General features: G+C 41.3%; 111 protein-coding genes and 3 other annotated features (2 of these 114 running past the window's edge). Of the genes, 31 read left to right on the plus strand and 80 right to left on the minus strand.

Annotated features, from left to right (window positions below):
* The 8 genes from NSQ11_RS13110 to zapA form a co-directional block, all read right to left on the minus strand.
* Positions 1-196, minus strand: the start of a protein-coding gene (locus tag NSQ11_RS13110; protein ID WP_017358246.1) for a TetR/AcrR family transcriptional regulator. It extends 389 nt beyond the left edge of the window; 196 of the gene's 585 nt are visible here — the first part of the coding sequence; its start codon is at positions 194-196; its stop codon lies beyond the left edge, outside the window.
* A 174-nt stretch (positions 197-370) separates the two neighbouring features.
* Positions 371-2,080: an AMP-binding protein gene (locus NSQ11_RS13115; RefSeq protein WP_342501123.1), complete on the minus strand. Its 1,710-nt coding sequence runs from the start codon at positions 2,078-2,080 to the stop codon at positions 371-373.
* Between the two features lie 100 nt (positions 2,081-2,180).
* Positions 2,181-2,636, minus strand: coding sequence for an Imm63 family immunity protein (locus NSQ11_RS13120; protein ID WP_017358248.1), 456 nt, complete (start codon positions 2,634-2,636; stop codon positions 2,181-2,183).
* Between the two features lie 162 nt (positions 2,637-2,798).
* Positions 2,799-3,203 (minus strand): DUF350 domain-containing protein, encoded by a 405-nt coding sequence (locus NSQ11_RS13125; RefSeq protein WP_007501637.1) that lies wholly within the window; start codon positions 3,201-3,203, stop codon positions 2,799-2,801.
* Positions 3,204-3,217: 14 nt separating this feature from the next.
* Complete coding sequence (locus NSQ11_RS13130; protein WP_046527238.1) at positions 3,218-5,575, minus strand: endonuclease MutS2; 2,358 nt, start codon at positions 5,573-5,575, stop codon at positions 3,218-3,220.
* Positions 5,576-5,596: 21 nt separating this feature from the next.
* Complete coding sequence (polX, locus tag NSQ11_RS13135; RefSeq protein ID WP_035391182.1) at positions 5,597-7,309, minus strand: DNA polymerase/3'-5' exonuclease PolX; 1,713 nt, start codon at positions 7,307-7,309, stop codon at positions 5,597-5,599.
* Between the two features lie 114 nt (positions 7,310-7,423).
* Positions 7,424-7,957: a CvpA family protein gene (locus NSQ11_RS13140; protein WP_025207758.1), complete on the minus strand. Its 534-nt coding sequence runs from the start codon at positions 7,955-7,957 to the stop codon at positions 7,424-7,426.
* 7 nt (positions 7,958-7,964) lie between these two features.
* Entirely contained in the window at positions 7,965-8,222 is a 258-nt protein-coding gene (zapA, locus tag NSQ11_RS13145) for a cell division protein ZapA (RefSeq protein ID WP_008345998.1), read from the minus strand.
* A 134-nt stretch (positions 8,223-8,356) separates the two neighbouring features.
* Between zapA and rnhC the strand changes: the two genes are divergently transcribed.
* Positions 8,357-9,280, plus strand: coding sequence for a ribonuclease HIII (rnhC, locus tag NSQ11_RS13150; protein WP_035391180.1), 924 nt, complete (start codon positions 8,357-8,359; stop codon positions 9,278-9,280).
* Between the two features lie 245 nt (positions 9,281-9,525).
* Here the strand turns inward: rnhC and pheT are convergent, their stop codons facing one another.
* The 3 genes from pheT to NSQ11_RS13165 form a co-directional block, all read right to left on the minus strand.
* Entirely contained in the window at positions 9,526-11,940 is a 2,415-nt protein-coding gene (gene pheT / locus NSQ11_RS13155; protein ID WP_342501124.1) for a phenylalanine--tRNA ligase subunit beta, read from the minus strand.
* Between the two features lie 15 nt (positions 11,941-11,955).
* A complete protein-coding gene (gene pheS / locus NSQ11_RS13160) occupies positions 11,956-12,990 on the minus strand; it encodes a phenylalanine--tRNA ligase subunit alpha (protein WP_008346004.1) in 1,035 nt (344 codons plus the stop codon).
* Between the two features lie 376 nt (positions 12,991-13,366).
* Positions 13,367-14,110 (minus strand): RNA methyltransferase, encoded by a 744-nt coding sequence (locus tag NSQ11_RS13165; RefSeq protein ID WP_017358254.1) that lies wholly within the window; start codon positions 14,108-14,110, stop codon positions 13,367-13,369.
* A 113-nt stretch (positions 14,111-14,223) separates the two neighbouring features.
* On the opposite strand from NSQ11_RS13165, the gene sspI reads away from it, so the two are divergent.
* Positions 14,224-14,445 (plus strand): small acid-soluble spore protein SspI, encoded by a 222-nt coding sequence (gene sspI, locus NSQ11_RS13170; RefSeq protein WP_008346010.1) that lies wholly within the window; start codon positions 14,224-14,226, stop codon positions 14,443-14,445.
* Positions 14,446-14,490: 45 nt separating this feature from the next.
* On the opposite strand, the gene cstA is transcribed toward sspI, so the two are convergent.
* Complete coding sequence (cstA, locus tag NSQ11_RS13175) at positions 14,491-16,287, minus strand: carbon starvation protein CstA (RefSeq protein ID WP_039168858.1); 1,797 nt, start codon at positions 16,285-16,287, stop codon at positions 14,491-14,493.
* 349 nt (positions 16,288-16,636) lie between these two features.
* The gene (locus NSQ11_RS13180) at positions 16,637-17,725 is read right to left on the minus strand and encodes a M42 family metallopeptidase (RefSeq protein WP_060832550.1); all 1,089 of its coding nucleotides are present in this window, start codon (positions 17,723-17,725) and stop codon (positions 16,637-16,639) included.
* A gap of 179 nt (positions 17,726-17,904) precedes the next feature.
* Here NSQ11_RS13180 and NSQ11_RS13185 point away from each other — a divergent pair, with 179 nt between their 5' ends.
* Entirely contained in the window at positions 17,905-18,309 is a 405-nt protein-coding gene (locus NSQ11_RS13185) for a hypothetical protein (protein ID WP_008346017.1), read from the plus strand.
* A gap of 17 nt (positions 18,310-18,326) precedes the next feature.
* On the opposite strand, the gene NSQ11_RS13190 is transcribed toward NSQ11_RS13185, so the two are convergent.
* The 4 genes from NSQ11_RS13190 to infC form a co-directional block, all read right to left on the minus strand.
* Positions 18,327-18,593, minus strand: coding sequence for a DUF1294 domain-containing protein (locus tag NSQ11_RS13190; RefSeq protein ID WP_008346019.1), 267 nt, complete (start codon positions 18,591-18,593; stop codon positions 18,327-18,329).
* A gap of 63 nt (positions 18,594-18,656) precedes the next feature.
* A complete protein-coding gene (gene rplT / locus NSQ11_RS13195; protein ID WP_007501659.1) occupies positions 18,657-19,016 on the minus strand; it encodes a 50S ribosomal protein L20 in 360 nt (119 codons plus the stop codon).
* Positions 19,017-19,047: 31 nt separating this feature from the next.
* Entirely contained in the window at positions 19,048-19,248 is a 201-nt protein-coding gene (gene rpmI / locus NSQ11_RS13200; RefSeq protein ID WP_003216324.1) for a 50S ribosomal protein L35, read from the minus strand.
* A 25-nt stretch (positions 19,249-19,273) separates the two neighbouring features.
* A complete protein-coding gene (gene infC / locus NSQ11_RS13205; RefSeq protein ID WP_024718649.1) occupies positions 19,274-19,789 on the minus strand; it encodes a translation initiation factor IF-3 in 516 nt (171 codons plus the stop codon).
* 71 nt (positions 19,790-19,860) lie between these two features.
* Positions 19,861-19,992, minus strand: a sequence feature (ribosomal protein L20 leader region).
* 337 nt (positions 19,993-20,329) lie between these two features.
* Here infC and NSQ11_RS13210 point away from each other — a divergent pair.
* On the plus strand, positions 20,330-20,905 hold the full coding sequence (locus NSQ11_RS13210; RefSeq protein WP_025207763.1) for a DUF4352 domain-containing protein: 576 nt from the start codon (positions 20,330-20,332) through the stop codon (positions 20,903-20,905).
* A gap of 136 nt (positions 20,906-21,041) precedes the next feature.
* Entirely contained in the window at positions 21,042-21,821 is a 780-nt protein-coding gene (locus NSQ11_RS13215; protein ID WP_024718651.1) for an HAD family hydrolase, read from the plus strand.
* Between the two features lie 55 nt (positions 21,822-21,876).
* Here the strand turns inward: NSQ11_RS13215 and NSQ11_RS13220 are convergent, their stop codons facing one another.
* The 20 genes from NSQ11_RS13220 to NSQ11_RS13315 all read right to left on the minus strand — a co-directional run bounded on the left by NSQ11_RS13220 (position 21,877) and on the right by NSQ11_RS13315 (position 44,338).
* Positions 21,877-22,797: a methyl-accepting chemotaxis protein gene (locus NSQ11_RS13220; protein WP_017358260.1), complete on the minus strand. Its 921-nt coding sequence runs from the start codon at positions 22,795-22,797 to the stop codon at positions 21,877-21,879.
* A 171-nt stretch (positions 22,798-22,968) separates the two neighbouring features.
* Complete coding sequence (gene thrS, locus NSQ11_RS13225) at positions 22,969-24,909, minus strand: threonine--tRNA ligase (RefSeq protein WP_007501674.1); 1,941 nt, start codon at positions 24,907-24,909, stop codon at positions 22,969-22,971.
* Between the two features lie 45 nt (positions 24,910-24,954).
* Positions 24,955-25,202: a binding site (T-box leader), on the minus strand.
* Between the two features lie 43 nt (positions 25,203-25,245).
* Positions 25,246-26,115, minus strand: coding sequence for a putative sporulation protein YtxC (ytxC, locus tag NSQ11_RS13230; protein ID WP_008346029.1), 870 nt, complete (start codon positions 26,113-26,115; stop codon positions 25,246-25,248).
* Positions 26,116-26,175: 60 nt separating this feature from the next.
* Complete coding sequence (locus tag NSQ11_RS13235) at positions 26,176-26,814, minus strand: TVP38/TMEM64 family protein (RefSeq protein ID WP_007501676.1); 639 nt, start codon at positions 26,812-26,814, stop codon at positions 26,176-26,178.
* A gap of 32 nt (positions 26,815-26,846) precedes the next feature.
* Complete coding sequence (gene dnaI / locus NSQ11_RS13240; protein ID WP_008346034.1) at positions 26,847-27,776, minus strand: primosomal protein DnaI; 930 nt, start codon at positions 27,774-27,776, stop codon at positions 26,847-26,849.
* 17 nt (positions 27,777-27,793) lie between these two features.
* Complete coding sequence (locus tag NSQ11_RS13245) at positions 27,794-29,215, minus strand: replication initiation and membrane attachment family protein (protein WP_017367826.1); 1,422 nt, start codon at positions 29,213-29,215, stop codon at positions 27,794-27,796.
* A 99-nt stretch (positions 29,216-29,314) separates the two neighbouring features.
* Positions 29,315-29,773, minus strand: a complete 459-nt coding sequence (gene nrdR, locus NSQ11_RS13250) for a transcriptional regulator NrdR (RefSeq protein WP_003216720.1) — start codon at positions 29,771-29,773, stop codon at positions 29,315-29,317.
* Positions 29,774-29,777: 4 nt separating this feature from the next.
* Complete coding sequence (locus NSQ11_RS13255) at positions 29,778-30,164, minus strand: hypothetical protein (RefSeq protein ID WP_017358264.1); 387 nt, start codon at positions 30,162-30,164, stop codon at positions 29,778-29,780.
* A gap of 184 nt (positions 30,165-30,348) precedes the next feature.
* On the minus strand, positions 30,349-30,729 hold the full coding sequence (speD, locus tag NSQ11_RS13260; protein ID WP_003216492.1) for an adenosylmethionine decarboxylase: 381 nt from the start codon (positions 30,727-30,729) through the stop codon (positions 30,349-30,351).
* Between the two features lie 235 nt (positions 30,730-30,964).
* Positions 30,965-31,987 carry a glyceraldehyde-3-phosphate dehydrogenase gene (locus NSQ11_RS13265; protein WP_008346043.1) on the minus strand — a complete coding sequence of 341 codons (1,023 nt, stop codon included), beginning with the start codon at positions 31,985-31,987 and terminating at the stop codon, positions 30,965-30,967.
* 172 nt (positions 31,988-32,159) lie between these two features.
* On the minus strand, positions 32,160-32,765 hold the full coding sequence (coaE, locus tag NSQ11_RS13270; RefSeq protein ID WP_035701967.1) for a dephospho-CoA kinase: 606 nt from the start codon (positions 32,763-32,765) through the stop codon (positions 32,160-32,162).
* 13 nt (positions 32,766-32,778) lie between these two features.
* On the minus strand, positions 32,779-33,411 hold the full coding sequence (gene ytaF, locus NSQ11_RS13275; protein WP_007501684.1) for a sporulation membrane protein YtaF: 633 nt from the start codon (positions 33,409-33,411) through the stop codon (positions 32,779-32,781).
* A gap of 174 nt (positions 33,412-33,585) precedes the next feature.
* Positions 33,586-34,419 (minus strand): DNA-formamidopyrimidine glycosylase, encoded by an 834-nt coding sequence (mutM, locus tag NSQ11_RS13280; protein ID WP_025207769.1) that lies wholly within the window; start codon positions 34,417-34,419, stop codon positions 33,586-33,588.
* A gap of 25 nt (positions 34,420-34,444) precedes the next feature.
* On the minus strand, positions 34,445-37,084 hold the full coding sequence (gene polA, locus NSQ11_RS13285) for a DNA polymerase I (protein ID WP_342501125.1): 2,640 nt from the start codon (positions 37,082-37,084) through the stop codon (positions 34,445-34,447).
* A 254-nt stretch (positions 37,085-37,338) separates the two neighbouring features.
* Positions 37,339-39,081, minus strand: a complete 1,743-nt coding sequence (locus NSQ11_RS13290; protein WP_017358268.1) for an ATP-binding protein — start codon at positions 39,079-39,081, stop codon at positions 37,339-37,341.
* Positions 39,074-39,802 carry a response regulator transcription factor gene (locus tag NSQ11_RS13295; protein WP_035391157.1) on the minus strand — a complete coding sequence of 243 codons (729 nt, stop codon included), beginning with the start codon at positions 39,800-39,802 and terminating at the stop codon, positions 39,074-39,076. The genes NSQ11_RS13290 and NSQ11_RS13295 overlap by 8 nt, the downstream gene beginning before the upstream one ends.
* 187 nt (positions 39,803-39,989) lie before the next feature.
* On the minus strand, positions 39,990-40,928 hold the full coding sequence (mdh, locus tag NSQ11_RS13300) for a malate dehydrogenase (RefSeq protein ID WP_007501693.1): 939 nt from the start codon (positions 40,926-40,928) through the stop codon (positions 39,990-39,992).
* Between the two features lie 34 nt (positions 40,929-40,962).
* On the minus strand, positions 40,963-42,234 hold the full coding sequence (gene icd, locus NSQ11_RS13305) for an NADP-dependent isocitrate dehydrogenase (protein ID WP_008346060.1): 1,272 nt from the start codon (positions 42,232-42,234) through the stop codon (positions 40,963-40,965).
* A gap of 146 nt (positions 42,235-42,380) precedes the next feature.
* Positions 42,381-43,499 carry a citrate synthase gene (gene citZ / locus NSQ11_RS13310; RefSeq protein ID WP_008346063.1) on the minus strand — a complete coding sequence of 373 codons (1,119 nt, stop codon included), beginning with the start codon at positions 43,497-43,499 and terminating at the stop codon, positions 42,381-42,383.
* Positions 43,500-43,873: 374 nt separating this feature from the next.
* The gene (locus tag NSQ11_RS13315) at positions 43,874-44,338 is read right to left on the minus strand and encodes a DUF441 domain-containing protein (RefSeq protein WP_017367832.1); all 465 of its coding nucleotides are present in this window, start codon (positions 44,336-44,338) and stop codon (positions 43,874-43,876) included.
* A gap of 100 nt (positions 44,339-44,438) precedes the next feature.
* Between NSQ11_RS13315 and ytvI the strand changes: the two genes are divergently transcribed.
* Positions 44,439-45,557 (plus strand): sporulation integral membrane protein YtvI, encoded by a 1,119-nt coding sequence (gene ytvI / locus NSQ11_RS13320; RefSeq protein WP_017358270.1) that lies wholly within the window; start codon positions 44,439-44,441, stop codon positions 45,555-45,557.
* Positions 45,558-45,581: 24 nt separating this feature from the next.
* Here ytvI and NSQ11_RS13325 read toward each other — a convergent pair whose 3' ends face one another.
* From NSQ11_RS13325 to dnaE, 7 genes are all read right to left on the minus strand, one after another.
* Positions 45,582-45,971: an FxsA family protein gene (locus tag NSQ11_RS13325; protein WP_007501703.1), complete on the minus strand. Its 390-nt coding sequence runs from the start codon at positions 45,969-45,971 to the stop codon at positions 45,582-45,584.
* A gap of 100 nt (positions 45,972-46,071) precedes the next feature.
* Positions 46,072-47,832: a pyruvate kinase gene (gene pyk / locus NSQ11_RS13330; protein ID WP_008346071.1), complete on the minus strand. Its 1,761-nt coding sequence runs from the start codon at positions 47,830-47,832 to the stop codon at positions 46,072-46,074.
* A 27-nt stretch (positions 47,833-47,859) separates the two neighbouring features.
* A complete protein-coding gene (gene pfkA, locus NSQ11_RS13335; protein WP_017358271.1) occupies positions 47,860-48,819 on the minus strand; it encodes a 6-phosphofructokinase in 960 nt (319 codons plus the stop codon).
* A gap of 339 nt (positions 48,820-49,158) precedes the next feature.
* Positions 49,159-50,136 (minus strand): acetyl-CoA carboxylase carboxyl transferase subunit alpha, encoded by a 978-nt coding sequence (accA, locus tag NSQ11_RS13340; RefSeq protein WP_017358272.1) that lies wholly within the window; start codon positions 50,134-50,136, stop codon positions 49,159-49,161.
* On the minus strand, positions 50,121-50,996 hold the full coding sequence (gene accD, locus NSQ11_RS13345; RefSeq protein ID WP_008346077.1) for an acetyl-CoA carboxylase, carboxyltransferase subunit beta: 876 nt from the start codon (positions 50,994-50,996) through the stop codon (positions 50,121-50,123). The genes accA and accD overlap by 16 nt, the downstream gene beginning before the upstream one ends.
* A gap of 305 nt (positions 50,997-51,301) precedes the next feature.
* Positions 51,302-52,534, minus strand: a complete 1,233-nt coding sequence (locus NSQ11_RS13350; protein ID WP_007501712.1) for a malic enzyme-like NAD(P)-binding protein — start codon at positions 52,532-52,534, stop codon at positions 51,302-51,304.
* 141 nt (positions 52,535-52,675) lie between these two features.
* Entirely contained in the window at positions 52,676-56,011 is a 3,336-nt protein-coding gene (dnaE, locus tag NSQ11_RS13355; protein ID WP_203085316.1) for a DNA polymerase III subunit alpha, read from the minus strand.
* Between the two features lie 137 nt (positions 56,012-56,148).
* Between dnaE and NSQ11_RS13360 the strand changes: the two genes are divergently transcribed.
* The 3 genes from NSQ11_RS13360 to NSQ11_RS13370 all read left to right on the plus strand — a co-directional run bounded on the left by NSQ11_RS13360 (position 56,149) and on the right by NSQ11_RS13370 (position 57,285).
* Positions 56,149-56,490: a YtrH family sporulation protein gene (locus tag NSQ11_RS13360; protein WP_007501717.1), complete on the plus strand. Its 342-nt coding sequence runs from the start codon at positions 56,149-56,151 to the stop codon at positions 56,488-56,490.
* On the plus strand, positions 56,487-56,990 hold the full coding sequence (ytrI, locus tag NSQ11_RS13365) for a sporulation membrane protein YtrI (RefSeq protein WP_007501718.1): 504 nt from the start codon (positions 56,487-56,489) through the stop codon (positions 56,988-56,990). Before NSQ11_RS13360 ends, ytrI begins: the two co-directional genes overlap by 4 nt.
* 109 nt (positions 56,991-57,099) lie before the next feature.
* Entirely contained in the window at positions 57,100-57,285 is a 186-nt protein-coding gene (locus NSQ11_RS13370) for a hypothetical protein (RefSeq protein WP_008346082.1), read from the plus strand.
* 48 nt (positions 57,286-57,333) lie between these two features.
* On the opposite strand, the gene NSQ11_RS13375 is transcribed toward NSQ11_RS13370, so the two are convergent.
* Positions 57,334-58,275, minus strand: a complete 942-nt coding sequence (locus NSQ11_RS13375; protein WP_025207776.1) for a bifunctional oligoribonuclease/PAP phosphatase NrnA — start codon at positions 58,273-58,275, stop codon at positions 57,334-57,336.
* Positions 58,276-58,422: 147 nt separating this feature from the next.
* Between NSQ11_RS13375 and NSQ11_RS13380 the strand changes: the two genes are divergently transcribed.
* Positions 58,423-58,725 carry a YtpI family protein gene (locus tag NSQ11_RS13380; protein ID WP_008343164.1) on the plus strand — a complete coding sequence of 101 codons (303 nt, stop codon included), beginning with the start codon at positions 58,423-58,425 and terminating at the stop codon, positions 58,723-58,725.
* A gap of 38 nt (positions 58,726-58,763) precedes the next feature.
* Here NSQ11_RS13380 and NSQ11_RS13385 read toward each other — a convergent pair whose 3' ends face one another.
* From NSQ11_RS13385 to sppA, 14 genes are all read right to left on the minus strand, one after another.
* On the minus strand, positions 58,764-60,086 hold the full coding sequence (locus tag NSQ11_RS13385; protein WP_017358275.1) for a CBS domain-containing protein: 1,323 nt from the start codon (positions 60,084-60,086) through the stop codon (positions 58,764-58,766).
* Between the two features lie 144 nt (positions 60,087-60,230).
* Complete coding sequence (locus NSQ11_RS13390) at positions 60,231-60,914, minus strand: metal-dependent hydrolase (protein WP_335357857.1); 684 nt, start codon at positions 60,912-60,914, stop codon at positions 60,231-60,233.
* A gap of 66 nt (positions 60,915-60,980) precedes the next feature.
* Complete coding sequence (locus tag NSQ11_RS13395) at positions 60,981-61,736, minus strand: SDR family oxidoreductase (RefSeq protein ID WP_008343153.1); 756 nt, start codon at positions 61,734-61,736, stop codon at positions 60,981-60,983.
* A gap of 95 nt (positions 61,737-61,831) precedes the next feature.
* Positions 61,832-62,737, minus strand: a complete 906-nt coding sequence (locus tag NSQ11_RS13400) for a phosphotransferase (RefSeq protein ID WP_046526485.1) — start codon at positions 62,735-62,737, stop codon at positions 61,832-61,834.
* Positions 62,738-62,855: 118 nt separating this feature from the next.
* On the minus strand, positions 62,856-64,229 hold the full coding sequence (gene argH, locus NSQ11_RS13405) for an argininosuccinate lyase (protein ID WP_025207780.1): 1,374 nt from the start codon (positions 64,227-64,229) through the stop codon (positions 62,856-62,858).
* The gene (locus tag NSQ11_RS13410; protein WP_008343148.1) at positions 64,226-65,437 is read right to left on the minus strand and encodes an argininosuccinate synthase; all 1,212 of its coding nucleotides are present in this window, start codon (positions 65,435-65,437) and stop codon (positions 64,226-64,228) included. Before NSQ11_RS13410 ends, argH begins: the two co-directional genes overlap by 4 nt.
* A 173-nt stretch (positions 65,438-65,610) precedes the next feature.
* Positions 65,611-66,126 (minus strand): molybdenum cofactor biosynthesis protein B, encoded by a 516-nt coding sequence (locus NSQ11_RS13415; RefSeq protein WP_024718668.1) that lies wholly within the window; start codon positions 66,124-66,126, stop codon positions 65,611-65,613.
* 99 nt (positions 66,127-66,225) lie between these two features.
* On the minus strand, positions 66,226-67,410 hold the full coding sequence (locus tag NSQ11_RS13420; RefSeq protein ID WP_007501728.1) for an acetate kinase: 1,185 nt from the start codon (positions 67,408-67,410) through the stop codon (positions 66,226-66,228).
* A gap of 229 nt (positions 67,411-67,639) precedes the next feature.
* Positions 67,640-68,614, minus strand: a complete 975-nt coding sequence (locus NSQ11_RS13425; protein ID WP_025207782.1) for a class I SAM-dependent methyltransferase — start codon at positions 68,612-68,614, stop codon at positions 67,640-67,642.
* An 88-nt stretch (positions 68,615-68,702) separates the two neighbouring features.
* Entirely contained in the window at positions 68,703-69,203 is a 501-nt protein-coding gene (tpx, locus tag NSQ11_RS13430) for a thiol peroxidase (protein WP_203085315.1), read from the minus strand.
* A 112-nt stretch (positions 69,204-69,315) separates the two neighbouring features.
* Positions 69,316-69,768, minus strand: a complete 453-nt coding sequence (gene ytfJ / locus NSQ11_RS13435) for a GerW family sporulation protein (protein WP_212047003.1) — start codon at positions 69,766-69,768, stop codon at positions 69,316-69,318.
* A gap of 14 nt (positions 69,769-69,782) precedes the next feature.
* The gene (locus tag NSQ11_RS13440) at positions 69,783-70,490 is read right to left on the minus strand and encodes a DUF2953 domain-containing protein (RefSeq protein ID WP_017367840.1); all 708 of its coding nucleotides are present in this window, start codon (positions 70,488-70,490) and stop codon (positions 69,783-69,785) included.
* 100 nt (positions 70,491-70,590) lie between these two features.
* Positions 70,591-71,115 (minus strand): RDD family protein, encoded by a 525-nt coding sequence (locus NSQ11_RS13445; protein WP_007501737.1) that lies wholly within the window; start codon positions 71,113-71,115, stop codon positions 70,591-70,593.
* A 14-nt stretch (positions 71,116-71,129) separates the two neighbouring features.
* The gene (sppA, locus tag NSQ11_RS13450; RefSeq protein ID WP_050827550.1) at positions 71,130-72,131 is read right to left on the minus strand and encodes a signal peptide peptidase SppA; all 1,002 of its coding nucleotides are present in this window, start codon (positions 72,129-72,131) and stop codon (positions 71,130-71,132) included.
* A gap of 447 nt (positions 72,132-72,578) precedes the next feature.
* Here sppA and NSQ11_RS13455 point away from each other — a divergent pair, with 447 nt between their 5' ends.
* The 8 genes from NSQ11_RS13455 to NSQ11_RS13490 all read left to right on the plus strand — a co-directional run bounded on the left by NSQ11_RS13455 (position 72,579) and on the right by NSQ11_RS13490 (position 80,944).
* Positions 72,579-73,382: an NAD kinase gene (locus NSQ11_RS13455; protein WP_008343132.1), complete on the plus strand. Its 804-nt coding sequence runs from the start codon at positions 72,579-72,581 to the stop codon at positions 73,380-73,382.
* Positions 73,383-73,498: 116 nt separating this feature from the next.
* A complete protein-coding gene (locus NSQ11_RS13460) occupies positions 73,499-74,941 on the plus strand; it encodes a DEAD/DEAH box helicase (RefSeq protein WP_017367842.1) in 1,443 nt (480 codons plus the stop codon).
* 189 nt (positions 74,942-75,130) lie between these two features.
* Complete coding sequence (locus tag NSQ11_RS13465; RefSeq protein WP_025207785.1) at positions 75,131-76,180, plus strand: fatty acid desaturase; 1,050 nt, start codon at positions 75,131-75,133, stop codon at positions 76,178-76,180.
* A gap of 117 nt (positions 76,181-76,297) precedes the next feature.
* Positions 76,298-77,434 carry a sensor histidine kinase gene (locus tag NSQ11_RS13470; protein ID WP_144610551.1) on the plus strand — a complete coding sequence of 379 codons (1,137 nt, stop codon included), beginning with the start codon at positions 76,298-76,300 and terminating at the stop codon, positions 77,432-77,434.
* Positions 77,431-78,030 carry a response regulator transcription factor gene (locus tag NSQ11_RS13475; RefSeq protein ID WP_017358285.1) on the plus strand — a complete coding sequence of 200 codons (600 nt, stop codon included), beginning with the start codon at positions 77,431-77,433 and terminating at the stop codon, positions 78,028-78,030. Before NSQ11_RS13470 ends, NSQ11_RS13475 begins: the two co-directional genes overlap by 4 nt.
* A 190-nt stretch (positions 78,031-78,220) precedes the next feature.
* A complete protein-coding gene (locus NSQ11_RS13480) occupies positions 78,221-79,141 on the plus strand; it encodes an iron-hydroxamate ABC transporter substrate-binding protein (protein WP_046344205.1) in 921 nt (306 codons plus the stop codon).
* 109 nt (positions 79,142-79,250) lie between these two features.
* The gene (locus tag NSQ11_RS13485; RefSeq protein WP_017358287.1) at positions 79,251-79,940 is read left to right on the plus strand and encodes a response regulator transcription factor; all 690 of its coding nucleotides are present in this window, start codon (positions 79,251-79,253) and stop codon (positions 79,938-79,940) included.
* A complete protein-coding gene (locus NSQ11_RS13490) occupies positions 79,940-80,944 on the plus strand; it encodes a sensor histidine kinase (RefSeq protein ID WP_019743716.1) in 1,005 nt (334 codons plus the stop codon). The genes NSQ11_RS13485 and NSQ11_RS13490 overlap by 1 nt, the downstream gene beginning before the upstream one ends.
* A 74-nt stretch (positions 80,945-81,018) precedes the next feature.
* Here NSQ11_RS13490 and NSQ11_RS13495 read toward each other — a convergent pair whose 3' ends face one another.
* Together NSQ11_RS13495 and NSQ11_RS13500 are read right to left on the minus strand one after the other, a co-directional pair.
* A complete protein-coding gene (locus NSQ11_RS13495; protein WP_046344207.1) occupies positions 81,019-82,263 on the minus strand; it encodes an FtsW/RodA/SpoVE family cell cycle protein in 1,245 nt (414 codons plus the stop codon).
* Positions 82,254-82,598, minus strand: a complete 345-nt coding sequence (locus NSQ11_RS13500) for a PadR family transcriptional regulator (RefSeq protein ID WP_035391131.1) — start codon at positions 82,596-82,598, stop codon at positions 82,254-82,256. Before NSQ11_RS13500 ends, NSQ11_RS13495 begins: the two co-directional genes overlap by 10 nt.
* A 298-nt stretch (positions 82,599-82,896) precedes the next feature.
* Between NSQ11_RS13500 and NSQ11_RS13505 the strand changes: the two genes are divergently transcribed.
* Complete coding sequence (locus NSQ11_RS13505) at positions 82,897-83,658, plus strand: ABC transporter ATP-binding protein (protein ID WP_017358290.1); 762 nt, start codon at positions 82,897-82,899, stop codon at positions 83,656-83,658.
* Positions 83,648-85,615 (plus strand): ABC transporter permease, encoded by a 1,968-nt coding sequence (locus NSQ11_RS13510; protein ID WP_342501126.1) that lies wholly within the window; start codon positions 83,648-83,650, stop codon positions 85,613-85,615. Before NSQ11_RS13505 ends, NSQ11_RS13510 begins: the two co-directional genes overlap by 11 nt.
* A 39-nt stretch (positions 85,616-85,654) precedes the next feature.
* Here the strand turns inward: NSQ11_RS13510 and NSQ11_RS13515 are convergent, their stop codons facing one another.
* A complete protein-coding gene (locus tag NSQ11_RS13515; protein ID WP_046526493.1) occupies positions 85,655-87,007 on the minus strand; it encodes an amidohydrolase family protein in 1,353 nt (450 codons plus the stop codon).
* Between the two features lie 105 nt (positions 87,008-87,112).
* A complete protein-coding gene (locus NSQ11_RS13520) occupies positions 87,113-87,700 on the minus strand; it encodes an NAD(P)H-dependent oxidoreductase (protein WP_048002746.1) in 588 nt (195 codons plus the stop codon).
* Between the two features lie 119 nt (positions 87,701-87,819).
* Here NSQ11_RS13520 and NSQ11_RS13525 point away from each other — a divergent pair, with 119 nt between their 5' ends.
* The gene (locus NSQ11_RS13525; RefSeq protein ID WP_081114431.1) at positions 87,820-88,251 is read left to right on the plus strand and encodes a MarR family transcriptional regulator; all 432 of its coding nucleotides are present in this window, start codon (positions 87,820-87,822) and stop codon (positions 88,249-88,251) included.
* Between the two features lie 420 nt (positions 88,252-88,671).
* Here NSQ11_RS13525 and NSQ11_RS13530 read toward each other — a convergent pair whose 3' ends face one another.
* The 5 genes from NSQ11_RS13530 to NSQ11_RS13550 form a co-directional block, all read right to left on the minus strand.
* A complete protein-coding gene (locus NSQ11_RS13530) occupies positions 88,672-89,286 on the minus strand; it encodes a LysE/ArgO family amino acid transporter (RefSeq protein ID WP_116307263.1) in 615 nt (204 codons plus the stop codon).
* A gap of 136 nt (positions 89,287-89,422) precedes the next feature.
* Positions 89,423-91,003: an acyl--CoA ligase gene (locus tag NSQ11_RS13535; protein WP_116307265.1), complete on the minus strand. Its 1,581-nt coding sequence runs from the start codon at positions 91,001-91,003 to the stop codon at positions 89,423-89,425.
* Positions 91,004-91,223: 220 nt separating this feature from the next.
* Complete coding sequence (locus NSQ11_RS13540; protein WP_003216385.1) at positions 91,224-91,436, minus strand: alpha/beta-type small acid-soluble spore protein; 213 nt, start codon at positions 91,434-91,436, stop codon at positions 91,224-91,226.
* 89 nt (positions 91,437-91,525) lie between these two features.
* Positions 91,526-92,731, minus strand: coding sequence for a tRNA uracil 4-sulfurtransferase ThiI (gene thiI, locus NSQ11_RS13545; protein ID WP_007501769.1), 1,206 nt, complete (start codon positions 92,729-92,731; stop codon positions 91,526-91,528).
* A 4-nt stretch (positions 92,732-92,735) separates the two neighbouring features.
* Positions 92,736-93,878: a cysteine desulfurase family protein gene (locus NSQ11_RS13550; RefSeq protein ID WP_144610547.1), complete on the minus strand. Its 1,143-nt coding sequence runs from the start codon at positions 93,876-93,878 to the stop codon at positions 92,736-92,738.
* Positions 93,879-94,080: 202 nt separating this feature from the next.
* Between NSQ11_RS13550 and brnQ (NSQ11_RS13555) the strand changes: the two genes are divergently transcribed.
* Complete coding sequence (gene brnQ / locus NSQ11_RS13555) at positions 94,081-95,424, plus strand: branched-chain amino acid transport system II carrier protein (protein WP_181891439.1); 1,344 nt, start codon at positions 94,081-94,083, stop codon at positions 95,422-95,424.
* A 209-nt stretch (positions 95,425-95,633) separates the two neighbouring features.
* Entirely contained in the window at positions 95,634-96,977 is a 1,344-nt protein-coding gene (gene brnQ, locus NSQ11_RS13560) for a branched-chain amino acid transport system II carrier protein (protein ID WP_050827562.1), read from the plus strand.
* 41 nt (positions 96,978-97,018) lie between these two features.
* Here the strand turns inward: brnQ (NSQ11_RS13560) and ezrA are convergent, their stop codons facing one another.
* A complete protein-coding gene (gene ezrA, locus NSQ11_RS13565; protein ID WP_050827563.1) occupies positions 97,019-98,722 on the minus strand; it encodes a septation ring formation regulator EzrA in 1,704 nt (567 codons plus the stop codon).
* A gap of 336 nt (positions 98,723-99,058) precedes the next feature.
* On the opposite strand from ezrA, the gene hisJ reads away from it, so the two are divergent.
* Positions 99,059-99,874, plus strand: a complete 816-nt coding sequence (gene hisJ, locus NSQ11_RS13570) for a histidinol-phosphatase HisJ (RefSeq protein ID WP_050827565.1) — start codon at positions 99,059-99,061, stop codon at positions 99,872-99,874.
* On the opposite strand, the gene refZ is transcribed toward hisJ, so the two are convergent.
* Positions 99,844-100,509 carry a forespore capture DNA-binding protein RefZ gene (gene refZ / locus NSQ11_RS13575; RefSeq protein WP_008343081.1) on the minus strand — a complete coding sequence of 222 codons (666 nt, stop codon included), beginning with the start codon at positions 100,507-100,509 and terminating at the stop codon, positions 99,844-99,846. The genes hisJ and refZ overlap by 31 nt on opposite strands.
* A gap of 126 nt (positions 100,510-100,635) precedes the next feature.
* On the opposite strand from refZ, the gene NSQ11_RS13580 reads away from it, so the two are divergent.
* The 3 genes from NSQ11_RS13580 (at position 100,636) to NSQ11_RS13590 (ending at position 102,845) form a co-directional block, all read left to right on the plus strand.
* Positions 100,636-101,136 carry a GAF domain-containing protein gene (locus NSQ11_RS13580; protein ID WP_041092574.1) on the plus strand — a complete coding sequence of 167 codons (501 nt, stop codon included), beginning with the start codon at positions 100,636-100,638 and terminating at the stop codon, positions 101,134-101,136.
* Between the two features lie 310 nt (positions 101,137-101,446).
* On the plus strand, positions 101,447-102,049 hold the full coding sequence (gene rpsD / locus NSQ11_RS13585) for a 30S ribosomal protein S4 (protein ID WP_007501777.1): 603 nt from the start codon (positions 101,447-101,449) through the stop codon (positions 102,047-102,049).
* Between the two features lie 235 nt (positions 102,050-102,284).
* Positions 102,285-102,845 carry a hypothetical protein gene (locus tag NSQ11_RS13590; RefSeq protein WP_008343075.1) on the plus strand — a complete coding sequence of 187 codons (561 nt, stop codon included), beginning with the start codon at positions 102,285-102,287 and terminating at the stop codon, positions 102,843-102,845.
* Between the two features lie 8 nt (positions 102,846-102,853).
* On the opposite strand, the gene NSQ11_RS13595 is transcribed toward NSQ11_RS13590, so the two are convergent.
* The 3 genes from NSQ11_RS13595 to NSQ11_RS13605 form a co-directional block, all read right to left on the minus strand.
* Positions 102,854-103,453 carry a cysteine hydrolase family protein gene (locus tag NSQ11_RS13595; RefSeq protein ID WP_089374141.1) on the minus strand — a complete coding sequence of 200 codons (600 nt, stop codon included), beginning with the start codon at positions 103,451-103,453 and terminating at the stop codon, positions 102,854-102,856.
* A 49-nt stretch (positions 103,454-103,502) separates the two neighbouring features.
* Positions 103,503-103,715, minus strand: a complete 213-nt coding sequence (locus NSQ11_RS13600) for a hypothetical protein (protein ID WP_039170275.1) — start codon at positions 103,713-103,715, stop codon at positions 103,503-103,505.
* 95 nt (positions 103,716-103,810) lie between these two features.
* Positions 103,811-104,458: a triacylglycerol lipase gene (locus NSQ11_RS13605; RefSeq protein ID WP_041092577.1), complete on the minus strand. Its 648-nt coding sequence runs from the start codon at positions 104,456-104,458 to the stop codon at positions 103,811-103,813.
* 201 nt (positions 104,459-104,659) lie between these two features.
* Here NSQ11_RS13605 and NSQ11_RS13610 point away from each other — a divergent pair, with 201 nt between their 5' ends.
* On the plus strand, positions 104,660-105,001 hold the full coding sequence (locus tag NSQ11_RS13610) for an antibiotic biosynthesis monooxygenase (protein ID WP_079919551.1): 342 nt from the start codon (positions 104,660-104,662) through the stop codon (positions 104,999-105,001).
* A 127-nt stretch (positions 105,002-105,128) separates the two neighbouring features.
* Here the strand turns inward: NSQ11_RS13610 and tyrS are convergent, their stop codons facing one another.
* Both tyrS and acsA read right to left on the minus strand, forming a co-directional pair.
* Positions 105,129-106,397: a tyrosine--tRNA ligase gene (gene tyrS, locus NSQ11_RS13615; RefSeq protein WP_048002736.1), complete on the minus strand. Its 1,269-nt coding sequence runs from the start codon at positions 106,395-106,397 to the stop codon at positions 105,129-105,131.
* A 53-nt stretch (positions 106,398-106,450) separates the two neighbouring features.
* Positions 106,451-106,686: a binding site (T-box leader), on the minus strand.
* A gap of 59 nt (positions 106,687-106,745) precedes the next feature.
* A complete protein-coding gene (gene acsA / locus NSQ11_RS13620) occupies positions 106,746-108,470 on the minus strand; it encodes an acetate--CoA ligase (RefSeq protein WP_041507654.1) in 1,725 nt (574 codons plus the stop codon).
* Positions 108,471-108,625: 155 nt separating this feature from the next.
* On the opposite strand from acsA, the gene NSQ11_RS13625 reads away from it, so the two are divergent.
* From NSQ11_RS13625 to NSQ11_RS13635, 3 genes are read left to right on the plus strand one after another with little or no spacing between them, the layout of a single operon-like run.
* Complete coding sequence (locus tag NSQ11_RS13625; RefSeq protein ID WP_046344236.1) at positions 108,626-109,258, plus strand: GNAT family N-acetyltransferase; 633 nt, start codon at positions 108,626-108,628, stop codon at positions 109,256-109,258.
* 37 nt (positions 109,259-109,295) lie between these two features.
* Positions 109,296-109,937 carry a CBS and ACT domain-containing protein gene (locus tag NSQ11_RS13630; RefSeq protein WP_041092583.1) on the plus strand — a complete coding sequence of 214 codons (642 nt, stop codon included), beginning with the start codon at positions 109,296-109,298 and terminating at the stop codon, positions 109,935-109,937.
* The gene (locus tag NSQ11_RS13635; protein ID WP_025207808.1) at positions 109,934-111,094 is read left to right on the plus strand and encodes an acetoin utilization protein AcuC; all 1,161 of its coding nucleotides are present in this window, start codon (positions 109,934-109,936) and stop codon (positions 111,092-111,094) included. The genes NSQ11_RS13630 and NSQ11_RS13635 overlap by 4 nt, the downstream gene beginning before the upstream one ends.
* A gap of 42 nt (positions 111,095-111,136) precedes the next feature.
* Here NSQ11_RS13635 and ccpA read toward each other — a convergent pair whose 3' ends face one another.
* From ccpA to NSQ11_RS13660, 5 genes are all read right to left on the minus strand, one after another.
* A complete protein-coding gene (ccpA, locus tag NSQ11_RS13640) occupies positions 111,137-112,138 on the minus strand; it encodes a catabolite control protein A (protein ID WP_008343056.1) in 1,002 nt (333 codons plus the stop codon).
* A gap of 450 nt (positions 112,139-112,588) precedes the next feature.
* Complete coding sequence (locus NSQ11_RS13645; protein ID WP_017358315.1) at positions 112,589-113,665, minus strand: bifunctional 3-deoxy-7-phosphoheptulonate synthase/chorismate mutase; 1,077 nt, start codon at positions 113,663-113,665, stop codon at positions 112,589-112,591.
* 413 nt (positions 113,666-114,078) lie between these two features.
* Positions 114,079-114,402 carry a bacillithiol system redox-active protein YtxJ gene (gene ytxJ / locus NSQ11_RS13650; protein WP_007501805.1) on the minus strand — a complete coding sequence of 108 codons (324 nt, stop codon included), beginning with the start codon at positions 114,400-114,402 and terminating at the stop codon, positions 114,079-114,081.
* Positions 114,403-114,432: 30 nt separating this feature from the next.
* The gene (locus NSQ11_RS13655) at positions 114,433-114,903 is read right to left on the minus strand and encodes a YtxH domain-containing protein (protein ID WP_007501807.1); all 471 of its coding nucleotides are present in this window, start codon (positions 114,901-114,903) and stop codon (positions 114,433-114,435) included.
* A 29-nt stretch (positions 114,904-114,932) separates the two neighbouring features.
* Positions 114,933-115,343, minus strand: partial view of a DUF948 domain-containing protein gene (locus NSQ11_RS13660; RefSeq protein WP_008343048.1) — the 3' portion only. The gene runs 6 nt beyond the window's last position; 411 of the gene's 417 nt are visible here — the last part of the coding sequence; its start codon lies off the right edge, out of view; it ends in the stop codon at positions 114,933-114,935.

Consider the following 115,343-nt stretch of genomic DNA (forward strand, 5'->3'; position numbering starts at 1 on the left):
TGAATTGTCCCATTTTTTCTTTAAACAACGAGATCAGAATATCCTCTTTGTTTTTGAAATAGAGATAAATGGTTCCGTCTGCTACTCCTGCTTGTTTGGCAATCTTTGAAACTTGTGATTGATGGTAGCCGTTCTCTGCAATCACCACAACGGCTGCATCAATAATTTGCATGTACTTCGGTCTTTTCTGCTTCAATGTGCTTCGTCCCTTTCTAAATTGAATGAGCATTCATTCATAACTTTATGTTAAAAAGAAACGAGTGATTTGTCAAGTGATGTTCTTCTTTCTTTTCAACCTTTAGCATACCAGAGCAGACACGTACAATTCAAATCATCCGGCCGCTTGACCGGATGATGCTGGTTCATTCTCTCATTGATCGACTGGTTCTTCTGTTGAAGATGATTGCTTTCTTTTTTCTTCTTCAATTAACACTCTGCGCAAGATTTTCCCTACAGCCGTTTTAGGCAGTGATTCCTTAAATTCGTAGACACGCGGCACTTTAAATGAGGCAATTCTTGTTCTAACAAAACGATCCAGTTCATCCTCTGTTACATAGGCATCCTTTTTCGGGACAACAAAGGCTTTTACTGTTTCCCCTCTATACGGATCAGGAATACCCGCCACAACCACTTCTTGTACAAGCTCATGCTCATAAAGGGCTTCTTCAACCTCTCTTGGGTAAATATTATAGCCGCTCGCGATGATGACATCTTTTTTCCGGTCTACGATATAGAAAAAACCATCCTCATCCATATACCCAATGTCTCCTGTGAAAAACCAGCCGTCTCTTAACACTGCCGCTGTCTCATCCGGCTGATTCCAGTACCCTTTCATGATTTGAGGACCTTTGACGATAATCTCTCCGTGCTCATATGGCGCTTTGAGTCCACCCGTTTCTTCACAATAAATACCGGCATCTGTATTCGGCCAAGGGCACCCGATACTTCCTATTTTGTTCGCTCCCCATAAGAAATTGGCATGAGTGACAGGAGAAGTTTCTGAAAGTCCATATCCCTCCACCAGCCTTCCTCCTGTTAGTTTTTCAAAACTCTGTTTGACTTCAACAGGAAGAGCGGCCGATCCGCTTAAGCATGCGGTGATGGATGATAGGTCATACTTTTCAATATTCGGATGATGAAGCAGGGCAATATACATCGTTGGTGCTCCTGGGAACAGCGTCGGTTTCTGTTTTTCAATGGTCTTCAAGGCATCCGCTGCATCAAAACGCGGAAGAAGAATCATTTGATGACCTTCTTTGACTGCAAGGTTTAGCACGGTCGTCATGCCGTATACATGAAAGAACGGAATGATTCCAAGAATCCGCTCTTTTCCGCGGTTCGTTTTATACATCCAGGATGTACACATTTCTGTATTGGCTACTATATTTTCGTGTGTGAGCATAACCCCTTTTGGTAAACCGGTCGTTCCGCCTGTATATTGCAAAACTGCGACATCCTCTTTCGGTTGAAAGGATATTTGCGGAATCCGTTCTCCTGACGATTCTTTCATGATCTGTGAGAAACGATGAATGGTCTCACTCTTCTCCACTTGGATGACCATGTTGTTTTTCCTTCGCTGGACAATCGGAAACAATATGTTTTTCGGAAATGGCAAGTAATCTTGTAATTTCGTGACGATCAAATGTTCCATACTTGTCAGCGCTTTCATTTTATAGACCTTTGGATACAGTAGATCGAGAGTGATCAGCACCTTAGAGCCACTGTCCTCCATTTGATATTCCAGTTCTTTCTCCGTATAAAGCGGATTGGTTTGAACGACAATGCCGCCTGCTATTAAAACCGCATAATAAGAAATCACCGATTGCGGGCAGTTTGGCAGCATAATCGCTACTCTGTCGCCTTTTTTGACACCGATGTCAATCAAGTGACTGGCTAATTTCAGTGCATCTTCTTGTAACTGCTGGTAGGTGATGTTTTTTCCTAAAAAATGAATGGCTGTATGCTCAGGTGCTGCCTCTGCGGAGCTGAATAAGTAAGATTGCAACGTTTCATTTGGGATGGTGAGTTCGTGGGGAATTTGATTCGGGTAATGCAGAAGCCAACGTTTATCTGACTGCATAAAAACCCTCCTTCCTGAACTTTCGTACTATTTTATTATAGCAAACTTTTCCTTATGGCTGTTTGCTTTTTTCAAATCGAGCTCGTTCCATGACACATCTTCATTTTTTCGCCGGTGTTTCTATAGAGGCTCTTTTCCCTTCATGATGCCACTTTTCGTATAATCCACCGATCGCACGAAATGACTCATGGACTCTCTCCACGATCTGTTTATGGATACTAGGGTCATTAGGTAAATGTGTGTGGATGTTGTCCACTTGATATTGTCTCATCATGTCTAGATACACAGTTAGAAAGATGGTGTCTTCTAAAATCCAATAAATGACTTCATCCGCCTCTTTTGTTCTTTTATGAAGCACTTTAATCCCTCGTTCATATTGAATAAGAAAATAGCCGGCTGGATCAATTTCAATATAGGGGCTCAAATCATCAAAAAAACCAGTCGTTTGAAAAGGACGTGCAATATACGGTTCATATATGTCTTGGGGAAGAGATGTCTTTTTGAGACAACTGTCAATGCGCTTTATGAGTTCGTCTTTTTGCAAGATTTGATTCATTCTGATTCGCCGCCTTTGATGAGTGAAAAGCTGTCAAGGTTTTCCCTGACAGCTTTCTAGAATGTATTCTTCATTTTACAGGAACATGTAAACGGCACCAATAACCGCAAAAGTGCAGGCAACTACAATTAATACTTTGGCTAGTTTTTCCATGTCGTCTCCTTAAATGCCGGCTGCTACTACATAAGACAGCCCAACAGAAATAATGAGTGAAATAAACCCGACCGCTCTATTATCATTCTCAATCTCTTTGTCTACTTTAAATCGTGGTGTTAAAAATTCAAAAATGAAATAGCTGACGAGCAGCATCACAAAGCCGTATACGCCCCATCCGACCATTTGAAGAAGCGAGTTGTGCTGGGCGATGGAATGCTGAAAGACATTGGCAATCCCAAAAATCTTCCCGCCGGTTGCCATAGCAACAGCTAAGTTCCCCCGCTGAATCTCTTCCCAGTTTTTATAGGAGGTCACGAGTTCAAATATGGTCAGAAATAAGACAAGACATAGGACGGCCACGCTGTAATAGGCGGCAATTTCCACAAGTTCATTTTCCCAAAAGGCTTTCATGCGTTTTCTCCTTTTTACTTTAATTCGACGATGGTGACGCCTGATCCTCCCTCGCCTTGTTCTCCAAAACGAGCATTTTTTACACTACGGTGCTGTTTTAATAATTCCTGGACCCCTTTTCTCAAGGCGCCAGTGCCTTTACCGTGAATGATCGACACACGCGGATAGCCAGCTAAGACGGCATCATCTAAGTATTTCTCGACTCTGCTTAAGGCATTCTCATAGCGCTCTCCTCTTAAATCAAGCTCAAGTGATACATGATAGTCTTTTCCTTTGACCGCCGTGATGGCTTTCTCTTGCTTAAATTCCGGTGCTGATTTGATAAATTCCATATCTTTTTCTTTTACTTTCATTTTTAGAATGCCCATTTGGACACTCCATTCTTTGTTACCCGTTTGTTCGATGAGCGTTCCTTTTTGGCCAAACGTCAGCACTTTGACTTCATCGCCTGGCTTTAGCTGTCTTGCTGCTTTTTTCACTGGCTCTGGTTTTTTCTTACGGTCAAACTCAGGGACAGCTTCTTCAAGACGCTTTCTCGCATCAATGAGTTCATGTTCTTTGAATGAACGATGCTCACTTTTAATGGACCGAAGCTCTTGAATAATCTCTTCTGCTTCTTTTGTTGCTTGTTCAATTTTTTCTGCCGCTTTTTGTTCAGCTTCTTCCAGCAGTTTGTCCTTTTGTTCATTCCATTCAAGGATTTGTTTTTGCAATTCTTTATGGAGCTTCTCTGCTTCTTTTCTATAGAATTCCGTCTCATGCAGTTCTTCTTCTGCTTGTTTTTTGCTGTCTTCTAACGAAGCAATCATCTGATCGACTTCATTATGTTCTGCGTGCATATCTGCTTTTGCACGATCAATTAAATGATGAGGCAGTCCTAGACGCTTGGAAATTTCAAATGCATTACTTCGTCCCGGCACCCCGATGAGCAAGCGATATGTGGGGGATAAGGTTTCAATATCAAACTCTACACTCGCATTTGTGACGCCTTCTCGGTTATATCCGTATGCCTTCAGCTCAGGATAGTGAGTCGTTGCGATGACGCGCGCATTTGTTTGATGAACTTCATCTAAGATGCTCATCGCAAGTGCTGCACCTTCAGCAGGATCTGTCCCCGCACCTAATTCATCAAATAACACGAGTGAATTAGACGTCAAATGCTTTAAGATATCCACAATATTGACCATATGAGATGAGAATGTACTCAAGCTCTGTTCAATAGACTGCTCGTCTCCAATATCAGCAAAGACTTGATCGAATACAGCCACTTCTGATCCTTCTTCGACTGGAATATGAAGACCTGCCTGCGTCATCAGCGTAAGAAGTCCAAGTGTTTTTAAAGTGACGGTCTTACCGCCTGTATTTGGACCTGTGATGACGATCGTAGAAAAATCTTTGCCTAGCTCAATATCATTTGCCACAACCTGATCTCGTGGCAATAGGGGATGTCTTGCCCGTTTTAAATAAATCTCCCCTTGGTTATTCACAGTAGGTTTTGTGGCTTTTTCTGCTTTTGCATATTTGGCTTTGGCGAAAATAAAATCTAATGTCTGAAGTTCATTCACATTATGAAGCAATTCATCAATGTGCTCTGACACACTCGCTGTTAGCATTTGCAAAATCTTTTCAATCTCTTGCTTTTCTTTTAGGCGAGTTTGCTGCAAGGTGTTATTTAAATCCACGACCACCTGCGGCTCAATAAAAAGAGTTGCGCCTGAAGAAGATTGATCGTGAACAATCCCTCCATAATTCGAGCGGTACTCTTGTTTTACGGGAATGACAAACCGATCATTACGAATGGTCACAATGGTGTCTGACAGCATTTTCGTGGCAGATTGTGAACGAATCATTGATTCTAATTTATCTCGCACTTTTGATTCTAGTGATCGTAACTGCGTTCGTATGGTGCGGAGGGCTGGCGTTGCGTGATCAAGCACTTCTCCATTGTCACCAATACAGCTTTCGATTTCTTTTCTCACGTCTGGCAGTAAAATCAGCGATTCTGCATATGTATGAAGACGGGGTATCTCTACTCCGTCCTCATACATAGAGGCGAGAAAGTGCTTCATGTTTTTTGTGGTATATAACAGCGCCGCAATTTCCATCAGCTCAGAAGGGCTTAATATACTGCCTATTTCTGCTCGTTTGACGCCTCGTCTAATATCCGTTAACCCGCCAAATGGCGCAGATCCTTTTAAACGAATCACATCTTGCGCTTCTGCTACCTCTTCTAGCAGATGCTGAATGCTCTCGATATCTGTGAGTGGTATTAAGTCCTGCGCTTTTTCTTTCCCTAAAGTCGAAGCAGTATAGGACATGACTTTTTCTTTTACTTTATGAAATTCTAATGATGCTAACACTTTTTGTTGCAGCATGGTCCAGCCTCCTAACGACTACCTGTCACGCGTTAAAAACTTTTTCATCTCATTGAGTGAAAATGTATTCACGACATTTGCTTTTGGTGTCCAGCCCTTTCTTGCAGCTGTGACACCGACGTCCATATGATCGAGCATGGCGATGTTGTGTGCATCTGTGTTGATCATGATGTTCACACCCGCTTCGTTTGCTTTCATTAAATGCTCTGTTTTTAAATCCAGTCTTGACGGGTTGCTGTTGAGTTCCAGTGCAGTGCCCGTTTTTTTCGCAAGCTCTATGAGCTGATCAATATTTAAAGCATAGCCGTCTCGTCTACCGATCAAACGGCCAGTTGGATGGGCAATTAAATCCACATGCTGATTATTCAAGGCATTTTCTAGGCGCTCCATAATGACTTCCTCCGGCTGAGAGAAGCTAGAATGAATAGACGCAATGACAAAATCCATGTCTGCTAGAAAGTCATCATCATAATCTAACGATCCATCCGGCAGAATATCCATTTCGACCCCTTTGAAAATGTGAAAATGTTCGAATTCTTGATTCAGCTTGTCAATTTCTTTTGCTTGCAAACGCAAACGTTCTTTTGTTAAACCGTTTGCTACTTTTAAATATTGTGAGTGGTCTGTGATCGCCATGTATTCATAGCCTTTTGCGATACATGCCTCTGCCATTTCGCGAATAGAAAAGGCGCCATCACTCCATGTCGAGTGCATATGAAGATCGCCTTTGATATCTTTTCGTTCTACAAATTGCATACTTTCTTTATACGAATCAATCTCTGCTCCGGTTTCACGAATTTCTGGCGGAATGAGCGGAAGTTGGAAATGTGCATAAAAAGCGCTTTCGTCTTCAAATGTTTTCACATCCCCAGTTTCGATCGTTTCAACCCCATATTCACTAATACGCTCACCGCGCTCCTTCGCAAGCTGTCGCATACGAATGTTATGATCTTTTGAGCCAGTGAAATGGTGCAGCGTTGTTGCAAATTGGTCTGTTGTCACAAGCCGGAAATCTACACTGATTTCAAAATCAAGTGCAAGCATGACAGATACCTTCGTATCACCGCTCGCAATGACATCTTTGACATCATCAAGAGCAACAAGTTGTTCTCTCACTTGTTCAGGGTTATCAGTCGCAATGATGTAATCTAAATCTTTAACCGTTTCACGCGCACGTCTTAAACTGCCCGCTCTTGAAAAACGGATGATTCCCTCCATCTGTTCCAGCGCATCATCAATTCGCTCTGCCACATCTAATGCAAAGCCAATTGGCAGTCGTTCTGGCTGCTTTCCCGCCTCCTCAAGAGCGGCAAGAATCTTTTCTTCTGTTTTTTTGCCAAACCCAGCAAGCGTTTGTACTTTTTCCGCTTCACATGCTTCTTTTAACGACTGTGCATCGTGAACACCAAGCTCTTGGTAGAGCTTAGCAATCTTCTTCCCGCCGAGTCCTTGCAATTTTAAGAGCGGGACAAGTCCTTCAGGCACTTCTTTTTTTAATTGTTCGAGTGTTTCAGACTGTCCTTTTTCGATATACTCTGTGATCACAGCAAAGGTTCCTTTTCCAATGCCGGGTAATGCTAATAGGTCATCTATTTGAGAAAGACTGCGGTCATCTTGTTCCAGTGCCGCAGCTGCTTTACGAAAGGCAGAAATTTTAAAAGGATTATCTCCTTTTAGCTCCATATAAACTGCAATTGTTTCAAGAAGTTTGATAATATCTTTTTTATTCATCTCTCATCCTCCAGCCGCTTTGGCATCTTCCTATATAAATATACAAACTTTCCCTTCATCCGACAACTTTCTGTCATGGAATGAGAAAAAACTTCTCCAAGAAAGGAGAAGTTCTTAAACTCCATACGTCGACCAGAGGTCTTTGACAAGACCGGACAGGTAAGGGGTGCTATTTACGATCACATCTGCTAACATTGATTTGCTCATCATCGTTTGAAGCGCATCGACTGGAAGTAATGCGGCCACAAACAATAGAATAAACACAAATAGATAGGTTTCAAGAAATCCTAAAACAGCGCCAAGCAGTTTGTTGACCTGTTTAATCACAGGGATACTTGCAATGGTTGTGAGCAATCCGCCGATGATAGCGAGCAGGATTTTGGTCAAGATAAACAGAATGATAAACGCAATGGTATTATAATAAGCTGTTTCTAGATTCCCACTAAAGAAAGCAAGCTGCGCTTGACCGCCGCTAAAATTAGGTGCTGGAATCCACGTAAGCTGTGGTGCAAGTGACTGATAAAACAGAGAAGCCACTAAAATAGAAACAACAAAGCTAATCAATTTAATAAATTGAAGAATAAACCCGCGTTTTAGACCGACAAGCGTTCCCATAAGAAGCAAAAACAAAATGATGATATCGATCACGGTAATTTCATTCCTTTTCTTTTAGATGAAGCTCTAGTTTTTCGTATTGCTCTTTTAATTTCAAGTAGTCGTGGACGACATTGACTGCTGTCAGTACAGCTAATTTGTTTATATCAAGGTATGGATTTTTTTCATTGATTTCTCTCATTTTATCATCAACAATTGAAGCAACATGTCGCATATGCATCTTCGTTTCTTGACCGATGATCGTATAGGACTGTCCGTAAATCTCAACTGTTGTTTTCGTTTTACCGCCGTCAGACAACGTTTCTCCTCCATTCCACGAGAATCCTAGTCTCTATCATAACATGTTTAGACATTGAATGGAAAGACGAGCCCTTCCCTGTTATGGTACACTTTAGAAATCAATGATATCAAGGTAAAAAGGAGTTATCCACTGTGCCCCAATCCGTCTTAAAAGCAACATCAGAAGACATGAAAAAAATGAAGAGCGTGTACGCTCAGCATTTAACTGACACTTTGCCGCCAGGCGCTCTATTTCAAGCAAAGGTTCCCGGCTGTACGATTACAGCTTACAAATCTGGAAAAGTGCTGTTCCAAGGACAAAAGGCAGAAGCTGAAGCGAGTCAGTTCAACCATTTACAAGCAGCTGAAACAAAAAGCAAAAAAACACCATCCATCACACAGTACAGCCCACCACCCGGCATCGCTTCCATGTCGGTTATTGGCTCAGATGAGGTCGGTACTGGCGATTATTTTGGACCCATTACGGTCTGTGCGGCTTATGTTGATTCCAGTCAGCTTGCTCTCATGAAAGAGCTCGGGGTGAAAGACTCAAAAGGACTAAAAGATCCGCAGATTATCAACATTGCCAAAGACTTGATCAAAACCATCCCGTTCAGCCTTCTCGTGCTTCGGAATGAAAAATACAATGCGATGCAAGAAAAGGGCATGAGCCAAGGGAAAATGAAGGCACTGCTTCATAACCAAGTCATCACCTCCGTGCTAGAAAAACTGGATGGCAAGAAACCAGAAGCCATTCTCATTGACCAATTTGCCGAACCAGGCATTTATTTCAGGCACCTTGCGGGGAAAAAGATCATTCGGGAGCGTACATATTTTAGTACGAAAGCAGAAGGCATCCACTTATCGGTTGCTGCAGCTTCTATTATTGCAAGGTATGCTTTTTTAATTGAAATGGATAAATTATCAAAAGCAGCGGGCTTTGACATTCCAAAAGGAGCCGGTCCGCATGTTGACAAAGCGGCAGCAAAGCTGATGAAACAGCACGGCGAAGAGGCTTTACGCCAATTTACAAAACTTCATTTTGCCAACACCCAAAAAGCGAAAAAATGGTTATAATTAAAAAAGAGCTATCGCCCATAAAGCGATAGCTCTCAGATTGTTGACAAAGGGCTAAAATGAACTTGATTTTAGCCCTTTGTCTTCTTTTCAGCGTGATAGAAAACCTTTGCAGTCTAGGAAGGACGAGCACTGGCACAGAGCGAATTTGACATTCGTGAGTACCAGCGCGCAGGACTGACAAAGAATGCGAGGGTTTGTCTACACGCTAAGAGCTATCGCCCATAAAGCGATAGCTCTTTTTATTATCCGCGCAAGACGGCTTGATACGTATCTTCTAATGCTTTCAATACGTTTGTATGAACAGCCGTGACTTCTTCCTCGGTCAACGTTTGTTCTGGGTTTAAATATTGCAGAGAGAATGCAACAGATTTCTTGCCTTCTTCCATATGCTCACCCTCATACACATCAAAGACGGAAAGGTCTGTGAGCAATTGGCCGCCAGCTTCATAAATGACTTGCTCCAGCTGTCCGCTTGAAATATGCTGATCGACGACAAGTGCGATGTCTCTTGTCACTGCTGGGAATCTCGGAATAGCCGTATATTTCATATCCTCTGTTTCAGACGTCATTACATCTGTTAAATCAAATTCAAATACATACGTTTCTTTTAAATCTAATTCCTTTTCCACTAATGGATGAAGTGCAGCTACAAAGCCAATCACTTTTCCATTTAAATGAACATCAGCTGTACGTCCTGGGTGAAGGCCCTCACGCTCTGCTTGAACATACGTGATCTCTCCTGATACACCAAGCTTTTCAAACAGCCCTTCTGCAATACCCTTCGCTACATAAAAATCGACAGCTTTTTTCTCGCCCTGCCAAAGATTTTTATGCCAAAGACCTGTTAACGCACCTGCCACATGCTCTTTCTCTACTGGTTTTGCGCCTTCCGTTTCCGCTAAGAAAACAGAACCTGTTTCGTAAAAGGCAAAAGAATCAGCTTGTCTTGCTAAGTTATATGCGACAGAATCAAGTAAGTTTGGCAGAAGGCTTTGTCTCAGCACACTTCGTTCCTCACTCATCGGCAAGGAAAGTCTTGTTTGATAAGCTGGATTTAAAGCAAAGGCTGTGGACTTATGCTGATTCGTTAATGAATACGTAATCGCTTGAGAAAGCCCTGCGCCCTCTAAGAAACGTCTCACCTTTCTGCGCTTCACTTGGTATGGCGTAAGACCACCAACGGTACCAGCTGTCGCAGGGAGTGTAGATGGAATATTGTCGTAGCCGTATAATCTCGCGACTTCTTCAATGAGGTCCTCTTCAATCGTAATATCCATTCTACGGGAAGGAACCGTTACAACAAGCACATCATTTGATTCGCCCACAGTAAAGCCTAGTTTGTTGAAAATCTGAATCATATCTTCTTTTGAAATGCTCATACCAAGCACCTTGTTCACACGCTCAGTTGATACGTGGATGACATTCATACTTGTTTCAAGGTGGTTTTCCTCAACTGTACCACTTAGCACTTCGCCGCCTGCATACATACTGATCAATTGCGCTGCTCTTTCGGCTGCTGATTTCGTCCGCTGCGGATCGAGCCCTTTTTCAAATCGTGTGCTTGATTCACTGCGAAGCCCTAAGTCTCTAGATGCTTGACGGACGGTTTGACCGTTGAAATATGCCGCTTCTAAAAGAATCGTTGTCGTCTCATCACGCACCTCTGATTCAAAACCGCCCATGACACCTGCAACAGCATGCGCTTTTGTGCCATTTGTAATGACAAGATGCTTCGAAGACAATGTACGTTCTTGTTCATCCAGAGTTTGAATCATTTCATTTTCAGCCGCTTTACGTACAACCACCTGCTTTGAACCAAACCGGTCATAATCAAAGGCATGTAGTGGTTGACCGTATTCAAGTAAGACAAAATTCGTAATATCCACGACGTTGTTAATTGGGCGGATACCTGCATTCATCAATCTTGTTTGCATCCAAAGTGGTGCTGGTCCAATCTTTACATTTTTAATGATCTTCGCTGCATAAAGTGGATTCGCTTCTTGATCCTCAATTTTAACAGAAATATAGTCTGCTGCTTTTTCAGAAGAAGTTTCATGCGCTGTATCAGGAAGCTTGATGTCTCTCCCTAAAATGGCGGCAACCTCATAAGCGACACCTAGCATATTAAGGGCATCGGCACGGTTTGGTGTTAAGCCAAGCTCAAGTACCGCGTCATCTAATTGAAGCGCTTGAAGGGCATCATCTCCTGGTTTCACGTCATTCGGGAAAACAAAGATGCCTTCTGCATATTCTTTTGGTACGAGCTTGCTCTCTACGCCTAAATCTTGCAGAGAACAAATCATGCCATGAGACTCTTCACCGCGTAGTTTTGCTTTTTTAATTTTAAAGTTTCCAGGAAGGACTGCACCAACCGTTGCGACAGCCACATGCTGTCCTTTATCCACATTTGGAGCCCCGCATATAATTTGCACCGGTGCGTCTTCGCCGATATCAACAAGACATTTGTTTAATTTATCCGCATTCGGATGCTGTTCACGTTCAATGACGTGTCCAACGACAACACCTTTGATGCCTTCGCCTTTATACTCAACGGCTTCCACTTCAATTCCGCTTCTTGTGATTTTCTCTGCTAATTCATCCGGCTGAATGCCTTCTAAATCGACATAGTCCTCTAACCATTTATATGAAACAAACATGTTGATTTCCTCCTCTTAGTCCTGCTTAAATTGCTTCGTGAATCTAATATCATTTGTGTAGAAATGACGAATGTCATCTATGCCGTATTTCAGCATCGCAATACGTTCAACACCCATTCCAAAAGCAAAGCCTTGGTAAGTATCTGGATCAAATCCGCTCATTTTTAATACATTCGGGTGAACCATTCCTGCACCTAAAATTTCAATCCAGCCTGTTCCTTTACATACGGAACAGCCTTTCCCGCCGCATTTAAAGCATGACACATCAACTTCAACGGAAGGTTCTGTGAATGGGAAAAAGCTTGGGCGCAGTCTAATTTCACGATCTTCCCCAAACATTTTTCTTGCGACTGTCTCAAGCGTTCCTTTGAGGTCACTCATGCTAATATTGTGATCTACCACAAGTCCTTCAATCTGCATGAATTGATGGGAGTGAGTGGCATCATCGCTGTCACGTCTATATACCTTACCAGGACAGATGATCTTCACAGGACCTTGGCCTTTATATTTCTCAAGTGTACGTGCTTGAACGGGTGATGTTTGTGTTCTCATGAGTGTGTCTTCAGTAATATAGAAGCTGTCCTGCATATCACGTGCAGGGTGTTCTTTTGGAAGATTGAGCGCTTCAAAGTTATAGTAATCTGTTTCCACCTCTGGGCCCTCTTCAACGGTATAGCCCATGCCGATAAATAAATCTTCAATATCTTCTACGACAATCGTTAATGGATGTCTTGCCCCGATTTTGATCGGACTTGCTGGCAATGTGACATCAATGGTTTGAGAAGCCAGTTTCTTTTTCACTTCTTCTGCTTCTAGCTGCTCATTTTTTTCAGCAATGGCACCAGCAATCTGCTCTCTCACTTCATTTGCAAGTGCGCCCATTTTTGGTCTTTCTTCAGCGGAAAGCTTGCCCATTCCGCGCAGCACTTCTGTAATCGGACCTTTTTTCCCTAAATATTGAACACGAATGTCATTGACTTCTTTGAGCGAGCTGGCTGCTTCTACCTTCGCTATCGCTTCTGTTTCAAGCTGTTTTAACGTTTCTTGCATGAGTGTCATCCTCCTTTTAATATACAAAACCGTCTGAATAAACGGGTGTTTGATTGTTTGAAGACAATAAAAAAACCCGCCCCTCCAAAAAAGAAGGGACGAGTTGTGGTCGCGGTACCACCCTTGTTAAGCACAAATACATGTGCGAATAAGCTTCATTGACATAACGGAATCAAACGAATCCGGTCCACCTTTACGCAAAACCTGCGGTCCCGGTGACAACTCCAGAGGTGAATTCCTGTTTCAGCATTCCTTAAATGCACTTTCAGTCTACGATGCATTCTCCCTAATAGGACGCTTCGTGAAACAATCTTCCTCTATCATGGTTTTTAAAATATTAGTTTCATTATAGTGAAAAATAGGACGTGATGCAACACTATCCGCGCAAATGATAGACAAGAACCGCTGCTGCCACAGCCACATTTAATGATTCCGCTTGTCCGTACATTGGAACATATAAATTTTGATCTGTCATTTGAAGAATCTCTGGATCAATACCTGCTCCCTCGTTGCCTACAATTAACGCAAATGGACCTTCTGATGCTATGTGTCTATACTCTTTCGCATTTTTTAAAGCAGTGCCATATACAGGTATACCTTGCGCCTTTAATGCTGGAATTGTCTGTTGTAGTGTTTGTTTTAAGATAGGCAGGTGAAAATGAGACCCTTGTGCTGAACGGAGCGTTTTTCCGTTAAACGCATCAACGGTTCCATCCCCTAGGACCACAGCATCAAGCCCCGCTGCATCTGCTGTCCGAATGAGTGTGCCTAAATTCCCCGGATCCTGCACTGCATCTAACAGAAGCATTCGTTCATACTTTTTCTCCTCAAATACAGGAATTGTACAAACCGCTGCGATTTGCTGAGGTGTTTCCGTTTCCGTCATCGCAGTAAAAGCCTCTTCACTTAATTCATACAGCTCAATGTCAGGCTCGATGTCAGCAGGGAGCATGTCAGGTGTTGTGATCATTAACTCTTTCACAACCCCGCTCTTTAATGCTTCTTCTACTAAGTGTTTTCCTTCAACAAGGAATAGCCCTGTTTTCGTTCGTTCTTTTTTTGTATGGAGCTTTTTCCATTGTTTAATGTGTGCGTTTTTAGCTGATTCTATATACTTCAAGCGACTTTAACTCCTTTAAATATCATGAATTTATTATATCTCAAGCACACTACATAATAAACCTGTCTTTGAGACAGAATAGGGCTATCACCATCAAAAAAGGAGTGTGGGCAATGGATTTTAATTTAAGAGGCGCAGTAATTCAAAACATTACTGGCCATAATCAAGAGCAGCTTGAGCATACGATTTTAGATGCGATTCAAAGTGGCGAGGAAAAAATGCTACCAGGGCTTGGTGTTTTGTTTGAGGTGTTATGGCAAGAGGCATCAGAAGATGAAAAAAATGAAATTCTTGAAACATTAGAGCAGGGCTTAAAGCCTGAGCATCAGCAATAACAAGAAGCCGGTTTGCTTATTTATGAGCAAGCCGGCTTTGTTCATTTAGCCAGTGATTGGCGTCTCCATTCGAAGAGCTGGATCGCGCCAAATTTCGATCCATTTTTTAATAGCGAACACGATAATGACAAAACCTAAAATCAGCATAATCATCGAAAGCACTGCATTCAATACACTGTAGCCAGATGCTTCAGGATTGAGATAGACATTCGCAACCATCCAATAACCCGCATAATTCACCGTCACATATAAGTAAGCAAGTGGAATTAAACAAGTCAACATATACCGCCTTTTATCCGCAATTTTTAACACAACCGTCGCCCCAATGATTAATCCGACCGAGGCCATTAGCTGGTTTGACACGCCAAAGAGTGCCCAAATCGACCCAATGTCTCCAGAGTAAAGCAAGTATCCCCACATAAAACAAGCAAGTGCACTTGCAAAGACTGACCCTGGTACCCAGTCATTTCGTTTCAGCGGTTTATATGCTTCTCCAAAGAAGTCTTGGATCAAATATCGCGCGACACGGGTTCCTGCGTCAATCGCCGTTAAAATAAAGACGGCTTCAAACATAATCACGAATTGGAAGAAATAAGAGGCCAAATGACTAAAGAACGGAATACCCGTAAAGATGTACGCCATCCCTACAGCTAATGTAACAGCTCCACCTGTTCTTCCTTCTAAGTCAAGACCGATTTCTTTGCTTAGTTGAGGAAGATTCTCGACACTCATACCAAGCGTACGGAACACTTCAGGTGTACTATTAATTGCAAAATAATCTCCCGGATGAAGCGCAGTAGCGGCAATTAACGCCATGATTCCTACTAAACATTCTACGAGCATCGCGCCAAACGCTACCGGCTTCATGTCACTCCAACGATCTAGCATTTTTGGCGTTGTGCCAGAGCCAACAAATGCATGAAAACCAGAAATCGCGCCACAAGCAATGGTAATCGAAATAAAAGGCCAGACAGGTCCAGCTAAGACAGGCCCTCCTCCATTTACAAACTCCGTAAACGCCGGAAATTGGATGGTTGGATTAACCACAAAGATTCCCGCAATCAGCGCGATGAAAACACCAATTTTCATAAAACTGCTTAAATAGTCTCTTGGTGCCAAAAGCAACCAAACCGGCAGGGCCGCAGCAAAGAACGCATAGATTGGCAGGGCAAGAGCAAGCGTTTTTGTATCAAGTGTTAACAAATCTCCAAGTGCTGTTCCTTGAATATTCGGTCCAAGGAATACCCCCAACATCAGTAATATGAATCCCGCAGATGTCGCCAGCTTTAAATTGCCTGTCTTTTTATAATAAAGGCCGACTCCCATCGCTATTGGAATGGTAATACCCACTGCAAAGGTTCCCCAAGGATTTCGTTCTAAAGCATGAAGCACAACCATGGACAGTCCTGCCATTGTAATTGTAATAATAAATAACATGGCGAGCCCTGTGCAAAATCCTGCCACAGGACCAAGCTCCTCTTTCGCTACCTCGGATAGTGATTTCCCCTTTTTTCGCATCGAAGCAAACAAGACCACAAGATCATGAACAGCTCCGCCAATCACCGCTCCAATTAAGAGCCAAAGGAGACCAGGTAAATACCCAAATTGTGCGGCTAGAATCGGACCAACTAATGGACCGGCAGCGGCAATTGCAGCAAAGTGATGCCCAAATGTGACCCATTTGTTTGTTGGCACATAATCTTTCCCATCCTCGAGTGCATGAGCCGGTGTAGGATGATCATCTGTGACCTTTAGTACCTTCACCATCATAAACGTGCCATAGAGGCGATAGGCAATCGCTAAAATACACATCGATCCTATCACAATTGAAACCGCATTCATTTAACCATCCCCTTTGTATAAACAATTTGTTACAAATATAACATAAATTGATTGATTTTTCTTTCTTTTAAAACCGAGTTGACAAATAGGAATAATTGATTTAATCTAAAATAAGCTTCACCTACTTCCATAAACTCTCTTTTGACAGAGCCTCAATTGGCTCTGTCCTTTTTATTGATTTCATCTTACATAAATACAAGAAGGATCACATGTGCCTTCCTCACTAGAAAAATATCACTCCATTTACTGAAAACAGTTCTTTTGACATAACTTACATTCCAACGTTCATTTCCTGGGAAATTCAACGCAATTAAAAAACCTTTCCCCATACTGAGGAAAGGTTTCATCATTAAGAACCGTAAGTAATTTGTTCAACCGTTTTTTGGTCAAGTCTTTTGATGACTTCTGTTAAAAGCTTTACCGCATTTTCATAATCATCTCGATGAATCATGGCTGCATGGGTATGAATATATCTGCTTGGAATCCCGATGGATAGTGATGGAACGCCATGACCTGTTAAGTGAATACCTCCAGCATCTGTTCCTCCACCTGGCATGGAATCATATTGATAAGGAATGTTTAGTTCATCCGCAGTTTGGACAACAAAATCCCGAAGCCCCTTATGAGAAACCATGGAAGCGTCGAATACGACAATCGTTGGTCCTTTGCCAAGTTTGCTTGTTGCTTCTTTTTCAGTAATACCTGGTGTATCACCTGCTACTCCAACATCAATAGCAAATCCAATATCAGGCTGGATGGTAGCTGCAGCTGTTTTAGCTCCGCGCAAGCCAACTTCCTCTTGGACAGTTGCTACACTGTATGCAATATTTTCATGCTGAGTATCCTTTAAATTCCTCATGACATCAATCGCTACTGCACAGCCGATACGGTTGTCCCAGGCTTTTGCAAGAAGCATTTTTTCGTCATTCATTACCGTAAACTCAAAGTAAGGTACGATTTGATCTCCAGGGAGGACGCCCCATTCCATTGCCTGTTCTTTGCTCGAAGCTCCAATATCAATGAACATATCTGTGATTTCGATTGATTTCTTTCGTGCTTCTGGTGATAAGACATGTGGCGGTTTAGAACCAATCACACCTGTAATGTCTCCTTTTTTCGTCACAATGGTGACACGCTGCGCCAACATCACTTGAGACCACCAGCCACCGACCGTTTGAAAACGAATATAGCCTTTGTCATCGATTTTTGTCACCATGAATCCTACTTCATCTAAGTGACCAGCAAGCATCACTTTAGGCCCATTTGCATTTCCTTCCTTCTTAGCAATTAAGCTACCAAGGCGGTCTGTAGAGACTTCATCCGCATATGTTTCTATGTATGACTGCATGACTTTTTTTACATCACGTTCATTTCCTGGAATCCCTTTTGCATCCGTTAGGTCTTTCAGCATAGTTAATGTTTGATCTAGTTTTGTCATTCTGTGTATCCTCCTTTTTCTTCATGGTGCATTCTTATTATACAAAACCTCTTTCGTTCAATACGATCTTTTTATGAATATTTTTTCGTTAATCGAAATATTTTTTTAAAAAAAGTTGAAACCTTTTGTCTTTCTCATTCGTAGTACATCAGATAACGGTATTGGAGGTGCATCCTGTCATGTTTGTCATCCTCATTAGACTTGCTCTTGTTGCATTGCTTGTCTATATTTTTTACATGGCGGTAAAATTCTTCTCAAACCCGAGAAGAAAGCTGAAACAAGCACAATTAAAAGAAGGCTTTTATTTTATGGACGAACAGCAAAATGCCCGCAAAAATTTTAATTTCGTCTATAAAGGTGTCTTGTTTGAAGGGGAGAAGCATGTTCCTTCTAAGGATCATCCTCTGTTTGTCCACTCCATTTACGTTTGGACGGAGTCACCTGAGAAGCTAAATGAATTCACATTAGAAGACTTTGAAAAACTTGAGGAAAACATCATTGAACGGTATCCTCAAACAAAAATTGATTGGGATCAGCCCATCAAAAAAATCAAACAAAAAAAGGGAGCAGATACGCCGACTTAACGGCGTCTGCTCCCTTTTCAGATGAGATTGAGATAGACCAATATCACCAATTGGACAACAATTAAAGCAGGCATACCCATTTGAAAGGCAGGATGCTTCGTTTTATGACGGAAATACTGCATGCCAAGAAATGACCCAGCAGCACCAAAAAGTACTGCGGCACTCCATAAGTGCGCTTCTGATATTCTCCATTTGTGTGCTTTCGCCCGGCGTTTATCCTCTCCCATGAGACAAAACCCATAGACATTGACCAAGATGAGCAGCACGATCAGAGCGATATTCATTGATTTCACCTCACATGATGAGAAAAAAAGATCACTCCTTGGCGGAATGATCTTTTATATGACTTACTTGTCTAGTTGTGCTTTTGCAGCATCAGCAAGCTGGTTGAATGCGTTTAGGTCATTCACAGCAAGATCAGCAAGCATTTTGCGGTTTACTTCGATACCAGAAAGCTTTAAGCCATGCATTAAACGGCTGTAAGAAAGACCGTTCATACGAGCTGCAGCATTGATACGAGTGATCCATAGTTTACGGAAGTCACGTTTTTTCTGACGACGGTCACGGAAAGCGTAGTTTCCAGATTTCATCACCTGTTGGTTTGCTACTTTATATAATCTATGTTTTGAACCGAAATAACCTTTTGCTAATTTAAGAACCTTTTTACGACGCTGACGCGACACAGTTCCGCCTTTTACTCTTGGCATTGTAATTCCCTCCTATGTTTCCTATTCCAGATTACTTGATGTTTGCAAGTTGTTGTTTGATACGTTTGAAATCTCCAGCACTTACGATTGCGCTCTTACGCAATTTACGTTTTTGCTTTGTAGATTTGTTAGCGAACAAGTGACTTGTGTACGCATGAGAACGTTTAAGTTTACCAGAACCTGTTTTTTTGAAACGTTTAGCAGATCCGCGGTGAGTTTTCATTTTTGGCATTGGATGTTTCCTCCCTCTGTTACTTTTACTTTTCGACTTTTGGTGCAAGCATGAGGAACATGCTGCGTCCGTCCATCTTAGGTTTTGTTTCTACTGTTGCTACTTCAGCGCAAGCTTCAGAGAAACGGTCTAACACGCGCTGTCCGATTTCTTTATGCGTAATCGCACGGCCTTTAAAGCGGATAGAAGCTTTCACTTTATCTCCCTTTTCAAGGAATTTGATTGCATTACGGAGCTTCGTGTTAAAATCATGTTCATCGATTGTCGGGCTCAACCGAACTTCTTTTAAGCTAATGATTTTTTGATTCTTACGTGCCTCTTTTTCCTTCTTCTGTTGTTCGAATCGGAACTTACCATAGTCCATGATTCGGCAAACAGGTGGTTTTGCATTTGCAGCAACTAACACAAGGTCAAGATTGGCTTTCGTAGCAATTTCCAGAGCTTCCTGGCGGGTTTTAATCCCAAGCTGATCGCCATTTTGTCCGATCAAACGAACTTCACGCGCACGAATACCTTCATTAACTAATTGATCTTTGCTAATAGTGAGCCACCTCCATGAGATTTTGAATTGAGTTCACAATTCATTTTGACCATTTCGTTGTATGTTTTACAGGCAAACAAAAAGTGTGGGCATATAAAACACCCACACTGCGAACATTTGCATGAAAAAATAAATGTACGGTCAACCTGTCAACTACAAACATGTGTCAATCAGGTGAGAAGCGGGTGCTTCTGCTTGTGATATCTATTCAATTCGTTAACTATTCTACACAATTTTCATTTGTCCGTCAAGTAACCGAACTCTTGAAACAACTTTTTCATTTTAGCATGACGAAACGATTTGGGCAAGCCTTATTTAAAAAGAAATAAAGTCTCTTCAAATCCTTCAATTTTTCATTATCACACCGATATAAATCAAGTTGTATACATAAATAAACAAAAATATAAATCATATTCCATATAAAAAAAGGATTATATATCTATTTTTTCAAAAAAATGATTGATTTTATAATTCTTTAGACTTATCATTGGAGAAGTATTCAAATTCATTTAATAAAATAAGGAAAAGTAGGGGATTTATTTGAAAAAGTTTTTTAAGATTGGGTGTCTTAGTATCATTATTCTCATTTTGATTATTATCTTTGTATCTTGTATGGCTGGGGGCGGCAGCAAAAAAGATAATACATCAAATACTGGTTCTAAAAATGCAGTAACGAGTAGCGAAAAGAAAAATGATAAAGAAAAAACGCATAAAATTGGAGATAAAGTAGCAGTCGAAGACTTTACTTATCAAGTAAACAGCGTAACAGAAGCGAAATCTTTGCAAAAACAGTATTTGAGCGATGTAACGACAGACGGCAAATTTGTAATTGTTGAAGTAACGGTCAAAAATACAGGTAAAAAAGGTAGAATGGTAGATACTGAGATGTTCAGGTTAATTGGCAAAGACGGCACAGAATACAAATCACTTGCAACAAATAATATGTATGTAAATGATACGGATTCAAGTTTCTTCTTAAAACAAATAAATCCTAAATTATCTAAAAAAGGTAGAATTGCTTTTGAAGTTCCAAACGAAAAGAAATTCTCGCTTCAAGTCTCATCAGGACTAGGATGGACTGGCGGTAAGTATAAGACCATTGATTTATCAAAATAATGTAAGAGTGCACATTTTTGTGCACTTTTTTTATTACTAAATAATCTATTTAAACTCTAAAACTTCTATTGTAAAATGAACATGAGCCTGTCACATGCAATTGAGGGTAACTACATACATAACAAGGGAGAAGATCATGAAAGCCGTATTTTTCGATTTAGATGATACTTTGCTTTGGGATGAAAAAAGCATTCATACCACTTTTCAGGAAACATGCAGGGAAGCGGAAAAGAAATATGGACTTGATCCAGAATCGTTTGAACAGATTGTGCGTGAAGAAGCAAGAAAGCTGTACTCTTCTTATGAAACATATGATTATACTGTTATGATTGGCATTAATCCTTTTGAAGGACTGTGGTCTAATTTTAGTGAGCCGATTAGCGAAGGCTTTCAAAAGCTGAACGCCCTTGCACCAGAGTATCGCAAAAACGCATGGACGAACGGCTTAAAAGAGGCAGGCATTGACGATGAAGCATTTGGTCAATACTTAGCAGATTTCTTTGCAGCAGAGCGTAGAAAACGCCCATATGTCTATGAAGAAACGTATCCTGTTTTAGAGCGCCTGAAGGGCACCTATGAATTACTCCTTTTAACAAATGGAGATCCTAGTCTGCAAAAAGAAAAACTTGCAGGTGTTCCGGAACTTGCCCCTTATTTTAATGAAATTGTGATTTCAGGAGATTACGGGAAAGGAAAGCCTGATCCTGGCATCTTTGAGCACTGCCTTCAGCTGTTAAATCTCACAAAAGATGATGTCATCATGGTAGGAGATAATCCAAAAACAGATATTCTCGGCGCTTCTCGCGCTGGCATCCAAACTGTTTGGATCAATCGTCATGGCAAGAAAAATGAAACAGATGTGACACCAGATTATGAAATTAAAGACTTACACGAATTGTTTGATATTTTAAAATAAACCATAGGAAAAACACCCTTCTCCTGATCGAGATTGGGTGTTTTTTCGTTTTCGGCTATACAATTGCTGCTAAACTTTGTGCTTGACGATCTAAGCCGCGTGCTGCTTCTCCTACATTCATGAATTCCTCGCTTGCTTGCTTGACAAGATCCCGGTTTGTAAACACGCTTGTCTTTGCACGGCTTGTTCCGTTGCTGACCTTTTCAACTTCTAAATGGATCGCCTTCACATAACGATCCACCTTTACAATCGCTTCCTTTGAATCTGTCGCAAGCTTACGGATTTCTGCCGCGACGACACTAAAGCCATTTCCATAGGAACCCGCATGCGCAGCTTCTATGGCCGCGTTCAATGCGAGCAGCTGCGTTTGGGATGCGATACTGTTAATCGTTGTAGCAATTGAGCTGATCGACTCCACCTGCTCTGTTAACCCTTCTAGCAAACTCATGTTTTGATCCGTTTCATTCGCAATATGTTCAAAAGAAGCATTTACACTTTGACTATGCTGGATGCCGATTTCCGCTCGCTCCATTAATTTAGCAGACATATCTTTTAGGTCTTCTACTACCTGCTTCATTGTGTTTTCTCTCTCCGTAATATCTGTTGCCACTTTCACGACAGCCACTACGTTCCCCTCTTCATTGAGCACTGGTGTATACGTCGCTTCAAGCCATAAGGTGTCACCGTACTTCGTGATCCGCTGCACCTTTTCCTGAAACACTTGACCATTCTTCAAACGCTTCCAAAACATTTGATAACTTGCGTCTTCTGCAATATGCGGAGGACAAAACTGTCTATGCTTTAAACCAATCATTTCTTCCTTTGAATATTTCATGGCTTTTGCAAAAATATCATTGACCCATAGGACCTTACCTGTGACATCAAATTCAATCATCGCCAGTGAGTGCTCTAACGCACGAAGCACAGCTGATTGCTCCAATACTTGTGTTGATGAAGTGTTTGTTGTTTGAATCATCGCTTTCATTCCCCCAATTTGCCTCTCTCTAATAGTACATACTTACCCATACTTTCGTACTATCTAAACGTATCATTTGCGCAAATGGATCACTAGTGGAGAATTTTTTTCCATAAGAAAAAAGCCAGCAACCTCAATAGATGAGATCACTGACTGTTTCGTGCGCCTTCATTATTTTTTTGCTTCTGCGACTGCATGTTTCACAAAAGCTTCGAGGTCCATTGTTTCTGAATCTTGTTCCCCATATTTTCTTACATTGACCGCGCCATTTTCTGCTTCTTGATCACCGACAACCAGCATGTACGGAATCTTTTGCATTTGCGCTTCTCTAATTTTGTATCCTATTTTTTCATCACGACTGTCTAGTTCTACACGCAGTCCTTCAAGCTGCAAACGTTCTTGCACTTTTTTTGCATAGTCTAAATGGACAGATGGTGAAACCGGGATGACTTGGAATTGTACAGGTGCCAGCCATGTTGGAAGAGCTCCTTTGTATTCTTCAATTAAGAAGGCAACGAAGCGTTCCATTGTGGACACAACTCCTCTATGAATGACAACCGGACGATGATGTTTTCCATCTTCTCCGATATATGTGAGATCGAAACGCTCTGGAAGTAAGAAGTCTAGCTGTACAGTAGACAAAGTCTCTTCTTTTCCAAGAGCTGTCTTTACTTGGACGTCAAGCTTCGGACCATAAAATGCCGCTTCGCCTTCTGCTTCATAGTAGTCATGTCCAAGCTCGTCCATTGCATCTTTCAGCATAGACTGCGCTTTATTCCACATCGCATCATCGTCGAAATACTTCTCAGTATCTTCTGGATCACGGTAAGATAAGCGGAATGTGTAGTCATTCAAGCCAAAGTCTTGATACACTTCTTCAATTAGGCGAACTGTACGAATGAATTCGTCTTTGATTTGATCTGGACGAACAAAGATATGGGCATCGTTTAATGTCATCCCGCGAACACGTTGAAGACCGGATAAAGCACCTGACATTTCATAGCGGTGCATTGTACCAAGCTCTGCAATCCGAATTGGCAATTCGCGATAGCTATGCGGCTCGTTTTTGTAAATCATCATATGGTGCGGGCAGTTCATTGGACGGAGGACAAGATCTTCGTTGTCCATTTCCATGACTGGGAACATATCTTCTTGATAATGCGCCCAGTGGCCTGATGTTTTATACAATTCTACACTCGCAAGAACGGGTGTATACACATGCTCATAACCAAGGCGTACTTCTTTATCAACAATATAACGCTCAATGACGCGGCGGATTGTTGCCCCTTTTGGCAGCCAGAGCGGAAGACCTTGGCCCACCTTTTGAGAGTTCGCAAACAGTTTCAATTCTTTTCCTAGTTTACGGTGATCGCGCTCTTTTGCTTCTTCAAGCAGACGTAAATGCTCGTTTAATTCTTCTTTGCTGAAGAAAGCTGTTCCGTAAATACGCTGAAGCATTTGGTTGTTACTGTCGCCTCTCCAGTAAGCACCTGCAAGGCTTAACAGCTTGAATTCTTTGATTTTCCCTGTAGACGGCAAGTGAATACCGCGGCATAGATCGAAGAATTCACCTTGCTCATAAATTGTGACCGCTTCGCCTTCTGGGATTGCTTCTAACAGCTCTAGCTTCAATTCATCGCCAATTGCTTCAAAGCGTGCTTTCGCTTCTTCTCTTGAAACTTCAATGCGCTCAATCGGCAAATTGCTGTTAATGATTTTTTTCATTTCTTTTTCAATCTTTGGTAAATCTTCAGGTGTAATCGCTACATCGATGTCGACATCATAGTAAAAGCCATTTTCGATGACAGGGCCTACGCCAAACTGGACGTGATGCTCTTTTCCATAAATGCGTTTGATTGCCTGTGCTAGTAAATGCGCTGTGCTGTGGCGCATAATATCGAGCGCTTCTTCACTCTTATCTGTGATGATCTCGATTGTTCCACTTTCTAACAGCGGCGTACGCAGATCTATTTCTTTGCCGTTCAATTTACCGGCAAGCGCTTTTTTCTTTAGGCCTGGGCTAATTGATGCCGCGATGTCTTCTGTTGTAGCTGTTTTGTCAAACTCCTTGACTGCTCCATCTGGAAATGTAAGTTGAATTTGTTCTGACATCTCTAGTCACTCCTTTTTTTGGCAATATAAAAACCCCGCCCCCTGGAAAGGGACGAGGTTGAATAAACGGAATCGTGGTTCCACCCTTTTTCCCGTATTTGCAGCTTGCTTTGTCAAAAGCAAATACGGCTTGTGGTTCAATAACGGGAATTCCCGTCAGCTATTACTAAACAGTTCACAGCTGATGTTCAAAGGTGGTAAAGCAAATGGTCCTCTGCTAGGAAGCTTTCAGCCACGGCTTCCCTCTCTTTAAGCGGGTGTTCATTTGTTCATGTCCTTATCAATACGGTCTCTGTATGAAGTTACACCGTATTATAAAACGTTTTTTCGTGAAAATCAAGAAAGCTTTTCACTTTTCTTTTCCAAATGACTAGGAACAAATTGTACATGCTGTTCTTGAAACGAATGAGGCGGGAATACCTCGACTCTTTCTTGAAAAATATTTTGAATGGTTTGCACCATCGAGTGACCTGTATCATCTGTAAATAGGTCAATTTTTTGTGGCGCAATGGATACAAGCGGTGCAATCAACTGCGAATCAATATACATTGGATGCTCTCTTACAAACTGTCTGTCTATGTATTGTTTTTGATCACGCTCAGAAGCGTACCGAAATTCCCAAATCATCAGGCGGTCCTGATGCACAACATGTACTTTTTCAAGCTTAGGTTCTCTTGACATCACATAGTCTCGAAGGGATTGAATAAAGTTTTGATATTCTTGTTCCATTTTATATTCTTCGATGGATACTTCAACATAGTTCTTCAACCTTCTGTCATACGCTGAGAGCCTAAATGTCATAAATGAACCAATGGAAAAAACACCTTTCTGTAAAGAAATCGTCTCAAGCTCTTTTTTTAACAGATCCTCCCTCGGCGGGTCTTGATGAATTCCAGGGATATCATCTAGATCCCCTTTCATGATGCTATGGGCGATTGAAAGAATTTGGTGCTGCTCTTCTGGATCTTTAAATAAGTATGTGTTTTCAAGGATGCTGCGCATGCGTTCATTTTCTTTGCATTCCAAAAAAAAGTGAATCAGCAATGTCCGCACAATGTGCTCTATGGCTTCTCCTGATTTCTTCGCTTCTATGAGAAGCCGGTCTTTCCCTTGTTGAATCGAAATGTGATGCCGACTGTCCAAGTGTTCAGCAAGATGTAAAAAAGCGGCGGTATCATATTCATCTTCAAAGATTATTTCAAGCATGTTTGTCCCCCCTAACGACATCTGTTACATATATATGGGGGGAACATAAAAAATAGACGCCTAAAATAAATCAGGCATCTTTCTTTTTAAAATCAGTGGCACTGAGATAAAGATCAAATAAATCAAACAAACAATCGCTAAGGCGGCATAATTTCCGCTCACAAAGCTTGATCCAAGGACATTTAACGCCACAGTACCAGGTATTAATCCTAAAAAAGTAGCTGCCGCAAATGCACGATAATTCGCACGTGAAGCTGCTGCGGCATAACTGACAAAATCAAAGTGAATGGGCGCAATGCGTAATAAGAGGATATAAAGAAATCCATGCTCTTGAATACGGGACGTCACCGCTTTTAGCTTCCGATTGCTTGATTCGGTTTCCTGCTTGTTTGAACGGAAGGTTGAGGCAAGCAGGAAAGATCCTGTTGCACCTGCTGTCGCACCAGCTAAGGCATAAATGGTCCCAAGGACACTGCCGAATGCCAAACCCGCTGCTAGCGAAAAGACGGTGAGAGGGACAAGCACAAATGGACGAAAAAGTGATAAGAAAAGAAAGACAAAGGGAGCCAGCATCCCAAATTGAAGAATCCAATTCTTCACATCTTTCGGCGACAGTTGAAGATGCTGTTTGTTGAGCCACCATAGCACAGCAGCTAGAACGCCAATCACGAGAAAAAGCAGCCATTTTCTTTTGTTCATCTCATCCGCTCCCCTTCACGTGACCTATCTTTTTATAAATGACGGCGATTTTCCCCTTCAAGCAAAACTGGTTCAGCTAGGTAGAGAATACGTTCCATTAATCGAGCTGCCTTCACCTCTTCTTTTTCCCCACGCTGTGAGTACGTAAAGTGATGCTTTAACTCATTCGGTGAGAAATTAGAAGAGAAAAAAGTCGGCAGCTGCTCTGCCATGCGGTATTGCAAGATTGTTCCTAAAAGTTCATCTCGTACCCAGCTTGTCATCGACTCTGCTCCAATATCATCAAGCATTAAAATCGGTGTTGATTTGACCATATTCAGCTTCTCTTCGAGTGTATGATCGGCTAACGAATTTTTTAACTCTCTCACAAATTCAGGCACGTATACAAGGAGAGATGGATACTCTTTTACCGCTAACTGCTGCGCAATCGCTGCCAGAATAAATGTTTTTCCGACCCCAAACTTTCCATGTAAATAGAGGCCTTTGCCCTTACCTGTTTCATCATAACTTTGCAAGAATTGACCTACTTTTTGAATGACTTCTTGTCTTCCAACCACATTTAAATCAGCAAACGTCGCTTGAAGAACATTCTGCGGAATATACATACTTTTCATGAGTTCTTGCTGTTTTTTCTGTCTATCAAGCCGCAGTTTGACAGGACAAGGGGAATATTCAATATCAATGCTCTGACCTTTGATCACAAGCTTCGGGTGATACCCGTCTAAAATGACATTTACATTCTCTTCCTCTAAGCAGTAAGAACAGCCCTTTGATTGCTGTACATATTCAAAGAGCCTGTTCAAACTGCGATTGATCATGTCTTCTTGGATGTCCTCTTGATGCTCCTTTAAAAAAGCTTTTACATCTTCATCAGCTAGGACACTTTCTTTAATCTGATTGTATCTCACGCGAAAATCTACCCGCCCTTTTAGCTGATCAAATGAACGACCGATCGGTTTCATCTCCATCTCACCTCACATTAATGTGCATTGTACTTTTTCATATTATTAAACTGATCTAACAATTTTTCTTTTTCTCGTTCGAGGTCCTCTGTAGACAAGTTATCTGTCTGTTCTTTTGGCTGTTCTTTCGTTTCAGCTTCCTTCATCCAGTCAGGCAGCTTCTCCTCGCGGATCACTTTTCCTGATCCATATGATTGACGCTTATTTTTTTGCTGCGCCCATTCTGTCATTTGTCTGTTCTCTTCTTTGGCAATTTTCATAGCAGCTGCCACTGTTTTGATTTTCTTTCGCACCCAGTGGGCGGCGATTTTCTGCATATATGTTTTGGACAGCTTCATATCGGTTTTTAGCAGTGTATAGTAGATCAGGACATTCATGACCCCAGGCTCTAGCTGCTGCTCAAGCATAATATCTTCAACAATTCTTAAGTCTGCATACGTCGGCTCAATGCCATCTGCCATATCTTTTAGAAGCTCTCTAGGCGAAATATGATCAAGCTTTTCAATCAATTTCGCATCAGGTGCATCTGCACCTGAATTTTGCGTGACATTGTGACGTAAATGTCTTGGCTGTTTTTGATCAATCAGCTTCGGCTGTTCGCCTCTGTATTCAATTTGATACCAGTCTCTCGCTGCTTTTCGCAGATCCTCAGTTGATATCATCTGATCTGAACCACAGGCACCTGCGACAATATTTTGCATTTGCAGCGGTGTGATGCCATAGACGACAGCTAACTTCTTAATTGTTTCTTTCACTTGCTTTGTTAAAGCCTTTCTCGGAATCATCATGTCCGACATGCCTGCTAACAGGAGATCAAAATCAAAAGATTCATCTGAAAGCGGTGCAGGCTGACTTGAGCCAACTGTCACATATTCGTAGCCCTCGTCAAGCGATGACGCCTGATTGATTTCCTCTGTCATCTTGCGCTCTCCTGGCTGCAAGACGTGAAACACTTCTTCAAACGATCGGGAGATATTCTTTGCATCAGCAGGAACTCCTGGATAAGAAAAATAATCACGAAGCTGCATATATTTTGCTTTCTCTACCCGATGATACAAAAGGACATTCAGCATACCGTCTTGGAAAAATTCATCCGGTCTCAGCGGCGGCACGAGCTCATATGTAAACAGTCTGCCTTCTTCCGTTTCCTGTTCATATGTGCGGAGTAATCCGATCGCTTCAAGCTTTAAGCGCTCCTCAAAAATATCATTTAAATTCGTTTGCAGCATCACCATCAGCTGACGGTGAGGTGCGGGTTTCCCCCACATTCGATTTTGTTCCAGCTCTCCCCACAGCGTCATGTATAAACTGAAAGCGGACATGCCAATAAGCGGCTGATATAAAAGAGTAATAAGCTGTCTATCGATGTCACCGAGCAATGAAGCGCTTTTGACGACATACGGATCGACGGCTAGCACTTCCTTCCAATGCTCTGTCATATGCTGATCCTCCCTTAATACGGTTGTCTTCATTGTACACTCTTTTTGCGTTTTACGCTTTACGCAGGAAAAAGAGCATGAAGAATCTTCAGCTCTTTTTTAGCGTTCTTTCTTTAATAAATCTTTTAATTCATCAATAAATACATTGATATCTTTAAACTGACGGTAAACCGAGGCAAACCTGACGTAAGACACTTCATCGATTTTCGCCAGCTCGTCCATTACCATTTCCCCAACAAGCTCGCTTTTCACCTCTGACATGCCTTGGTTACGCAATTCCTTCTCGATGTTAAAACAGACATCCTCAAGCTGTTTTAAAGCGACAGGACGTTTTTCACACGCTTTAATGAGGCCTCTTAGCATCTTTTCCCGGCTGAATTCTTCTCGAATTCCTTCTTTTTTCACCACAATCAATGGCAATTCTTCTAATTTTTCAAACGTCGTGAAGCGATATTGACAGCTTTCACACTCTCTTCTCCGACGAATGGATTTTCCTTCATCTACTGGTCTTGAATCAAGCACCCTTGTGCCAAGGTGCTGACATGTGGGACATTTCATTTCATCAGCTCCGATCTCTTCTTGGAAGTTGTTTGTCTAGTTCTTTATAAAGGGACAAAACAGCCTTTTGACTGTAGCCAAAGTCTGTTGGCAGTGCTGTTTCTGTTGTCACATTAAAATCGACAGCTGTTTCAAAAGGACGAATTGAAATGACAGTCGCCACGAGAAAAGCTTTTTTCGGCGTTCGTATGTTTGCGCTGATTTCACCTCGTTCTGCTGAAACAGATGTCACTTGATAGGAATCGTTTCTTGAAAGAACGGCTTCTACCGCTTGGAAAACTTGAGTTTGTGTCGATTTGTAGTAATGGCTTTTCAGCTCTGACACTGGATGATGGTCAGATGTTTCTGTATGATTTGAAATGAATCGTTTGAGCTTTTGTCCTAAAGTCATACACGTATCCCCTTTGTCATAAACCCTCTTCTTTATTTTATAAAAAAAACCTTTGTTTTCCTAGAACAAAAGTATAGACAGGTTGGATCATGCTGGATGTCGTGTATGGAACAAATATAAAAAGGAGCATAACACAAAGGCATTTAATGCTTTTGGCCAGCTCCCATTGCAATCTTTTTTATGTTTACAGTGCTTTGGCTTGCGCCTGTTTCACTTGTACAGGTCCCATGCCTCGAGGAATTTCGATGTTTTCTCTTGTTTCAGCACCTAGTTCATCTCCGATATGATCTGCTGCAATATTCGGATCTAGATCGCCGCAAGTATAAACATCTATGCTCGCATAACCATGTTCAGGAAAGCTGTGAATTGTCAGATGAGATTCAGAAATAATGACAACTCCACTTACTCCTTGAGGTGCAAATTTGTGAAAAGCAACCTCTCTTACTTCAGCTCCTGATTTCAAAGCTGCATTTACAAACGTTTTTTCAATAAAATCCATGTCGTTCAGTTTATCACAGTCGCATCCCCATAACTCGGAGATAACGTGACGTCCGATTGTTTCCATCATGGACCCCCCTTAAACAAGAATGAAAGAGTGAAGTTCTAAGCAGCCGGACCGGACATATACCACGGGGGAAAGTTAGTCCAAAGAGGTCCTAACCCTTTAAGTATACCCGAATGAGTCTGCGAACAAGAAGTTCACGAAAAATAGTATACTTTGTTTAGACCCATTTTGCAAGCTGTGTTTTTAGTGGGATTTTCTCTCATTTCTTGAAAAGGGACGTTCAGTCTTCTTCATTTCAAACAGCTGAAAGCTCTTTCATCTGGGAACCAACAAACTTTACAAGATCAACCACTCTGCAAGAATAGCCCCATTCATTGTCATACCATGCAAGAACTTTTACTTTTCTGCCTTCCATCACCATCGTTGTAAGTCCATCAACGACAGCAGAATAAGGGTTTGTGTTAAAGTCTGTGGAGACAAGTGGTTCATCGGTGTAATCTAATATGCCAGCAAGAGATGTTTTTGAAGCCGTTGCAAAGGCAGCATTGACCTCTTCTGCTGTAACATCTTTTTTCAAGTCGACCACAAGATCAACCATCGATACATTAGAAACTGGCACGCGAAGTGCAAGTCCATGTAATTTCCCTTTCATGTGCGGCAGCACTAAAGAAAGCGCTTTAGCGGCACCCGTCGTCGTTGGAATGATGGACTGGGCACATGCTCTTGCCCGGCGCAAATCCTTGTGGGGGTTGTCGATATTTTTTTGATCATTTGTATAAGCATGAACCGTTGTCATTAAGCCGTTGTCGATGCCAAATTCATCATCTAACAATTTGACAACTGGCGCTAAACAGTTTGTTGTACAAGATGCGTTTGAAATAACGACGTGCTTTTCAGGATCAAGATCATCCTCATTGACACCCATTACAATTGTAACGTCTTCATTTTTACCTGGAGCTGTAAGTACGACCTTTTTCGCTCCGGCATCTATATGGCCCATCGCTTGATCTTTTGAATTAAATTTCCCTGTTGCTTCGATCACGATATCAATCCCAAGCTCTCCCCATGGAAGCTGCTTTGGGTCTCTATTATTGAGCAAAAGCACTCTTTTGCCATTGACAATCAACGCGTCATCTTCTGCTGTCACATCGCATTCGTAACGTCCATGATTTGTGTCATATTTAATTAAATGTGCTAGCGTTTCGGCAGGATAGCTTGCGTTCACCGCTACAATTTGAATTTGATCATCAAGCATTGCTTTTCTGAAGACCATGCGTCCAATTCTGCCAAACCCATTGATCGCTGCTTTTACCTTCATGAACAGGTCACTCCTCTATTATGTGTTATACTCAATAAATTTATTTATGAAATTAGTATATCACATTAGAATGTAATTGCCAGTATATAAACGTATATTTTCAAAAAAGGGCTGTTCTTTGCAATGAAATTGACGAAAAAAGCATAAAAAAAGAAGAGTACTGTATGTACTCTTACTTATCTGTATGTTCCCATTCGTTTAATATGTTCTCTAATTGCTTTCTAATAAAAGCAAGATCTTTTGTGTTTTCTATCACACGGTCTGCTTTTTGGCATTTCTCCTCAAGAGGCTGCTGGGAGTGAATGCGATTCAGCGCTTCTTCCTCGCTCAGGTCGTTTCGATTCATGAGCCGCGACAGCTGCAAATCAGGCGTCGTGTACACAACGATGATACGGTCGACTAGCCCTTCCAGCTTGCTCTCAAATAGGAGCGGAATATCAAGCACAACAAAAGTTTCTTGGTTGCTGACCCCTTCATCACGCTGCTTGAGCATTTCCTTTCTGACTTCAGGATGAACGATGGCATTGAGCTTTTTTCTTTTCTCTTCATCAGAAAAAATGATCGCTCCAAGCTGCTGCCGGTTCAGTTCACCATTTGGCAGAAGAACCTCTTCACCAAAAGTTTGAACGATTTGATGAAGGGCAGGCGCTCCTTTAGAAACCGCTTCTTTTGCAATGATATCTGCATCCACCACCCGAATGCCTTTCTCTTTTATCATCTGCGAGACTGTGCTTTTTCCGCTAGCAATCCCGCCTGTTAATCCAATGACGAGCGTCAATTCGTTTCCTCCTTTACAGCTTCCACACCCCAATTAAAATGAGCAACAGCCCTGGTAAGCATGCGAGTTTATCGATCCAGCGCCAATTGGCCAAATAATGACCTGCACGCAGTCCGATGCATACAAAAAGAGAACTCATCACAGCGACCGTGATGCTCATGACAATTGGAGAAAAACCAAGAATCGCTGCACCAATTCCTGCACCAAATGCATCGATGGATAAAGCAATTCCAAGAAGCACCGCTTCCATTCCATTAATGGTGCCAGAGCGGTCAATATCTGCACTTGTAGGCTTTCGCAAAATATGAATGACAAGCCCAAGAGACTGCACTTCTACATTGAGAAGTGTTTTTTCATGAAGGAGCAAATCACGCTCTTTCGCTGGTTTATAAAATTGATACAGAACCCAAAGTCCGATAGCAATTAAAATGCCTCCACCCAGTTTATCTGTCACTGAGACAGGGAGGAATGTCGTGAGCAGGCTGCCAATCAGCATGGAAATGAGCAACACAATTCCTGAACAGCAAGCAATAATAACGATGGCTTTAAATGGAATCCTCATCTTGCGAAGACCATACGTAAAACCTACAGAAAAGCTGTCAATGCTGACGGCAATAGCTAAAAACAGAAGCGAAAACGAAATCATACCTGTACTCTTCCTTTCTGTTCATGCAACGATGATCAAGAGTCTCTAGGCGTCCTTAGACTCTTCTTCACTATATGAAGAGCAGGTGGGCTGTGTGTCAGTCTACACCTTGCTGAAAAAAGAATGTTTTTTATCGTATGCATGGCAAAAAGGAAGCATGCTGACGGCTTACTTTTATGAAGGGCGTTTTTGGCAGGTCACACAAAAATGAGTGCCGCGCCCTCCCACCACTGTTTTCTCTATGATACTGCCGCACGTCTGGCAAGGTTCTCCCCGCCGGTCATATACAAGAAGCTGTAATTGAAAAGTCCCAATATCACCTTGTGAATTGATGTAGGAACGAATGGTGCTACCTCCTGCATCAACAGCCACTTGAAGCGTTTCAATAATATGTTTGTGGAGCACCTTGCAAGATGCAAGACTTAGCTGATTCGCTTTTGTTTCTGGATGAATGCCTGATTTAAACAGCACTTCATCTACATAAATATTACCGAGGCCAACCACGATTTTTTGATCAAGTAAAGCCGTTTTGACTACGCGGGAGGTTTTCTTTAATTGCTCCCATAAATAGTCTGGTGTAAATGAATCTGAAAAAGGTTCATACCCCAGCTGTGATAGCGGAAGTTCTTTTTCTTCTTCGCCTGGCTGAAATAGATGCATCGTCCCAAATTTACGGACATCATGGTACCGAAGTTCGGTACCATCTGTGAACGTAAAGACGACGTGTACATGTTTATCATAAGGCTCACCAGTTTCATGTACACGGTATTTCCCTTCCATTCTTAAATGGGAGACCATCACATAGTGGTCTAAATGAAAGAGTAGAAACTTCCCTCTTCTTTCAATGGTTTGAATGGTTTCTCCTACCATCCTTCTAGCGAACTCTTCCGGTTCCCCAGGACGTTTGATGATATTTGGCCATTTGATATCGACCGTTTCAATCGTTTTTCCTTTGACTAACCGCTGAAGAGTGCGCCGGACGGTCTCAACCTCTGGTAATTCCGGCATGCTCCTCGCTCCTTTTTCTCTCTCTTTATTTTGCGTCGTACCAAGATGGACCTGAAGCATAATCGACTTTTAGCGGCACATCGAGCTGAAGTGCGCTTTCCATGACTTCAGGGACGATTTTTTCTAATATGGCGATTTCTTCTTTTGGCGCTTCAAAGATCAGTTCATCGTGCACTTGCAATAACAGATTTGCCTGCAGATTCTCTTCTTTTAACTTTCGTGCCATATCAATCATCGCTTTTTTGATGATATCGGCAGCACTGCCTTGGATCGGTGTGTTCATTGCCGTTCTTTCCGCAAAACTTTTCACATTAAAATTACGGCTTGTGATATCTGGGATATATCGTCTGCGTTTAAGAAGCGTGGTCACATACCCTTTTTGTTTTGCTTCCTGCACGATGTCCTCCATATAGGTTTTCACGCCTTTAAAGCTTGTTAAATAACGTTCAATGAAGGCCGCTGCATCTTTTCTTGTAATCCCAAGGTTTTGAGACAGTCCATAATCACTAATTCCATATACGATTCCGAAGTTGACAGCTTTTGCCTGTCTCCTCATAGAGGAAGTCACTTCTTCTTCTGAGACATGGAACACATCCATGGCTGTTTTCGTGTGAATATCCATATCTTGAGTAAAGGCTTCAATCAAGTTCTCATCTTGAGAAATGTGCGCGAGTACACGCAGCTCAATTTGAGAATAGTCAGCTGCAAACATGAGCCAGCCTTCTTTTGATGGAACGAACGCTTGACGAATTTTTCGGCCTTCTTCTAAACGAATCGGGATGTTTTGAAGGTTTGGGTCTGTTGAGCTTAGTCTTCCTGTTTGTGTAAGTGCCTGATTAAATCTTGTGTGCACTTTATGCGTATCTTTGCGCGTCACTTTCATTAAGCCTTCTACATAAGTAGATTGCAGCTTTCCTATTTGACGGTAATGCAGAATGGACCGAATAATTTCGTGCTTGTCTTCAAGCTTTTCAAGGACATCCGCAGACGTAGAGTAGCCTGTTTTGGTCTTTTTGATAACCGGCAGTCCTAATTTTTCAAATAAAATCACACCAAGTTGCTTCGGTGAATTGATGTTAAATGTTTCTCCTGCTAACCGATGAATGGTTTCTTCATATTCCTTCAGCTTCTTCGTGAGTTCTTCACCCATTTTCTGAAGACGTTCAACATCCACTTTTACTCCAAGAGATTCCATTTCACCTAAGATGAGGGCAAGTGGCAACTCTAAATCTTCATACAGCTCATGCTGATCATTTTTTTCTAACGCTTCAAGGGTCAAATCATGCAGCGCAGAGATCGCTGCTGCTTTTCTTCCAAGATGGTCTTTTAGCTCTTCTTCAGGTGGAATCGCCTGTTTCGCTCCTTTGCCGTAAACTTTTTCATCGGAAAGGGCTATGTTCAGGCCATATTCCTTCGCCACACTTGCAACGTCCTCATAGGATTTCTGCGGATTGACCACATAGGAAGCGAGCAGGACATCGTTATCGACACCTTTAAGATCAACATCATGCCATCTGAGCGCAACAACCGCTCTTTTGGAATCAAAGACCCATTTCTTCTTCGTTTCATCCTGTACCCATTGTTTAAACGCTTCAGATTGAAGAGCATCTTCTTTTGTCATAAAAAATGCACCGTTCTCATTATGGATCGCAAACCCTATCAAATCGGCTTCGTGATAATTGTCTCCTAGCTGTTCTACCACAAGTGCAGCGTGATCTGTCAGCATGTCCTCCGTGACATCTGTCATTTTCTTCACGTCTAGTTCGTCTATTTCTACCGGTTCATCTGATTCTGGCGCTTCTCCTAAACGCTCTAGCAGCGTTTGAAAGCCCAGTTCTTTATAAAGCGAGATGACCTGCTCCATGTGAGGACCTTCATAGGCGAGCTCTTTGCTTGACACATCTATTGGTGCTTCTACGAGAATCGTCGCCAGCTTTTTACTCATCACCGCTTGTTCTTTATATTCTTCAAGCTTTTCTTTTAGCTTTTTCCCGCTGACTTCGTCAATATGATCAAGCAGATTTTCAAGGCTTTCAAACTGCTTTAGTAATTTAATCGCTGTTTTTTCACCGACACCAGGCACGCCTGGGATATTGTCTGATGAGTCTCCCATCAGCCCTTTCATGTCGATGATTTGATCTGGTCTGAGGCCGTATTTCTCTTCAATATGGGCCGGTGTGTAATATTCTACTTCTGTGATACCTTTTTTCGTAATGGCTACTGTTGTATGGTCTGTTGAAAGCTGCGTTAAGTCTTTATCTCCTGAGAAGATTTTGACCTCAAAGCCGTCCTTTTCTGCCTCTACAGCCAGTGTGCCGATAATGTCATCTGCCTCGTATTGCGGAAGCTCGTACCTTTTCACTTGATAAGCATCTAATAGCTCACGGATGAACGGCATTTGTTCTGATAGTTCTGGCGGAGTTTTTTGTCTTCCGCCTTTATATTCCTTAAAGGTCTCGTGACGGAAGGTGGTTTTACCCGCATCAAATGCTACGAGCATATGAGTCGGCTTCTCGTCTTCCAGCATCTTCATTAAGATCATCGCAAAGCCATAAATGGCATTTGTATGTACGCCTTTATCATTGGATAATAGCGGCAAAGCAAAAAAGGCTCGATAAGCGAGACTGTTTCCATCCACAAGTACTAATTTCTTTTGATCTGTCATCTTTTAATCCTCCATCGACTGAGCCGGCTCAGCCGTCTCTTTCGCACATTGTATGTTCATTTTATCAAAGTTTATTTTGAAAAGAAAATAGACGAGCCTGCATAAAAAAGGGACGAAAACAACAAGTGTTTTCGTCCTTCCAAAATTGGCTCCTTGGATGAAGGGGTTCCTATTCATCCTACCAATGATTGATTAACAAAACATGAATTCATTGTAAAGATCATGTAAATTTTAACGCCACTTTCCATTCTTCTCTATTTTGACTTTAAACTAACGGTAAACGTCGTCCCTTTGCCTTGTTTGCTATGAACAGAAATCGTTCCTTCATGTGCTTCGACAAGGTGTTTGACAATGGCAAGACCAAGCCCTGTACCGCCTGAGTTTCTACTTCTATCTTTATCAATTCGATAAAACCTCTCGAATATTCTTGGAATCTCACTCTTTTTCATACCGATCCCTGTATCTGCTACATCAAATTCATAGCTGTCTTTCCTCTGTCTTGCTGTGATCGTGACACTTCCTCCCTCTGGTGTATAGGTGAGGGCATTATTGATCAGGTTGAGGAAAATTTGTTTTAATCTCAGCGGATCTGCCATGACATAGACCGGCTCTTTCGGGACACGCACTTGTAGGTCAATGCCTTTTTCAGCAGCCTTTTGTTTTAGCAGTACTTCAATCTCTTGAATGATTTCTGTCGCATTGGCTTCTTGAATATTCAGCTTAAAATGCTGCTGTTCAATTTTCGAGAGATCAAGTAAGTCTTGGATGAGCGTTTCTAAACGAATACTCTCTTTTAGGATGATGGACAAAAATTGTGTCAGCGCTTCTTTATCGTCAATGGCACCATCCAGAAGTGTTTCAGAAAAGCCTTTAATTGATGTGATCGGTGTCTTTAATTCATGTGACACGTTAGCGACAAAGTCTTTTCGCATCTGTTCTAGCTGCTTTGTTTCTGTCACATCATGAAAGACAAGAACAATCCCTTTCCATTCATCGTCTGTACTTAAGATCGGGACACCATCGACTTGGAAATAACGGCGCTCGATGTCAACAGCGAGACGTAAAAACTTTCGGACCTTGGTTTCTGTCATGAAAATTTCGTCTATTAACTCAATAATCTCTTCATGGGTAAAGGCTTCATGATACAGCTTGTGCATGTAAATATGTTTTTGCACTTTGAATTGCTTGCGGAATGTTCGATTGACTAAGTGAATATAGCCCATTTTATCAATCAAAATAATCCCCGCTCCAATGTTTTCAATGACTGTTTGCAGACGATCTCGCTGCATTTCGCCAGCGCTTGTCATGTCTTGAAGACTTTCTGCCAGACGCTTCATTGATGTATTGAGTTCACTTGTTTCAATGATCAGCTCTTCATAGTTATTTGTATCATAGTTCCCTCGTTCAAGCTGTTTGGCCACCTTTGTGGCATAATCAATCGGCTTTACATACTTCATCGACATGCGATAGCCAAAAAAGACGATGATAATAATGGCTGAACCAAGACAAAAGGCTAATGCAAGCCAGAGCTGACCATCAATCTCATTCAAAGGCTGGAATGAAGCATGAAGAAATAAATATCCCGCCGGTTCGTTTTGTTTCATCATTGGGACTGCATAATGAAACAGCGCATCCTTCTCATCCTCAATGAACGTTCCTTTTGTTTGGAGCTGCTCACTTTTCAGTGTGTTTAAAATGACAGCCCTTTGTTCTGCTTGACCCGTTGTATGTATGATATTCCCCTTCACGTCCACAATCGACGCATTCATATCGAGATGTTGCTTTGCTTGATTGAGAATCTTCTTGTTTTGCTCCGCATTCAAATCTTCAACATTCATAGAAGAAAGGAGAAAACTCGATTCCTTTTCCATTCGTTCGGTTAATTTTGTTTCATAGAAAATATGAAACATATGATCCAAGAAAAGACCAAGCGCAACAAACACAATAAACAAGAGAAAAATGAGCCCAGAAAAAAGGCGGGTTCTCACTTTACTCATTTGGCTTTGGCTCCTCCAATTTGTAGCCTAAGCCTCGAATGGTTTTAATATATGTTGGTTTTTTTGTGTTCTTTTCAATTTTGTCCCGCAAGTGGCTGATATGCACATCCACAATACGAGTATCACCTGCAAAGTCATAATTCCAAACCGCACTTAACAATAGATCACGCGTAAGGACACGGCCTTTATGCTTAGCCAAATAAAGAAGCAGTTCAAATTCCTTTGGCGTAAGCTCTAGACGTTCTTCTTGGAAATAGACTTCGTAATGTTCAGGTAAAATGCGCAGGTCTCCAATTTTGATTTGGTCTGCAATGATCTCTTCCTTCTCTTCTTGCACTGGAGTCGGCTGAGATTGCTGTGCTCTTCTCAAAATGGCTTTTACCCGAGCACCCACTTCTCTAGGACTGAAAGGTTTTGTCATGTAATCATCGGCTCCAAGTTCAAGACCGAGCACCTTATCAAATTCATCGTCCTTTGCTGTCAGCATTAAAATAGGGAACATCATTTTTTGAATTCTCAGTTGTTTGCACACTTCAATGCCGTCCATTTTTGGAAGCATTAAATCAAGCACAATCAGATCAGGCTGTTCACTTGCTGCTTTTTCAAGCGCTTCTTCTCCGTCTCTTGCTGTGACGACATCGTAGCCCGCCCTTTCAAGGTTATAGCTTAGAAGTGTTACAATTGATTCTTCATCATCCACAACTAATATTTTTTTATTCATGTTGTGCCTCCAATTAGTGATTTCCCCTACATCCGTTTTTTTGTATCTTATGTGAAAAGCGAGAAGTCATGCTTTCTCTTTCATTTTAACGAAAGCTTAACAAGAGAACAATTTAAAATTTCGACAAGATTGGCTTTGTAAACAAAAAGAAGACTCCTCATACGAGAAGCCTTCTTTTTTATTCATATTAAGACAATACTTTCATGACGTTCTTTACAGATTCAACAGAACGGTCAAGCTGACTTCTTTCTTCTTCTGTCAGCTCAAGCTCGATGATCTGCTCAAGGCCGTTTCCACCTACGATTGTTGGAACTCCAAGGTAAATGCCTTCGTAGCCATATTCACCTTCAAGGTATGCAATCGTCGGCATGACGCGGCGTTGATCTTTTAAGATCGCCTCAACCATTTCAACGAGTGAAGCAGCAGGTGCATAATACGCACTACCGTTACCTAATAGGTTGACGATTTCACCGCCGCCTTTTCTTGTTCTTTCAACAATTGCATCAATTCGCTCTTTAGGAATTAATGTTTCCAGCGGGATACCGCCTGCATAAGAGTAACGTACAAGAGGAACCATGTCGTCCCCATGTCCGCCAAGAACAAAGCCCGTCACATCTTTCACAGATAGGTTTAATTCTTGAGCAACGAACGTACGGAAACGTGCTGTATCAAGAATTCCTGATTGTCCGATGACTTTTTCTTTTGGTAATCCTGATTCTTTATAAACTGCATATGTCATTGCATCAACAGGGTTTGTTAACACAACAATGATCGCTTCTGGAGAATATTTAACGATTTCACGTGTCACACTGCGCATGATTTTTTCATTTGTTGACACGAGGTCGTCACGGCTCATTCCCGGCTTTCTTGCAATTCCTGCCGTAATGACCACGACATCAGAACCGGCTGTATCTTCGTAGTTAGAAGTTCCTGTAATATTCGCATCGAAGCCTTGAACAGGACTTGCTTCCAGCATGTCAAGTGCTTTCCCTTTTGTCGGGTTCTCAAGCTGAGGGATATCCACTAATACGACATCCGCTAATTCTTTTTGAGCTGTTAGAAATGCTGTAGTTGCTCCAGTAAAGCCTGCTCCGATGACAGATACTTTTTTACGCTTGTTTGCCATTTCCTTTTTCCCCTTTAACTTTAAAGTTTAAGAATCAAGACAAGTTTTTGATGAGCTCGTCAGCAAACTCAGAACATTTCACTTCTGTTGCACCGTCCATTAATCTAGCAAAATCGTACGTGACGACTTTAGATGCAATTGTTTTTTCAACAGATTGAATCACTAGATCAGCAGCTTCTTGCCATCCAAGGTGCTCAAGTAAAAGCACGCCTGATAGAAGAACAGAAGATGGATTCACTTTATCAAGACCAGCATATTTCGGTGCTGTTCCGTGAGTCGCTTCAAAAATAGCGTGTCCTGTTTCGTAGTTGATATTTGCACCAGGTGCGATACCAATTCCACCAACTTGTGCTGCAAGTGCATCAGAGATGTAGTCTCCGTTTAAGTTCATTGTTGCGACAACATCGAACTCAGCTGGACGAGTTAAAATTTGTTGAAGGAAAATATCTGCAATGCTGTCTTTGACAATGATTTTGCCAGCAGCTTCTGCTTCACTTTGCGCTTTGTTTGCCGCATCTTTTCCATCTTGTTCTACAATACGATCATATTGTGCCCATGTAAAGACTTTGTCGCCGAACTCTTTTTCAGCCACTTCGTAGCCCCAGTTTTTGAAGGCTCCTTCTGTAAATTTCATGATGTTTCCTTTGTGAACAAGTGTCACAGATTTACGGCCTTGGTCAATCGCATATTGGATCGCTGCTCTGACAAGACGAGATGTTCCTTCTTCAGAAACTGGTTTGATTCCGATACCTGATGTTTCTGGGAAACGGATTTTATTCACACCTAATTCGTTTTTCAAGAAGTCGATTAACTTCTTCACTTCGTCTGAACCTTTTGCATACTCGATTCCTGCATAGATATCTTCAGTGTTTTCACGGAAGATGACCATGTCTGTGTCTTCTGGACGTTTCACAGGAGATGGTACGCCTTGGAACCAGCGAACTGGACGTAAGCATGTGAATAAATCAAGCTCTTGTCTTAGTGCCACGTTCAATGAACGGATTCCTCCGCCAATTGGTGTTGTCAGTGGTCCTTTGATCGCGATTAAATATTCACGAATGTCTTCAAGTGTTTGCTCTGGAAGCCACTCGCCAGTTTTATTGTAAGCTTTTTCACCTGCATATACTTCTTTCCAAGTGATTTGCTTTTCACCTTTATATGCTTTTTCTACAGCTGCTTCAAGAACTCTTGATGCTGCTTTCCAAATGTCAGGACCGATTCCGTCCCCTTCGATAAACGGGATAATTGGATTATTTGGTACATTCAATACGCCGCCAGTAACTGTAATTTTTTCGCCTTGTGACAATGATATTACCTCCCAGGTTATGTAGTGAATATTTGAAACTTCCAAGCTTGATGTCTGCAAGCCAAGAAGTTTTTCACGTGATTCGTTTTTTGTTGATATGGAGGCTGATTGGTTTAGATGGATCAGCCTCCGCTATTCTATAAACATTAGTCTCTTTCACTGATCGGAACAAACGTTTGAAGATCAGGTCCAATATAGTCAGCTCTTGGACGGATCAGACGGTTGTTGTCATATTGCTCTAAAATGTGAGCAATCCATCCAGAGAATCGGCTGATCACGAAAATTGGTGTAAACAAGTCATGATCAATCCCAAGACTGTGATAGACAGAAGCAGAATAAAAATCAACATTTGGTGGAAGATTTTTCTCTGATGTCACGATTTCCTCTGCGCGTACAGACATTTCATACCATTTTGGCTCGCCTGTGAGATTTGTTAAGCGCTGGCTCATTTCTTTTAAATGTTTTGCACGCGGGTCACCCTGGCGGTAAACGCGGTGGCCAAAGCCCATAATTTTCTCTTTCTTCTCTAGCTTACCATGAATATAGGAATCTACGTTTTCAACTTCGCCAATTTCTGAGAGCATCTTCATTACGCCTTCATTCGCGCCGCCATGAAGTGGTCCTTTCAATGCGCCGATAGCTGCTGTTACACCAGAGTAGATATCTGATAGTGTAGCAACACATACACGTGCTGTAAATGTCGATGCGTTTAATTCGTGATCCGCATGTAGAATGAGCGCTTTATCAATCGCTTCAATTTCTACTGGTGAAGGCTCTTCGCCGTTTAGCATATATAAGAAGTTTGCAGCATAGCTGTATTCTTCTTTTGGCTGTACAGGCTCAAGTCCCTTTCGAATGCGTGAAAATGCAGCGACAAGTCCAGAAATTTTCGCTTGTAAGCGAATGGCTTTTCTGTAATTCGCTTCTTTGTCCATAATTTCTGATTCGTCATCAAGTAAACCTAATAAGGATACCGCTGTACGAATCGCAGACATTGGATGAACCCCATCCAGCGAATAAGATTTAAAGTGCTCAATGATCTCTTGCGGAATATGAGCATTTTCATTGAGCTGCTGCTTTAACTCGCTTAGCTCCTGCTCATTCGGCAGCTTTAAGTGCCATAACAGGTAGACAATTTCTTCGAAAGTCGCTTTTTCAGTTAAATCATCGATATTGTACCCTACATAAGTAAGAGTATCATCAATAATTGAGCTTACGGATGAAGTTGTTGCCACGATACCTTCAAGACCTCTTGTTGCTGTCATGTTCAATCTCCCCTTTTTAAAAAGATTCCCCTTCGTTGCAAAATTCTCGCTTTTTGAAAGCGCTATCCAACCAAAATAGGCTGGCAGGTTTAGAAAAGAAAATGCTTACATTTACCTATACGGTTAGAGCGCTTTTAGCCTCATATCTCGTGTTTGATCAATGAGTTCAAAATTAAGCCTATTCCCATTATAAACAATAATCAGACATTTGTTAAATGTTTAACTATAATTTTTTTTGATATTTTTTTTTCCAGCCTTCCGGTTCGGGCATGGAATAAAGGGATTTTGCTTCTTTTAATATATTTAATTATGTTTTTTTGCAAAAGCTCACGCCAGAAAAAAATCAAAAGAAAGTGGCATGAGCCACTCTCTTTTTAACCGCTGAAAAATTTCACTGCTTGCATCGCTAAATAGGCAATTCCAGCACCAATCAGCGGGCCAACAGCCACACCTTTGAATAAGCTGACTGCCAAAATCGTACCGAATACAAGTGCTGCTGTGATATGCGGATCGTTTTCGAGTAGCACAATGCCGTTTTTTGCAATTAATGCTACTAATATACCCGCTCCGAGTGCAATCCAAGCATAAGAGGATTTCATTGCTTCTCCAAGCTGTTTAAATCCAATGTCCCCTGTTGCGATCGGTACAAGCACTGCGATCGTGATGACCGTCACACCCCAATTGATACCTTTTGATTGCAAAACCGGGAAAATTTTTTGGTCCAATCCAATGAGTTTAATCGCAATCAGCACAGAAACCGCTAAAATTAACGAATTGTTCTTCGCTATGAGTGCAATGACGAGTAAAAGAATTAAAAATAAATTGGCTTGAGTGAACATATGCCGCCCCTTCCTTTCTTTTTATTGCGACCTTTTCATATTACTAATCTTTTTGAATAAAATGAAGTATCGGACATGCTTGTTTTTTGGAGGGGATTGTGTGAATCACACTTATGTGGGCATTTTTTTGCGAAGTTTGATGATTTTCAGCATCGCCGTTTGTGCGGTTGTTTTTTTATATCAGTCTTTTCCGTTTTTATATCCATTTTGGATTGCATTTGCCGTGTCGTGTTTGATTCATCCAGCCGTATGCAAAATCGAAAACATGACCGGGATGCCAAGAGGTTTTGTTGTCATCATTGTGCTATTACTCTTTTTAGTGGTAGCAGCCGGATTCATGACACTTTTAGTAGCGGAAATCATTTCAGGAAGTGCTTATTTAGCAAAGGTACTTCCAGGTCATCTTGACCAAATGATTGGGATCGTGGAACGTTTTTTCACAGATCAGATTTTGCCTTTATATCATGATTTGACTGCTCAATTTAATACTCTTCAAGCAGGTCAAAAGGAATCGATTTTAGGACAAATCCAAGCACTTGGTGACGAAGCAGCGGCAAAAATCGGGACTTTCCTTTCAAAAACTCTTGAATTCATTCCAGCTTTTTTAGGTCTTTTGCCTGATGCAGCAGCGACGCTTTTATTTTCCGCACTAGCGACTTTTTTTATCACAAAAGATTGGTTTACGTTAAAAAAATATGGTTCTCGTATCTTTCCCGCCAAATGGATGCTTCATACACGTGCCATTTTATCTGAAATCAAAAAAGCCATTTCTGGCTTTATGAAAGCCCAGCTTCTCCTTGTTGCCATGACCATTGGTATCGTGCTGATTGGACTTTTCATCTTAAAGGTCGAGCATGCGATTGTGATCGCTCTATGTATTGGTCTAGTTGATTTACTTCCTTACATCGGCAGTGGCACGGTTTTTCTTCCGTGGATCATTTACTCCGCCATGACAGGAAATCTTTCACTCGCCATTGGACTGGGCATTTTGTATATTGTGGTGCTCATTCAAAGACAAATATCAGAGCCAAAAGTCTTAAGTAAATCAATCGGTCTTAATCCTTTAGCAACACTCGTGGCACTGTTTGTCGGGTTAAAATGCTTTGGTTTTCTTGGACTTGCACTCGGTCCCGCTTCTCTTGTCGTTTGGCAGGCGTTTCGTAATGCAGGGGTTTTCAGAGACCTTTATCAGTACATTCGGTATGGTGCGCAAAAGTAAAAGAGACCTGATGCGAAGGTCTCTTTAGCGTATAATCGTATAGCGTTTGCGATTGGACATGTTTCTAAGCCAGCGCTCAAAGAGCGGTTTGATCCGTTTTCTTGTCATGGGAATGAGCAGAACAGCCCCAATCAGATCAGAAAGGAATCCAGGTATGAGCAGCAGCAAACCACCGATCAGAATGCAGAAGCCATCGACAATGGTGGCCCCTGGCATTTTGCCATATTGTAAATCTCGCTGCACTTTCTGAAATGCTTCTATTCCTTGTTTTCTTGCAAAGTAAGCACCTAGTGCACTTGTCAGCACAATGACTAGCATCGTTGGTAAAATACCAATGATGTTACTTGAGATTAAAAATAAACTAATTTCAACTGCTGGGAACAGAATCAATAATAGTAGAAAATATTTTTTCAAGCCATATCACCTCATGGGGTCTCTTTCATCGAAAGCTGTTTACTTTTTTTAGTGTAACATAAAAAAAGAGAGGAGTCAGATAACTCCCCTCGTGTGTGATTTAAAGGACGCTTGCACGGCCTTTGTAGATCGCTCCGCGTGCTGGATCTACTGTAATCTCTTCGCCTTCTTTTAGAAGTGTTGTGGCACTGTCGAGACCAACAATGACTGGAATGCCAAGACTGAGCCCAACGACTGCTGCATGGCTTGTTAAACCGCCTTCTTCCGTGATAAGGGCAGACGCTTTTTCTAAAGCACCCATCATATCACGATCTGTGCAGTTTGCGACAAGAATCGCACCATCGTACATTTTTTCCTCTGCTTCTTTTCCGCTCTGTGCAATAACAACCGGTCCAAATGCAGATTTGCGGCCAATTCCTTGACCCTTCGCAATGATGTCACCGACAACATACACTTTCATTAAGTTGGTTGTACCTGTTTCACCAACTGGCACACCAGCTGTAATCACGATTAAATCACCATGTCTTACATAGCCTGTTTCAATTGACTTTTCTACTGCATTCTCAAGCATTTCATCAGTAGATGTCGTTTTTGAACCGCTCTTTGCAAATACACCGAATACGAGTGAAAGTTTTCTTGCCACTGATTCGTTTGCTGTGACTGCTACGATTGGTGCTTTTGGTCTATATTTTGAAATCATTCTTGCAGTATGACCACTCTCAGTAGGTGTCACAATCGCTGCCACATCAAGCTTCATAGCTGTGTGCGCAACAGATTGACCGATCGCATCTGTAATGCTGACCTCTACTTCTTCGCTTCTGCGAGAAAGGATTGCTTTATAGTTAAGTGCTTCCTCTGAACGTGAGGCAATGTTGTGCATCGTTTGCACAGCTTCAACTGGATATGTTCCTGCTGCTGTTTCACCAGATAGCATGATCGCATCTGTACCATCAAAAATAGCATTTGCCACATCACTTGCTTCTGCACGAGTTGGACGCGGGTTACGCTGCATGCTATCCAGCATTTGAGTTGCTGTGATGACAGGCTTGCCTAAACGGTTGCATTTTTTGATTAGCATTTTTTGAACAAGTGGTACTTCTTCTGCCGGAATCTCTACACCAAGATCTCCACGCGCGACCATCAGTCCATCTGATACCTCAAGGATTTCATCGATGTTATCAACGCCCTCTTGGTTTTCAATCTTCGGAATGATTTGAATGTCAGCTGCGTTGTTCTTTTCAAGCAGCTCACGAATCTCAAGAACATCAGAAGCTCGTCTTACAAAAGAAGCTGCGATGAAATCGACACCTTGTTCAATTCCAAACAGAATATCATTGGCATCCTTTTCTGTAATACCCGGCAAGTTCACACTCACACCTGGTACGTTGACACCTTTTTTGTTTTTCAGTGTACCTGTATTCATCACTTTTGTGACGATTTCTTTTCGGTCCTTATTTAATTCTTTTACTTCTAGACCAATCAGACCATCATCTAATAAAATGGTTGAGCCCACTTCTACATCATGAATTAAATCTTCGTACGTCACACTGATTTTTTCAGTGTTTCCCACAATGTCTTCCATACTCACGATAAGATCAGCACCAGCAACTAACTCAATTGAGCCGTTTTCAACTGTACGTGTACGGATCTCTGGACCTTTTGTATCAAGAAGGATCGCAATGTCCTTGCCTAAAGTTTTACCTGCTTTGCGAATGTTTTCAATTCGTGCACCATGCTCTTCAAAATCTCCATGAGAGAAGTTTAGTCTGGCTACATTCATTCCTGCTTCAATCAATTCAGTCAGCTTTTCAATGCTTTCACTTGCTGGACCGATTGTACAAACGATTTTTGTCTTTCTCATTACTGTTCCTCCTAAGGTCTTCTCGTTTTATATAGAGAGCTCTTGTGAAAGTCGGTACATATTTTGATCGACTGTATGCTTTTTATCTAAGATGTCTAAAATATCGTGATGAACGAGTTCGTTGCTTTGAATGCCTACACAGCGTCCGCCTCTTCCTTCAAGAAGAAGTTCTACTGCATACGCTCCTAAGCGACTTGCGAGCACTCGGTCAAACGCACTTGGAGAACCTCCACGTTGAATATGTCCTAAGACAGATACACGCGTTTCAAGGCTTGTCTCCTCTTCAATTCTCTTACCAAATTCGACACCGCTGCCTACGCCTTCTGCGACGATGATGATACTGTGCTTCTTGCCGCGCTCATGTCCTCTTCTCAATCTGGCAATAATTTCGTCCATGTCATAGTCTGCTTCAGGAATCAAAATCGATTCAGCTCCGCCTGCAAGACCTGACCAAAGGGCAATATCCCCTGCATGTCTTCCCATTACTTCCACTACGTATGTACGTTCATGAGATGTGGCTGTATCACGAATTTTATCAATGGCATCAATGACTGTATTTAGTGCTGTATCAAAGCCAATAGTGAAATCAGTACCAGGAATGTCATTGTCAATCGTGCCAGGGACACCTACACATGGAAAACCGAGCTCTGTTAACTTCTTCGCTCCCATGAATGAGCCATCTCCACCGATGACAACAAGTCCTTCAATACCGAATTTTTTTAAGTTCTCAATCCCTTTTTCACGACCTTCAACTGTCTTGAATTCAGGACATCTTGCCGTGTAAAGTTTTGTTCCCCCGCGATGAATGATATCGCCTACTGAACCTATTTCGAGTTTCTCAATTTTACCGTTAATTAGACCTGAATATCCATTATAAATACCGTAAACTTCTACATTATGGTAAATTGCTTTCCTTACAACTGCGCGCACAGCTGCATTCATTCCTGGGGAATCCCCACCGCTCGTTAAAACTCCTATACGCTTCATCTTTTTCACCTCAGAGACCATATATGAATTAAACATACCATTTCCACTGCTTGAAAACAATCATGAGCAAAACCGGATGTTTTCAATACGAATTTCTAAAACCGTACTTATTATACAATTAAATAAAATGTTTTTAAACAAAAGTTAAGAAAGTCATGAAAGCACTTTGTTCAAAAAACAGTTGATTCAAGTGCTCTAAACCTTGTCAAATCAACGTTTTCAGACGTTTCAAATTTTATGAAAACAAAAGAAAATTATTTTCAAATAGCGCTTACATCAGATCGTTTTGATGAAAAAAGACGAAAAAAATAAACGCCAGCCAAAAGGCTGTACGTTTATTTAGTTTACCCCAATATATTGATTTTCAATCGATACTTTACCGATTGCTTTGTATTTTTGATATCTTTGTTCGACTAATTCTTCAGGCGATTGTTTGAGCAAAGATGTAAGTGACTGTTTTAATGTTTTTTCAATGTAGGCTGCTTGTTGTTTCACGTCTCGGTGTGCTCCACCTTGCACTTCTTTAATAACATCATCTATAATATCTAATTCTTTTAGGTCTGGAGCGGTAATTTTCATTGATTCTGCAGCTTTTTTCGCAAGTGATGAGTCCTTCCAGAGCAGTGCTGCTGCACCTTCAGGTGAAATCACTGAATATGTTGAGTTCTCTAGCATAAATAGGTGGTTTCCTACGCCTAAGCCTAGTGCTCCGCCACTTCCGCCTTCTCCAATGACAATACAGACAACCGGTACACGAAGTCCTGCCATTTCGAAAAGGTTTTTCGCAATTGCTTCACTTTGCCCGCGTTCTTCAGCTGCTTTACCAGGATAAGCTCCTTTTGTATCAATAAAGCAAATGATTGGACGATTAAATTTATCTGCTTGTTTCATCAAGCGCAATGCTTTACGGTAACCTTCTGGATGCGGCATCCCGAAATTACGGCGCAAGTTTTCTTTTGTGTCTTTTCCGCGCTGATGACCAATGACTGTGACAGGAAGTCCTTTAAACGTGGCAATTCCTCCAACGATGGCTTCATCGTCGCCATAAAAACGATCACCGTGACATTCGAAAAAGTGATCAAACAGCTCTTGAATGTAATCGAGAGTTGTTGGGCGCATCGCATGACGAGCAATTTGTACTCTGTCCCACGGCTTTAAATTTGTATAAATGTCTGTTTCAAGCTTACTCAGACGCGTTTCAAGGCGCTCAATTTCCGCACTTAAATCCATCTCTGAGTTTTGTGTGAACTTTTTCAATTCATCAATTTTCGCTCGAAGTTCAATGACAGGTTTTTCAAATTCTAGTTCTCCAGCCACTCTCGTTCACCTCCTGTGCTGTGTAATGCTAAGATTTGGCCTAATGTTTCTTTCATTTCTGCACGGTGAATCACAGCATCTAGCTGACCATGCTTCATTAAAAATTCAGCCGTTTGGAAGTCCTCTGGTAGGTCTTCACGAATGGTTTGTTCAATGATTCTGCGACCAGCAAAACCAATTAATGCACCAGGCTCAGCAAAGTTGTAATCACCGAGAGACGCAAAACTAGCTGATACACCACCAGTTGTCGGATTGGTCATCACAGAGATAATCAGACCTTGATCCTCGCTGAACAGCTTTAATGCTGAACTTGTTTTTGCCATCTGCATTAGACTAAGAATCCCCTCTTGCATTCTTGCTCCTCCAGATGCAGTGAAGATGATAAATGGCACCTTGTCCGCTTTTGCTTTCTCAATAGCTAATGTAATCTTTTCACCAACGACTGAGCCCATGCTGCCCATACGGAACGTGGCATCCATGACAGCAATGACAGCACTTTGACCTTTAATTTCACCTTTTCCTGTTACGATGGCTTCATTCAAAGATGTTTTTTCTCTGTCTTTCTGAAGCTTTTCTTCGTAGCCTGGGAAACCGAGCGGATTCTCAGAAATGAGGTGACCGTTAAATTCTTCAAATGTGCCTTCGTCTACAAGGCTTTCAATACGTTGTTTTGCATTCATTTGCAAATGTCTGCCGCAATTCATGCAAACACGTAAATTTTTATCTAGTTCTTTGGTGAGCATTATTTTTTTACATTGCGGACATTTGGTCATGATGCCTTCAGGCACATCTTGACTTGCCTGTTCAGAGGGTACAGATGCATATTTTTTCTTTTTACTGAAAATATTCTTGATTGACAAATGACTACCTCCCTTTTTGAAGGGTTTTTTCTTTACACGCACATCCACTATTATAGGACATGTCATAACTGTACCGAAACTATTGTACTTTTTTTGTCAAACGCTGTCATCCTTCATTCAATTTTTTCAGTGGGGAATTGATGAGAAATGAGTATAGGTTTGGGGCGCTGAGTAGTTGGTATATGTGAATTGTGAACGTCTACAAAAAAATCTCATTTAGGATGAAAAAAATTTCGTGTAAGAGAGGAAATGGTGCACGTTTTTCCTCCAAATTCAGAAAGAACGTGCACACTTTTCCAATTCGATTACTCGCCGATAATCGTTAATTTTCTTGTTTTTTCTGCAACAGCTTCTGGGTCTACTTTGATTCTTGAAACGCCCGTTTCCATTGCTGCTTTTGCCACTGCTTTGGCTACCGCTGGCGCTACTCGTGCATCAAATGGTGCAGGGATAACGTATTCCGCTGACAATTCTTCATCTGATACAAGGGAAGCAATCGCTTCAACAGCTGCAATTTTCATTTCTTCGTTAATATGTGTCGCACGTACATCAAGCGCTCCGCGGAAAATTCCTGGGAATGCAAGGACGTTGTTCACTTGGTTCGGGAAGTCAGAACGGCCAGTTCCTACAACACTTGCACCTGCTGCATGTGCATCTTCTGGCATGATCTCTGGGTTTGGATTCGCCATTGCGAAGATGACAGGATCTTTTGCCATTTTTCCAACCATTTCTTTAGTTAAAGCACCTGCTACTGACACGCCGATAAAGACATCTGCGCCTTCAATCACTTCTTCTAAAGAACCTTCTTTACGATCTTGGTTCGTGAATTTAGCTACTTCATTTTTCACTGCATTCATACCATTCGGACGGCCTTCATAAATAGCGCCTTTTGTATCACACATGATGATATCACGTACACCGAAATGATAAAGAAGTTTGATAATCGCAATTCCTGCTGCTCCAGCGCCGTTTGCAACTACTTTAATTGAAGACATTGATTTTCCAGACAGCTTCAGTGCATTCACAAGTCCTGCCACTGTTACAATCGCTGTCCCGTGCTGATCATCGTGGAAAACAGGAATGTTTGTCTCTTTTTTCAAACGCTCTTCAATGATAAAGCAGTTTGGTGCTGCAATATCTTCAAGGTTCACGCCGCCAAACGTCGGCTCAAGAAGCTTCACTGTTTCAACGATTTTGTCTACATCGTTTGTTGCAAGTGCGATTGGGAATGCATCAACACCTGCAAAGCTTTTGAATAAGACGGCTTTTCCTTCCATTACTGGAAGAGATGCTTCTGCCCCAATGTTTCCAAGCCCTAACACAGCACTTCCGTCTGTGACAACAGCAACCATATTGCCTTTCATTGTATAATCATACACTTTGCTTGTGTCGTCATAAATATCTTTACATGGCTCTGCCACACCTGGTGAGTAAGCCAAGCTCAAGTCTTTCGCATTTTTCACTTGTACCTTTGATTTTGATTCGAGTTTGCCTTGATTCTCTTTGTGCATATGTAATGCTTCTTCTCTTAATGACATGTGATGAACACTCCTTCAAGTGGAAAATGATTTAATGAATTGCTAAGTTGATAAGCACATACTTGGCAGTTTAAATACACAGAATCTTTAAAATGATAACACAATAGGTGAAATTGTAAAACATATTCAGACGATTTGTCATCATTTAATCACAACGTTTTGTTCACCGAGCAGCTCTTTTAACTGGAAAATGACCGCATGATCTGCATGAACTTTGTATGCATCTGGAAGTCTCATCGTCTTTTTTTGCTTTTCATAATACAAATAGACATCTGCTTCTCCGCTGTGCATGGAGATCACTCGTTTCACTTGTTCTAGCAGCTCCTGCGTATGGTTCTCTTCTTTGACTCGAATGTAGACAGATTCTTTTCTTTTAGAGCCCATCTCTTCCAGTAGAACAGCTTCTTGCACGATGATTTGACTGCTCTCATTTCTGACATCTATTCTGCCTTCAACATAAAGCATTGCGCCCTCCTCAAATAAGGGGGACAGCTTTCTAAATTGCTCTGGAAAGACGACACCTTCCATTTCTCCCGTTTCATCCCCGAATGTGACAAATGCCATCGATTGTCCATTTTTTGTCCGAATCGATTTCACCTTTGTCAAAAGACCACCCATTGAGATCTTTCGCTTTATATAGGAAGAAAGTCTGATGATTTCCACTGCACCATTCTCTCTCAAACGATCTCGATACGCTTGTACTGGGTGATTTGATAAATATAACCCGAGTGCTTCTTTCTCAAATTGCAAGAGATCGACAAGCGGCATTTCTTCTATCTCCGCATATTTTAACTCAAGTGGGAAGGTTGTATCCCCAAGAAAGTCCAGCTGATCCTCAGGTGTTAAAAATGACACATGGTCTAACGCAATATCTATCGATGCTAATAACGAAGCACGATTTGGATGAAGCTCATCCATTGCCCCTGAGAAAATGAGGGCTTCAATCGTTTTTCGGTTGACACTCTTTGTTGATACCCTTGCGCAAAAATCAAATAAATCTTCAAATGGCTTTTCCTGCCTTGCTCTGTATATATCCTTTACAGCTGACACTCCGACATTTTTGATCGCTCTTAAGCTGTAGCGGATCTCCCCTTTTTCAACCGTGAATGGAAATTCGCTCTTATTAATAGAAGGCTTCAACACAGATATCCCTTTTTCCTTTGCCTCATAGAAATATTGAGCCACTTTGTCTTCATTTCCAATCACACTCGTTAAAAGACCGCACATAAAATATAACGGATAATGCGCTTTTAAATAAGCAAGCTGAAAGCCGATCATGCTATATGCAACAGCATGGCTTCTATTAAAACCATAGTTTGCAAATTTGACGATTAGGTCATAAACGTCATTTGCAATGTTAACAGGATACTCCTTTTTTAGGCATCCTTCAACAAAATGGCTTCGCTCTTCATCAAGCACCTTTTTATCCTTCTTTGAAACGGCTCTTCTTAGTAAATCAGCCTCGCCCAGCTTAAAGCCTGCCATCTTTGCTGCAATCAGCATGATTTGCTCCTGATAGACGATGACCCCATATGTATCCTTTAAGATGTCATACAAATCTGGATGCGGGTAGGAGACTTTCACTCTGCCATGCTTTCGGTCGATAAAGAGCGGGATATTCTCCATCGGACCCGGGCGGTATAAGGCATTGACAGCCACGATATCTTCTAGACTAGAAGGTTTCAGTCGTCTCAGCACCTGACGCATACCTTGTGACTCCAGCTGGAAAATCCCCGTTGTATCTCCCGCTGATAACAAATCAAACGTTTTCTGATCTTCATATGAAATGTCACTAAAGTTAATGTGGACGTTTTCCTGTCTTTCAATCTGGTTTTTAATGGATTCAATTAATGTTAAGTTTCTCAAACCTAAAAAATCCATTTTTAAAAGACCGAGATCTTCTAAATAATTCATCGCATATTGTGTCAAATACACTCCATCATGGCCTTCTTGAATAGGCACGACTTGTGTGAGCGGCTCCTCACTTAGGACAACGCCGGCTGCATGTGTTGATGTATGTCTTGGTAATCCTTCTACCTTTAAAGCGATTTGAAACACTCTTTGCAGCTCTTCAGATTGCTGGAGCAGTGTTTTTAATTCTGAGGAGACTGTCACCGCTTCTTTCAGTGTCGTCCCTGGCTTTGATGGGATGAGCTTTGCAAGGTGGTCTGCTGCTTTTGAATCAATTCCCATCACACGTCCGACATCTCTTAAAGCTGCCTTTGCGGCAAGTGTTCCAAACGTGACAATTTGCGCCACATGCATATCCCCATATTTGTCTTTTACATATGAAATGATTTCATCTCTTCTCGTGTCAGGAAAATCGATATCTATATCCGGCATGCTGATTCGTTCAGGATTTAAAAAACGCTCAAATAAAAGCCCGTGACGGATCGGATCGACATCTGTAATAAACAGAACATACGCAACTAAAGAGCCTGCTGCTGATCCCCGGCCAGGACCTGTGACAATGCCATGATCATGAGCATACTTCATAAAATCCCACACAATGAGGAAATAATCACTGAAATTCATTTTTTGAATGATGCTCAGCTCATACTCAAGCCTTTTGATATATGTGTCATTTGAAGCAATCTGTCTTCGTTTCATGCCTTCTTGGCACACTCTTCGTAAAAACTGATCAGCTGTTGATTGATCAGGCGTCGGATAAGTTGGCAGTTTCGTCTGACCAAGATTTAAATCGACCTCGCAGCGGTTTGCAATCTCAACCGTTCTTGCCAGCAATTCTGGATTATCACCATACCACTTCATCATTTCTTCGATCGATCTGAAATGCTTGTCTCCTTGGTCTTCCTCAATTTCTGATAACTGCTGGCCTGCTTTAATGGCTTTTAAACATGTATATGCGGTTTTGTCCTCTTGATGGATATAGTGGACGTCACCTGTTGCCACAAGCGGGATGTTCGCCCTTTTTGAGAGTTCCCTGAGCTTATGAGACAGCTCTTCGTCCTGCTGAAACGGCTGAACGGCTAAATACACATGTTCCTCACCAAAAAGATCTTTTAAATGGCTCGCTGCATCCCTTGCTTCATCTAGCTGATCATGTTGCAGCAGCGTTTCAATATAGCCGGATACGCCTGGTGTGATGGCAATAAGGCCATGATGATAGGCTTTCAGCCATTTCTCTTTCAGGCCGGTTTTTGACTTTGATTTCAAGACACTGCTAATTTTGATCAAGTTTTGATAGCCTTCATTGTTTTTAGCAAGGAGGATCAAAGGATAAGCCTCTGTCTCTTGTTCATCTATGAAGACAGAAGCTGTTAAACCGATAATCGGCTTGATGCCATGTGTTTTACATTCCTTATAAAATTCAACCGTTCCATACATCACATGGTCATCGGTAAGAGCGAGCGCTTGATAGCCAAGTTCTTTCGCCTTTAATACGAGCTCCTTGACCTTCGCTGCACTGCTCAATAAGCTGTATCCACTGTGGACCTGAAGATGAACATAGGACATGCTTAATCCACTCCTTTCGTCTAAATTCATTCTTTCATTATAAAACGCGATGCGGTGAGAAACAAATGTTCTTTCTTTTCCGCTCGTTCATACTTGTCCAGCATTCGCCATATATTGAATAGAGTGAGGTGGGAAAAATGGATGTGAAGGAAGCCTTTATTCCAAACTTTATTAGCTGTTATTTTATCGCACTAGGGGTTATTTTGGGCGGTGCTATTATAGGCGGGGTAGGTGCATATTTATCTGGTCAGCCACCGCTATCAATTATTTCAAGTCTTGCCAACCGCTTAAAAATTTGGGCACTTGTTGCGGCAATCGGTGGAACTTTTGATGCGGTCTATAGTTTTGAAAGAGGGATTTTCGAAGGGAACACACGTGATATTTTCAAGCAGATCTTGCTCATTATCTCTGCTATGGGCGGTGCGCAAACAGGGTATCTCCTGATAACGTGGCTCACTCAGGAGCATGTGTCATCATGAGGGTGCCTGAGCTGTATAAACGTCCAGGCTGGCAGCGTTTTTTTGCTGGGATGATGTTCGGCGCAATTATCAGCTGGTTGATTTTTCTCTTTACGTATGGCACCTTTCAAGAGAAACAAGTGACACTGCTCAGAAGCCAGCAGCACCATATGGACAGTCTGAAAGAACAAATCACACTCTATCGGGAAGATTTGCATAAATTAAATGAAGACAATAAGCAGCGTCTGCTTATTCAGAGCGTAGACGTTCACCTCGTCAACCGTGAGCAGTACAAAATCCCGGAGCCAGATACCTTGAAATTTGAAGATCAGGTGAAAGAAGATATCTCTGAGGTGATCACAAAGGATATTGAAAGTGTCTATAAAACAAAAGAGCTCTTAAAACGGACCGTGGAAAATAAAGAATATACGATTAGAGAAAAGGCATACCGCGCTAAAGTCACTGAACTGACCATTTATACAAAGCTATCGCTTGAAGTGCGTATTTCCTTTGCTGAATAATAGATGATGTGGAATTTTTATGAATTTCTGCACTCAATGATCGCTTTTCACTTGTTATTTTTATACACTAAAAGAAGAACGAGATGATCATAAGAAAGAGGTGAGAACAATGGAGGTTTACAGCTATCGTCAAATGGCACGAGACAAAGCAAGCCGGATTAAAGACGGCATGTGTGCTTATGCTGAGACAGAAATGATGGCCCATTTAATTAAAAAAGAATTAAAGCATCAAAATCTCCAAGCCTATGAAGATTCAACTGACATCGGCTGCTGGTTTATCCCTGTATCCAAGTAACCCTTTTCTCAAAGCTCAAAAAAGAGAGGGGGACTTGAAGCCCCTCTCTCACGATGATGATTTACATACTTCTTCTAAATCACGCAAAATCTCATCTGCAACTGCCCAATCATATATGGACGCACCGGCTGCAAGCGGGTGACCTCCGCCATGATATTTTTTAGCAATGGTGTTAATGACGACGCCTTTTGAGCGGAATCTCACACGAATCTGATCGTTCTCTTCCACAAAAAAGACCCATGCCTTAATCCCTGCAATATTTCCAAGTGTCCCAACAAGCTGTGAGGCTTGCTGCGCTGTTGTTTGGAACGACTCCAAAATGTCACGTTTAATAAAAACAGAAGCTACGCCATTCTCTGATAAAGAGATATGTTGAAAAATATAGCCATTTAATTTCACGACATTCAAATCTGTCTCATACAATTGATTGAAAAGGTCTGATGATGAAAACGGATATTCGATGAGTTCACCCGCATATTTGAGTGTCTTTTTCGTTGTGTTTGGGAAAAGGAAACGGCCTGTGTCTCCTACAATGCCGGCATAAATGAGTTCTGCCGCCTTTGTATTCAGCTGATATCCTTCTTCTTTCCCCTCTAAATACAGCTCATAAATCATTTCACTGACAGAGCTTGCTTCTGTATCAACCCAAAGCAAATCACCATACGGATCTTCATTCGGATGATGATCAATTTTCATCAGCTTATCGCCCATTGAATAACGCTGATCATCAATTCTAGCTTGATTCGCAGTGTCACAGACAATGACAAGGGCACCTTTGTACACTTCATCCGGCACATCATCTAATTCATATAAAAATGAAAGGGATGGCTCAGGGGTTCCTGTCGCATAAATATTTTTTTCTGGATAGGTGGCACGCAAGATTTCCGTAAGGCCGCACTGTGATCCATATGCGTCTGGATCAGGTCTTACATGTCTATGAATGATGATGGTGTCATATAATGATATGGTTCTAATCAGTTCTTTTTTCATAAATACTCCTTCTTATGCGATACTCTTTTTATTATTAAATCATAATCTACCCAGACAGAAAAGTGAGGAATAGACAATTTATTCTAGTAAGCAAGCCTATTTACGTTTAAAATAGGGTTGTAACCACTTACAATGGAGGCTTGGCACATGCTTGTTTTGATTGTGTTTATTATTTGTTCTGCCATGTTTTATTTATACTACAAAGCAAAGAATGTCCGTACGAACCGGCCGGTCGAAAAGAAATTCTGGTCTGCTAAATCAAGTATGGCACTTGGCTGCTTTGTCCTGCTCTTCGGTGTGAATCAATTATTTTTAAACCGCTCGTCACTCGCATTTGTCATTGGGTTTGTTTTTGTTGCAGTTGGTATCGGCAGTACATGGGCCGGATATAAAGCCTATAAGCACTATCTTCCGCTCTTTTTAAAGGAAGGCGAAAAAGACCACGCATAATAGAGAAAGGGCGCATTCATGCCGCCCTTTTTTGCCTATTATCCTCTCTCCATCAGCTGCACCATTAACATCGCTTTGCCTACAATATTTGACTGATGGTAAACTTCCACTTCCAGCTTTCCAAACTTGCGCCCAACTTCTAAAATATTCGGTTTGATCTGTATCGTGGATTCCATTTGAACCGGTTTTAAGAAATAGACAGAAAGACTTTCTACAATTAGTTCGCCTTTTTTATGAGACTTTAAGAAGCGGTTGGCTGATTCGATTAAAATTTGTGTAAACACACCGTACGAAATATTACCGAGTTGATTTGTCATTTGTGGTGAAACTTCATATTGGTACACCGCATCTGTTTTTGGTTTTTCTGTCTCAGTCTCCTTAAACCCTCGTGACACGACATCATCCAACTTTTCACCGACCTGCGGCTGCTTTTGAATCATTTGCAGCGCCTTCAGCACGTCCTGACGGCTAATCATCCCAATCAGCTTCGCATGATCATTTACAACTGGCAGTACCTCAATACCTTCCCACACCATCATTTGTGCAGCTGAAGCGACAGATGTTTTGCCAATAACGGTCAGCGGATTTTTTGTCATCACCTTTTCAATCGGTGTAGAACGGTCATGGCCTGCAATATCTTTTGAGGTCAAAATGCCGTGAATTTTCATTTGATCGTCTGCTACCGGGAATCGGCCGTGCCCAGTTTCATAATTCTTTTCATACCATTTCTCAAGTTTGTCTTCTGGCGATAAATAGACGGTCCGTTCTATCGGCGTTAAAATATCCTCCACAAGCACAATTTCTTTTTTAATCAACTGGTCATAAATGGCCCGGTTAATGAGAGCCGCTACGGTAAATGTATCGTAGCTTGTTGATAAAATGGGCAGCTCAAGCTCATCTGCGAGCTGAATAATTTCATCATCTGTTGAGAATCCGCCCGTGACCAGCACAGCCGCTCCCGCCTCTAATGCTTGCCGGTGAGCATTGATTCGGTTTCCGACGATCAACAGGTTGCCTGCTGCTGTGTATCGCATCATCGCATCCAGTTCCATTGCACCGATGACAAATTTATTTAACGTTTTATGTAAGCCGGCTCGTCCGCCAAGCACCTGGCCATCAATGACATTGACCACTTCCGCATATGTCAGCTTTTCAATATTTTCTTTTTTCTTCTGTTCAATTCGAATGGTACCGACTCGTTCAATGGTGCTCACGAACCCTTTATTTTCAGCATCCTTAATAGCCCGGTAAGCCGTGCCTTCACTGACTTTCATTTCTTTCGCTATACGCCGGACAGAAATTTTCTCTCCGACATCTAATGAATCAATATACGATAAAATTTGCTCATGCTTTGTCGCCAATCCCGTTCACCCTTTTTGTTTTCAGCGTTTTCATCTATATTTCATTATAAAGGCAGGAGGCTTTTAATAGCAATTTGTCTTTTACACGAGCACGATACAGGCAAATAAAAAAGCCGGTAGGGTGCCGACTTTTCTTCCTATTGATTAAATATCGATGGATTCTCCGCTGTTTAATAAGTGACCCACGCCGCCATGCAAGCTGTCTGCAAAGGCATGAGGATCTTGCTCAATCGGCGGGAATGTACTGTAATGAATCGGTACGACTTGTTTCGCACGAAGCCACTCTGCTGCGATTCTCGCATCGTCTGGTCCCATCGTGAAGTTATCACCTATTGGCAGGAAGGCAAGCTCAATATGATTCAGCTCCCCAATGAGTTTCATATCCGAGAAGAGAGCCGTGTCTCCAGCATGATAAATTGTTTTGCCTTCGGCAGTAAATAAAATACCAGATGGCATCCCTGTATACGTAATCGTTTTGGATTCTTCATCAATGACCGCTGAGCCATGAAACGCTTGCGTCAGCTTGACTTTACCAAATTCAAATTCACGTCCGCCGCCTATAGAAAGCGGGTGCGTTTTTACCCCTTGCCAGCCTAAATAAGTGGCAAGTTCGAATGGCGCAATCACGAGTGCGTCATTGTTTTTAGCGATTTCAATCGTGTCTCCGACGTGATCTCCATGCCCGTGCGTGAGCAAAATCACATCTGCTTTCACATCTTGCGGTTTGATATCTGTGTGCTTATTTCCATTTAAAAATGGATCAATCCAAATATGGTATCCGTTTGTTTCAATGTGTACGACTGAATGTCCATGATATGTAGCTTTCATGTAAATATATCCACCTTTCGAATTTGATCTCATTTTGTCTATTCCCTCTATAAAAAGCTGAAAAACTTAGTGCCTATGAATCACATTAAGACCACCTGTTGCTTCAATGACGGTTCCTGTAATGAGGTCTGAACGGTCATCACATAGAAATGAAATGATACGCCCTATATCCTCTCCAGTACCAGACCTGCCTATTGGCGTTTCATCGTCTTTGATTTGGCGGGCTTCCTCTATTGTCGATTCTTTCATGTCTCCAACGATTTTGCCTGGACACACCATATTAGCGGTGATGCCGTTTTCGGCTTCTTCAATCGCAATGGTTTTCGTCAATGACGCAAGGCCCACTTTTGCCGCTCCGAAAGCTGATCTGTGCATCCAGCCTGGCGCATGGTCTGCTCCTTGGAAGCCATATGTGATAATCCGGCCAAAGCCTTGTTTTCTCATCATAGGGATCACCATTCGGAACAAATGGAACACTGCGGATAGGTTGCCTTCCATCATTTGATACCATTCGTCTTCAGAGTAATCCGCGAGTTTTTTTCGTTCAAAAATATAAGGTCCAGCATTATTGATCAAGGCGTCAATCCGCCCAAATCGCTCTGCTGCCAGCTCGACCATGTTTTTTAAATCTTCTTTGTTTGTTACATCGCCTTGGACAAATTGAAGCTTTTCTTCGTATTCTTGCAGTTCTTCTTTCATCTGCCGGACAGCTTCATCATCACTTCGATAATTGACTGTCACAGAATACCCCATATTCAGTAAAGACTCGGTGACTTTCCTGCCAAGTCCTTTAGAACCCGCTGTTATTAATGCGTGTCGCACACAATCTCCTCCTAAAGCAAAGGTTGCAAGTTCATGTGTTTCTTTTGTTATCTTTACTTTACTATAAACCGGCTTCCTTCGCACTTTTGAACCCTTTAACAGTGAGGGGAAAACCGTATAGGGTGATTCATCCACTTTTTCATATCCCATGAACCATGGATATCGAGAAGCAGCGAAACAAACCGATAGCATTCTCTCACCTCATGAAGCTGGCGAGGAAGCGGGCAAATCTCTTCATACCCTAATTGAACCGCTTGTGCAGCTTCTTTCGTCAAAAGGTATTCGAGTGCAATCAAATCAAACGTAGCTGGTCCAAATACGACATATTCCGTATCAACTAGACTCGTCACTTGATCATCGTCTTCAATATATTGCGATGGGTCTAAATCAATTAAAATGAGACTGGCTGCATCAGGAGGACTTAGCTTTTCAAGCTTTTGCTGCACCTTTTCTGCATAATTCTGATATTCAGGCTGATCAGCGTAATAGTGGCTGATGAGTTTGGAGACAGTCTTTTTTAACAGCGCATGGAATTCTCTCAAATGTCTCTTTTCTCCCCCGTATACTGCACCGAAAAAGTTTGTTTGATATGAATGAAGATGCGCTAGTTTCCTCCCGTAATCCCTATAGAATTGTGCTGAACGGCCCTCAAAAGATGTTAAAGGGATTCCTTCTACTTTTTCCATGACATAAAAGTGTTTCCCCGCCTTCTTCACTTTACGAACAACTTTCGGAATATGAAAGGAATTCGTATGAGCCAGCTTTTCATTGATTTCATCAAGATGCTCCTGTACAGTACGGGCATCTACTCCATAAATCATGTTGATCCCATACACAAATTCACTTTCTTCTCTTGCAGTTTTAGGAGATTTCACTACATATTCCGTCTGGTCTTGTAAGGAAATCAGCCACACATCATTAGCCCGGCCGTCGTATGGTTCTCCTAACGTTTTCATTGATACGATAGGCTGATCAAACAAAGCCTGAAGCGTTTTCTTCATGAACTGTTGTCACTCCTTATTCAGCTTGACACTGGTATGCTTTCATTTTCTCCAGTGAAGATCAATCTCCTTTTTCCCATGAAAAAAACCATCCGTATAAACGAATGGTTTTGGCGAATTATGCTAGGCAGGCTTTTGCTTTTTCTAAAGCGAGCTGAATTTGTTTAAATCCAGTTCCACCTGCACTTGTTCTTTTTTCAACAGCAACATACGGATCAAGAACAGTGTAAATATCTTGTTCAAAGAGGCCGCTTGCTTCTGTAAATGTTTCAAATGGAAGGTCACTTAAATAGATGCCTTTTTGAATGCATGTATATACAAGCTTCCCAACGATTTCGTGTGCTTCACGGAATGGCATACCTTTTTTCGCAAGGTAGTCTGCCACTTCGGTCGCATTTGAGAAATCTTCTTTTGTTGCTTTTTTCATGACATCTTCGTTCACTGTCATTGTTTGAATCATGCCTGTGAAGATTTGCAGGCTGCCAGCGATCGTTTTCACCGTATCAAACATGCCTTCTTTATCTTCTTGCAAGTCTTTGTTATACGTAAGCGGCAAGCCTTTCATAATCGTGAGCAGCCCCATCAGGTTGCCATATACCCTGCCTGTTTTTCCGCGGATCAATTCAGCCATATCCGGGTTTTTCTTTTGCGGCATCATGCTGCTGCCTGTTGCGTACGTGTCATCAAGCTCAATGAATTTGAATTCTTGAGAGCACCATAAAATGATTTCTTCACAAAGACGTGAGAGGTGCATCATCACAAGACTGCTATTAGACAAGAACTCTAAAATGAAATCACGATCACTCACGCCATCAAGGCTGTTCTCGTAAATATGGTCAAAGCCAAGAAGCTCTGCTGTATATTCACGATCAATTGGGAATGTCGTTCCTGCTAACGCCCCGCATCCAAGTGGTGACACATTAATCCGCTTCAATGAATCTTGAAAACGCGCTTTGTCCCGCTCAAGCATCCAAAAGTAGGCAAGCATATGATGGGCAAAGGAAATAGGCTGTGCACGCTGTAAGTGCGTATATCCTGGAAAAATTGTTTCAACGTGCTGTTCAGCTTTTTCTACAAGCACTGTTTGAAAAGAAGAGATCAGCTCAATGATATGCTCTACTTGGTTATTCAAATATAAATGCATATCGGTTGCGACCTGATCATTCCGGCTTCTCGCTGTGTGCAATTTGCCGCCAAGCGGACCAATCTCATCAATGAGCATTTTTTCAAGGTTTAAATGAATGTCCTCATAATCCACTGAGAATTCAAGTTCATCCGCCTCTGCCTTTTTCATGAGCGTATTCAGTCCGTCTTTGATTGCAGCGGCCTCCTCATCGCCGATGATACCGCATTTATTCAGCATACTTGCATGGGCAAGGGAGCCGGTCAGATCTTCTTTGACTAATTGTTTGTCGAAATGAATGGATGCACCAAACTCATCGACCCATTTTTCTGGTGTTTTTTGAAATCGGCCTCCCCAAAGCTTTTTCATGCTTTAACCTGCTCCTTTTTGTTCACGATGCTGTTTACTTTTGTTGGTAAACCCCAAAGGTTAATAAATCCTACAGCTGCATCATGATCGAATTCATCTGCTTTTGTGTAAGTTGCTAGATTTTCATCATAAAGTGAATATGGTGATTTACGTCCTTCTACAATGGCATGGCCTTTAAATAGTTTCACACGTACAACACCTGTTACGTTCTTTTGCGTTTCTTGTAAGAATGCATCTAGTGCTGATTTAAGTGGTGAGAACCATAAGCCGTTGTATATTAATTCAGCCATTTTTTGTTCAACGATTGGCTTAAAGTGTGCTACTTCTTTGACAAGCGTTAAGTCTTCAAGTTCTTTGTGTGCTTTTAATAGGGTAACTGCACCTGGGCACTCATATACTTCACGAGATTTGATTCCAACAAGACGGTTTTCAACATGATCGATTCTGCCTACACCATGCTGGCCAGCAACTTCATTTAAATGAAGGATGAGATCAGATAATGAATACTGGATTCCGTCAATGGCTGTTGGTTTTCCTTTTTCAAACGTGATTTCAATGATTTCAGGTGTGTCAGGTGTTTTTTCAAGTGGATTTGTCAGATCATAAGCACCTTCTGGCGGCGCTGCCCAAGGATCTTCTAAAATACCACATTCGTTACTTCTGCCCCAAAGGTTTTGGTCAATTGAATATGGGCTGTCTAAGTTAATCGGAATTGGAATCCCGTGCTTTTGTGCATAGTCGATTTCTTCATCACGAGACCATTTCCATTCACGCACTGGTGCAAGAACTTCTAGGTCTGGATTCAATGCTTTGATTGATACTTCAAAACGAACTTGGTCGTTTCCTTTCCCTGTACATCCGTGTGCAACGGCTACGGCATTTTCTTTCTCTGCGACTTCCACTAACTTTTTGGCAATGAGCGGACGAGATAGTGCAGATACTAACGGGTATTTCCCTTCATACATCGTGTGTGCTTGCAGTGCTGCAAGTGCAAATTCTTCAGCAAACTCTTCTTTTGCGTCGATCATGTAAGATTGAACAGCTCCGACTTGAAGTGCTTTTTGTTGAACGAATGCTAAATCTTTTCCTTCACCTACGTCTAGGCAGCAAGCAACAACTTCGTAACCTTGCTCCTGTAACCATTTAACTGCAACAGAGGTATCAAGACCTCCGGAATATGCTAATACGACTTTTTTATTTTGTGACATGTTTGAAAAGCTCCTCTCGCTTGTTTTGATTCTGTGAATGTTTTTTGCATAAAAATAAGTTTTAATTTATAAACATGCATTTAGTATGTATACACTGTAACAAGGAAAAATTGTTTTTTCAACCCCTTTATGAAAAAAACTCTGCCAAATTTTCTTGGCAGAGTCATTTTGGGCTATTTTTGATCTTTTTCAAGCTCTCGCAACACATGAGGAAGCTCTGGAATAATGAGTTTGGTCATGGCTAACCGAACTGCTCCGGTAGAGCCTGGTGTGGCAAAAACGGCTTTTTGGTTAATCACCCCTGCCGTCGCTCTAGATAAGATAGCGGCTGATCCAATATCTTCTGTATAGCTCAGCATGCGAAAAATTTCTCCAAAGCCCGGCAGCTCTTTTGAGAAAAGAGGTGTAATGGATTCAATCGTGACGTCCCTTGCTGCAATACCAGTTCCCCCGTTTAACAAGACGGCATCAATCTTCGCTTCGCTTGTTCCTTCTAAAACGGCGTCTTGAATCGCCCCAATATGATCTTTCACAATATCGTATGCAAGAATAAGATGCCCTTGTTCTTTGAGCAAATCAATCATCAGACGGCCGCTTTTATCTGTTTCTTTTGTCCTTGTATCACTGACGGTAATGACTTTTACATGAAGCCTCGTTTTCGCTTCGCGTTTATGTTCTTCGACGCTCATCTCTTCACACCGCTCCTTTCATATTGCCTCACATTATAGCATGCTGATTTCAATAGAAAAAAGCCCTTTTCCGCTGAGGAAAAGAGCTTTAAAAGGATGTTACGCTAAACGCATAACGTCTCTTGCAATCATAACTTCTTCGTTCGTTGGAATCACGATGACTTTTACAGGAGAGTGAGGGTAGCTGATGAATGCTTCTTCGCCTCTCATGTTGTTAAGAGATGGATCCCAATATACGCCCATGAATTCTAGACCACGAAGTACACGTGCTCTCACTTCTGAGCTGTTTTCACCGATTCCAGCTGTGAAGATGATGGCATCTACACCATTCATTCTCGCTGCATAAGAACCGATGTATTTATGGATACGGCTTGCAAAAATATCTAGTGCTACTTCTGCACGGTCGTTTCCTTCTTCTGTCGCTTCTTCGATATCACGAAGATCACTTGAAAGACCAGACACACCTAAAAGACCACTCTTCTTATTCAAAGTAGAAAGTACTTCTTCAGCTGTATGTCCTGTTTTCTCCATAATAAATGGAATAAGGGCAGGGTCAATGTTACCTGAACGTGTTCCCATTGCAACACCCGCAAGTGGTGTGAAGCCCATTGACGTATCGATTGATTTTCCGCCTTCAACTGCTGCGATACTTGCACCATTTCCAAGGTGGCAAGAAATCAAACGAAGCTCTTCAAGAGGACGGCCTAATAGCTCTGCTGCACGCTCTGTTACGAACTTATGGCTTGTCCCGTGGAATCCGTATTTACGAATACCAAAGTTTTTGTAGTAGTCGTACGGAAGGCTGTATAGGTAAGACTGCTCTGGCATTGTTTGGTGGAACGCTGTATCGAACACAGCAATCGCTGGTACGTCAGGCAGAATTTGTTTAAATGCTTTGATTCCTACAACGTTTGCAGGGTTGTGAAGTGGTGCAAGCTCTGAAAGCTGATCAATGTCATTGATGACTTCATCTGTTAAAACAACAGAATCGCTGAATTTTTCTCCGCCGTGAACGACGCGGTGTCCTACGCCATCAATTTCATTAAAATCTTTGATGATGTTAAATTCAATTAGTTTTTCAAGTAGCATTTTAACCGCTACTGCATGATCTGGAATATCTGTGACTTCTGTTTTCTTTTCTCCATCTACAGAAATCGTGAAGATACTGTTGTCCATTCCGATTCTTTCAACAAGACCTTTTGTTAAAACGGTTTCTTCTGGCATGTCGAACAATTGGAATTTAAGAGATGAGCTTCCTGCGTTGATTGCAATAATTTTGGACATTACTGTCGCTCCTTTTACTCAGTTGTTATATAAGGTTTCACGTTTTTTCGGTGCTATATTCAACCTGTTTGAACGGGTCTTTTATAGTTTAACGATAAGTCCGAAAAATATCTGACTTTTTCATTTAAACATTGAAAACTTTGCATTTCAAGTACACCTTCGAACTGTTACCGCTTACATCAATAAGTCGTTATTTTCTGAATAATAAAATAGCCAGACATCACTCTGGCTATTCTTTCGTTTCTTTTTCTTCTATAAACCATTGGTCTAATTTTCTCATGACGCCAACCATTGCTTCCTTCTGTGAGAAAGATGGCAGATTGGCAAATAGCATACGTTTCGGTGCTTCGAGCCCCTCTTTTTTCTTTTGCATCACAAATAAGCTTTTGGCGTGCTTTTTGTCTTTGAACATAGAGACTGGTAGCTGAATTAACGCATTCATATATGCATGTTCTTTGATGAAATCCTTTAATTGTACGCTTTCTTTTCCTTCAAACAAATCGTTTGGAATGATGAAGAATAAGAAGCCGCCTTCTTTCGTGTAACGAAGACTTTGCTCAATGAATAAATAATGCGCAAAGGAATGACCTTCTTTTGCCTTTAATTCATAGTCTTTAGCGCGCTCATCATTTGGATAAAACCCGACAGGAAGACTGCATACAGCAACATCTGCTGGTGAGATAAGAAGCGGCTCAAGGCTGTCCTGGTGGAAAAGCTCTACTTCTTTTTCTTCTAAGTTCGCTTGTGCCCACGCAATTTTAATGAGCACGTCATCAATTTCAGAGGCAAAACCGCGTGTTGTTTCTGCTGTTACATTGTTGAGGACCGCAAGCAGTAAATTCCCTGTTCCCGCTGCTGGATCAAAGACAACCAGCTCTTTTTGTCCTTCTAAAAATTTATTGACCAAATAGCTGACAAACAGACCAATTGTATCAGGTGTCATCTGCCGGTTTGGATGTGAAATATCCTTTTGTCCTTTTAATACGGCGAGCTGAAACGCTTTACGAATCTGCTCATGATCATAAGAGGCGAAATCTGCTTTCTCTATTAAATCTTTTAGTAAACCGTTTCGATCATTTGACTGGAAAAAGGCTTCTCCTGCTTCTGCCAATGCTTCAATATAGGAAATGTTCTGTTCCTTTTTTAAACGAATTGAAGCTGTATCGAGCAGCTCAAAAATCGTACTCACTTGATCTTTCTGCAATGCTTTTCTCTCCTCGCTTTGTTAAAAGCTATATGTTCTCATTGAAAAGAGCCCCAGTATGAAGCCGGAGCTCTTGTCGATGCTGCTTTTATAACAGTGATTTCGCAGCCTCAATGGCTTTTTCATAATTTGGATGATTGGTTGCTTCGCTTACGTACTCAGTGTAAACCACTTTTCCGCTTTGGTCTAATACGAAGACCGCACGCGCCAATAAACGCAATTCTTTCATATATAAACCAAACGCTTCACCAAATGACATATCTCTATGATCAGATAATGTTTCGACATTTTCAATTCCGTTTGCTCCGCACCAGCGTGCTTGTGCAAATGGTAGGTCTGCACTAATGGTATAGATATTGACCGGACCTAAACCGGCTGCCTCTTCATTGAAACGTCTTGTTTGTGCGTCACACACACCTGTATCAATAGAAGGAATCACTGAGATAATCGTCACTTTTCCTGTTAAATCAGAAAGTGAAACTTCCCCTAGTGAGTTCGTTAATACCGTGAAATCTGGAGCCTGCTCGCCTACTTTCACTTCATTTCCTACAAGCGTTACTGGGCTCCCTTTAAATGTGATCGATGCCAAAACAATTCCTCCCTTATCAAATGTATGGTTCTATCATAGTAGAGAAAGCAAAAAACTGCAAAGCCTAATCGTCCATTTTGAAAAAAAAGTTAACTGCAGGGCAGCTAACTTTTTAAAGTTCTATGTCATCTAGTTTTCGTTCTTTGTGACGATGCTCCCGTTCATCCTTTTTAAACATGTGCTGAAGACGTTCAATTGCTTGAGGAGCAGAATCCAATATTTTATCGAGCAGATGTGTGTGTTCATCCAAATGAAGCATTCTAACGCCATTTGTTCCCACAATTAAAAAGGCGATTGGTGTAATCGATACTCCCCCACCGCTTCCGCCTCCAAATGGGAGTCTCGGTTCTTTTCGTTCTTGTTCATCAGACCGTTTTTCTTTCTTTTGGTTACCGTTGAATTCACTGCCGCCGGCTGCAAATCCAAAACCAACCTTTGACACAGTGAGAATGACACTGCCGTCAGGGGTTTCGACTGGATCGCCGATGATCGTGTTCACATCAATCATTTCTTTTAAGTTTTCCATCGCTGTCTTCATCAGACCTTGGATTGGATGATCTGCCATTTTCGGGTTCCTCCTTAAACAGATGATTCATTCTTCGTTGCTTGAAGAGAGGCATTTTTTCTCGCCTTTCTCCCTTTTAACCAATGGACAAGTAATCGAATGGCTGCAAGCATAGCATGTCCAATCCGAAAATAAGCTATACATGCAAAGTGTGTCTGTGACACATTGTGCTGAAAAGCGGGAATCACTTCATAGACGGGTTTGTGCTTAAAGGTGAGATGCTCCTGCATAAAGGCAAGAAGTGCTCCTTTTACTGACCACACACCGCCGGCTGCTACACCTGTTAAAGCTGCGTCATGAAAACCAATCCAGGTGGACCAGTGAAATGAGACGATTTTTATATGAATGAAGAACTTTCGCATGATCCGGTTTAGATCGACAATCTCTTTTGTAATACGCTCCATTTGATGAAGGATTTCCTTTACATCACGTTTTCCCACTTTTTTATGCATGGTTTCTTTTTCTTGACTCGGCGTTTTGGTGCTGGCCATTTTCTTTTCACGAATATCAATCGTTTGATCTTCCGTATTCACTTTCACCATCGGAATGTCTTTCTTCAGTCTGACGATTCCATATAAGGTGATGATCTTCACCGCAATATGGTCATTGTCATTTGCATGTGAATAGTCCAGTGAAATGGTCACTTTCATAAAGATCAATAAGATCACAAGGAACAAAAAAGCGGCAATCCAAACGTACAGCACTGTGCTCACTTCCTCCATAACAAATGATGCTTCCTCTACGATTATGGCTCTCCTTCTGGATTTTATACCCAATCACACAAAAAAGAGTTTGACCGGTACCCGGCCAAACTCTCTTTGATTATGCGTTTGATTCTGTTTTTTCATATAAATGTTCATGAACAACCACCGTATCTGCAAAGTAGTCATGAACCCCTTGCTTTTTCGGCGTGAACCCAACCACAGCATAGAGAACAAAAAGCGTATTAATATATCGCCCCACAATTTCTCTAAAGAAAATGACATCCCATGACAGCTTCTTCTCCGGCTGAAGTGAGACGACTTTGATTCCAAACACCATCTTTCCAAGTGTTTGTTGGAAAATCTTCGTCATGATCGCAAAATAAAGCAGAAAGACAATTGTGGTTGTGACGGAAAATGGGGAAAACCAACCTCCACCTTTTGACCAGCCAAAAAGACTAAAGATTGGAGAAACCGTCAAATGGTTAACACCCCATACGACGAGCCAATCTAGGATAAATGCCCAAAATCTAATCCAGAAACCTGCAAAAGCCTGCGCTTCAATTGAAGTGCGCTTCGCAAGAGTCGGCCTTGATTCTCCCTCTTGGCTGCGACTTTCCGTTACTTCATCGAATGTAGAATCCATCTATGATCCCTCCTTTATTTTGAATAGAGATACATCGGTTTAGACCCATTTGAGCCAGCCAGTGTTTCTTTTAAGTTCAGAAAATCAATTTCGCTTTTAAAGAGCTTGCTTGCACTCATATTGAAAAGAGAGTTCCAGCCAAAGCTTTGTGAATAGCTGATTACTGTTGCTCCTTTTAAGCCTTTTTCATTTTTCTTCATTGCTTTTAGTGCATCTTCATAGTACCCAAGCTCATCCACTAATCCGTTCGATTTCGCCTGTGTTCCGTCATAGATTCGGCCGTCAGCAATTTTCTTGACGTCTTGTTTTGACATGCCACGTCCTTCTGAGATGACTTTCACAAAGCCTTCATAAGAGTTGTCAACCATGCTTTGCATGATAGCACGCTCATCTTTTGTCATATCACGATTTGGGGACATGATGTCTTTGAATTTTCCACTTTTAATGGTTTCATATTTGATGCCTAAATTATCTGCTAGCTTTGCATAATTCAAACTTTGCATGATGACCCCGAGAGAGCCTGTTAACGTTTCAGGTGAAGCAAAGATTTTTTTCGCTGGAGTGGATACATAATAGCCGCCAGAAGCCGCCATTGAACCCATAGAAACATAAATTGGTTTCTTCGCTTTCTTTACTTCTTCTAATTTTTTATGTATTTCAGCACTTTCATAGACACCGCCGCCAGGAGAGTTGACGCGCAGCAAGACACCTTTCACAGACGCATCGTCTTTTGCTTTATCTAATTCTTTTAAGAACGCACGATGATCATATGCTTCCCCGCCTAGAAGGCTGGATGCTCCGCCGTTATCTTGAATCGTGCCATTAATCTCAAGTACAGCAATTTTACTCGCTCCGCTTCCATCCTCTAGTACCTTTTCTTCGATTTCGTCCCCGAATTGATAGCTCATCTTATTATCATTGAAGCTTTCAAACAAGGCTGTCGTGATACTAATCACAATCGAAAAGCCGAAAACACCAAGTGCAATGATTAAGGCTACCCATCTTTTCGCATTCATTTCTTTCTCCTCCTTTTTGTCTCACTTCGTTCATACGAATACACACATGAAATGTTTCACAGGAACTGTGGTTTTTTTACATTTCATTTCAACATATGATAGCACCGATGTGAAATGACGATCAACTTTACATCTTCTATCATTTGCTCATCATGACGAAAAATTGGTTATTTTATCCTCTTTCTACATCTAATAGCTCAGATCATCTCCACAACGAAACGCCCAGACCTCTCTAGCCTCCAAAATGAGCTATTAAATTATGCTCAAAGTCAGCGTTGTCTAATCACTTACAATGACTCATTTCTCAAATGGAAGCCTCTATCATGATGAAGCGTCTTTCTAATATTTTTACTTTCATATGAAAAAAGTGTAAAATGTGAGCAAGGGTTTTTATGTAAGCCCTTTACTACTCGAAATCTATTTTTGACAACAAAGGGGAGAACGTCAATGACAGACAATCGTCGCAATGTATTTTTCTTTTACAAAAAAGATCATGAATTGGATGGACACATTTCTTCTCTGGAGAAGCTCGCTACCGATCAAGGCTTTCACGTCGTAAAGCGTGCAGAAGATGCCCATATCATTGCTTCAATTGGTGGAGATGGTACATTTCTTCAAGCGGTCCGCAAAACGAACTTCCGGGATGACTGCTTGTATGTAGGGGTATCAAAAACAGAGAATTCGCACCTATACTGCGATTTTTCGTTAGAACATTTTGATAAAATGATTGATGCCATGAACACTGAACAAATTGAAGTGAGAAAATATCCGATCATCGATGTAAGCGTTGACAGTACAAACCAGTTCCATTGTTTAAACGAACTGTCGATCCGCTCTAGCATCATTAAAACATTTGTCATCGATGTGTATATAGATGATTTCCATTTTGAAACCTTTAGAGGCGACGGGATGATTATTTCCACTCCGACCGGTTCAACGGCCTACAATAAATCTGTCAACGGCGCCGTGGTGGATCCGATGCTTCCGTGTATGCAAGTAACCGAGCTGGCATCGCTGAATAACAACTCATACCGTACACTTGGAGCTCCTTTCATTTTAAGCAGTGATCGCAAGCTGACACTAAAGGTTGTTCAGGACGGTAACGACCATCCGATTATCGGTCTTGATAACGAAGCGCTAGGTACAAAACATGTCAAACAAATTGACATTGGCCTTTCTGGTAAAGTGATCAAAACGGTCAAATTAAAAGATAACTCCTATTGGGAAAAAGTAAAACGCAGATTCCTTTAATCATTGACAAGCTCCTTTACGGGGCTTTTTTTCATGCCTTTTCATTCAAGGTCATGGTGTCTTTGAAAAGATATGGTATGATGTCACAAGTATACATGTACGAAAAGGAGAACACGATGCCATTACAACATTTTGATCAATATCCATTAAGCGATGAATTGAAACAAGCGCTAGAAGCGCTTCATTTCCATACACCTACACCCGTCCAGCACGAGACATTATCCGTTGCTTTTTCAAAGCAGGACCTCATTGTCAAATCTCAGACAGGCAGTGGCAAAACAGCAGCCTACGGTCTGCCAATTTGTGAAATGGTGGATTGGGCTGAGAATAAACCTCAAGCCCTCATCCTCGTCCCAACAAGAGAACTTGCCATGCAGGTCAAACAGGATCTGACCAGCCTCGGACGATTTAAACGAATCAAAGCGGCCGCCATTTATGGAAAAGCTCCATTTCAAGCACAAAAAATAGAGCTTGCACAAAAGAACCACATTGTGTGCGGAACGCCAGGACGAATATTGGATCACCTTGAAAAAGGGACACTTTCTTTAGACAATCTGTCATTTTTTGTGTTAGATGAAGCAGACGAAATGCTGAACATGGGATTTATTGATCAAGTCTCTTCTATTATTCAGCATCTGCCGCCAAAGCGGATGTCGATGTTATTTTCAGCGACGATGTCTGATGAAATGAAGGATTTGAGTGAGCAGTTTTTACAATCGCCAAAAGTGATAGAGATTGCTCGGGAGGAAACGACGAAGCAGCAAATCACCCACACGTTGATTGAAACCGAGGAAGAAGGCAAGTTTTCATTACTTCAACGAACGATTGTTATTGAAAATCCAGATAGCTGTATCATTTTTTGCAATACGCAGGAGCGAGTGAATGAGCTGACGATGAAGCTGGATGAGTGGGATGTTCCTTGCGATAAGATTCATGGCGGGATGAGGCAGGAAGACCGCTTTGCCGTCATGGATGAATTCAAAAACGGGGAATTCCGTTATTTGATCGCAACAGATATTGCAGCCCGAGGAATTGATGTCAGTGATATGACACATGTCATTCATTACGACTTGCCATATGAAAAAGAACGCTACATTCACCGGACTGGAAGAACTGGCAGAGCGGGTAAAAGCGGAAAAACGATTGCGTTTATGACAAGGCACGGGCAGCCGCTCATTGAAGAATTAAAAGAGGAAGCTGGCATTCATTTTCAAATTCAGCCTTATCCTACAAAAGAAGAAGCAGAACAGCATGTGGCAAGCTTTGAAGAAAAAATTGAAACACCGATTCAAAAGGAAAATAAGCAGGCCGGCATAGAAAAAGATATTATGAAGCTGTATTTTAATGGCGGGAAGAAAAAGAAACTCCGGGCAGTTGATTTCGTTGGAACGATCGCCAAAATAGACGGCGTTGCGTTTGATGACATCGGGATTATTACCATTCAGGAAACGAAAACATATGTAGATATTTTAAATGGCAAAGGCCCTCTTGTGCTAAAAGCCATGCGGCACACAACGATTAAAGGCAAGCAGTTAAAAGTACATGAAGCACGTGCATAAAAAGTGAAGGCTAAGCGCCTTTACTTTTTTTATTTAAAATAAAATAAGCTTACAACCCTTGAACCATCAGCCTTTCCCGCGTCCAACATGACAAATGTCATATTGAATACATGATGGGTGCTACTATGAGCATGACACCTTTCCTTCTATACTTTGAAGTAGAAAGAAACGGAAAGGACTTGAACGTTCATGACGACTTCAACCAACACACAGCAGCAAGCCACTTTAAGAAAACAAGTTGGCCAATTCTCTGGTGCTAATTCGAAAAAAAGTATCATTCAACTCTTTAATACATTCATTCCATTTTTGGGGCTTTGGTTTCTTGCCTATTATAGCCTGAACATCTCCTACCTTTTAACCCTCTTCTTTGCGGTGATTGCAGCTGGATTTTTAGTGCGTGTCTTTATTATTTTTCACGACTGCTGCCATCAATCCTTTTTTAAACAGAAGCCGCTAAATCACCTGTTCGGATTTGTAACGGGCGTACTCACCCTTTTCCCTTATCTTCAATGGCAAAGAGATCATTCAATTCACCATGCCACAAGCAGTAATCTAGACAAACGAGGTACTGGCGACATTTGGCTCCTGACAGTCAAAGAATATCAAGAAGCATCAGCTTGGACGAAATTTCGCTACAGATTTTACCGTAATCCTTTTGTGATGTTTATTTTAGGACCGATCTTTGTTTTTCTCTTAAAAAACCGTTTCAACGTCAAAAATGCTCGTAAAAAAGAGCGCTGGAACACGTATTTCACAAACGTGAGCATCATTGCGCTAGCAACTGCAACGTGTCTTCTTTTTGGCTGGCAGGAGTTCCTGCTTGTCCAAGGTCCAATCTTCCTGATCTCAGGGTCAATCGGTGTATGGTTATTTTATGTGCAGCATACATTTGAAGATTCTTACTTTGAAGCAGATGAACATTGGAATTATGTGCAGGCAGCTGTAGAAGGCAGTTCTTTTTACAAATTGCCAAAACTTCTTCAATGGTTAACAGGCAATATTGGTTACCACCATGTCCATCATTTAAGCCCGAGGGTACCGAATTATCATTTAGAACATGCCCATGAACACAGTGAACCACTTAAAAATGTGCCAACCATCACGTTAAAGACTAGTATTGAGTCGATGAAATTCAGACTATGGGATGAAGAGACGAAAGCATTTGTGACCTTTAAAGAAGCACGTCAGATTAGAATCACCCCTGTCATAAAAGGAGACATTCTGAAGAAGAATGCATAATTGGCGCAAGCTCTTTCTTACAATAGAAGGAGCTTGTTGTATTTGCAGGATGCAGTCACCTGTTCAATTTGATAAAGTAGTGAAAAAGACTGAAAAAATGAAAAAGGTGAATCACGGATGAAAAAACAACTTAAAATTCAAAAACTGCATGGGATTTCCCCATATATTTGGGCGATTTTTTTCATCCTGCCCTTTTATTTTATCTTTAAGACCCCTTCGACTTTAAGCATTGTGATCGGCATTATCTTAAACGTCGTTTTTTTTGCGGTCTACCGTTTTGCCTTTGTCTCAAAGGGCTGGTCGTTATATGTATTCGGCCTTCTATTAATCGCCATTTCGACTGGTTATGTGATGCTCTATAGCTACATTTATTTTGCTTTTTGTATCGCCTATTTCAACGGGCATATCAAAAGAAAAGTCCCTTTCTATATCTTATACTATATTCATCTAGGGAGCGCTGCCGTAGCGGTGAATTTTAGCCTGATCTTAAAAAAGGGCTGGTTTCTCACACAAATTCCGTTTGTCGTGATTACACTGATCAGCGCCATCCTCCTCCCTCTTAGCATTCGAAGCAGGAAGGAACGTGAACGGCTAGAAGAGAAATTAGAATATGCCAATGAACGGATCGCCGATCTTGTCAAACTTGAAGAAAGACAGCGAATTGCTCGCGATCTGCATGACACACTTGGACAAAAACTCTCTCTCATTGGATTAAAGAGTGACCTTGCCCGTAAGCTCGTGTATAAAGATCCTGAACAGGCTCGTGCCGAACTAAAGAGTGTTCAGCAGACAGCTAGAACGTCTCTAAATGAAGTGCGGAAAATTGTTTCTTCCATGAAAGGTATTCGGATCAAAGATGAGATATTGAATATCAAGCAAATCCTTGAAGCCGCCGATATTGACATGATTTATGATGAAAAGGAAGCGCCGAAACACATCTCTCTTCTGAACGAAAACATTGTGAGCATGTGCATCAAAGAGGCCGTGACGAATGTCGTCAAACATAGCGACGCCACTGTCTGTCAAATCACCATTCATCAAAAGTCAAAGGAAGCTGTCATTACAGTTGAGGATAACGGCACATTTAAAGGCGGTGATCCATCCTCTCAAACGAAGGGACATGGCCTTTTAGGGATTAGAGAAAGATTGGAATTTGCAAATGGACGCCTGCACATTGAGACAAAAAACGGGACGAAGCTGATCATGAGCATTCCAAATGATTCAGCAGCGAAAGATAAGGAGGAAATAAAATGATTAACATCTTTATCGCAGAGGATCAGCAAATGCTGCTCGGTGCTCTTGGATCGCTTCTCGATTTAGAAGACGATATGACGGTTGTTGGAAAAGGCACAAACGGCCAGGACGCCATAGATTTTGCTAAAAAACACCCGGTCGACATTTGTTTAATGGATATTGAGATGCCAGGAAAATCTGGGCTCGATGCCGCTGAAGAACTCAAAAAGTCTGATGTGAAGATCATCATTTTAACTACCTTTGCCCGTTCTGGCTATTTTCAAAGAGCGCTGAAAGCTGGCGTTAGCGGCTACATGCTGAAAGACAGCCCAAGCGAGGATTTGGCAAGTGCCATCCGCAGCGTGATGAAAGGGAAAAAGGTGTACGCCCCTGAATTAATGGAAGACTTGTATTGCGACGAAAATCCTTTAACTGAACGAGAAAAGTCGGTTCTAGAACTCGTCGCAGACGGAAAAAACACAAAAGAAATCGCCAAGGAACTCAGCATAAAAAGCGGCACTGTCCGAAACTACATATCCGTTATTTTAGATAAACTAGAAGTCAAAAACCGAATTGAAGCCATCACTCGTTCCAAAGAAAAAGGCTGGTTTAAATAAGAAAAAAGATCAGGTCAGACACTGCCTTGATCTTTTTTTCTTTCTATCCGAATTCCTCTATCCACTGCTAAAATATCATTGACAACAAACCTCACATCTATGGTATGATATCTGAGTGATAATAATTATCATTATCACTCATACAACCAAATACACGGCTTATGTGCCGATTTCAAAGGAGTCTACATTCATGAAGAAAATATTGTTCCCTCTGATGCTCATCTTCGTACTTGCGTTGAGCGCATGTGGCAATAGCAGCAACTCTTCCTCAAATAAGGGAAAAAATCAATCAACGTCAGACACGATTACATATCAATCTGAAAATGGACCTGTGAAGTTGCCAGCAAATCCAAAACGTGTTGTTGTTCTCGCCTCTTATACAGGAAATGTCTTGTCACTTGGTGTGAACCTTGTGGGTGTTGACTCTTGGTCAAAAAAGAATCCACGTTTCAAAAAGAAATTAAAAAATGTGGAAGAAGTATCAGATGAAAATGTAGAAAAAATCATGAAGCTAAAGCCTGATGTCATCATTGGTTTAAGCGGTGCAAAAAATGTAGAAAAACTAAAAAAAATCGCCCCAACTGTTTTATTCACGTATAACAAAGTCGATTACCTTCAGCAGCATATTGAAATTGGAAAAGTCTTAAACAAAGAAAAAGAAGCAAAAGCATGGGTCAAGGATTTCAAACAGCGTGCAGCTGAAGCTGGCAAAGAAATCAAAGCAAAAATCGGTGAAGATGCAACCGTATCTGTCTTTGAAAGCGGCACAAAAGATCTTTACGTCTTTGGAGATGCATGGGGACGCGGAACAGAAATCCTCTACCAAGCAATGAAACTAAAAATGCCTGAAAAAGTAAAAGAAAAAGCATTAAAAGCTGGTTATTATGCGGTATCACAAGAGGTCATCCCTGAATTTGCCGGAGACTATATGATCATTAGCAAAAACAGCGAAATGGACAATTCCTATCAAAACAGTGAAATCTATAAGTCCATTCCTGCTGTGAAAAAACATCGTGTGTATGAAGCAAATGCGGAAGAGTTTTACTTTAATGACCCGCTCACACTTGAATATCAATTATCATTCTTTAAAAAGCACTTTTTAGGTAAATAAACCGAAGCAAGGGATCTCTTCCCTTGCTTTTTTGCTGTCTGCTTCTAGCGGGAGTGCCTATTTTCCGCTACAATAATGTACAAGTAATTCAAAAAGTGTGGTGCTCGTTTTGTTTAAAATTTTGCTGATTGAGGATGATACAACCCTCTTCCAAGAAATCAAAGAACGTTTAGTCAACTGGTCTTATGATGTGTATGGGATCAACAATTTTCAACAGGTCATGCAGGAGTTCACTTCCATCCAGCCTGATTTAGTCATTATTGATATTCAGCTGCCAAAGTATGATGGCTTTCATTGGTGCCGCATGATTCGGCATCATTCTAATGTGCCCATCATCTTTCTTTCCTCTCGTGATCACCCTGCTGATATGGTCATGTCGATGCAGCTTGGAGCTGATGATTTTGTACAAAAGCCCTTTCACTTTGACGTTCTCATCGCCAAAGTAAGTGCTGTTCTTCGCCGAGTCCATGATTACAATGCGGAACCAGCCAACTTAAAAGTCTGGTGCGGCGCTACCCTTGATCTCGAAAATAATACAGTGACAAATGAAAACGGTGAGATTGAATTAACAAAAAATGAGTTTTTTATTCTCAAAGAATTGATTCAGCATAAAAACCATATCGTCAAAAGGGAATCTCTCATCCAAGCTTTATGGGACGATGAACGATTCGTGAGTGACAATACACTCACTGTAAACGTCAACCGCCTTAGAAAAAAACTAGACGAAATCTCCCTTGGCACCTTCATTGAAACAAAGGTGGGTCAAGGTTATCTTGCAAAAGAAAAGGATGATCAATGATGCTGCAAGCATTTCTAAAAGAACGAAGAAGCTGGATCTTGTTCTTTCTTAGTTTGCAGCTTCTCATTCTCTTTGTTGCATATTTGGATACAACGATTCCACTCGCTTCTCTTTTTTATATCGTGCTTTTGTCTACATTACTCTTCATTGTTTTTCTTTTTTTTCGTTACCGGAAAGAAACTGCTTATTACATGCAACTGAAAGAATGGGATGAAAATATAGACCATCAAATGCGTCTCAAACCCTCTTCCCCCTTTGAACAAATTGTACAGGAGGCAGCGTCAGAGCAAATCGACCGATACCGCCAGATGACGGCTAAGCAAAAGACTGCGCTGGAAGAAGAAAAAGATGAACTGCTCTCATGGATACATGAGGTGAAAACGCCGCTCACGGCGATGCACTTAATGATTGACCGCATAACAGAACAGCCGCTCAAATCAAATATGACCTATGAATGGCTTAGAATACATTTACTCCTTGATGCACAGCTGCATCAGAGCAGGATCCAACATATTGAAAATGATTTATTTATTGAAAAACTGGATCTCCAAAACATGCTAACGAAAGAAATCAAAGCGCTCCAATCGTGGTGTATGCAAAAAGGAATTGGCTTTGACCTTTTATTAGAAGAGCGAGATGTATTAAGTGATACAAAATGGTTATCCTTTATGATCAGACAAGTGCTGACAAACGCCGTCAAGTACAGCCAATCATCTGACATTATCATCGAAAGCAAACAAATGAACGAACAAGTGGTGCTCACCATCACAGATCAAGGCAGAGGAATTGACCCAAGAGACGTGTCCCGTATTTTTGAAAAAGGCTTTACCTCCACAAGACATCACAATGACACGGCCTCCACAGGCATGGGGCTCTATTTAACAAAAAAGGGAGCTGACGCTCTTCATATCACGATCGAGGTCAACTCCACATTAGATCAAGGGACAACTTTCACCTTTATTTTTCCGAAAAAGAATGATTTTGTGCATATTGCAAGCATGTGAACATACAGTTCAAGAAACCCAATCTCTTCATCCAACGATGCATTGAAGAGATTGGGTGATTTTATACAGCCATATCACGCTACTTCACGGCATATTTCTCCTAGCTGTTTCCTTCTATAAATACTCATTAGCAGCCCGACTGACATCATTTCTAGAAGAATATGAGATCCCCCATAGCTCATAAAAGGCATGGAAACTCCTGATATAGGCAATAATCCAAAGTTTGTGAAAATACTTAAGATAAATTTTGCTGCAAATGTGGTTGCCAAACCAATCATTAATATTTTGCCATAAGCAGATTGAACTCGTTTCGCTGTATGAACTACTCTATAAATCAAAGTCACAAACAACATAAGAACGGCCAATCCTGCAAACCATCCGAATGAATAAATGATATACGTCAACATCCAATCAGTGTGAACATCATACAATGCGTACGGATTTATTTGAAAACCATTTGAGCTAAATTCATGAAGTGAGTATTGGTAAAAGTGGGCCATATCAGCTTGATACAGAGAAAATAATTGAACAATGAGATAGACAATACCTGCTGCTGTAAACGGAATAAGCTGTCTCATTCTTGCATGAGATACATACATCATCGTTATGCATATGACCATAAAGGTGATGGTTGCAGAAAGAGATCCGACTATATGTAATAAAATAATGGGTAAAGTGACAATCGCTAACCCTAGCCAGGACTTGAAACCATTCTTCCAATTCCAAGATTGATAAATGCCAGCTAACGAAATAATCATCAGAAATGGAAAAATTTCAGTCAGATTGATCGATCCATTATTTAAGCTTAAAAAGAGAATACCGTTCACTCTTGTCCCAATCATCATTGTAAGAATCAGCATTCCAATCGTTCCTATGTATAAATGCCATGAATAGGGTAAAAAGCGCCGATAATCAAAAGCAAACAGTCCAAGCATCAACGCAAGACCAAATACATAGTAAATGAGACTTTTATAAAAGATATTCGTGTCTTGAAAATGAAGTAAATGAGAATGAAACTGAAAATAATACATTACAAACAGCCCAAATAAACAAGTAGCTAATACAAGAAGTATCGTTTTAAAGTCAACTTGAGTTTTGTGTGTTTCATGAAGCTGCATTCCGAGTATGGCTGCATCTCCAATTTGATCGAGCGCTTGATCTACCGCCTCTTCTTCTGACATGCCCGCACTGACCGCTTCCTCTTTCAGCGTGTATAAATGATCACGAAGCTCAAGCTTTATACTTGCATGTACGTCTTTATTTTTGATTCGTTTACACACATTTTTGATATATTGTTCAAACTTTTTCTCTAGTCCCATACGACTTTCTCCCCGTTCAAAACGCCATCTACTGCATCTTTAAACACAGTCCATTCTTCTTTCTTTTCCTTCATAAACGCTTTGCCCTGTTCATTAATCCGATAATACTTCCTTTTTCGATTGCCATTCCCTTCACCCCAGTAAGACACAATGAATCCTTTCCCCTCCAAAGTGTGCAAAATAGGATATATCGTCCCCTCTTTAAAGCTAAAAATCCCTTCGGATTTCGACTCCAATTCCTTAATCATTTCATATCCATACATCGGCTTTTCATTTAACAAGCTTAAAATAAGGGTAGCTGTACTCCCCTTTAGAAGCTCTTTACTCACTTTCATCCATCGTCACCTCTAATACATAGATTTACTATGCATATATTTGATATGCATATCTTACATGAAATCAAATACTCTGTAAAGGTTCATCAGAAAAAAACAAGAAATTTGATACATCATAGCGAAAAACAGATAAAATAATTGAATAACAATCTGAATTCTACATAAGGCTTTGACATATCAAACAAGCATGTGACAACAATGTCACATGCTCGTCTGTTTTGTTCGCCAAATCGCAGGAAGTCTGATCGGCTTCTTTTTATACTAGAGATATCAATTAAATAAAAAAGGGGTTCGACAGATGAACATTTTAGAAGCTCGCAAGTTATATAAAAGCTATGGAAATAAATTCAATAAACAAGAGGTGCTGAAAGGCATTGATTTGACGATAGAAGCTGGAGAATTTGTCAGCATCATGGGGCCATCAGGCTCGGGGAAAACGACCCTTTTGAACGTATTGTCATCGATTGATCATGTGTCCAGCGGATCGATTCGGATCGCAGATGCAGATATGACGCAAATGAAAGATCAGCAGCTCGCTGAATTTAGAAAGAAACAGCTTGGCTTTGTTTTTCAGGATTACAACTTACTTGATACACTCACGGTTAAAGAGAACATCCTCTTGCCATTATCCATCTCCAAAACGCCTAAAAAAGAAGCTTTTGAACGCTTTCAACAGCTTGCAGAGGATATGGGGATTTATGAACTAAGAGACAAATATCCAAATGAACTGTCTGGTGGACAAAAGCAACGGACATCTGCAGTACGTGCCTTTATTCATGAACCAAGCCTCATTTTTGCTGATGAACCAACTGGAGCACTTGATTCCAAATCTGCTTCTGACTTACTGAACAAGCTGCAAGAATTCAATCACAAGCGCAAAGCAACCATTGTCATGGTGACGCATGACCCTGTTGCAGCCAGTTATTCAAGACGAGTGATTTTTATCAAAGATGGACAGATCTATACACAATTGAATAAAGGCGCTCTAGAGAGAAAGATGTTTTTCGAGGATATTATGAAAACGCAAGGTGTTTTAGGCGGTGTGAAGCATGAACATTAATCAGCTCGTCTTCCGCAATCTGAAGAAAAACTTAAAAAATTACTATTTATACGTGTTTGCACTTGTATTTAGTGTGGCGCTCTACTTTTCTTTTGTCACCTTGCAGTACTCACCAGCACTTGATGATGTAAAGGGGTCCATTAAGGGCGGTGCGTCGATTAAAGCCGCTTCAGTACTACTCATTGCCATTGTTGGAATCTTCCTGTTATATGCGAACAGCATTTTTATTAAACGAAGAGGGAGAGAAATAGGTCTCCTGCAGCTCATTGGCATGACGAAACAAAAAATTTCCAAACTACTCAATGCAGAAAACTTTATCCTATATGTGGTCTCCATGGCTATTGGTATCATAGCTGGATTTATCGGTTCAAAACTCATGCTGATGGTGCTATTTAAAGTAACCGGCGTGAACGCCATCGCCAACCTGCATTTTTCAGGCATGGCCCTTTTGCAGACACTGATCGTCTTTTTCGTCATCTATGGATTAATTATGTTAAGAAATCGATGGTTTATTAATAGACAGACGATTTTATCTTTATTTAGAACCACGTCTTCTACAGAACAGCGTGTGAAAAAAATCTCTGTGTTTGAAATCATCATTGGGGTTCTAGGCATTGCATTCATCAGCTCAGGCTATTATATTTCTTCTAAGCTTTTTACCGGCACATATACGTCCATGCTTGCGTTACTTTTAGCGATGATTTATATTCTAGCCTCTGTCATTATCGGTACCTTTCTTTTCTATAAAGGCTCTGTTTCGTTCATTGCCAATATCGTACGCAAACGAAAAAATGGCTATCTCGCCATTCATGAAGTCCTGTCTCTGTCATCTATTATGTTCCGGTTAAAATCAAACGCACTGCTTTTAACGATTATTACAACGGTATCTGCGCTTGCCATCGGGTTGTTATCTTTAAGCTACATTTCCTATTACTCAGCAGAAAAAACCGCTGAACAACAGATCCCTTCCCATTTCGTTATGGGTTCTAAGAATGATGCCGATACCTTCACTCGTGCACTTTCTGACAAACATATCGCTTATGATCTAAAGCAGGTCAAAGTGATTCGAGCAAAATTTGATGCAAAAAAACTCATGGATATGGATGCAGAGTTAAAAAATATGAATAATGAACCCGGCATACTGACACTGCCTGTGATTAGTGAGAAAAACGCACCAAATATTCATGTGGGGAACAACGAAGTGATTTTAAGCGGCTACAGTGATCTATTAAAGAAATTCATGCCGATTAAAAGCTCAGGCGATGTGAAGCTTCTCATCAAGAAACCGCTCGATTTGAAAGTCTTGGATTTGAAAAAAGATTATCTCATTTCCTATAACTTCACTTTTGGCGGTCTGCCTGTTGCCGTCGTGAGTCAAGATGTTTTTGAGCAGCTAGACCAACAGAAGGATCCTAAGCTACAGCTAGACCAACAGAAATATCTGCAATTTGAGAATAGTCTATATATCGCAGTCAATATAAAAGATAAAAAAAATCTTGAAAAAGCAAATAACGTGTTTAACTCTTTAAAACTAGGTGACAACAGCATGTCTCAATTGGCTTCAGCTCAGCAGCAAAAACAAACCATCGGATTGATGATGTTTGTAGTCGGATTTTTAGGTCTCAGCTTCCTTGTCACATCAGGCTGTATTTTATACTTTAAGCAGATGAATGAAAGTGAAGAAGAACAAAGCTCTTACACGATCTTGCGTAAGCTTGGTTTTACTGAGAAGGATCTATTAAAAGGTATTCGGCTCAAACAGCTATTTAACTTTGGGATTCCGCTCGTTGTCGGGTTGCTTCACAGCTACTTTGCAGTACAGTCAGGCTGGTTTTTCTTCGGCGGTGAACTGTGGACACCAATGCTCATCGTCATGTCGATTTATACGGTGCTATATTCTATCTTCGGATTCCTATCTGTCCAGTATTACAAAAAAGTCATTAAAGAATCCTTGTAATCTCATCCCCATAGGCAGCTGCCTATGGGGATTGTTTGTTTATGATGGCGTTGATTCAAACTTGTGCGATAGAATATGATCTCTTGCCGCATAAGCTTTTTGTTTGACCTCTTCTAAGTTCACTCCAACTAGCTTCCCATTTTGTTTCACTGCTTTTCCAGCCACATAGACAGAATCAACATTTGAAGGGTGTGCCGTTTGCACAACTGCCCCAGCTGGATCTGTCATCGGAAGAAGATTCATGCTTGTCCGATCGATCAAGATAAAATCAGCTTCTTTTCCAGGTGTGAGTGAGCCGATTTTGTCATCAAGCTTCAAGGCACGAGCCCCGTTTATAGTGGCTGCTTCAAGCATTTGCTGTGCAGACAATCCAAGTTCAGGCCCTGGCATCGTCCCTTCCATCAATAAAGATTGATTTTGAATCGCCCGCTCCGCCTGTAGTCCGAATTTCATTTGGGTAAATAAATCTCCGCCTGTCGCTGTCACCACATCTACACCAAGCGTTGGCAGAACGCCATTTTCAATGGCGAGCCCTGTGACAGGATATCCGTGTCCCATCATCATTTCAATCTCAGGTGTAATCGAGATGGAGCTTCCGCTGTCAGCTAACATCTTCATTTGATCTGCATCAATTGCATTGATATGCACCATATTCAAATCAGGCCCGAGCAGCCCTGCTTGATGAAGCCGCTCAATCGATCGATCCGCCGCTCCCCAATTTCCAAAGCCAATGTGCATACTGCATAATGCATCTAGTGATCTCGCTGTTTCAATTTCAAAGACGGTCGTCTCCCATGAAGAAAATTCAGGTCCACGAATGGCAAGTCCCATCGTCAACAGCTGATCCGATGATTGAAAATGTTTTTGTTTCACGCGGGCTGCGTCTTCCATATTCGTGAGCGTACTCTCTCTGTCCCAATACGCTGCATCTCCAGAGGTACCAAAACCAAAGACCGCTCGAATACCCGCATCTTTTAAACCTCCAATGAGTTCTTCTGTATGATCCATAGAATTGATCATCGTCCAGTCGAAAAACGTTGTCACTCCTGCATCTAATGCCTCTAATGCGCCTAAATAATTAGCAATTCGATCATCTGATGGACGTCTCATCGCCCCATAGTTGCCATAATAAATTTTGCTCAAATACGTTTGCAAAGACCAATCTGTTCCGATCCCCCGTATGACAGACTGCCACACATGACGATGGGTATCCACAAGCCCTGGCATGATGACCATGTCAGACGCATCCACAACATCAGCACCGCTTGCTTCAATCGAAGGTCCGACTTCTACAATATGTGCCCCTTCAATTAATAGATCTCCCTTCTCCAGAAAACCTAAAGATGGATCAAGTGTGATAAGAGCCGCATCTTTAAACAATGTTTTCTTCATCCATATCCCCCTTTTCAAATAAAGAGAATGAGTCACTCACCCTCTCTGTCATTTTAAGACATAACAGGTTCAAATTAGAAGAAAAGTGACTCAAGGAATGTGGTTTTATGAGCTGATATTCCGAAAATAGTTGTATATCCGTTTTAATTTCACGTCATGCTTCCCTTTTGGACTTTCCATCATGCCAAATTCAAAGAACTTCACCGGTTTAATCCCGACATATTGTAAAAGAGCTCGTTTCATTAACACCTTGTGGGCATTCTGCAAAAAGAAGAAAGGGTAGTGGGTCGGTCCTTGCATTGTCGATACACATACAGCCCTCTTTCCTTTTAACAAGCCTTCTGGAAGCAGACCGCCAGTTTGACGGTAAGCAAAATTCGCTGCAAACATGCGATCAATAAAACCAAGCAACATAGCTGGCGGCCTACCCCACCAAATCGGATAAACAAACACGATGTTGTCTGCCCATTTGATTTTCTCTTGATATTCTTGAATCTCAGGGTCCTTATGCATATCACGTCTTTTTTTCTCTTTATTAAAAATAAGTACAGGATCAAATTTGTCTTGGTATAAATCGATGATTCTCACTTCTTGAACGTTTGGATTTTCTTCACTGCCCTTTAGGATTTCTTTAAAAAAAGCACCATTTAAACTATTGTGGTGGGGGTGAGTATAAATAATGAGTACATTCATGGCTTATCTCCTTTAGTTATCATTTGATAACAAAAAGCATACACCCCTCTTTTTTAGTTGTCAAATGATAATTGTTTTTTGATAATAAATTTGGTATGGTACGTAGGAGGTGAAACAGGATGAAAAACCCACATTTTTTCAAAGAGTTTGTCACATTTGCTTCTACTTTTTCTGAGCTGAAACATGCTATGATGAGCAAGATCAAACCATCTGATCTAACCACTCTACAATATTTGATTCTGGAGCAGTTAGCCGTCAGTGAGCCGCTAACACCTAGCGAAATCGCCGATTGTCAGCACATGTCTCTTCCGAATGTCAGCAGAGAATTGAAAAAGCTTCACGAAAAACAATTCATTGATAGACAAGAAGATAAAGATGACAAGCGAAAACATGTCATTATGCTCTCTAAAAAAGGCCGCGAGTGTATGGACAAAGCATTTCAACAAATTGAATCCATGCTCATGGACAGCCTTTCTTCCTCTGACCAAAATCAAATGGATGATATCGTACAAGCTCTCCGTCTATTAAATCAAACCATCTTCAAAAAATGATCGAATGAAAAAAGCATGAGCGTATCGCTCATGCAAATGATTTTTGAACACATTAGTAAAGAGATGCTAAAAGATACGTGATGAAACCTACTATGTTTTATTCGTATTCTTATATAAATTTCACAGCAAAACTGGTACACCAAACGTCAATGTATCAAAGACAGCAAGCACTGCCCCTTTACGCTGTTCTTTATGAGCCATTTAAAACCTCTAAATTACATTTTTATAATGTAGCATAGATCCTATTTTGATCATTTCCTACAGGTAATTGAACCGTCAGCATGTCTGATAAAAATGAACAGGATGTAACTGAAGCTTCTCCCGAGATGGTAGACAATAAAAAAGCCATCCAACGCTTTTTCCCATGACATGTTCAGCACTCATTTTCATGCATCACGTCTCTTTTGCTCTATGTATCCTTTATCCAATAAGCTGATAGGCGATATATAATGCAACCAGCCAGATCATGACCGCAGAGGCTTTATTGATCCGGTTCATCCACTTGCCGTTTGTATCTAGCTTACCTAACATTTTCCCAAGAAGGGCAAGACCCATAAACCATAACCACGAGACAATGATACAGGCTGCGGTAAATGCCACCTTTTCCGCCCCATGATATTGAAGAGAGTTCGTTCCTATCACTCCTATTGTATCGAGAATCGCGTGAGGATTTAAAAGTGAAACGGAACAGGCAAATACGATTTGTTTTCTCATAGGCATCAAGTCCATCTTTTCTTGATTACCTGTTGCGGAGCTCGTGTTCCAAACTGACCACCCCATATAAAGTAAAAAGAAAAATCCAATGATAAAAAGACCCATTTGCAAGATAGGAATGGTGAGTACAACAACCGAAACCCCAATGATAGCTAAAGTAATTAAAAGTGTGTCGCAGAGAGCAGCTGTAATGACCACAGGCAGCACGCGATATAATCGAGGCTGAAGGGCTCCTTGCTGAAATACAAATACATTTTGTGCGCCCAAAGGTAAAATAAGACCAAAAGCAAGCACAATCCCATGAACTATCGCAATCGACATTTTCAGAACATTCTCCTTTTCAAGTCATCCTTACACATTTTAACATAAAACATCATGAACGAATTTTACATATTTGATTTGTCCAATAAAAAAAGCGCTGGATGATTTTCCATCCAGACGCTTATTGTTTCTACTGTTATGATGATTTTCGTGCAAGCTCTCTTTCTCTCAGCTCGACACGTCGAATTTTCGCTGACGGAGTTTTTGGTAGCTCGTCAATGAATTCGATTTCTCTTGGATATTTGTACGGTGCTGTTGTATTTTTCACGTGTGTTTGCAGTTCTTTAATCAGCTCATCGCTTTGTGTAGATGCATCACGCAGGACGACGTATGCTTTCACGATTGATCCTCTGATTTCATCTGGACTTGCCACGACAGCACATTCTTTCACGGCTGGGTGTTTAATCAGTGCATCTTCGACTTCAAACGGGCCAATTGTATAACCTGAGCTGACGATGATGTCATCCCTGCGGCTTTCAAACCAAAAATACCCGTCTTCATCTTTTTTCGCACGGTCACCAGTAATAAAGTAATCCCCACGGCGCTGCGCCTTTGTACGCTCTGCATCTTTGTAGTATTCCTTGAATAAAGCCGGCGTTTCAAGATGAACGGCAATGTCACCTATTTCTCCTGGAGCACAGATCTGGCCATTCTCATCAATGATCTCTACTTCATTGCCAGGTGTTGGTTTGCCCATGCTACCTGGCTTGATGTCCATTCCTTTCAGCACCCCGACTAGCAGCGTGCTTTCTGTTTGCCCGTAACCATCTCGCACTTCGATATCGAAATGTTTTTTGAACGTATCGATGACTTCACGGTTGAGCGGCTCTCCCGCAGAAACAGCACTATGCAATTTGGGTAGCTCGTACTGACTGAGGTCATCCACTTTTGCCATAAATCGATATTCTGTTGGTGTACAGCATAGAACATTGATTTCATTTTTTTGAAGCAGCTCTAAGTACGTATTCGGATTAAATTTCCCTCCATAAACAAAACCTTCTGCTCCGCTTCCTAAAACAGATAAGAGAGGACTCCACACCCATTTTTGCCAGCCCGGTCCTGCTGTTGCCCATACTTTATCCCCTTCATTAATGGAGAGCCATGCTTTGGCCGCAGTACGTAAATGTGCATACGCCCAGCCGTGTGTATGAACAACCCCTTTTGGGTTACCTGTTGTGCCTGATGTATAAGAGAGAAACGCCATGTCCGTACTTGTTGTGTCTGCCAATTTCAACTCGCTTGACTGCTCTTCCTTTTGCGCAACAATGTTTGTCCAGCCATGATCATTCTCACCAATCGAGAATGTTTTGAAATCTTTTGGCTGGTTGGTTCCTTCAAACGATTGAATGAATGATGCGTAAACAATCGCTCCTTTTGCTTCTGCATGTTCAATTCGGTAATCTATATCTTTAGCGCGAAGCATTTCTGAACAAGGAATCACAACCATTCCTGTTTTTAGAATGGCTAAATAAATGCTGTATGCCTCTAGCATACGAGGCACCATCACAATGATTTTATCGCCTTTTTTAAAGCCTGCATTTAATAGAACATGACCAATTTTATTCGCCTCTTCTACTAATGCTGCATATGTCACATGCGCTTCATGGCCATTCCCGTCCTGCCAGTGCAGGGCGATTTTCTCCTGGTCATGACTGAACGCTTCAATCTCACTGACTAAGTTATATTGTTCTGGTGCAATTAAGTCTTCTCTTTTCATGGTACAGCTCCTTTTAGCCTCTTTCTATGAAACGAATCATGTTTCAATTTACCTATTCTAACACTCATAACTGAAAAATGCTTGAATTAGGACCTACTCCTAGTATTATGCCATAATTTTTTCATTTCGTCTTCTTTTTTAAAAATATTCTAACAATTTATGTACAAAAAAAGAGCGGGAATAAACCCGCTCATAAGCCATAGCTTTTTAATTGTGTGTCTTAGAAAGATCCGCCACCCATATGTTGTTGAGCGTAAGATACAAGACGCTTAGTGATTTCTCCACCAACTGATCCGTTAGCGCGAGCTGTTGTTTCTGGTCCAAGGTTTACGCCAAATTCTGAAGCGATTTCGTACTTCATTTGGTCGATCGCTTGTGCAGCGCCTGGAACGACTAATTGATTAGAACTGCTTTGTCTGTTTTGTTGAGCCATGTGTTCTCACCTCCTTGTGAATATAGAATGTGTAGAAACACATGACTTCATGCGATTGATTTTATGGTAATTATTATGAAATTTTTTATTTAGAATAAATCAGCGAATTTGTCAGCTGCTTTCTTTTCATTTGTGACAACGATTGTTTCGATCTGCTCCACTGCCTCATCAAGCATTGGCTCGAATTCAGCAAAGCTTTCGTAGCGTTCTACTTTTTCAAGTTTTGGTTTTGTTTTTGGAGATGGCGGCGTAAAGATCGTGCAACAATCCTCAAATGGCTGAATGCTTGTCTCATATGTGCCAATTCGTCTCGCTTCTTCGATAATGTCATTCTTATCCACGGCAATCAGCGGTCGAATGATTGGTGTGTTTGTGACATGATTAATGGCATACATGCTTTCAAGTGTCTGACTTGCCACTTGACCAAGGCTTTCCCCTGTAATAATGGCAAGCGCATCACGCTTGGCTCTTATTTTATCTGCAATTTTGAGCATCATTCTTCTCGTTGAAGTCATCGTATAGTTTTCTGGTACTTGTTTGTGAATGAGCTCTTGGATTTTTGTAAAAGGAACGATGTGAAGCTTGACTTCGCCTCCATAGGCAGCTAAGCATTCCGCTAGATCAATGACCTTTTGCTTAGCACGTTCACTTGTATAAGGTGGGCTAAAGAAATGAACAGCTTCAATTTGAATGCCTCGTTTCATTGCCTGATAGCCTGCCACTGGGCTGTCAAAGCCGCCAGAGAGCATTAGCATCGCTCTTCCGCTTGAACCAACTGGCAGTCCGCCTGCACCTTTTACATCTTTAAATGTAATGTACGTCGCGTGTTCTCTTATTTCAATTCGCAAGTGAACATCTGGCTGTTTCACATTAACGGTTAAGTTGTCTGTATTCCTTAGAACATGTCCACCAATTTCTCGGTTCATTTCATTTGAATCAAGCTCAAATTGTTTATAAGAGCGTTTCGTTGAGACCTTAAATGTATTTCCTTGTTCATACACTTCCTGAACCGCTGAGAGTGCCGCTTCTTTGATGGCATCAAGATTTGTCTCACATTTCACAGCCAGGCTAAAGCTTTGAATGCCAAATACACCTTTAAGCTGTTCTGAAATTGGTTCAGGGTCTTCTCCGTTTAGCATGATCGTAATGCGGTCTCTGTCAGATGCATACTTTAATGCTTCAAAGTCTTTTAATACAAACCGGATGTGCTGTCTTAGTTTTTCAATAAATTTCTTTCTATTTTTCCCTTTTGTTGAAATCTCACCAAAACGGACTAAAATATGGTCATACTTCATGTTGTTATCTCATTCCTTTTAATTTTTTCACACTTTGTGCGATCGATGTGATGATTTGTGGCGCTAGCTCTGGTCCTTGTCCATATGTCAAACTGATTCTCATGCTGCTTTTGGCTGCATCTTCTGATTTCCCCATCGCCAGCAGGACACGGCTTGGTTCCTTTTTCTTAGCAGAACAAGCAGACGTTGTCGAAACGTAAATGCCTTCTTTTTCGAGCATATGCAGAAGGACTTCAATTTGAATACCTGGCACTGAAAAATTCACAATGTGCGGTGCACTATGTGTCAACGGTGTGTTTATGACGACGCCTTCTATCTTTCCAAGCTGCTGCTCTAGCTCCGTTTTTAAAGCGATCATCTCGTCATGATGCTTATTTAAATGTTCAAATGATTGCTTGATGGCTTTTGCTAAGCTGACAGCTCCAGCAGGATTCTCAGTCCCTGAGCGAAGGCCAAGTTCTTGCTCTCCTCCTGTGATAAAAGGCGCAAGCACGATCTCTTTCTTTAAAAAGAGGGCACCTGTTCCCTTCAAGCCGTGAATCTTGTGGCCTGACATCGTTAAAAGATCAATATCCATCTCTTTAGGCAGCGGAACCTTGCCAATTCCTTGTACGCCGTCGACATGAAAAATCGCCTCTTTGGCATACGTCCGAATGATGCTTGCCGCTTCCTCTATCGGCTGAATCGCGCCTGTTTCATTGTTTACATGCATGAGACTGACAAGCACTGTATCAGGGCGAAGCACTTCTTTTAAATGCGTCATATCTGCACGGCCATGCTCATTTACTTGAATATAGGAAATATCAAAGCCAAATAATGTTTTCAGCTGTTCAAACGATTCGATGACAGATGGATGCTCAATCGCTGTTGTGACAATATGTCTGCCTCGGTTCATCTTGGCAAGAGCAGCCCCTTTGATGGCTATGTTATTTGCTTCTGTTGCACCTGAAGTAAAAATAATCTCATATTGTGTAAAGCCTGTATAGTGAAGGATTTGTTTTCGCGTTTCACTTAATAGACGGCTCGCATCAATTCCAAGTTGATGCAGCGAAGACGGATTCCCAAAAAAACGCTCACTCACTTGCTGATGTACTTGTAAAACCTCTGGATAAGGCTTTGTTGTTGCACTATTATCAAGATAAATCATATCTTAAACTCCTTACAAAAAAACTTAAAAAATAAATGCATTTATATGTTACCATAATGAAGTCAGACAGAGAATTTTCTGAAAATGGCAGTTGACAACTTTTCATTTTCACTATATCATCCATAGTGCAATTGTCATATAAACACCTGAATTGTCAGAATATTTAAATTTGACACAATACACTGATTGAGGAGGGACTATTTTGAAAAATAGTTTAAGTATAAAAGAAACATTAGCTATTGGACTAATGCTTTTTGCATTATTCTTTGGCGCAGGAAATATGATTTTCCCGCCTGTTCTTGGACAATATGCTGGTGAAAACGTATGGCTTGCCATCGGTGGATTCCTACTTACAGGCGTAGGTCTTCCACTATTAGGGGTTATTGCTGTCGCCCTTACAGGTACCGGAGCCAAAGGTCTTGCCGATAAAGCACACCCTAAATTCGGGACTATCTTCACCGTTATTCTGTATTTATCCATTGGACCATTTTTCGCCATTCCGCGAACTGGTACGGTTTCGTATGAGATAGGATTAGCTCCATTTCTTTCTGAAGGACAGGCTGAATCATGGATTCCATTATTCATCTTTACTCTGGTGTTTTTCACCATTACGTATCTTCTTGCTTTAAACCCTTCAAAGCTGGTTGATCGAATTGGTAAAGTGCTGACACCAATCTTATTAGCAGTTATTGCCATTATTGTGTTTAAAGCCATTGCTACACCGATGGGAATGATCGGTGCGCCTGATGCGACATATAAAGCAAACCCTCTCTTTACTGGGTTTTTAGAAGGTTATAAAACAATGGATGCTCTTGCTTCTATCGTTTTTGGAATCGTGGTCGTAACAGCTGTGAAAGATAGAGGGATCACAGAACGAAAATCACTTGCATCGGCTTGTATAAAAGCTGGTCTTGTTGCAGCAGTGGGACTAGCACTCGTGTATATTTCACTTGCTTATGTTGGTGCTTCAAGCCCTGATGCAACTGGAATGGTCGGAGCAAATGAAGGAGGAAAACTACTTTCACTTTCTGCAAACTTTTTATTCGGTTCTGCAGGTAACATTGTACTTGGCGCAGCCATTTTATTCGCTTGTCTAACAACAAGTATTGGACTTGTCTCATCTTGTGGCGAATATTTTTCAAAGCTTTTCCCATCACTTTCTTATCGTACAGTCATTCTCATTGTTTCTTTATTTAGCACATTCGTTGCAAACCTTGGACTGGCACAAATTATCTCTCTATCAGTCCCTGTACTTGTGGCGATATATCCACTGGCCATTGTCATTATTTTATTATCGTTCCTTGACCGCTGGATTAACGGCAGACGAGTGATTTATGTCGTATCCTTGATCTTCACTGGATTTTTTGCCATTATTGACGGCTTACTTGCTGCCAAATTCAATCTAGGGGGTTTACCTAACTTCTTAGATTCATTCATTCCATTTTACGATTTAGGCATTGGGTGGGTTGTACCAGCGATCATCGGCGCAGGGATTGGCGTACTCATCTCTATGTTGACTGGCCCGCCTAAACAGCTTGCATCCTAATCATTCTTTAAACATCCTCTTCCAAAGTGAAGGGGATGTTTTTTTATTGTCCTCCATATACTAAAATAGAAAAATTCATGACTTTTGTACGAAAACACATGTTGACATCAGGCGTACATCCTTTATAATTAGTGATTGTTAATGATGAACGGTTACCTAGCAACTAATTAACAGAATATTTCAACATAATAATGGAGGCTTTAAATGCAATGAAGGCAACTTTGTCGACGAAAGATACGGTTATCATAGGTTTTATGCTGTTTGCTCTATTCTTCGGCGCCGGTAATATGATTTATCCACCAGAGCTTGGGCAATATGCTGGGCAAAATGTGTGGAAAGCAATGGGCGGATTTTTATTAACAGGTGTCGGTTTACCGCTTCTTGGGATTATTGCGATTGCTTTAACAGGTAGAGATGCGAAAGGACTAGCTGATAAAGCTCACCCAGCTTTCGGAACAGCGTTTACCGTCATTTTATATTTATCTATCGGGCCACTTTTCGCTATTCCTCGTACAGGAACGGTTTCATATGAGATTGGCGCACTACCCTTTTTAGCTGGTGTACCAGCTTGGCTCTCACTTTTTTTATTTACACTGGCCTTTTTTGGTATTACGTATTATCTTGCGCTAAATCCAACGAAAATTGTGGATCGTGTAGGGAAAGTGTTAACACCGATTAAATTTACGATCATTTTGATTATTATCGTCAAAGCCATTTTGACACCGATGGGCGTCATTGGCACACCTGATGTGTCCTATAGCAATGGATCATTTTTCAAAGGGTTTTTAGAAGGCTATAAAACCATGGACGCTCTTGCATCTATTGTGTTTGGAGTTGTTGTCATCAACGCCATTAAAGGACGTGGTGTAACAAGTAAAAAAGCACTCACATCTGCTTGTATCAAAGCTGGCCTAATTGCAGCTTGCGGATTAACATTTGTTTATCTATCACTTGCTTATTTAGGCGCTTCAAGTACACACGCCATTGGTTTTGTTGGAGATGGCAGTAAGATCTTGGCTCAGTCTTCGCAATTTCTTTTTGGCAGTTTAGGTAATATTGTGTTAGGCGCGGCGATTACGGTTGCCTGTTTAACAACAAGCATCGGTCTTGTGACATCGTGCGGAGAGTATTTCTCAAAATTACTACCTAAGCTTTCTTATAAAACAGTTGTGACACTCGTGACATTATTCAGTTTTATCATTTCAAATTTTGGACTTGCTCATATTATCGCTTTTTCAGTACCTGTTTTAACTGCGATTTACCCGTTAGCGATTGTGATTATTGTTTTATCACTTGCTGACAAATGGCTTGGTCATAGAAGACCTGTGTATATCCTTACTTTGATTTTAACTGGCTGCGTCAGTCTGTTTGACGGCTTAGCAGCGGCGAAACTGCCGATTGGTCCTGTGAAAGATCTCTTTCAAACGATCTTGCCGCTATATGACCTTGGCATTGGCTGGATTATGCCTGCCATACTCGGAGTCGTGATTGGATTTGTGATCTCTCTTTTCACTTCTTCTGCTTCAGAAGAACGTCAAAAGCAAGCTTCATAACACGGAAAAAGCTGAAGTCCTAAAATGGACTTCAGCTTTTTTTATTGATGCTGATATTCTTTTTCTTGCTGACTTAAAAGTTTCTGAACGGCTCCAGGTGATGCTTTTTCGACAGCTGCTGCTGCCACTTCAAATGAATCGTTATAATCATAGGCATAAAATCTTCGTTCTGCCTCTTTTAATTGCTCTGAAAGAATGTGGTTTTGACTTCTAAACCGGTTGCCGTATTGTATAATCCGTTCAATTTGATCCACTTTACGAAGCATGTCATGTGTTTCATCAACGACATGTCTGACTGTTTCAGAGGCTTCTTTTAATTGCTGGTTCACTGCTGGCATATTCAGCGGCAAATTTTCTAGCTGCTCCTGCACTTGCTGAATCATCTCCTGCGCTTTTTCAGCACGTTCTTTGATGTCAGCAGGTACACCTGGAATGTTGCTTTTGTGCAGCTGGCGCACTGTATCTGTCAGCATGGTTTTAAGTTCAGCCAATGTTTCTCTTGCCTGTAATTCTTCTTTTCGTAACGATTGAAGGTGATCTTTAAACGCTTCATGAAGCGTTTTGGCATCCTCAATAAAGGTCTCAAGCTGATTGATTTCATCCATTAATAATGTGTATGCGACATGGTCACGATCAAGCTTCTCTCGTATTTGCTTCATGAGCTTTTCAATTTCTTCTAATCGTTTTTCGAAGGCTTTCTGCTGATCCAGCTCTCCTGCTGTCAGCTTGTAGCTTTCTTTCACAAGAGCCGTTTCTGCCTTTGTCTGCGTGTGGTCTTGTTCAAGTTTTTCAAATGCCTCGGTCAGCTCAGGCATTTTGCTCTTGATTTCCTGACCTGCTTCTACTTCTGCTTCTAGCTGATCATACAGCGTCTGAATCGCATCATCAATCATTTGCAGAATGCTTGATGCTTCATCTAAGTTGAGTTCATCAATCAGCAGCTTCTCCGCCCGGGTCAGCTGTTTATTCAAGTTATCCAGCTCTTTTGTGATCTGGATGTGCTCTAGTTTGTAGCCTTTGTCTGTCATTTCTTTATAACCGTCTTTCAGCTTCGTCAGCTGACCTGGCACAGTTTGTTTGCAGTCTGCGATGAGCTTCGGTACATCATTGATATATAATTGCAGCTGATCGAGTCTGCGGTCTTGCTCAAGCAAAATTTTCCTTGCTGTCATGTAGTTTCCGTTTTCTGTCTCTTCTTCATACTGCTTGATCCCTTCCCAGGCCTCGTCCAAGTCTTGCTCCATTTTGTCATAAAGGGTGCCATATAAATGGCTGTAAGCAAGCAGATTTTTTCGTACCGTTTGATATTGCTCTTTGACCTTCTCGATGTCTTTTCGGTTTTGCTCTTCACTTGTGACAAGGTCTGCAATCTCTTTTAAAATGTCTTCGATGTTTGAATCAGCAGCGGTGAGCAGATCTCCTATATGTGCAAGAACTTGCTTCGCTTTGGAGAATCGATATTTATCAGAATACTCCTCTGCATCATATAATAGCTCCTCTACCTTTGGAAGATGGGCTGTGACGATATCGTCCCACTCTGCACGCCATCTTTCAAAAAACTGCTCTGTTTCTCCGGTCATTTTTAAATGTTTGATTTTTGAAATTTCTTCTACAATTGATCTGTTTAAAATTTCAATTTTCCATGCTTCCAATCGGTCAATCTCTTTATATATATTTTTTCTGAGGAAATAACCGACTGAAAACAAAGCAAGCAAAATGACAATTAAACCGATGATAAACTCCATAATGAGCCCCCTTGTTGTGATCTAAGTGATGTCAGGGTAGTGTCCCGAGTAGACCTGAGAACCCTTTCGTGTCCGCTTTGCATTTGTTTTTTATAAGCAGGATTGTATTTTTTCCAATACGATCCATTCACGGTTTTATGTATGTTTTTTCAAGAAAGTCATTCAGGCTTTCTATCATTTGATCACATGTATTGATGTGACCTGTTTTTATGTATGCGGAAGCTGTCGTTTTCATTGTTATTATGATACCATGTAACCAGCATTTTTGGTCATGATTTTTCATTATTTTCGCTGATAAACATGACGTTTTTCAAAATATCGACAAGAGGTGACGACATGTTGAAACAAGATGCACATTTACATACGCCATTTTGCCCGCACGGTACGCTTGATCCTTTTCATTCTTATATTGAAAAAGCAATGAAAAAGGGATTTGATTCCATCACCTTTACCGAGCATGCCCCGCTGCCTCCTTCGTTTCGAGATCCAACGCCTGAGCAGGATAGTGCCATGAAGCTTCAAGACCTTGAAGCCTATTTGACGAAGCTGGATCAGCTGAAACAGGAATATAAAGGACAGTTAATAGTAAAAACTGGGCTTGAGGTCGACTATATCAAAGAGTATGAAGAGGAAACAAGTGCCTTTTTAGACTGCTACGGCCCTGAACTAGACGATAGCATTTTATCTGTTCACTTTCTTCCTGCTGGCAATGATTATATTTGTCTTGATTTTGATGAGCATGCCTTCAAGCAGCTGATCAGTATCTATGGCAGCACCGAACACGTCTATCAAAGCTACTATGACCAAATTCATTCTTCTATTCTATCATCTTTAGGTCCATATAAGCCAAAGAGAATCGGTCATATCACCCTTGTCCAGAAATTCAAACAACTTTTTCCATACGAAATGTCGCCAGAACTATGTCAAAGGGTCACCCTTTGTCTTGAAGAAACGGCAAAAAAAGGCATGTCCTTAGATTTTAATACATCAGGTCTTCGTAAAACATATGCCAGAAGTATCTATTTAGATCAATGGATGATTGATCTTGCAAAACAGAAAAAAATTCCGCTCATATTCGGGTCTGATGCCCACCAAGCGGAAGATCTCGGGTATGCGTATGATCAATTTGAAGACATCATGAGTTTCAGGTGAGGATCAAGTGCGGGTTCATTTGGTTCTAACAGATGATGAAGCGACCGGCTCAGTTCCTTATAGTACGTTTGATAAAAGTAAGGCTCATTTGGGTTGATATAAAGCACCTCTGTTAAATATTGCGGCTGCAAATAAGGCATCATCAGAAGTGATTTTAGCTGGATCATAAATGATGAGAGTGACAGCTGCTTACAAATCACATGGGTGCTTTTTCCTTTTTCAATGATGAGCTGAAACAAGTATTTTTCCTTTGTTAAATAGGTGGACATGATTTCCCTGATCAGCGTTGAATCAATGGTCACTTCTCGATAAACGAAACGGGTTAATTGACGATTTTCATGCTGATAAGATAAAATATCAAAAACCACATGAAGTAAACATTCTTTTGCATGACGGGTTTCCATGTGCTGGATGTGCGATTCAATCATCTGAATATAGCCTTCATAAAAATCGGATACGAGCTGCTCGAGCAGCCCTCCTTTTCCTTGAAAGTAATAAGATATATGGGCAACGTTGACGTTTGCTTCCTTCGCAATCTCACGGACAGAGGTTCCAGAAAATCCTTTTTGGTTAAAAAGTCTGATGGCAGCTTCAATAATACGGTCTTTTGTTTGCACGGTTGTTGATGTTTTCATCCGCTCACCCCTCTTCATGTGTACATACTTCAAGGTGAAGGCGGAAGTTCCTTTAATCATTGCTCGACAAATCCCACATGCGAAACGCAAGTTATGTATTTTTGAGATAGAAAGTAGGAGATTTTCATGTTTCATGTCGAAAAACAGTCTGGCGATCCATCGAAAGACTATCAATTACTCATCAAGCAAGTAGAAGCGATTACGGATGGTGAACCTGATCTCATTGCCAACCTAGCCAATGCTGCGGCGCTACTTTATCACTCGCTTCCTGAAGTCAATTGGGCAGGATTTTATTTAGCAAAAGGCGGAGAACTTGTGCTTGGTCCATTCAATGGACTGCCCGCATGTGTACGCATTCCTTCTGGAAAAGGGGTTTGCGGTACAGCATTTGCGACAGGTGATGTACAGCGTATCGCTGATGTCCATGCATTCCCTGGTCATATTGCATGTGATGCAGCATCGCAATCTGAAATTGTGATCCCACTTAAAGTAAATGGACAAATCATTGGGGTACTCGATATTGACAGTCCAGTGAAAGATCGTTTCAATGAAGTGGATGAAACGTACTTAGTTCAATTTACAGAGGTTCTCCAAAATGCGTTATCAGCCTCTACTGATGCGTCATGATGCTTGAAAAGCAGACAATGTGTCTGCTTTTTTGTTTTGCTTTCTTCCCGGATGAATGCCGACCACGTTTGACATTCTTCTCTTTAAATAGGTTGACTTCTCCTATCTGGCGTCATATAATAGAGTTTGTGTGAAATATGGCAGCCTTTTTGTTCGGCTTTTTTGTATCATTTTGTTCCTTCTATATGGAGGTGCATCTTGTAACTCCCTGCTGCTGGAGCGAGGATGCATGAAAACATAATGACGGAAAAGACAAAGAACAGACGGTTTTTATTTTTCACAAATAAAAACAATAAGGAGGAGTCACATTATGGCTCGCTATACAGGTCCAAGTTGGAAGATTTCCCGCCGTTTAGGCATTTCATTAAGCGGAACAGGTAAGGAACTTGAAAAACGCCCTTACGCTCCAGGCCCACATGGTCCAGGACAACGCAAAAAACTATCTGAATACGGTTTACAATTACAAGAGAAGCAAAAGCTTCGTCACATGTACGGTGTCAACGAACGTCAATTCCGTACTCTTTTTGACAGAGCTGCTAAACTTCCTGGTAAACAAGGTGAAAACTTCATGATCCTTCTTGAAACTCGCCTTGACAACCTAGTATACCGTCTTGGCCTTGCTCGTACGCGCCGCCAAGCTCGTCAGCTAGTAAACCATGGTCACATCCTTGTTGATGGAAGCCGTGTAGACATCCCATCTTTCTCTGTGAAACCAGGTCAAACGATTGCTCTTCGTGAGAAATCTCAAAACCTTGCAGTTGTGAAAGAATCAGTTGAAGTGAACAACTTCGTACCTGAATACCTTACTTTCGATGCTGAAAAGCTTGAAGGAACTTTCACTCGTCTTCCAGAGCGTTCTGAATTAGCGCCTGAAATCAGCGAACAACTAATCGTTGAGTTCTACTCTCGTTAATTTCATGACTCTCTCAGAGAGTGATCAAACAAACCCTAGAGACCTTGATTGTTCAAGGATTTCTAGGGTTTTTTATTTGGTCTTTTGTACGATACTCTCTAGCTACAAATTTACACACAAGAAAATTAGAAACCGATTACTCTTTACTCTTTTTCGTTTTCCTCTTACAATTACATTTACTGGATAACTCACAACTTAAAACAATAATGTAAAGAACGTTAAGGAGGAAAGCAATTTGTCGATTATTTCATTTATGTTAGCACTTATGCTCTTTTCAATTATTATCTATGCGATTTTGAGAAAGACAAAAGTTGTCGATGAAGCGCCTGGAGCTATCGCTGAAATTCTCCTCATTTTACTCATCTTTTTTGCGATTAGTTTTGTCATCATCATTCCAAGTTCTGTACTTTATGTTGTTTCATTAGGAGTGAATTTTCTTTTTGGAGAATATATTACCTATGCATCATTTCTTTCATTATTGACCTTCTGTCTATTCGTCAGTGGGATTGTTCTTTTTTGGTCGATCTTTTTAGTATTCATTGGTAAAGGAATTTCCTCTTTGCTAAGATTTCCTCAATGGTTCACGTTTATCTTTGAATTTCTACTCTCATGGATCGTTGTGCATTTCTCAATTAAGTTTGTACTTAATATGAACATAGTCAATGTCTCCATTTTGGAGCACGGCACACTCATTTTATCTTTCTTTGTCAGCTTCTTATTTATTGGAATAGATCTCATATACTCAAGTATTGAACAACGAAAACAGCCGCTGGATGAACAAGCAAAAAGCTCCTAGAGATGATTCTAGGAGCTTTTGCTTGCCCAATTTGTGATGAGCTGCTCTGTTGTCAGGACAGTCGCAAATTCATCATGCAGTGTTGCAAGTGAAAGGCGATGGATCGTTTCTGGATCATAGTATGTACCGGTTTGATCTGCGAGTCCAAAGGCGGCTGTTGCATCCGACATGAGGTATGTCTCAAAGCCTAGGTTTCCACTCATTCTTGTTGTGGTAGATACGCAGTGCGGTGTTGTAAGTCCAGCAATCACAACAGTGTCGATCTCGTTTGATCTTAGTTGTTCCTCTAAGTTTGTACCTATAAAGCTACTGTTGACTTTCTTTTGTATGACCGTTTCTTCATCTAGCGGTTTGGCGATCTCTTTGAAGGAGTGCCCTTCATTTGCTGGATGAAATAAGGAGTGCGGCTGATCCGATGTATGCTGAATATGAATGACTGTCCAGCCTTTTTCTCTCCAAAACGTCAATAGACGACTGATATTCTTCTCTGCATCTAGGTTATTCCGTTCTCCCCATTTTTCGTGCTCGAATGCTTTCTGTACATCAACCATAATCAAAGCCTTTTGATGTTGTTGCACAAATCCCCACCTCCAAAGAATCTGAATCATTACTTGTAGTGTAAGGAATGGTGGTTGATTTGTACATGTTTTTATTTGGCTATGTACGATGTTTTGTCTGTTTTTGCAGTAAAAAGACAAACCACACACTGGCTATTAAGTAATAGATACCAATGATGGATGTACAATTAGATATGACTTCTGCCCATTGCACTGATTTGACGATTGCCATCCAGATCATATAGATGATCAGAAATGAACATGGGAAATAGAGAAAGTAGCCCAAGAAAGCATATTTGAGTTTTTGCGTCATCTTTTATCCTCCTAAAAATCTTCTTCAACACCTAGCAGCACCCATATAACCATGACATCAAAAAAGACAGCACAAATCGCTGTCTTTTTGATTTTTTAATTCGTATTCTGTCCTCCGCCATTCAATCCTTCTTTCACATAGCCTTTGACTTGGCTTGAGGTTAATAGACCGATATGTCCAACGCCGTGGATCAGGACGTTTCTTGCGCCAATTAAGCGAGAGAGGCTGTTGACGACGATGAGATCGGCTGAGCTATAGACAGATGTGTAAAGAATTTTTTGATTTGGATCGGTGCCTGGTAATGCTCTGAGTGAAACGAGTCCGTTCGCTCCACCAAGTGTGACGACGTTTTCAATTTTATCTCCGCCGTCTAGGTTCTTAATATAGTATAACGTGTTCGCACCGCCCATACTATGAGCCACAATATCTACTTTTTTGGCGCCCGTTTTGGCTAGTACATCTTTGACGAATCTAGAGAGCCTCGGGCCATTGTTCAGGTTATTGCCTGTTTTGTCTATGAAATCGATTGCAAAAAGTTGGTTTTGATCCCATCCCTGTGATACCAAGTAACGTTTGATTGAAGCAAAGTTATAAGATGCACCGCCCATGCCGTGTACCATTACAACCGGATTATGCTCAGCCGCTTTGGCTTCTTTCGGCTGGATGAAGGCTATTGAACCTAGCACTAAGGCAAGGGCAACAAGAATTTGCAAACTCTTTTTCTTAAATCGAATCACTTTCATTCCCCCTTATTCATCTTATTCGACTCTATTTTATACAAGAAAAATATGTCAGAAAAGTGAACAAGGTAATGTTTATGAGATGATTTTACAGAAATATAAATAATCATAAAGCACCTTGGACTTTTTTAAATTAAAACAAAAAGACTACGAGACCTTCTTTCTTTCATATATAATATCAATAGACAAAGGAGGTTCTGCTAGATGCTGTTTACTCAAACACCTGCACTACCCTATTATGCCGTGATTTTCACATCAAAACGAACGAATGTTGAGCAGAAAGAATACGCTGCTGCTGCTCAAAAAATGGAACAATTAGCGAAAGAACTAGACGGGTTTCTTGGAATAGAAAGTGCACGAGATGAACATGGTGTTGGAATCACTGTCTCTTACTGGGATTCATTAGCAGCCATCAAAGAATGGAAAGCACATACAGCACATCAGCGTGTTCAAAAAAAAGGAAAAAAAGATTGGTATGAATCCTATACAACTCGAATTTGTAAGGTAGAACATGCTTATACAAACGAAGATTCACTTCTTGAATAAGAAACAGACAAATGAGAGAAAACCGCTCTGTAAAAGCTTAATTCCTACTTCTGAATAAAAAGAAAAGCACCTCAATGTATATGAACATTTGAGGTGCTTTTCATGATACTTACTGTTTCATAAGGATTTATTTATACGTCACAAGGAAGTATTTCTTTTTCCCTCTTCTTAAGACCGTAAATTGGTTTTCAATTCGGTCTTCAGCTGAAAGGACATAGTCTTTGTCGGTTTGTCTCTCTCCGTTGATGTAGACGGCACCGTTTGTGATATCTTCACGCGCTTGACGTTTTGATGGAGACAGTTTTGATTCGACAAGAACATCAACAAGTGTTAATTCTTCTCCACTGTCTTTCTCCATTGATGGCACATCTTTAAAGCCTACTTTCACTTCTTCTGCTGTAAGAGATTTGATCTCGCCTTTAAATAGCGCATTTGAGATGTTGACAGCCTGTTCTAGTGATTCACGGCCATGCACAAGTGTTGTGACTTCTTCTGCCAAACGGCGCTGTGCTTCACGTTTTTCAGGGGCTGTTTGCACTTTTTCTTCATACGATGCGATCTCTTCTTTTGATAAGAACGTAAAGTATTTTAAGTATTTCACGACATCACGGTCATCTGTGTTAATCCAGAATTGGTAGAATTCATATGGTGATGTTTTTTCTTTATCTAACCAGATGGCACCGCCTTCTGTTTTCCCAAACTTTGTGCCGTCTGCTTTTGTCACAAGCGGCATGGTGAGACCGAATGCTTTTGCGCCTTCTGCTTCAGACTTACGGATCAACTCAAGTCCAGATGTGATATTTCCCCACTGGTCACTTCCGCCGATTTGCAGCTTACAGTTTTCATTTCTGTAAAGGTTCAAGAAGTCTAACGATTGCAGAATCACGTAGCTGAATTCTGTGTACGAAATCCCTGTTTCAATACGGGAGCTGACGATATCTTTTGCGAGCATGAAGTTGACACCGAAGTTCTTTCCAATATCACGAAGGAACGTGATGACATTCATTTGACTGATCCAGTCATAGTTATTCACGATAACAGCTGGGTTGTCACCTGCTTCAAAATCAAGGAATTGAGAGAGCTGGCCTTTGATTTTCTCTGACCACTGTTCGACGATTTCTGCTGGGTTTAGTGAACGTTCTGCTTTTTTGAAACTTGGGTCACCAATCAGTCCAGTTGCGCCACCAACAAGTGCAATCGGATGATGGCCTGCTTCTTGGAATCTGCGCAATGTTAAAATTGGCAGTAAGTGACCAATGTGCAAGCTGTCAGCTGTTGGATCAAAGCCGGAGTATAGCTTGATTTTTTCTTCTGCTAATAATTTTGTTAAACCTTCTTCATCTGTTTGCTGCTGAATTAATCCTCTGAACGATAATTCTTCCATCAATTGACTCATATCCAAATCTCCTTTTTTTACAATTCAACATAAAAAACGCCCCTTCGAATGAACGAAGGGACGATATATATCGCGGTACCACCCTGCTTAAAAGACAAAACAACACGTCTTTTCACTTACACTGATAACGGACAGATCCGTTCTTTCACTAATTAGATAGCATATGCTCCTTTTCGTAAAAGCGGTTCGTGAGGGTAATTCGAATATCTCTTTGTACTGACTCGCACCAGCCGTCAGTTCTCTTGGACAGGGAAAGATGATTCTACTGAATCTCAGTCAAAACCTTTTTATATTCAACTAAAGTCATTTTTAACATACTTTTGATATCAAGTCAACTAACGGAAGCGATTAATCTTCCATTGTCGAGAGATCGCCAGCAGGTAAATTCAGTTCCCACGCTTTTAGCACACGTCTCATAATTTTACCGCTGCGTGTTTTTGGCAGTTTGTCTTTAAACTCAATTTCTCTCGGTGCTGCATGTGCAGCGAGTCCTTTTTTCACAAACGTACGAATCTCTTCTTTCAGCTCATCTGTCGGTTCGTATCCGCTTCTAAGTGCTATAAATGCTTTAATAATTTCACCGCGCACAGGATCTGGTTTTCCGATGACACCAGCCTCTGCAATGGCCGGATGTTCCACCAGTTTACTTTCTACCTCAAATGGACCGACCCGCTCTCCTGACGTCATGATGACATCGTCGACACGTCCCTGGAACCAGAAGTATCCATCTTCATCCATATAAGCTGAATCTCCTGAAACATACCAATCTCCCGGCATAAAGTAAGATTCATATTTTTCAGGATTGTTCCAGATCGTATGCATCATAGATGGCCAGCCTTTTTTGATGGCAAGGTTCCCCATCCGGTATGGCGGAAGTTCATTTCCGGCATTATCCACAATCGCAGCTTCAACGCCTGGAATTGGTTTCCCCATCGAACCTGGTTTGATATCCATGCATGGATAGTTACAAATCAGCTGTGCACCTGTTTCTGTCATCCACCAAGTGTCATGAATTCGTTTACCGAATACAGCGTCTCCCCAGCGGATCACTTCTGGATTAAGTGGCTCTCCTACACTTAACACATGACGGAGTGAGCTGAGATCATATTTTTGAATGAGATCGTCTCCTGCTCCCATCAGCATTCTGAAGGCTGTCGGTGCACTGTACCAAACGGTCACACCAAGCGATTCAATGGTTTCGTACCACGTATCAGGATTGAACCTGCCGCCTAAAATCACATTCGTCGCTCCATTCAACCACGGAGAAAAAATACCGTACACCGTCCCTGTTACCCAGCCTGGATCAGCTGTACACCAGTAGACATCTTCTTCTTTCAAATCAAGTACCCATTTACCCGTCTGGCCTTGCTGCACCATTGCGCCATGAACATGGAGCACACCTTTTGGCGTACCAGTGGACCCTGACGTGTAATGAAGCAAGTATCCATCTTTTTCATCCATCCACTCGATTTCAAGTTCCTTCGCTGCCTGCTCAAATGCTTCTTCAAAGTGAATCGTCCGCACACCACCTGCATCCTCTTTTTCACCACCGACAATGATGACGGATTCAAGCTTTGGAAGTTCTGCAAACGGAATCCGCTCAAGCAGATCAGGCGTTGTCACAATCACTTTTGCCTCACTATTTTCTAAACGATCTTTGACGGCACCTTCCATAAATGCCTCAAATAACGGACCGACGATCGCACCAATTTTGACAGCACCAAGCAGTAGAAAATAGAGCTCAGGTGATCTTGGCATAAAGATAAACACGCGATCCCCTTTTTGCACATGTGCCTGTTCTCTTAATAGATTTCCTGCTTTGTTTGTCTTGATTTTCATATCCCTGAACGTATACTTTTCATCCCGCTGTGAATCTTTGTAGTGAAGCGCCACCTTGTTTTTACGAAACGAGTCCGCATGTCTGTCAATCGCTTCATAAGCTGCATTTACTTTTCCTGTTTCATACCAAGAGAAATTTTTTCTCGCTTCCTCCCATGAAAATTCTTTGTATGCTTGCTCATAATCATTTAAATGATAGTCCCCTTTTACTGATGGTAGCGTTTCCACTTTCATCAAACAGTCCCCCTTTGCATACGTTTACAATGACCATTATAGTATAGATGACTTTTTTTCTCAATTTTTAAAAAACTTCCGATGAAACCGTTTTAATTATTGCAAGATTTAAGATAGAATAGAGACGACTCACTAGAATTTGAGGCGGTGGATACGTGGAGCATCCTAAAACTTATTATTCAAAAACCATTAAGCGAGAAACAGGCACCATCCTGATTGAAGGACCGGTACCTGCATCAGAGCTTGCGAACTATACGTTTCATGAAGGACTAACGGCATTTCGCACGCCTGAGGAACAGAAACAAGCACTTGTTGAAATAGCAGATCTTCCTGAAGGACGTATTATCATTGCTAGGGTGGATGAGCTTGTCGTAGGCTATGTCACGTATTTGTACCCTGATCCGCTTGAACGCTGGTCAGAAGGCAACATGGACAATTTAATTGAGCTCGGTGCCATTGAAGTCGCTCCTCCATTCAGAGGCTGTTCACTTGGCAAGCATTTACTGGATGTGAGCATGATGGATGAGCAAATGGAGAATTACATTATCATTACAACCGAATATTACTGGCATTGGGATTTAAAGGGGACGAAGAAAAACGTGTGGGAGTACCGCAAAATGATGGAGAAAATGATGAACGCCGGCGGTCTTGTCTGGTTTGCAACAGACGAGCCAGAGATTAGCTCACATCCAGCCAATTGTTTAATGGCACGGATCGGAAAAAATGTGAGTCCTGATTCGATCGAGCGTTTCGATCGTCTTCGCTTCCATCAGCGCTTTATGTATTAACGTTCAATTCGTTTTTTGGCAAAGGGGATTGGTAAACATGATGATTGAACAAATTATGGAGCGTGATGTGATCACGCTGCGAAAAACCGATACGATTGAAGAGGCCATTCAAAAAATGAGTGCACATCACATTCGGCATATTCCCATCGTATCTGAGCAGGGATCTGTCATTGGGATGGTGACAGATCGGGATATTAAAAATGCCAGTCCAAGTATTTTTGAAACAGAGAAAAGGCAGCTTTTTATTCAGCGGCCGGTTGAAGACATCATGGTGCTAGAGACGATTACCGCTCATCCGCTTGATTTCGTTGAGGAGATTTCAAGTGTCTTTTTTGAACACGGAATTGGCTGTCTTCCCGTTGTGAGACGCGGTAAGCTTGTAGGGATCATCACAAAAACAGATTTACTTCGTACGTTTGTAAGACTAACAGGTGCAGATCAGCCTGGATCACATTTAGAGGTTGAAGTAGCGCAAGTGACAGAGGGTCTTGCAGACATTACGGCCATTTTAAAAGAGCAGCATATTCAAATGCTGAGTGTACTCGTGTACCCACATGCCAATGAAGCCTCTAAAGTGCTCGTCTTCCGCCTTCAAACGATGCATGCAGATCATGTGATGAAGCTGATTCGTGCAAAAGGCTATAAGGTGCTCTGGCCTATGGAGCAGACGATCAAATGAAGGAAGCGACCTTTGTTTTTTCACCATCTTTTCAAACGTACCAGTTTCATCAAGATCATCCCTTCAATCAGCTTCGCGTCTACTTAACTTATGATCTTCTTCAAAAAATGAAGGCGTTAACGGATGATGAGATTGTCGCACCTCGGATGGCGACGCTGGAGGAGTTGAAGCTCGTCCATACAGCAGACTATATTCAAGCAGTACAGCGAGCAAGTGAAGGAAAACTGTCCACCGTAGAGGGGGAACGTTATGGTCTTGGCACTGAGGACACCCCGATGTTTGCAGGGATGCATGAGGCAGCTTCTCTCCTAGTTGGCGGGACATTAACAGCGGTTGATCAAGTGATGCTTGGGCATTCGCAGCATGCGCTCAATCTTGGCGGCGGGCTTCACCATGGATTTAAAGGGCGTGCTTCTGGCTTTTGTATTTATAATGACAGCTCTGTGGCCATTCAGTATATTCAAAAGACATATGGCGCTAGAATTTTATATATTGATACAGATGCTCATCATGGCGATGGTGTCCAGTTTAGCTTCTATGATGATCCAGAGGTATGTACTGTTTCCATTCATGAAACAGGGCGCTATTTGTTCCCTGGAACTGGACAAGTACAGGAAAGGGGTCATGATAAAGGCTATGGTTATGCATATAATATCCCGCTTGACGCATTTACAGAAGACGAATCATTTTTAGAATCCTATCGAACAGCAGTGACAGAGATTGCTGCTTTTTTTAAACCAGATGTCATTTTGACGCAAAATGGAGCAGATGCCCACTATTACGACCCTTTGACGCATTTATCTGCTACCATGAAAATATATGAGGAAATTCCTAGAATTGCCCATGAGCTGGCGCATCAATATTGTGATGGAAAATGGATCGCTGTGGGCGGAGGCGGCTATGATATTTGGCGTGTCGTCCCAAGAGCATGGAGCCGCATTTGGCTTGAGATGAAAGGCATTACACCACCAGATGCGCTTCCTCAGGAATGGATTCGGGCATGGGAAAAACAATCTCCTGTTCCGCTTCCATCCACATGGCTAGATCCTGACGATTTATATCCACCGATTCCAAGAAGAGCAGAAATTACAGAAAAAAATGCGCAAACGGTAGAAAAAGCACTCATGCCTGTTAGACGAGAAAAGAAAAAGGCATAAAAAAAAGCAGGCGTCCACTGATCAAGTGAGCCTGCTTTCTTTTTATTTCGTCGATTGTCTTTCTTCAATTCTATGTGGTAATTCAACAATTTGATCTTCTACTTGTTCTTTGTTCATGAGCTTTGTCAAAAGTCTCATCGCAACAGCTCCAATATCGTAAGTCGGCTGAACAACTGTTGTCAATTGAGGGCGCACCATGAGGGATAGTCTTGTGTTATCAAAGCCAATCACTTCTAAATCTTCAGGAATTGATACGCCTCTGTCCTGCGCTCCATGAATGACACCTAGCGCCATTTCGTCAGTCGCTGCAATCACAGCCGTCGGCTTGTCAGATTGCTCAAGCAGATTAGCGAGCGCTTCAATACCAGAGTCATATGAGTAGTCTCCTTCAGCAACAAGCGCTTCGTCAAACGCGATACCAGCTTCTTCAAGCGCACGCTTATAACCAGCAAGCTTTCTCATAGAGTTAATTGGTTCTGACATTGGTCCAGATACAAACGCAATTCGTTTATGTCCTTTTTCAACTAATAGCTGAACTGAATCATAAATGGCTTGTTCATAGTTAATGTTGACTGATGGTGTTTGTGCCTGCTCTTCAACAGATGCTGCAAGTACAATGGGTACAGGAGAGCGCTTAAATTCTTCCACATGCACATCTGTAATGTTTCCGCCCATAAAAACGATTCCATCTACTTGTTTGCCAAGCATTGTGTTTAACAAATGAAGTTCTTTATCAGTATTTTGGTCTGAGTTGCTCAAAATAATGTTGTACTTGTACATCGTCGCAATATCTTCAATTCCTCGTGCAAGCTCTGAATAGAAGATACTTGAAATATCAGGGATGATGACCCCAACTGTTGTGGTCTTTTTACTTGCAAGGCCTCGTGCGACTGCGTTTGGACGGTAGCCGAGACGATCAATTGCTTCAAGTACCTTTTTTCTTGTTGTTGGTTTTACGTTTGGATTACCATTAACAACGCGTGATACCGTTGCCATACTTACGTTTGCTTCTCTTGCTACATCATATATTGTAACATTATTCACATAAATCACTCCTTCAAATACACTTCATATCTATAGCATTCACCAATTGGATAGAGACATGTCAGATACGAGGAAAATAATATCCTATTTGTCATTAAAACGATGAAAAGAGACACATAATTTTTCAATCTACATCAAAATGACATTCTTTTATGAAATTATACACGTTTTTTCTTCATATGAAAACGTTCCCTTTCTTTTTATAACTAAATTAAACAAACTTTAATGAGCTTGTTACCTGTAAATTGAATCATATTTCACCAAAAATCGTCGCGAACGTCAGCTATGACAATGATCTTAGCAGATTCTATCGAATTTTAAAAATGAAAACATTGTGAACAAGCATATTTTTAGCTTGCAATGTGCTCTCTTCCTTTCATTCCCAATCTTGATCGTATTTTTTCATGAAAAAACCGCCGGGCTGTCATCCGGCGGCTTTTCTATTTATGATTACGCATGAATGTTGACAAGTGGTCTTAATGCATCTAACCATTTTTCGAATTGTGGAATGTCCATTTGCTGCGCTGAATCAGATAGGGCAACAGATGGATCTGGATGCACTTCTGCCATCACACCGTCTGCTCCAATCGCAAGAGCTGCTTTAGCTGTTGGAAGAAGTAGATCTCTTCGTCCAGTTGAGTGTGTCACGTCAACAAAGACTGGTAAATGTGTCTCTTGTTTCAAGATTGGCACAGCCGAGATATCTAGTGTATTTCTTGTGGCTGTTTCGTATGTGCGGATGCCTCGCTCGCAAAGGATGATTTGGTCATTTCCTTGTGCGATGATGTATTCAGCTGCATTGATGAATTCTGAAATTGTTGCTGCTAGACCGCGTTTTAAAAGAACTGGTTTATTCACTGATCCAGCTTCTTTTAAAAGCTCGAAGTTCTGCATGTTACGTGCTCCAATTTGGATGACATCGATATGCTCAATCGCTTCTTCAATATGAGCAGGATTCACGATTTCACTAATAACTGCAAGACCGTATTCATCTGCTACACGTTTTAGAATTTTTAGACCGTCTACGCCAAGTCCTTGGAAGTCGTATGGACTTGTGCGAGGCTTAAATGCGCCGCCACGAAGAAGTTTTAGTCCCTGCTGTTTCGCTGCTGCCGCTACTTCTGCAACTTGCTCGTAGCTTTCAACGGCACATGGTCCAACGATGAAACGTTGTTTTCCGTCACCGATCGCTTCTCCATTGATATTTACAATTGTATTTTCAGGTTTTTTCTTACGAGAAACAAGAAGTGCTTTGCTGTGGTCATCTTCTTGAAGCTCTAAACCTGCTTTGAAAATTTCTTTGAAAATATGTTGAATCGTTGAATTTTCAAATGGGCCATCATTTTCTTCAAGAATTTGATTAAGCATTGTGCGCTCTCTGACAGGGTCATAACGGTTGACACCTTGCGCTTCTTTTGCCTTTCCAATTTCTTTTACAATGTTTCCTCTTTCATTGATCAGTTTTAAGATTTGAAGATTTAGTTCATCTGCTTGCTGTCTCAATTGTTCCAATTCATTGTTGCTCATTTTTGTCATCCTTTCCTCTGCCCGCTCTCGCTTTTTATTTTTGATCTCTTATAATAGGGTTTATTATAAACAAAGATTTCGGAATTGTCACGAAAAAATTCTTTATTACCCAAACGCTTTTAAGCGATAAAGTATTATGTGTAAGATTATAGCATACTTTTGATGCAAGTAAACCTTTTTTATAAAAAAAACGTCAGCAATCGCTGACGTTTCAGCGGGTAGACAAACCCTCGCATTCTTTGTCAGTCCTGTGCGCTGGTACTCACGAATGACAAATTCGCTCCGTGCCAGTGCTCGTCCTTCCTAGACTGCAAAGGTTTTCTATCACGCTGAAAAGAAGACAAAGGGCTAAAATAAAGTTCATTTTAGCCCTTTGTCAACAATCTTGAACGTCAGCAATCGCTGACGTTTTTCTACATGTTATGTTCAAGCGCTTCTTTTGTAATGCTTGAGTGAGAAGCATGCCACTTTACTTTGCCACCGCTAAAGATGAGTGCCTGCGGGCTTTCGTGCTTGATCCCTGACTTTTCAGTCACATAGGATGAAAGCTCTCTTGTGTTTTGAATTTGCAAGAAATAAGCAGGAACATCCTCATGTTCTGACGCAAACGCTTCAAACTCTTGAAAAGCAGCTTGGCTGATTGGACATGTCAAACTGTGCTTAAAAAAGACAAAGGTTCCGTCTTGATTCGTTAGTTGATCAAACTGTTCTTCTGTTTCTATGAGTTGTTTAGACATGATGTGCTCCTTCCTAACTTAAGCAGCGAGTTAGCCTTTCGTAGATTGTTCTACTTTTTCTTTGACATCTTTGATGCCGTCTTCAATGTCTGCTTTTGCTTCTTGTGCTCTTACTTTTGCTTCATCTGCTACATCTGAAGCTTCATTTGCAATATTTGCTGCAGCATCTTCTGCTTCGCTTTTTACTTGTTTAGCTTTTCCAGCTGTACGATCTTTTATGTCTTTTACTTTGTCTAAAATCTGGTTTGACTGCTCTGCTACGAGCTGAGACAACTCAGATGTTTTGTCTTTCGCAATCGTCACATATTCAGTGCCTTTTTCCTTTGCATCTGTTGTAAGACGATCTGTTTTTTCTTTTAGGGCATTCGCTTGGGTGTTCAAATCATCGCGAAGCTCTTTCCCTGACTTTGGTGCTAAAAATAATGCCGTTGTTGCACCGATAATGCCACCGATAAGTGTTCCGATCAAAAAGTCTTTGCTATTGATTCCGTCTTTGCTCATGATTATTCCTCCTATGCGAAAATGGTTGTTTATTGTTGTTTACGCTGTTTCCACTTTTTATAGATTTCAAGTGCTGCGTTACTCCAGCTTACCACATCCGTGACTTTCTCTTGATTTCGTTCAACGGATGAAGTAACCGCACCAGCTGCCTGCTTTATGCTTGTATTAAATTGGTTGATCGAGCCACCAATTCCCTGCACCGCATCCACAACTGTGTTAAGTTTTGCCGATTTGTCTTGAATATCTTCAGCAAGCTGATTGGTCTTATGTAGCAACTGTGCTGTCTCTGTGGTGATGCCTTGCATCTGTCCTTCAAGACCTTCTAAAGTTGATGCGACATTCTTTAATGTCAGCTGTAAGGATTTCAATGTTTTGGACAAGTAGATGACAAGAATGAGGAAAGCGATTGCGATGAGTGCAACGCTTAAATAGAGAATAAT

Source organism: Bacillus sp. FSL W7-1582 (genome assembly GCF_038593325.1).
Taxonomy (GTDB): Bacteria; Bacillota; Bacilli; order Bacillales; family Bacillaceae; genus Bacillus; species Bacillus altitudinis.

Bases quoted from the DNA above. Each gene is read 5' to 3' on its own strand.
- NSQ11_RS13115 (WP_342501123.1), bottom strand. From the start codon at position 2,080: ATGCAGTCAGATAAACGTTGGCTTCTGCATTACCCGAATCAAATTCCC.
- NSQ11_RS13120 (WP_017358248.1), bottom strand. From the start codon at position 2,636: ATGAATCAAATCTTGCAAAAAGACGAACTCATAAAGCGCATTGACAGT.
- NSQ11_RS13125 (WP_007501637.1), bottom strand. From the start codon at position 3,203: ATGAAAGCCTTTTGGGAAAATGAACTTGTGGAAATTGCCGCCTATTAC.
- polX (WP_035391182.1), bottom strand. From the start codon at position 7,309: ATGAATAAAAAAGATATTATCAAACTTCTTGAAACAATTGCAGTTTAT.
- pheT (WP_342501124.1), bottom strand. From the start codon at position 11,940: ATGTTTGTTTCATATAAATGGTTAGAGGACTATGTCGATTTAGAAGGC.
- pheS (WP_008346004.1), bottom strand. From the start codon at position 12,990: ATGCAAGAAACGTTAAAACAGCTTGAAACAGAAGCGATAGCGAAGGTA.
- sspI (WP_008346010.1), top strand. From the start codon at position 14,224: ATGGATTTTAATTTAAGAGGCGCAGTAATTCAAAACATTACTGGCCAT.
- cstA (WP_039168858.1), bottom strand. From the start codon at position 16,287: ATGAATGCGGTTTCAATTGTGATAGGATCGATGTGTATTTTAGCGATT.
- NSQ11_RS13180 (WP_060832550.1), bottom strand. From the start codon at position 17,725: ATGACAAAACTAGATCAAACATTAACTATGCTGAAAGACCTAACGGAT.
- NSQ11_RS13185 (WP_008346017.1), top strand. From the start codon at position 17,905: ATGTTTGTCATCCTCATTAGACTTGCTCTTGTTGCATTGCTTGTCTAT.
- NSQ11_RS13190 (WP_008346019.1), bottom strand. From the start codon at position 18,593: ATGAATATCGCTCTGATCGTGCTGCTCATCTTGGTCAATGTCTATGGG.
- rplT (WP_007501659.1), bottom strand. From the start codon at position 19,016: ATGCCAAGAGTAAAAGGCGGAACTGTGTCGCGTCAGCGTCGTAAAAAG.
- rpmI (WP_003216324.1), bottom strand. From the start codon at position 19,248: ATGCCAAAAATGAAAACTCACCGCGGATCTGCTAAACGTTTCAAAAAA.
- NSQ11_RS13215 (WP_024718651.1), top strand. From the start codon at position 21,042: ATGAAAGCCGTATTTTTCGATTTAGATGATACTTTGCTTTGGGATGAA.
- NSQ11_RS13220 (WP_017358260.1), bottom strand. From the start codon at position 22,797: ATGATTCAAACAACAAACACTTCATCAACACAAGTATTGGAGCAATCA.
- thrS (WP_007501674.1), bottom strand. From the start codon at position 24,909: ATGTCAGAACAAATTCAACTTACATTTCCAGATGGAGCAGTCAAGGAG.
- ytxC (WP_008346029.1), bottom strand. From the start codon at position 26,115: ATGCTTGAAATAATCTTTGAAGATGAATATGATACCGCCGCTTTTTTA.
- NSQ11_RS13235 (WP_007501676.1), bottom strand. From the start codon at position 26,814: ATGAACAAAAGAAAATGGCTGCTTTTTCTCGTGATTGGCGTTCTAGCT.
- dnaI (WP_008346034.1), bottom strand. From the start codon at position 27,776: ATGAAACCGATCGGTCGTTCATTTGATCAGCTAAAAGGGCGGGTAGAT.
- NSQ11_RS13245 (WP_017367826.1), bottom strand. From the start codon at position 29,215: ATGACAGAGCATTGGAAGGAAGTGCTAGCCGTCGATCCGTATGTCGTC.
- nrdR (WP_003216720.1), bottom strand. From the start codon at position 29,773: ATGAAATGTCCCACATGTCAGCACCTTGGCACAAGGGTGCTTGATTCA.
- NSQ11_RS13255 (WP_017358264.1), bottom strand. From the start codon at position 30,164: ATGACTTTAGGACAAAAGCTCAAACGATTCATTTCAAATCATACAGAA.
- speD (WP_003216492.1), bottom strand. From the start codon at position 30,729: ATGGAAACAATCGGACGTCACGTTATCTCCGAGTTATGGGGATGCGAC.
- NSQ11_RS13265 (WP_008346043.1), bottom strand. From the start codon at position 31,987: ATGAAGGTAAAAGCAGCGATCAATGGGTTTGGCAGAATTGGACGCATG.
- ytaF (WP_007501684.1), bottom strand. From the start codon at position 33,411: ATGATTTCGTTTTCGCTTCTGTTTTTAGCTATTGCCGTCAGCATTGAC.
- mutM (WP_025207769.1), bottom strand. From the start codon at position 34,419: ATGCCGGAATTACCAGAGGTTGAGACCGTCCGGCGCACTCTTCAGCGG.
- polA (WP_342501125.1), bottom strand. From the start codon at position 37,084: ATGACAGATCAAAAGAAATTAGTACTTGTGGATGGAAACAGTCTCGCT.
- NSQ11_RS13290 (WP_017358268.1), bottom strand. From the start codon at position 39,081: ATGAGTAAAGTGAGAACCCGCCTTTTTTCTGGGCTCATTTTTCTCTTG.
- NSQ11_RS13295 (WP_035391157.1), bottom strand. From the start codon at position 39,802: ATGAATAAAAAAATATTAGTTGTGGATGATGAAGAATCAATTGTAACA.
- mdh (WP_007501693.1), bottom strand. From the start codon at position 40,928: ATGGCAAACAAGCGTAAAAAAGTATCTGTCATCGGAGCAGGCTTTACT.
- citZ (WP_008346063.1), bottom strand. From the start codon at position 43,499: ATGACAGCAACAAGAGGTCTTGAAGGTATCGTGGCAACAACTTCATCC.
- NSQ11_RS13315 (WP_017367832.1), bottom strand. From the start codon at position 44,338: ATGTTCACTCAAGCCAATTTATTTTTAATTCTTTTACTCGTCATTGCA.
- pyk (WP_008346071.1), bottom strand. From the start codon at position 47,832: ATGAGAAAGACAAAAATCGTTTGTACAATCGGTCCAGCAAGTGAAAGC.
- pfkA (WP_017358271.1), bottom strand. From the start codon at position 48,819: ATGAAGCGTATAGGAGTTTTAACGAGCGGTGGGGATTCCCCAGGAATG.
- NSQ11_RS13350 (WP_007501712.1), bottom strand. From the start codon at position 52,534: ATGTCATTAAGAGAAGAAGCATTACATATGCACAAAGAGAATCAAGGC.
- dnaE (WP_203085316.1), bottom strand. From the start codon at position 56,011: ATGTCCTATGTTCATCTTCAGGTCCACAGTGGATACAGCTTATTGAGC.
- NSQ11_RS13360 (WP_007501717.1), top strand. From the start codon at position 56,149: ATGGATGTGAAGGAAGCCTTTATTCCAAACTTTATTAGCTGTTATTTT.
- ytrI (WP_007501718.1), top strand. From the start codon at position 56,487: ATGAGGGTGCCTGAGCTGTATAAACGTCCAGGCTGGCAGCGTTTTTTT.
- NSQ11_RS13370 (WP_008346082.1), top strand. From the start codon at position 57,100: ATGGAGGTTTACAGCTATCGTCAAATGGCACGAGACAAAGCAAGCCGG.
- NSQ11_RS13375 (WP_025207776.1), bottom strand. From the start codon at position 58,275: ATGAAAAAAGAACTGATTAGAACCATATCATTATATGACACCATCATC.
- NSQ11_RS13380 (WP_008343164.1), top strand. From the start codon at position 58,423: ATGCTTGTTTTGATTGTGTTTATTATTTGTTCTGCCATGTTTTATTTA.
- NSQ11_RS13390 (WP_335357857.1), bottom strand. From the start codon at position 60,914: ATGAAAGCTACATATCATGGACATTCAGTCGTACACATTGAAACAAAC.
- NSQ11_RS13400 (WP_046526485.1), bottom strand. From the start codon at position 62,737: ATGAAGAAAACGCTTCAGGCTTTGTTTGATCAGCCTATCGTATCAATG.
- argH (WP_025207780.1), bottom strand. From the start codon at position 64,229: ATGAAAAAGCTTTGGGGAGGCCGATTTCAAAAAACACCAGAAAAATGG.
- NSQ11_RS13410 (WP_008343148.1), bottom strand. From the start codon at position 65,437: ATGTCACAAAATAAAAAAGTCGTATTAGCATATTCCGGAGGTCTTGAT.
- NSQ11_RS13415 (WP_024718668.1), bottom strand. From the start codon at position 66,126: ATGAGCGTCGAAGAACATAAACGCGAAGCGAAAACGAGGCTTCATGTA.
- NSQ11_RS13420 (WP_007501728.1), bottom strand. From the start codon at position 67,410: ATGTCCAAAATTATTGCAATCAACGCAGGAAGCTCATCTCTTAAATTC.
- ytfJ (WP_212047003.1), bottom strand. From the start codon at position 69,768: ATGGCAGATCATCCAATCCAAGGTCTGATGAAGACAGCGATGGAAAAC.
- NSQ11_RS13440 (WP_017367840.1), bottom strand. From the start codon at position 70,490: ATGGAGGAAGTGAGCACAGTGCTGTACGTTTGGATTGCCGCTTTTTTG.
- NSQ11_RS13445 (WP_007501737.1), bottom strand. From the start codon at position 71,115: ATGGATTCTACATTCGATGAAGTAACGGAAAGTCGCAGCCAAGAGGGA.
- sppA (WP_050827550.1), bottom strand. From the start codon at position 72,131: ATGAATGCGAAAAGATGGGTAGCCTTAATCATTGCACTTGGTGTTTTC.
- NSQ11_RS13455 (WP_008343132.1), top strand. From the start codon at position 72,579: ATGACAGACAATCGTCGCAATGTATTTTTCTTTTACAAAAAAGATCAT.
- NSQ11_RS13460 (WP_017367842.1), top strand. From the start codon at position 73,499: ATGCCATTACAACATTTTGATCAATATCCATTAAGCGATGAATTGAAA.
- NSQ11_RS13465 (WP_025207785.1), top strand. From the start codon at position 75,131: ATGACGACTTCAACCAACACACAGCAGCAAGCCACTTTAAGAAAACAA.
- NSQ11_RS13470 (WP_144610551.1), top strand. From the start codon at position 76,298: ATGAAAAAACAACTTAAAATTCAAAAACTGCATGGGATTTCCCCATAT.
- NSQ11_RS13475 (WP_017358285.1), top strand. From the start codon at position 77,431: ATGATTAACATCTTTATCGCAGAGGATCAGCAAATGCTGCTCGGTGCT.
- NSQ11_RS13480 (WP_046344205.1), top strand. From the start codon at position 78,221: ATGAAGAAAATATTGTTCCCTCTGATGCTCATCTTCGTACTTGCGTTG.
- NSQ11_RS13490 (WP_019743716.1), top strand. From the start codon at position 79,940: ATGCTGCAAGCATTTCTAAAAGAACGAAGAAGCTGGATCTTGTTCTTT.
- NSQ11_RS13495 (WP_046344207.1), bottom strand. From the start codon at position 82,263: ATGGGACTAGAGAAAAAGTTTGAACAATATATCAAAAATGTGTGTAAA.
- NSQ11_RS13500 (WP_035391131.1), bottom strand. From the start codon at position 82,598: ATGAAAGTGAGTAAAGAGCTTCTAAAGGGGAGTACAGCTACCCTTATT.
- NSQ11_RS13505 (WP_017358290.1), top strand. From the start codon at position 82,897: ATGAACATTTTAGAAGCTCGCAAGTTATATAAAAGCTATGGAAATAAA.
- NSQ11_RS13510 (WP_342501126.1), top strand. From the start codon at position 83,648: ATGAACATTAATCAGCTCGTCTTCCGCAATCTGAAGAAAAACTTAAAA.
- NSQ11_RS13515 (WP_046526493.1), bottom strand. From the start codon at position 87,007: ATGAAGAAAACATTGTTTAAAGATGCGGCTCTTATCACACTTGATCCA.
- NSQ11_RS13520 (WP_048002746.1), bottom strand. From the start codon at position 87,700: ATGAATGTACTCATTATTTATACTCACCCCCACCACAATAGTTTAAAT.
- NSQ11_RS13525 (WP_081114431.1), top strand. From the start codon at position 87,820: ATGAAAAACCCACATTTTTTCAAAGAGTTTGTCACATTTGCTTCTACT.
- NSQ11_RS13530 (WP_116307263.1), bottom strand. From the start codon at position 89,286: ATGTCGATTGCGATAGTTCATGGGATTGTGCTTGCTTTTGGTCTTATT.
- NSQ11_RS13535 (WP_116307265.1), bottom strand. From the start codon at position 91,003: ATGAAAAGAGAAGACTTAATTGCACCAGAACAATATAACTTAGTCAGT.
- NSQ11_RS13540 (WP_003216385.1), bottom strand. From the start codon at position 91,436: ATGGCTCAACAAAACAGACAAAGCAGTTCTAATCAATTAGTCGTTCCA.
- thiI (WP_007501769.1), bottom strand. From the start codon at position 92,731: ATGAAGTATGACCATATTTTAGTCCGTTTTGGTGAGATTTCAACAAAA.
- NSQ11_RS13550 (WP_144610547.1), bottom strand. From the start codon at position 93,878: ATGATTTATCTTGATAATAGTGCAACAACAAAGCCTTATCCAGAGGTT.
- brnQ (WP_050827562.1), top strand. From the start codon at position 95,634: ATGAAGGCAACTTTGTCGACGAAAGATACGGTTATCATAGGTTTTATG.
- ezrA (WP_050827563.1), bottom strand. From the start codon at position 98,722: ATGGAGTTTATCATCGGTTTAATTGTCATTTTGCTTGCTTTGTTTTCA.
- hisJ (WP_050827565.1), top strand. From the start codon at position 99,059: ATGTTGAAACAAGATGCACATTTACATACGCCATTTTGCCCGCACGGT.
- refZ (WP_008343081.1), bottom strand. From the start codon at position 100,509: ATGAAAACATCAACAACCGTGCAAACAAAAGACCGTATTATTGAAGCT.
- NSQ11_RS13580 (WP_041092574.1), top strand. From the start codon at position 100,636: ATGTTTCATGTCGAAAAACAGTCTGGCGATCCATCGAAAGACTATCAA.
- rpsD (WP_007501777.1), top strand. From the start codon at position 101,447: ATGGCTCGCTATACAGGTCCAAGTTGGAAGATTTCCCGCCGTTTAGGC.
- NSQ11_RS13595 (WP_089374141.1), bottom strand. From the start codon at position 103,453: ATGATTCAGATTCTTTGGAGGTGGGGATTTGTGCAACAACATCAAAAG.
- NSQ11_RS13600 (WP_039170275.1), bottom strand. From the start codon at position 103,715: ATGACGCAAAAACTCAAATATGCTTTCTTGGGCTACTTTCTCTATTTC.
- NSQ11_RS13605 (WP_041092577.1), bottom strand. From the start codon at position 104,458: ATGAAAGTGATTCGATTTAAGAAAAAGAGTTTGCAAATTCTTGTTGCC.
- NSQ11_RS13610 (WP_079919551.1), top strand. From the start codon at position 104,660: ATGCTGTTTACTCAAACACCTGCACTACCCTATTATGCCGTGATTTTC.
- tyrS (WP_048002736.1), bottom strand. From the start codon at position 106,397: ATGAGTCAATTGATGGAAGAATTATCGTTCAGAGGATTAATTCAGCAG.
- acsA (WP_041507654.1), bottom strand. From the start codon at position 108,470: ATGAAAGTGGAAACGCTACCATCAGTAAAAGGGGACTATCATTTAAAT.
- NSQ11_RS13630 (WP_041092583.1), top strand. From the start codon at position 109,296: ATGATGATTGAACAAATTATGGAGCGTGATGTGATCACGCTGCGAAAA.
- NSQ11_RS13635 (WP_025207808.1), top strand. From the start codon at position 109,934: ATGAAGGAAGCGACCTTTGTTTTTTCACCATCTTTTCAAACGTACCAG.
- NSQ11_RS13645 (WP_017358315.1), bottom strand. From the start codon at position 113,665: ATGAGCAACAATGAATTGGAACAATTGAGACAGCAAGCAGATGAACTA.
- ytxJ (WP_007501805.1), bottom strand. From the start codon at position 114,402: ATGTCTAAACAACTCATAGAAACAGAAGAACAGTTTGATCAACTAACG.
- NSQ11_RS13655 (WP_007501807.1), bottom strand. From the start codon at position 114,903: ATGAGCAAAGACGGAATCAATAGCAAAGACTTTTTGATCGGAACACTT.